Source organism: Streptomyces sp. NPDC001156 (assembly GCF_053598275.1).
In genome coordinates this window covers 1-114355 of the sequence record NZ_JBSFJX010000003.1, presented here as the reverse complement: position 1 = coordinate 114355, position 114355 = coordinate 1, and the positions used below count along the sequence as shown (strand labels likewise).

The window sequence follows — 114355 nt, the reverse complement described above, 5'->3', positions numbered from 1 at the left end:
GCACAGGCTCATACCTCAACCATTCTTGAGGTCAAGCGCACACCTCCGGGTCGCGGCCGGGCCGGCCCGCGCGCAGTCACCGCGCAGCGCGTCTCACTCTCCGTCACCCGTTTCGCAGCCGCGTCTGGGCCCTTCGGGTGTTCTGTCGCGACCCCCTGTCGCACGCCCGCCGACCTGCCCGAATGCCGCCTCCTCCAGCCAGCGGGGCTGTCGACCTGACACTCGTTCATCGTATTTCTGACATATCGTCAGAAGGCGGCTCGGGCCCACAGCCTTTTTCCTCGAGAGTGCAGGGCACGACCTACGCAGCGGCACACTGGGGGTGCCGCGGGCCGTGTCCCCGGAGGAGCACCGCCATGCGACGAACGGCCCGCCTGATCACCGGTCCTGTGCTCGCCGTCGCCGCCGTGGCGCTGGCCGCCGGAACCGCGTACGGCAGTGACGCCCGAAAGCTGGAGGTCTTCCCCACGACCGTGGTCCCCGGAGCCGACGTGACCGTCAACACGGCGGCGTGCGGCCCGGACGGCTCGGCCGCCGGGGACGCCACCGCGGTCGGCGCCGGCGTCTTCACCCTGGTGCCCAGCACGCATAAGCAGGACGCGATCGGACGGTTCCGGGTGCCGCCGAGCGCACAGCCGGGCACGTACGAGATCGTCGCGAAGTGCGCCGGCGCCCGGCACGACACCGTGGCGGGGGACCTGATCGTCTCCATGACCGCGGCCAAGAACCCGGCGCTTCCGAAAGGGAGCGTGCAGACAGGGGTCGGGGGCGCACTCGGCCCCGACCCCGTGCGGTCCGCGGCCGGCGTGGCGGCGCTGGCCCTCGCGGCCGCCGGCGGTACCTGGCTCCTGCATCGACGGGCGAAAGCCGACAGGATGTGACGGACATTCCGCGCTGTCCGTCGGCCGGTACCGCCCCCCGCTCCCCCTCCGGGTCCGATGCCCCTCGCGGCCCGGAGGGGGCTCTTGATCCCGTATCCGATGGGAGTTTCATGTGAACAAGGTCGGCACGTCCGGCACGGTCGGAGACGCCGCCATAGCATCCGTCACGATAGCCGCCCTGTGCTCGGGTGTGTGGCTGCTGCACAGCGCCGAGAGCCAGGCACCGCCGCAGCCGTCGGCCGCGCAGGCGGCCGCGGTGACGGACAGCGTGAAGCCCGGCTCGCCCCCGTTGCCGCCCTCGCCACCGGACCGCATACGCATACCGTCGATCCGCGTCGACGCCCCTCTTACCGGCCTCGGGCTCACCGACACGGGCCGCCTCAAGCCCCCGCCCGCGACGTACAAGAACCTCGCCGGCTGGTATCGGGGCGGTGCCACCCCCGGAGAGTCGGGCACCGCGATCGTCGCCGGTCATGTCGACGACGCGACGGGCCCGGCCGTCTTCTACGCCCTCGGCGCGGTGAAGAAGGGCAGCACGATCGAGGTGCACCGGCGCAACGGCTCGACGGCCGTCTTCTCCGTCTACGGGGTCCAGGTCTTCTCGGACAAGAACTTCCCCGACTACACGGTGTACGGGACGGTGCACCGCCCCGAGCTGCGGGTGATCACCTGCGGTGGCGGCTACTCACGCGGGACGGGCTACCGGGGAAACGTGGTCGTCTTCGCACGCCTCACGGCCGCCCGCTGATCGGCCCTGCCGCCCACGGCCCGCCCGAAGGCGCGGAACCGGCGCCGGGTCCCTGCCCGACGGGACCTCACCACGAGCGGCGGCGGCACCGCACCCTCACAGCCGCGCCCCGCCCACGCTGAGGGCAGCGTTCCTCACGGGAAACGGCCGTGATGCGGCCGGGTAACGTCGGCACCGCACGCTGCGGTGCATGACCTCGGACACGCGTGTGGTGGTGATCGGCACCGGACTCGCGGGCACCCGTCTCGCCCGGCGGCTCGGCGAGCTCGGCATGCCCGCCCTGCTCGTCGGCGAGGAAGAGCACGCCCCCTACAATCGCGTCCTGCTCGCCGACGTCCTGGCCGGCCGTTACGCGCCCGAGGTGATCTCCCTGCCGGCGCCGGAGCGCCTCGTCCGCGCCCGGGTCGTCCGGATCGACCGCGTGCGCCGCGAGCTGCACTGCGCCGACGGCTCGGTGATCGGCTACGGCACGCTCGTCCTCGCCACCGGCTCCAACCCCGTGCTCCCGCCCCTGCGCGGCCTGCTAGACGGCGACAGGCAGGAACTTCCCGCGGGCGTGCACGCGTTCCGCACCCTGGACGACTGCCTGCGGCTCGCCGGGGCGGTGCGCGAAGGGGTGCGCGCCGTCGTCGTCGGCGGCGGACTGCTCGGCGTCTCCGCAGCCCGCGCGCTCGCCGCCCGCGATGCCCATGTCGTCCTCGCCCAGCAGGCAGAACGCCTGATGGAGCGCCAGCTCGACCCCCAGGCCTCCCGGTTGCTGCACCACCACCTGAGCGGCCTCGGCGTGGAGATCCACACCGAGACGCGGGTGCGCGGCGTGCGCACCCTCGGCGGGGCGGTCCGCTCCGTGGAGATGGCCGACGGCTACGCCCTCGGCACCGATCTCGTGGTCCTGGCCTGCGGCGTCCGCCCGCGGGTGGGACTGGCCCAGGAGGTGGGACTGGCCGTCCGCAAGGGCATCCTCGTCGACGACGAACTGCGCACCTCGGACCCGCACATCCGGGCCATCGGCGACTGCGCCGAGCACGCCGGGACGGTGTACGGGCTGGCCGCCCCGGCCCTCGAACAGGCCGACGTCCTCGCCGGACTGATCGCGTCCGGGACCGGCCTGCCGGGCGGCCCGGCCGCCCGCTACACCGGCACCCGTGCCCTGACCCGGCTCACCCTTTCCGGTCCTGCCGTCCTCGACCTCGCCGCCTTCGGCGAGACGGACCCGGGGCCGGGCGACGACACGGTCCAGCTCGCCGACGCCGTCAGCGGCACCTACCGCAAGGTCGTCGTCCGCGACGGCCGCCTCGTCGGCGGGGTGCTCGTCGGCGCACTCGGCACCGTCGGCGCACTCGCCCGCGCCTGGGAGGAGGCCGAGCCGCTCCCGGCCGACGCCCACCTGCTCCACCTGCTCACCAACGACGGAGGCTCCTGATGTCCACGGCCACCCCCACCCTCGTGCTCGTCGGCCACGGCATGGTCGGCCAGCGCTTCCTCGAAGCGCTGGCCGAGCGCGGCCTGACCGCCACGCACCGCGTGGTCGTGCTGTGCGAGGAGCCGCGCCCCGCCTACGACCGGGTCCGGCTCACCTCGTACTTCTCGGGCACCACACCCCAGGAACTGTCCCTGACCGACCGGGAGTTCATCGAGCGGCACGGGATCGAGCTGCACCTCGGCGACCCGGCCCTGACGATCGACCGGGACACGCGGACGGTCACCACCCGCTCCGAGCTCACCGTCGCCTACGACACCCTCGTCCTCGCCACCGGCTCCTACCCCTTCGTCCCACCGGTCCCCGGCAAGGACGCGGAAGGCTGCTTCGTCTACCGCACCATCGAGGATCTGCTGGAGATCGAGGAGTACGCCAGGACAAGGGCGGTCACCGGGGCCGTGGTCGGCGGTGGTCTGCTCGGTCTGGAGGCGGCCGGCGCACTCAAGGGGCTGGGCCTGGCCACCCACATCGTGGAGTTCGCGCCGCGCCTGATGCCGGCGCAAGTCGACGAGGGCGGCGGCGCCGCGCTCCTGCGGACCGTCGGGGGTCTGGGCCTGACCGTGCACACCGGCACAGGCACACAGGAGATCGTCGCCGACGCGGACGGCCGGGTGACGGCCATGAAGCTCTCCGACGGCTCCGTGCTCACCACCGACATGGTCGTGTTCTCGGCCGGGGTCCGCCCCCGCGACCAGCTCGCCCGGGACTGCGGGCTCGTGGTCGGCGAGCGCGGCGGCATCGCCGTGGACGAGCAGTGCCGCACGGTGTCCGACCCGCGGGTGTTCGCGATCGGCGAGTGCGCGCTGGCCGCGGACGGCCGGGTGTACGGGCTGGTCGCGCCGGGGTACGAGATGGCCGGGACGGCCGCCGCGGCGATCGCCGACGACGAGGCGGAGCAGTTGTCGTTCACCGGCGCCGACCTGTCGACCAAGCTCAAGCTGCTGGGCGTCGACGTGGCGTCCTTCGGTGACGCGCACGGCATCACCGCGGACTGCCTCGACGTCGTCTACGCGGACTCACGCTCGGGCACGTACAAGAAGCTGGTCATCGGCCGCGACGGGGAACTGCTCGGCGGCATCCTTGTCGGCGACGCGGAGGCGTACGGCACCCTGCGCGCCCTCACCGGGTCCGTACCGCCCGTCGCCCCCGAGCAGCTGGTGCTGCCCGCGGGGTCCGGCGCCCCGGTCCAGCTCGGCCCGTCCGCGCTGCCCGACGGGGCCGTCGTCTGCTCCTGCCACAACGTCACCAAGGGCACGATCCGCGACGCGGTCACCGAGCACCGCTGCTCGACCGTGCCCGAGGTGAAGAGGTGTACCAAGGCCGGTACGGGCTGCGGCAGTTGCGAGAAGGTGCTCGGCCGGCTCGTCGCGGACGAGCTGGAGGCGAGCGGCGTCGTGGCCGACAAGGGGCTGTGCGGCTGCTTCTCGCAGACCCGCGATGAGCTCTACGAGATCGTCCTCGCCCTGCGCATCTCCTCATATCAGCAGCTCCTCGACCGCTACGGGCGCGAGGGCGCGCGCGGCGGCGACGGCTGCGAGACCTGCAAGCCGGCCATCGCCTCGGTCGTCGCCTCGCTGGCCCCGGCGATCGGCGCCGACGGCCATGTACTGGACGGCGAACAGGCGGCCCTGCAGGACACCAACGACCACTTCCTCGCCAACCTGCAGAGGAACGGCTCGTACTCGGTCGTGCCCCGCATCCCCGGTGGTGAGATCACCCCGGAGAAGCTGATCGTGATCGGTGAGATCGCCCGCGACTTCGGCCTCTACACGAAGATCACCGGGGGCCAGCGGATCGACATGTTCGGCGCGCGGGTGGAGCAACTGCCGCTGATCTGGGCCCGGCTGGTGGACGCGGGCTTCGAGTCGGGGCACGCGTACGGAAAGGCCCTGCGGACGGTGAAGTCGTGCGTGGGCCGGACCTGGTGCCGCTACGGCGTCCAGGACTCCGTGCGCATGGCGATCGACCTGGAGCTGCGCTACCGGGGCCTGAGGTCCCCGCACAAGCTGAAGTCGGCGGTCTCGGGGTGTGCCCGCGAGTGCGCGGAGGCCCGGTCGAAGGACTTCGGCGTGATCGCCACGGCGAAGGGCTGGAACCTCTACGTCGGCGGCAACGGCGGTGCCACCCCGCGTCACGCGGACCTGCTGGCCCAGGACCTGTCCGACGCCGAACTGGTCCGCCTGATCGACCGCTTCCTGATGTTCTACATCCGCACGGCCGACCGCCTGGAGCGCACCTCGGTGTGGCTGGAGCGGATCCCCGGCGGCTTGGACCACGTACGGGACGTGGTGGTCCATGACTCCCTCGGCATCTGCGAGGAACTCGAGTCGCTGATGGCGGCACATGTGGCGAACTACCGCGACGAGTGGGCGCAGACCCTCGACACCCCGGAGAGGCTGGCCCGTTTCGTGTCCTTCGTGAACGCCCCCGGCACCCCCGACCCGATGGTCGGCTTCGTCCCCGAGCGCGACCAGATCAAGCCCGACCTGCCGTTGCTGACGCTCGGCACCCGCCCCCTGGAAGGAAGCGCGCAGCGATGACACCGGCACCCGGCACGCGAGGCCCCGAGGTCCGGATCCGCCTCGACCACGACCGCTGGCTCACCGTCTGCGACCTGGGCCTGCTCGTTGCGGGCCGCGGGGTGGCGGCACTTCTGCCCGACGGCCGCCAGGCGGCGGTCTTCCGCGACCGCGCGGGCCGACTGTACGGCATCGACAACCGTGACCCCTTCAGCGGCGCCGCCGTCCTCTCCCGCGGCCTGACGGGCACTCACGAGGGCCGCCCGTTCGTCGCCTCCCCCTTGCTGAAGCAGCGCTTCGACCTCACGTCGGGCCAGTGCCTGGACGACGAGAAGGTGCGCGTGGCGGTGTACGAGGTACGCACCGCCTGACCGCCGGGCGGCGTCCCCGCACAGGGTGTGCACTCGGCTCTCTGAACTGCGTGTCCGGGGCCACGAAGCCCCGCGCGGAGGAGTGAGAACACATGAGAGCTGAGCGCGTTGCCGACACGGGCGTCAGAAACAGTGCGGAGAGGCCGCCCAGCCAGGACCGAATCGTAATGACAACACTACTGATGGTTCGGATGGCGAATATTGCGAGTAAAAAGTCTGTGAGCGGTTGATTTGAGCCTTTGCCGTAAGAGGTAAACGCTCTACGCTTATTTCTATACGAGGGGGGACGCAGGCCTGTCGCGTCCACGGTGGCCGGCTCGTGCATCCAGAAAGAGGTTCAGCAATGGCGCCATCGTCCACCCGGCCCGAGCTCGACGAGACGTACACCGAGATCACCGACTGGTTCTTCGAGACCTACCTGCCGCGGTGGGTCACGGCCGTGGAGACTTCACACGACGCCTCCTTCATCGGCGACTACTGGGCGGCCCCGCTCTGGGTCGGAGACGACAGCGGGCCCGTCACCCTCGCCCCCACGGCGGAGGACGTCACCGCATGGTTCAAGGTCACCTTCGACCGCCTGAGGACCGCGGGCTACACACACACCGCGGTGCTCGACCGCCGTGTGGTGGTGTTCAACAAGGACGGTGGCGCCATTGACGTCATCTGGTCGCGTCGCCGCGCTGACGATTCGGAGATCGAGCGCCTGGCTGTTCACTTCGTCATCGCCCGCGGCAGCGACGGGCTGCGTATCGTGACGATCGAGGCCACCCTCACCGACTCCGACACGCTGGACGAGGTGTGGCCCATCCACCGGGGCGGGGACCTGTGACCTCCGCCGGCCTCGCGCAGCGGTTCACCCCGTCGGGCCCTCCGCTCATGATCGTCGCCACAGGCGACACGAGGACGCCGACAGACAGCACGCTTGCCGCATATGAGCGCGCCGGCGAGCCCAAGAAGCTCATCGCCTACGAGGGCGGGCACTTCGGCGCGTACGTCGACCACTTCGACGAGACAGGTGGCAGGGCCACGGACTGGTTCATCCAGCATCTCAAGCCCGCCGCGACCAGCTGATGAGCACCAGGCACAAAAGGAAAGTCACGCACCATGGCATCTGACCTTCGTTTTCACGTCCACGTCGCCGACCCGACCCCCGAACACGGCACGCCCCCGGTGCCGCACGGCCACCCGGCGGTCGCATCCCCCATGTCATCGACGCTCATCACCGGTGAACGCGACGCCGTCCTCGTCGACACCCCATGGACACACGAACACATTCGCGTGATCGGCGACTGGATCGCCTCGTTCGGCAGAAACCTGACCGCGATCTACATCACCCACGGCCACGGCGACCACTGGTTCGGCGTGCCCGCACTGCTCGACCGGTTCCCCGGAGCAAGGGTGTACTCAACCGCCGGAACCGCCAGGTCCATCAGGAAGCAGCACGAGACCCGCGGCGAGCAGTGGGACGCCCGGTTCCCGGGGCAGGTCTGCGAAGGAGAGATCCACCCGGAGATCATCCCGGCGGAAGGCATCGAGCTGGAGGGCAACGTTCTGAAGGCGGTCGAACTCGGCCACACCGACACCGACGACACAACCGGTCTGTGGGTACCGTCCGTCCGCCTCTTCGTCGCGGGCGACTCGGTCTACAACCACTGTCACCAATACCTCAACGAATCCGGCGACGGGGGACTTCAGGCGTGGTACCGGGCGCTGGACACGATCGAGGCGCTGGATCCGACGTACGCGGTGGCCGGCCACAAGGACAAGGCACAGCCCGACGACGCGGGCGCCGTCCAGCGCACGCGGACCTACCTCGACACGTTCCAACGACTCGCCGCAGAGGGCACCCGCACACCCGAGGAGTTCTTCGACGAGATGATGCGGCTGTTCCCCGGGTACGCCAACCCGAAGGCCTTGTGGCGCAGCGTCGTCGCGGTCATCGGCCGGCCCACCGCTGGGTGAAGACCTCTCGCGGCGCCGGGCTCGACGATCCGGTGGGCGTCGGCGTGGCTCACGCCGACGCCCACCGGGGCGGCTCGGCCAGGGCTGGACATCAGCTGGGTCAGTTCTCCTGCCACCAGGCGGTGACGGCGTTGGCGTACTCCTCCGCCGCTTCCTCCCAGACGAAGTGTCCCCCCTCGATGATGTCGAGCTTGCTGTGGGGCAGGCGCTCGTGCAGGTACTCGGCGTTGACCACCGGCACCACCGGGTCCTTGCTGCCGTTGATGATCTGGACCGGCGTCTCGACGGTGGCCAGCAGGTCGCCCAGGACCGGCAGTTCGGCGGGATACGCGCGAACGTAGGCCATCTGGTCGACGAAACGCCGTCCCACGTAGGACGCGAGGTAGTCCTCGCGCACCTCCTCCGGAAGCTCGTAGCCCTCGATCTTGTCGACCGCGACCGTCACGATGGTCTTGGGGTTCATGGCCCGGTACGGCGCCAGGTCCTCGGCATGCACCCACTCGCGCAAGGGACTGCCCAGTTGCAGCGGGACTGCCGCCCCACCGGTGCCCACGACCGCGCTGCGGAATCGGTCCGGGTGCCGGGCCACGGCGAACAGCACCGCGCTGGTGCCGATATCAGGGCCCACGACGTGGGGCTTCGCCAGCCCGAAGGTGTCGGCGAGCCGCACGATGAACTCGCTCATCGCCTTGGGCGAGAGCAGGTCCTCCCGCAGCTCGGAGTGCCCGAACCCCGGCAGGTCCACCGCGATCAGGTGAGCGTGCTCGGCCAACCGGGACCAGGTCGCGTCGAAGGCGTACAGGCTCTCCGGCCACGGGCTCAGCAGCAGCGCGTCGCAGTCACGGGGTTCGTCGCTCTCGGCGTACCGGATGGACAACCCGTCGATCGTCCGGAATCGGGGCTTGATCTCACTCATGTTCTTCTCCTCTGACAGACACCGCGAGTCGAGTGACCGACCCTTCGTTCGCGAGGCGGCCACCAGTCGACGAGATCGACAGGGACAACGGCGGAGTGTAATGACCTATCGAATTAGACACTTACTCCCTACCACGGCCCCCTGCCGACATGTAAGCCTCTTTCGCGAAAAGACCCTGTGGTACGGTGCTGGCGTGAGCAGAGAAGGACAGGGCACCGCGCGGTCGATCCCCGCCACTGCCGCGGCCATCGTGGATCTGCTCAACTCGCGTGCCCACGGCATCAACCCGGCCCTTCCGGACACGCTCGAGAGTCCGCAGACGGCGAGCAAGATCCTGCGCCCGTTCGGTCAGCCCGAGGGGCAGCAGCCGACACCGAGCCTCATCGCCGAGGTCCGTGACCTGCGTGCGGCCCTCCTTGACATCGTCACGGCGTCGGAACCCGAGGAAACGGCAGCCGGCTGGGCACAGATCACGCGGTGGTCGTCTTCGATCACACTGAGGCAGGTCTTCGCGGCGCCGGGAGAGGTGGCGCTGCAGCAGATCGGCGGCGATCCCGTGATCGGCGGCATCACCATCGCGGTGGCGGGACTCGTCGCCGACGGCACCTGGGGGCGCATCCGCGCCTGCGCCAACGAGACCTGCGCCCACGCCTTCTACGACACCACTCGCAGCCGCACTCAGCGTTGGCACTCGTACGAGGTCTGCGGCAACAGGAACAACGTGGCCGCGTATCGAGCCAGGCACAAGGCCCGGTCCACGCGCTGACGTGCGCCCCGGCGCGACGAGGCGGGGTGATCGGTACCGGGCTCGCCCGTCCACGATCGCCGCCGCCTTCAAGAGGCGCTGCTCGTTCCCGTGCGCCCGCCCGGGCGGCGGCACGTTCTTCCGCCAGACGCCCTTCCGCCTCGGCAGCCCACCGTGCGCGGCGGCGAGCCCTTCCTGCCACGCGACGTCGAAGTGCGACCAGACCACAGCCATGAAGTAATGGGCTAAACTGGATGTCGATTACATGTAGTGGGTGTGACCTGTGCCCACCTGGTCCCCGATCTCCTCGGCACTGGTCTGGTTCAGGAGGCAATCGACTGATGGGAAGAGCAGGCATGGCCGCGCACACATCGGATCCCACCTTGCATGGCCGAGCACTGGTACCCGTGCTCGTGTACGTGGGCACAGTGGTGGCGGTGATCAGCAGCCTCGGTGCGCCGCTGATTCCCACCATCGCCGGCGCCGACCACGTGCCACTCTCCGAAGCCCAGTGGTCCCTGACCGTCACTCTGCTGGTCGGGGCGGTTGCCACCCCGACGATGGGCCGGCTGGGCGACGGTCCGCTACGGCGCCCGACGATTCTGGGTGCCCTGTCGTTCGTGCTGGTGGGAAGCGCGCTGGCGGCCCTTCCGTTCGGCTTCGTCTGGCTGGTCGTGGGCCGGGCGTTCCAGGGCGTCGGGCTCGGCCTGATCCCGCTGACCATCGCGACGGCCCGGGACAACCTGCCGACGGAGCGTTCCCGCTCGGTCATCGCGCTGCTCTCGATCACCACCGTGTCAGGCGTCGGCCTGGGGTATCCGTTGACCGGTCTGATCACCCAGGTCTTCGGGTTCCATGCCAGTTTCTGGTTCGGTGCGGCGGTCAGCGGCATCGCCCTCATGTCCGCGGTGATCGTCCTGCCGCACACCCGGCACCTGGCGCCGCGCCGTCCCGACGCGGTGGGCGCGATCCTGTTCGGTGCGGTCCTCGGCGGGCTTCTGCTCGCGCTGAGCGAGGGCGAATCCTGGGGTTGGACATCGCCGACGCTGATCAGCGTGTGTGCCGCGTCGCTGGCGTGCCTGGCGGTCTGGATCGTGTACGAGCTGCGCACCGGTCAGCCGCTGGTCGACCTGCGCCAGCTCCGCAACCGTGTCGTACTGACCGCCGACCTGATGGGGCTCGTCGCGGGCATGGGTATGTACCTGCTCTTGTCCCTGGTCACGCGGCTGGCCCAGACGCCCGCCGGCCCGGCTCACGGCTTCGGGGTGTCAGTTGTCGTCGCCGGGCTGATCCTGCTGCCATTCTCGGCCGGCAGCCTGTCGGCGAGCAGGGCCGTCCCGCTGGTGGCACAGCGCTTGTCCTGGCGGTTGACGCTGCCGCTGTCCTGCGGCGTCATCCTCCTGTCCATGCTGTGGTTCGGGCTGAACCGATCCGGCCTCTGGGAACTGTTCGTCGTGATGGGCGTGGCGGGCCTCGGTGTCGGCTGCGTCTTCGCCTTGGTCCCCGGGTTGGTCGTCAACTCGGTGCCGGCCAGGGAGGTCGGGAGCGCCATCGGCTTCAACCAGGTGCTCCGCTACGTCGGGTTCGCCATGGGAAGCGCGTTGAGCGCCGCGGTACTCGAGTCCCACACCAGGGTCGGAGCCATCCTGCCGGACCCCGTCGGCTACAGGTTCGCGGCCGTACTGGGATGCGCGATCTGCGCGGCGGGCGCAGTCACCGCGATCGTGCTACCGGGGCGGCGCCGCTCCCAACCGGACGCCCCCGCGGACGGCGGGGAAGCGCCGACCGTGGGCACGCCGGTGCGGAAAGGGCTGGAGTCCGCCGACCAGGGGGCAGGTGATCACGGCATCCGGATGTAGTCGTCATGCCGCTCGGCCAGGTCCTCCGGCCCGTTGACTGCTCCGATCGATACGAGCACCTATGCGAGGTGATGAGCGGCGGGTAGCGCCTTGGCGAGCGTGGGCGCCTTCCTCCAACGGTTCCTGTGCAAACCCCCGCTTACATCCATGGGAATCCTGTTTCTCCGGAAGGGAATCGATCCTTCGACGGAGGAGCACAGTGGGAAAGGCAACCGGCCCCACCCGTTCCGCTACTCTCCACAGAAGGTGAGGCTGGATCACCGCCCGTCAACGCGAGCTTGCGAAAAACCCCAGGTCAATCCTTCGGGTGCTGCCACGCCTTGTACGTGAACTCGAGGCTGTACCCATCAGGATCGAAGACGTTGGCCGCGTAGTACCCGGGAGCGTAGTACGGGCGGTCCGCGGGTGCGCCATTGTCGGTCGCGCCCGCCGCCATGGCCGCCGTATACGCCGCGTCGACCGCCTCCTTCGATGGCGCGGTGAAGCCGACATGCGCGGCACGTCCCTCACTGACGCCGTCGCGCAACCAGAGCACAAAAGCCGTGTCGGTACCGAACCCCTTGAGGTCGGGGTGCCCCTGCGGACCGGTCGAGCCGTCGAAGTCGATCACGTGGCTCATGCCCAGCGGCTTCAACGTCTGGTTGTAGAACTCGACTGAGCGGTCCATGTCGCTCACCGTCAGGAAAACATGATCGATCACTGTCTCATCCCTCTCTGAAGCACTGAAGACGCCAGAACCGTAGTGCGAGACCAGGACTGTTCCGGTCCTGGTCTCGATTAGCATCGGAAATGTGACCGCCACCTCAGCCCGCCTGCTGCGACTGCTCGCGGTGTTGTCCAGCCGGCCGTCATGGACGAACGGCGAGCTCGCCGAGCGGCTGGGCGTCACCGAACGGACCGTGCGCCGCGACATCGCCCGCCTGCGCGAAGCGGGGTACGGCATCGACTCCGAGGGCGGCCCATACGGCGGCTATCGCCTGGGCCCCGGCAAGCGAATGGCGCCCCTGACACTCGACGACGAGGAAGCCCTCGCGGTGTTCGCCGCGCTCCGCGAGGCCCCTGGCGACGACCCAGCCACGATGTCGGCGTTGCTCAAGCTGAGGCACCTGCTGCCGGCGCGGGTCGTCGAGCGAATCGACGCGGTGGACGGCAGCTCCGTCGACATCATGCAGGCCGAACGCGGCCGAGTCGCCGTCCCGCTGCTGTTTGAAATCGCGACCGCCTGCCACCGCGGGGAACGGCTGTCGCTCACGTACCGCGATGCCCGCAGCACCGAGACCAGACGGCGAGTGGATCCACATCGGCTGGTTCGCAGCCCGAACCGGTGGTACCTGGTCGCGTTCGACGTGGCCAAGCATGAATGGCGGACGTTCCGTGCGGACCGCATCATCGCCGCCCAGACGACAGGGGTCAGCGTTGAACTCGATGACCCGCCGGACGCCGCTGACATGGTGACGAAGATGCTGGTAAGCGACTATCCGTACTACGCGACTACGCGAGTCGCTGTGCCCTTGGCGCGGGCACGCCACATCGTTCCGCCCCACCTGGGCAGCTGCCGGGCCGACGGTCCGGACACCACCTGCATCACGATCGGCGGCGTCACTCCCGACAGCCTCGCTGCCGCGTTGTTCCGTTTGCCGACACCGCTCCGCCTGGTCGCATCCGATGAGGTTTACGAGGCGGTCCACCGTCGGGTGGCGCAGTTCACCGAGGCTGTCCAGTGCGCAGAGAGCGACACCTCTCGCACCCGGCAAGGGGTGCCGTTGACGAGCGAAGAAGCAAGGGACAAGTAGCCCGAGAGTAACTCCGCGGCCGGGCCGGGCACTTCGGCAATGACCGTCGAGTGGCTGGTCAGCCGGGCCTCAAGTCAGTTTCCATCTGGTCTGTCTGACGTGAGATCGTCGCCTTCCTTCGGCGACCGCGCTGAGACTCAACACAGCTCGGCGAACCGTCCCGGGCGCAGCACCAGGGCCCCTCTCACGCCGGCGCGCGGCGCTGTCAACCGGAGGCCGGCGGAGCAGATGCAGGTGCAGACAGACCCCCGGCGGCTCCTGACGGCAACGACAACGGACGCTTGCGCGAGAAAACATGCGTATCAACTACTTGACACAGTTCGGCCGCCGGGCAATTGTGTCAGACAGTTAATAAACTTGCGGGGGGAAGGGGCCGGTATGCCTACTGCAGCAGGAAGGGATCACGCCTGGCGGGAGGGACTTGCGACTCCCGTGCGGTGGGTCGGCGCAGCGATCGGTCTGGCTGTCAATTCGCTTGCCTCCTTCAGCCATGAGTCAGACGTGGATCTGCTGTACGAGTTCTCCGTTTTCGGTCTCTGCGTCATGGCGGGTGCGTTCGCAGCAGACTTGGTCGCACGCCAGAGCCCTGGCAGGCTACGAGTCGCTCACATGACACCACGCCGCATACGGGACTACGTGCCGCGCGCCCTGACCGCCACCGTGGCCGGGCAGGCAGTCGCCTTAGTGACCCTGCTGATCATCGCCGCAGCAACAGCCTCAGCAGACACTGCCGGTCACTCAGGGCGCGCCCTGTCCGTCACGTGCCCAGCGGGGAGGCAACTGCTGTCTCCCTGGCCCGGCCCTTACTACGCGTGGCCGATTCTCGGCGGTCTCACCTTCGGTACCGTTGCCTGCGTACTACTTCTACGCCGTATCACGGCCGGGTCGGGAAGCGATGAGCAACACCGCACCGGAGCGCGGGCGGCGATCAGCGCATGGGGAGTACTCGTGAGCGCTCCTCTTTTCGGCGTCTCCTTGACGATGGGAGTCGTGGTACTGAGCTGGTCCTGTGGAGGAGAAATGAAGGATCTGGCGCTGTGGGGGCTAGCCGTCACTGCCCTCACCTCGGCTATAACTGCAGGTCACTGCCTATGCGTCTCGCTGCTGCCACAGGTCTACCTCAAGGCACAACCGTGACCGCAAACGACGTCAGCATCAGGGTTATGCACCCTTCCCCTGTCCCGCCCTACGAGCAAATCCGCGCGCAGTTGGCCGATCTCATCTCCGTCGGCCGACTACGAAAGGGCGACAGGCTGCCATCCGTGCGCCAACTTGCTTCCGACCTCGGGCTGGCAAACAACACCGTGGTGCGGGCCTACCGCGAACTGGAGGTCGCAGGTCTCGTCAGGAGCCGCAGAGGCTCCGGTACGCAGGTCATCGCCCCAGCGCCCGAGACCGACCTGAAGGCGAAGCTCCAGGAATACGCCAACAGTTTCGCGGCTGCTGCAAAGCAGCTCAATGCCACCGACGAAGAAGCCCTCGCGGCGATCCGTCACGCCTTAGCAAGCATCGACACAGTCTGATCAGGACGGAAGAGGTCGCCAAGTAGCACTCCGCCGCCGGCCTCCGACACACCGGCAGGACACGCCGAGAGGCGAGACCAGCTGAAAAGGACCTCTGCCGCTGACCGCTTCATCCGCGCAGAAGTGCCGACGTGCGGCGCACGTTCGAGCGAGTGCCAGCGCACAGTTGGCGCAGTGGCTTCGACGAACGTGCTCAGACGGCTTGTTCTCCCGTTGGCCCACACACGGCGCGCAGCGCGTTGCCTCTCTACACATCTTTCGCGTCGGGCCGTCATGCGCTCAATGGTCAGGAGGTCATCTCCCCGGTAGTCGCAGTGGTGGGTGTCGCCCAGATAACGACGGACTCAGCACCATGGCCGGCAGCCACCTTCACGATGCCTGGGTCGATCCACATCACGGTTCTCATCGGCAGGTCGAATGAGGTGAGCCTGAAGCCGGCGCGCTCGGCGGCGTCCGTGAGCACGTCGTCCGGCACAGGGTCGACCACGACGGCGCGCATGTAGGAGCCAAAGTCAGGCTCGTCGGGCAGCCAGCAGTACTTCGCGAGGTGCTGTTCGATCCTGTCGGCGAGGGCGGTGCGGAACGCGTCGATCTGTTCGCGGGTGCGCTGCCGCCTGCCGTGGGCCGTTGTGACGTTCGCCAAGGCCGTCCGTAGCGGCGCGCCGACATCATGGTGCGGGAGCGTGGCGAGCTGCTCGGCCCACCAGGCGGCGGCAGCCGCAGCTTCGGGGCGAGGGGGCATTGGCCCCATCCCCTCGTGGCTGCTGCGAGGATGGTAAGGGCGCGCGGGCGGTTCGGTGAGGGTCATAGTGATCCCTAGGTCGAGACCGGCGCGGGGGGCGGGGTGCCAGTGTGCAGGCTCGTGAAGGCCTTGTGAAGTATGTGGCGTTTAGTTACCGCGGGTAGGCCAGGTCGACAAGGCGGGCGGGCGGCCGGACGGCCGCCACTCCCCCATCACTTCCGCTCGAAACGCTCCAGCGGCTCAACGGAAACCAACGCCAACAAACGCCTACGCCTTTTTCCTGGTCAGCGACTTAGCTTGACAGTCTCCGCAGACAATGCAGGGAGGGGCGGTACCCCCGCACAGGGTGTAAGACCAACACCCTGAACTGGGAACTCGGCATCTGCCGCCCCTCGCAGGGCACTCTCTGGGCACATCGCTCAGCGCGGCGTGCCTGACTCCTATACATGAGTCAACCCGTCACGGTGAAGAACTCGCGGCGGGCTGAGGGGAGTTGGGATGAGACCTAGCCGGGAGCGATCGCATCACCAAAACCAACACGCAAGGAACTCGGGCCAGATGTAACCCTGGTATCCCTCAAACGCTGGAGGGTCGCACTCCTTCAGCTCTGCTGCCAGCTCGTCCAGTTCGGCCAGTACGGCGCCCTCGTCATGGTGATCCGCGTTCAGAAGCAAGTCGCAAGTGTCGACGCGCAGCCCGTAGTGATGCAGGCACTCCACCCACAGAGCGACGGAAGAGTTGGCAAACCAGGTCTCGCCGCCAGGCTGCACGTAATACACGGCGCCTGTCTCCGGCTCCACAGCCCAAGAGGCCGTCAGCGCATGCGACGGATGATCCCAAAGCTGGTTCACGGCCACGAGGTAGAGCAGACGTCCGTCTGCGGTGGACAGCGACGGGCCCGTTGCTTCCTGGAAGCACACGCTGGTGAGAGGGGTGTCCTCAGTCCGGGGAACACCAATCCCGACGAGGACCACCTTGTCCGTCTCCGGGATCCGCCAGCTGTCCAGATCGGGCGGGGAGTCACGGGGATTAGGGGTGCGCAAGGGTACGGCCGCCGGACTCCGTCCAAGACAGGGAACGGGCAGGTCAGGCGCGTGACTGCCAACCTCACTCCTAAAGCGGTGGTCGGCGGCAGGCGGTACGCCTACTCGAAAGTCGGAGCGGCTGCCACCAACATGCTGCTGATCGAGCCTGTGTCGACGGCGGCGCTGGTGGGGTCGATGCTGGATTCCTCCGCGACCGTCGTGGCCCAGCACTCTCCCCAAGTTGCTGCCCAGTCGCCGGCCAGATCGCTGTCGGGATCGAGATCCTCGGGCTTGCCCGTGATCCCGTAGGCATCGAGGAGTCGTCGCTCCACACCGAACGGTTCGCCCATGGCGAGCTCCGGGTACTCACTGATCCAACGCCTGAGAATCCGTCCGCGTTCGGCGATCAGCCACGCCTCTCCGTCGTTCTGCTCACTGTGGAAGAAGAGTTGGGCCTTGCCGAAGCGTGCGCTCAAATCTCGGCACAGGTTGGTGACGTGCGCCGTCTGCTGTGCATAGGGCAGGCCGAAGTACGGTCCAACTACCAGGGTCCACCCTTGCATGGGCGGAGTGACGACAACGGTGGAGAATCGCTCCTCCTCGTCATGCGCCACCTCGTCGATGAGTTCCACGCCGTCGGCCCAGCTCGTCTCCCGTACCTCCGTCAAGCCGAGGGCCTTCACCACCTCCGCCTGATCGGCGGTCTGGACCGCGAGCCATGAAAGCCAACAGGCGCATATGAGCGGTGCGGAATCGGATGTCCCCATGGCCTGCATCGTAGAGGCGTAGACGTTCGGCGGCCTGGGGCCGTCTCTGGGCCGTCCGAGGCCGCTCAACAGTGGCCGACGATGACCAACGACGACCATCGGGCGCACGGGTTCATCGCCTCTGAACAGGGAAGATCCAGCTCCCCAAGATCCCTGACAAGACCCAGGGCAAGAAGACATCGAGACCGCTGGTCTGACTGCAGTCTTTGACGGCAACACCAGTGCACCCCGCCGTACCAGGGAAGTCGGTGCCGGACACTGCGCAGGACGCTAGCGAGCTGCATACCCGGCCCTTGGGCAGCAGGAATGAACTCCTAAAGCGGTGCTCACCCGAGTCGTCAGCGTTGCGGAAGCCGTCGAACAGCACGTTGACCACGTAGCCCAGATCCTCGAGTTCCGCCGGCTGAAGCCACAGTCGCGTTGCCATGAGGGACTCGTCAGAGCGAGAACCGCCGGCACAACATGCGGACGAAAAGCGAGGAACTCGATGCCGTGATCAGTGACCCAGCCAGCCTACTGCGCCGGTGAGGGACGTTGGCGTTGTCCGATCACGGGACTGCGGACAGAGACAAAACGGCTCTGATCGGAGTTTTGTGAATGGCCAGGTCAGCAGCACAGGGATACTGGGGATCCAGCCCCCACTGCGGAGGTCGCTACCCAACAGCCACGACGTGGCCGGCCGTGACCTGAGGAGAGTTGGGAAGCAACGACCCGAGGTTGTCCCGTACGAAGTCCGTCGCCCGCTTGACTGACTCGTCGGCCCCGGCTTGGTCTTCATAGACGCTGGTAGAGACCATCACTCCATTCCCGGCGTCGACCCAGTAGTAGGCCACGAAGCCGGGGACTTGACGGAGGAGGGGGACGAATCCCTCGTCCACTCGGCGTCCCGCCTCGGCAGGATCCGTCACCCCTTCGTACCGCCGAACCACTGCGTACATAGCTGATCTCCTCATCGATCCCAGGGCCGCCTTGCTCGAAACGACATACCCCTCAGCGCGCGTCCCCCGCTCGTGGGACGTCCGGAAGGCACTCGGATAGGCGCATGGGCCATCCGAACTGGGCATCTGTTGTGTGCGGGGCGAAAGGGCTTTCACGGAACTCTGGTCACAGCCGTTCTAGAGCCCCATCAGCCCCCGCAGCAACAGACTGGGGCGCCAGACAGACTTGGGCGCCTGTCGAATCCGTGTCGAAATCCGGTTTGCTGGGCGTCCAGTTGAGGGATAGGAACAGGTCAACACGAGGATGAGCCTCAACCCGCCAAGCGCCTTCCAAGCGCTTGGCCGCAGGTTCGAGTCCTGCCGGGGGCGCCATCCCTCGCCCTCCCCCTCGGGAGAGCTTTTTGCTGGTCAGGTCGGGTTTAGCCGCGCGCAGAGAAGCGCCGGACCGCCCCGGTGATCGCGGGGAGAGTCCGGCGTTGTCCGGCTGTCATCGGGTTTCTGCGGGTGGCTGCGGCACATACGCGGCGAAGTTTCTCCGAGGCGCTCAGGCGGTGTCAGGCAGCTCAGGGAGATCTCCTCGCGCCAAGATCCGCTGCTTGAAGCACCACCCGATCGGGCATCGGCTGTCTCGACTGCCTCGCGGACGGCTCCGATGACCGCCTTGTCGCCGGAGTCGACGGCCAGGCGCACCCCGTGCTGGTCGCGCAAGCGCAACTCGTCCGTCGAGCCGCCGAATCGGCCGATCAGCTCGTAGCGGCGGACACTGGCGAGGGCACCGAGATCTATGGTGCGGACACCGGTGATGGTGCGGGCCGACAGCAGTTGCCTCTGCTGCCGCCTGTCGGCGTGCGCTTTGCCGGCCAAGGCCCCATACCAGAGCTGCAGTGCGAGCGGGCCCGTGATGACCCCCGCGCCGGTCGCGATGCCGGTATACGTCTCTTCCAACACATGCGTCCGGATCAGCGCGACATCGGCGATGACGACGGCCGCCCACAAAACAGCCACGATCGCCAGCCCCAGTCGCATGCGCCGACGGGCCACCGCCGGATCCACCGGATCGATCGACGGCGGAGGAGGAGAAGGGGGAATCGGTGGCCGACGCTGACGCCGACGACGCTTCCGCGCACTACGTGATGGCATGGCCAGATCGTTCCTCAACGCTCCGCCCCTCGCCTCGAACCAGTAGGGCGATCATGCCAGGCCGCCCACCAGATTGGGCCAGTCCCCCAGCCGTAGCCCGTCTCAGTTTCCGTCTCATTCAGCACCGTTCACCTCCGTTCAGATGAGACCGGTAGCTTGGCCCCTCCCACGAGCCAGCCGCCCACGGCCCCAGATGCACGGCTGTGTACGAGCCCAACACTCCATCAACACAGTTGGAAAGCGTGTTGGGGGCAACCCTGCACGAGCTCGAATCTCGTATCCCCCGCCGCCGCCTGAACAAGCAAAACGAAGGGCCCGCCCTGGAAGGTGCCGAATCAGGGCGGGGCCTCTGTGGTGACGGCGCGTGACGGGACCCGGCCGCACCCGGAGGGTGCAACGAGGGCACAACAGCTTCGCGCGGGTTCAACGGCAACCAACGCCAACAAGCGCCATTTTTCCTGGTCAGCGACTTAGCTTGACAGTCTCCGCAGACAATGCGGGGAGGGGCGGCACCCCCGCACAGGGTGCCGCCCCTTCCGGTGCGCCGGGATCATCGTCGTATCGGTGAGGGTCAGGGCCCGACGACGATCCCGGGGTCTCTCAGCGGTGGTCGCTGTCCTCCGCCTGCGACGCCGCCCGGCCCGCCTCCAGACGCGCCACCGGGATCCGGAACGGCGAGCAGGAGACGTAGTCGAGTCCGACCTCGTGGAAGAAGTGGACCGACTCGGGGTCGCCGCCGTGCTCGCCGCAGACGCCGAGCTTGAGACCGGGGCGGGTGGCGCGGCCGGCCTCGGCAGCCGCCTTCACCAGGGAGCCGACGCCGTCCCTGTCGATCGTCTCGAAGGGGCTGACGCCGAAGATGCCCTTCTCCAGGTAGGCCGTGAAGAACGACGCCTCCACGTCGTCCCGGCTGAAGCCCCACACGGTCTGGGTCAGGTCGTTCGTGCCGAAGGAGAAGAACTCGGCGGCCTCCGCGATCTGACCGGCGGTCAGCGCGGCGCGCGGCAGCTCGATCATCGTGCCGATCGCCAGCTTCAGCTGCGCCCCCGAGGCCGCCTCGACCTCGGCGATGACCCGGTCGGCCTCATCGCGCACGATCTCCAGCTCCTGGACCGTGCCGACGAGCGGGATCATGACCTCCGCGCGCGGGTCGCCCTTGGCGGCCTTGCGCTCGGCGGCCGCCTCCGCGATGGCCCGCACCTGCATCGTGAACAGGCCCGGGATGACCAGGCCGAGGCGTACGCCCCGCAGGCCCAGCATCGGGTTCTGCTCGTGCAGGCGGTGCACGGCCTGGAGCAGGCGCAGCTCGTTCTCGTGCGGCTCCTGACGGGACTCCGCCAGCGCCACACGCACCGACAGCTCGGTGATGTCGGGCAGGAACTCGTGCAGCGGCGGGTCCAGCAGGCGGATCGTCACCGGGAGGCCGTCCATCGCCTCGAAGAGCTCGACGAAGTCCTGCTTCTGGAGCGGCAGCAGCTCCTTCAGTGACTCCTCGCGCTCGGTCTCCGTGTCCGCCAGGATCAGGCGCTCGACCAGCTCACGCCGGTCGCCGAGGAACATGTGCTCCGTACGGCACAGGCCGATGCCCTGCGCGCCGAAGCGCCGCGCCCGCAGGGCGTCCTCGGCGTTGTCCGCGTTGGCGCGGACGCGCAGGCGGCGCTTGCGGTCGGCGAACGCCATGATCCGGTGCACGGCCTCGACGAGCTCGTCGGCGTCGTCGGCGCCCGCGTGCATCCTGCCCTCGAAGTACTCCACCACCGGGGAGGGGACCACCGGGACCTCGCCGAGGTACACCTTGCCGCTCGACCCGTCGATCGAGATGAGGTCGCCCTCCTCGACCACGTGCCCGCCCGGCACGATCATCCGCCGGCGCTTGGTGTCGACCTCCAGCTCCTCCGCGCCGCACACGCAGGTCTTGCCCATGCCCCGCGCGACGACGGCCGCGTGGGAGGTCTTGCCGCCGCGCGAGGTGAGGATGCCCTCGGCCGCGATCATGCCGTCCAGGTCGTCCGGGTTCGTCTCCCGGCGGACCAGGATGACCTTCTCGCCCGAGCGGGACCACTTCACCGCGGTGTACGAGTCGAAGACCGCCTTGCCGACCGCCGCGCCCGGCGAGGCCGCGATGCCCCGGCCGACCTGCTCGACCTTCGCCTGCTCGTCGAAGCGCGGGAACATGAGCTGCGCGAGCTGCGCGCCCGTCACCCGCTGCAGCGCCTCCGCCTCGTCGATCAGGCCCTGGTCCACCAGCTGCGTCGCGATCCGGAAGGCCGCGCCCGCGGTGCGCTTGCCGACGCGGGTCTGCAGCATCCACAGCTGGCCGCGCTCGATGGTGAACTCGATGTCGCAGAGATCCTTGTAGTGGTTCTCCAGCGTCTCCATGATCTGCATCAGCTGGTCGTACGACTTCTTGTCGATCTGCTCCAGCTCGGCGAGCGGCACCGTGTTGCGGATGCCCGCCACCACGTCCTCGCCCTGCGCGTTCTGCAGGTAGTCGCCGTACACGCCCTGGTGGCCGGAGGCGGGGTCACGGGTGAACGCCACGCCGGTGCCCGAGTCGGGGCCCAGGTTGCCGAAGACCATCGAGCAGACGTTCACGGCCGTGCCGAGGTCGTGCGGGATGCGCTCCTGGCGGCGGTAGAGCTTGGCCCGGTCGCCGTTCCAGGAGTCGAAGACCGCCTTGATGGCGAGGTCCATCTGCTCGCGCGGGTCCTGGGGGAAGTCGCGCCCGGCCTCGGCCTTGACGATCTTCTTGAACTTGGTGACCAGCTTCTTCAGGTCCGCGGCCTCCAGCTCGGTGTCGACCGTGACCTTCTTGGCCGCCTTGGCCGCCTCGAGGGCGTCCTCGAAGAGGTCGCCGTCGACGCCGAGGACGGTCTTGCCGAACATCTGGATGAGGCGGCGGTAGGAGTCCCACGCGAAGCGCTCGTCGCCGGCCTGCTTCGCCAGACCCTGGACCGACTTGTCGGAGAGGCCGATGTTGAGGACGGTGTCCATCATTCCCGGCATCGAGAACTTCGCACCGGAACGGACCGAGACGAGCAGCGGGTTGTCGGCCTGGCCGAGCTTCTTGCCCATCCGCTCCTCGAGCGCGGTGAGGTGTGCACTCACCTCGTCACGCAGTGCCGCGGGCTCCTCGCCGCTGTCGAGGTAGACCTTGCAGGCCTCGGTGGTGATGGTGAAGCCCGGAGGGACGGGAAGGCCCAGGTTGGTCATCTCGGCGAGGTTGGCACCCTTGCCACCAAGGAGGTCCTTGAGGTCCTTGTTGCCTTCGGTGAAGTCGTAAACGAACTTCACGCCCTCGGCGCCGTTCTCGGCTACGTGGTGATCTTTGTTTTCCGACACGGTCTCGACTCCTCGAGGACGCGGTGGCTGCCCTGACGGCGAGGAACATACCCAGATCGAAGGCGTCTGGGTACGTCCACTTGTGCGTCACAAGCCTGTAACCACTCGTCCGCCACCGGATCGAAAGCCAAGGCTTGGCAACTGCCCATCCAGTGCTGTTTTCACTTCTTGAACACATCAACGTCCATAGACACGTCCAAACGCTCGAATGAGCATCTGTCGGCACTTCTGATTTCGATCGATGAACGATCAAGGGGTGGCACTCAGTGCCACCCCTTGGAGAAGTGCAGTCGTCCTGGAATCGCTCATCTGAGCGCAACCCCTATCAGGGGTGGCGAGAATCACGCTATGCGAGACGGCCGGCTTTCACCATGCGGACGGGCATCCGGACAGAAACACGCCCGTCACGGGGCAGGCCGCCACCCCCGTCACACCCCGAGTGCGAGCAGCCGCTCCTCCACCCGTTCCGGGGCGTAGAGATGCTCCACGACCAGCGCACCGGCCCCGATCAGCCCCGCCCGCTCCCCGAGCTGCGAGGTCACCACTTCCAGGTGCGCCGTGGAGCGGGGCAGCGCCCGTTGGTACAGCAGTTCCCGGACACCGGTGAGGAAGGGTGTTCCGGCCAAATCGCCGGCGATCATCAGGACCCCGGGGTTCAGCAGGGTCACCACGGTCGCCAGGACCTCCCCGACCAGCCGCCCCGCCTGCCGTGCCAGCGCGGCGGCCTCCGGGTGCCCGGCGGCCAGCAGATCCCGTACGTCCGAGCCCGAGGCGGCCGGCACTCCCGCCTCCGCGAGCCGGCGGGCGACGGCACCGCCGCTCGCGACGGCCGCCAGACAGCCGTACGAGCCGCACCGGCACAGCGCATCGGCACCGTCGGGAACGCGGATGTGGCCGATGTCCCCGGCGCCGCCGTCGATGCCGCGGTAGATCCGGCCGTCGACGACCACACCCGCGCCGATGCCGGTGGAGACCTTCACCAGCACGAACGCCGAGCAGTCCGGGTGCCCGGTGCACTGCTCGCCGTACGCCATCAGGTTCGCGTCGTTGTCGACCAGCACGGGCAGGTGGGCCGTACCGCCTGTGCGCTCCGCGAAGGCGCGGCCCAGCCTGCCTCTTATGTCGTAGCCGTCCCAGCCCGGCATGATCGGCGGCTGGACGACCTGTCCGGTGTCGCGGTCGACCGGTCCGGGGACGGCCAGCCCGATCCCGCACACCTCGTGCGCCCCGTGGCCGGTCTTCCGCAGCAGTTCGGCGAACCGGCCGCCGAGTTCGCCGAGCACCGCGTCGGGGCCGTCCTCGATGACCAGGGCCCCGGAGTGCTCGGCGAGCACTTCGCCGGCCAGGGAGAGCACGGCGGCGCGGGCGTGCCGGGTGTCGAGGTCGGCGGCGAGCACCACCGCGTGGGCGTCGTCGAACTCCAGGGTGATCGAAGGGCGGCCCCCCAGCGGGGAGTCGACCGGTCCGCCCGCCCCCTCGCGCAGCCAGCCGGCCCGGAAGAGACGGTCCAGGCGCTGCCCGACCGTGGCCCGGGACAGGCCCGTGACCTGCTGCAGGGCACCCCGTGTCGTGGCACGGCCGCTCCGCACCAGCGCGAGCAGATCCCCGGCTCCGGCCTGACCGCCCGGCTTTCCGGCCCTCCCGCTCATGCGAACCCCCTTGCGTTCACTGACTCTGCATTACATGCTGAGTTTTGCGTGTTAAATAGGCGTAACCCTACGGTAGCCACTGCCGAACCCGTCGGCCGGACGTCTTTCGGGGAGACCTGAGTGGACCGAAGTACCCAACTCACCCGCCGTACGGAACCCACGGGTCCTGTGCGCCCCTTGGGGCCGCCGCCGGCGTCCTCTCCGGGTGAGACCGTCCGTTCCGGTCCCCGTGTATACGATCCGGCAGGGCCGGCCGGGTCGCTGCACGTCAGGGCGGCGCAGGTGCTGGAGGACAACTGGACGGGGACCTCCACGGTGCCCTCGCGCCGTCTGTACCCGCACCAGTGGTCCTGGGACTCGGCATTCATCGCGATCGGCCTGCGGCACATCTCGCCGCTGAGGGCACAGACGGAACTCGAGACGCTGCTCGACGCCCAGTGGGCGGACGGGCGCATCCCGCACATCGTCTTCAACCCCTCCGTGCCGCTCGACGCGTACTTCCCGAGCCCCGACTTCTGGCACTCATCGACCGCGGGGCGCGCTGCGGGCGCCCCGCGCACCGTACAGACCTCGGGCATCGTGCAGCCACCGGTGCACGCGCTGGCCGCCTGGCTGGTGCACCGGTCGGACCCGGGGCTGTCCCGGGCGCGCGGCTTCCCGGCCCGGGTCCACCCGCGCCTGGCCGCCTGGCACCGCTATCTACTGCACCGCCGCGACCTGGGCGGCGGCGGGCTCGCCTCGGTGGTCCACCCCTGGGAGCAGGGCATGGACAACAGTCCCGCCTGGGACGTCCCGCTGTCCCGTGTCTCACCGGCCCCGGCCCGCTCCTTCCGCCGCGCCGACCTCGACCACGGGGCGCCCGAGGACCGGCCCACGGACCTGGACTACGGACGGTATGTGCGGCTGGCGGCGGACTACCGGGACGGCGGGTACCAGGACGGAGCGGCCGGGAGGTACCGGGAGGGGCCGGAAGGGACGTCCTCGGCCGGAGGCGGCGCGTTCGCAGTCGAGGACCCCGCGTTCAACGCGCTGCTGATCGCGTCGGAGCACGCCCTCGCCCGTATCGCCCGGGAGCTCGGCGCCACGGGCACGGCGCGGCACGCCCGTGCGGAGCGCCTGACCGCGGCCCTGGTCGACCGCCTGTGGGACCCGGCGGAGGGGCTGTTCCTGTGCCGGGACGTGTGCGACGGCTCGCTCATCGCCGAACGCAGTGTCTCCGGGCTGATACCGCTGCTGGCGCCCACGCTGCCCCGCGACATCGTCGCCGCGCTCGTCCGTACGCTGCGCGGGCCGCACTTCGGGCTCGGCGGCGCGACCCGGCTGGTGCCGAGTTACGACCTGCTCGGCGAGGCCTTCGACCCTCACCGGTACTGGCGTGGGCCCGCCTGGTTCAACACCGGCTGGCTGGTGGAGCGCGGCCTCAGGGCGCACGGGGACGGCGCAAGCGCCGACGGGCTGCGCGAGGCCCTGCTGACCACGGCGGACGCCACGGACTTCGCGGAGTACGTCGACCCGTACACCGGCGAGGCGTGCGGCGCGCTCGGCTTCAGCTGGACCGCCGCGCTCACGCTCGACCTGCTGCACGAACGCCCCGGGCACGGCGTGTCCCCCGCGGGCATCGGCACGTTCGACAGAAGTGAGAAGTGACCAGGGAGGGGACCGGGGATGACGGAGCGGCATCATCTGCTCGTGCACGGCGGGACGTTCGCCGCCGTGGGCGACGGCGGGGACATCAGCGGGGTGCGGGGCGGCGGTTCCCCGGCCGGGTTGTTCGTACGGGACGCACGGCACCTGAGCCGGTGGCAGCTCACCGTCGACGGTGCGGTGCCCGAGACACTCACGCCGGTCGCCGGCGGGGACACCGCCCGCTGTGTCCTCGTGCCGCGCGGTGGCCGCCAGGAGCCGCCCGCGCACACCGTCTTCCGTGAACAGGCCGTCGCGGACGGCGCGTTGGTGGAGTCGCTGCGCGTCACCAGCAACCGCCCGGTGCCGACGACCGTCCGCGTCGCGGTCACCGCGGACGCCGACTTCACCGACCAGTTCGAACTGCGCTCCGACCACCGTACGTACGCCAAGTCCGGTGCCGTCCGCTCCCGTCAGGTCCTCGACGACGGCGTGGAGTTCAGCTACCGGCGCGGCGAGTGGCGGTCCCGTACGACCGTGACGGCCGAGCCCCCGCCGGACGGTGTGGAGGAGACGGGCACGGGCGCCCGCCGTCTGGTGTGGACGCTGGACCTCGAGCCGCATGGCTCGGCGGAGCTGGCGCTGCGGGTCGCCGCCCGGCCGCACGGGGCGGTGCAGGACCCGGTGGTCCCGCCTTCCCCCGCCGCCGTCAACAGACAACTCCTCACACTCGAGGGCGAGTTCATGGAGGGCGTGGTCTTCCCCACCGGCTGGCCCGAGCTGGCCACGGCCTGCGCTCGGGGCCTGTCGGACCTCGCCACGCTCCAGGTCCCGGCGACCGGCCCCGACGGCGAGGAGCTGCGCGTCCCCGCGGCCGGCGCCCCCTGGTTCCTCACCCTGCTGGGCCGCGACGCGCTCCTCACCTCGCTGTTCGCCCTACCCTACCGCCCCGGGCTGGCCGCGGCCACGCTGCCCGCTCTCGCCGCGACACAGGCCACCGAGGTGGGCACGCGTTCGGTGGCCCAGCCGGGGAAGATCGTGCACGAGGTGCGGCACGGGGAGCTGGCGCACTTCGGGCAGGTGCCCTACGGGCGGTACTACGGCTCGGTCGACGCGACGCCGCTCTTCCTGGTCCTGCTCGGGGCCTACGTCGAGCAGACCCAGGACATGGCGCTGGCCCGCCGGCTGGAACCCAACGCCCGCGCGGCGATCGGCTGGATGCTGGACCACGGCGGGCTCACCTCGCGCGGCTATCTCGTCTACCGCGCCGACCAGGGCGGCCTCGCCAACCAGAACTGGAAGGACTCCCCCGGCGCGATCTGCTGGGCCGACGGCAGCCGTCCGGTCGGTCCGGTGATGGCGGCGGGTGCGCAAGGGTACGCCTACGACGCGCTGCGCCGCACCGCGCACCTGGCCCGCACGGTGTGGGACGACGAGGTGTACGCGGCGCTGCTGGAGCAGGCGGCCGGGGATCTGCGCGACCGCTTCCAGCGGGACTTCTGGATGGACGACCGCGCCTTCCCGGCGCTGGCGCTGGACGGCGAGGGGCGCCAGGTGGACGCGCTCGCGTCGGACGCGGGCCATCTGCTGTGGTCCGGCCTGCTCGACAAGGAGTACGGAGAACTGGTCGGCCGACGGCTGCTGGAGCCCGACTTCTTCTCCGGCTGGGGCGTACGCACACTGGCCGCGGACCAGTCGGCGTACCACCCGATGTCGTACCACCGTGGCTCGGTCTGGCCGCACGACAACGCGCTGATCACGCTGGGGCTCGCCCGCTACGGGCTGCACGACGAGGCCCGTACCGTCGCGCACGCGCTGGTCGAGGCGGCGACGGCCACGGGCCACCGGCTGCCGGAGGTGCTCGCCGGGTACGGCCGCGACACGCATCCGGAGCCGGTGCCGTATCCGCACGCCTGCGTCCGTGAATCGCGCTCGGCGGCGGCACCGCTCGCGCTGCTCACCGCGGTCGGCGGCGCCTAGCGCGGCCTCCCGAGCCCGGTTGACCTCGGATTTGCCGGGTGTTTGCCGGGCGCTGGGCGCCGTGGTTGAACGCACGTCCCCGGCCGCCCGTACGGGATGACGGCGGGCTCCAGCCTCCCCAGCGTGGCCCGCCCTCCGCCACGGGCTTCGCACGGAAGGACCCTCGGGTTGCCTCTCAATACACGCTCACCACAGACGACGGACCAGGCTGAGGCGGCCACGGACGGGGTCCTGCCGGCGGAGGAGGAGCGGCCGGCGCCAAATTCGGAGGACGGCACCGCCGAGTCGCACGCATCGGCGCACGGTGACAGCGACTTGGCGACCGAGCACTCCCAGGAGCACCGGCCCAGCGCGGACAGGGCCGACAACCCGGCCGGTGACGCCGCCACCGACGACACCGCGTCGTCCGGCGCCCCGGACGAGGGGACGACCGACGCCGCCCCCGAGGAGACCCCCGGCACACCCGCCACCGACGACGAACCCGACGCGACGTCGACGGAAGCCCAACCCGGCACCGGCCTCTCTGGCGCCGACGGCGAGCCCGATGCGACCTCCGCGGAAGCCCGGAGCGGCACCAACGCCTCCGGCACCGACGACGAACCCGACGCGACGTCGACGGAAGCCCAGTCCGGCGCCGGCACCCCCGCCGCCGAAGGCGAGCCCGATGCGACCGGCTACGCCACCGGGGACGAACCCGGTTCCGCCACCCCCGGCACCGAGGACGAGCCCCGGTCGACCGCCCCCGAAGCCGGTACCGGCACGCCCACGGCCGACACAGGCCGGCGCCTCCGGGGGCTGCGCAAGTGGAGGGCCGGGCACCCCATGGCCGCCCGGGTGCTCGGCGACGCCGTCACCGTTCTCGCCGGTGCCCTGGTCGTCGCCTCGTTCCTCATGCCCAACAAGCCCGACTTCCGGCCCGCGGTGTTCACCCGGATACCGGTGGAGGCCCTGATCGGCGCCGTCGTGCTGACCGCACTGCCACGGCGGCCGCGGCTGATCGTGGCCTGGCTCGGCGGGATCGCGCTCGGCGTGCTGACCGTGCTCGACGTGCTCGACATCGGCTTCTACCAGTACCTCGGCCGAGGCTTCAACGTCATCCTCGACTGGCCCCTGTTCAGCGACGCCTACGCCTACCTCAAGGACACGCTGGGCGGAGCGGGTGCCCTCGCCGCCCTGGTGGTGGCCATCGCGCTCGTCCTCGTCGTCCCCGCCGTCTCCGCGCTCGCCGTCGTCCGGGTCAGCAATGTGATGGCCCGGCACCGCACCACCACCACGCGCACCGTCCTGGTCCTCAGCATGGTGTGGATGACCTGCACGGCCCTCGGCCTCCAGGTCGGCGGGATGCAGCTGGCCTCCGACCACACCATCACGCTGCTCCAGTACCGCGCCGACAACCTTCGCGCGACCGTCCGCGACGAGCGCGAGTTCGCCAAGACCGCCCAGGACGACGCCTTCGGCAACACCCCGGCCGCGCAGCTCGTACCGGATCTGCGCGGCAAGGACATGGTCTTCACGTTCATCGAGAGCTACGGCCGCAGCGCGATCGAGGACCCGGTCATGGCCCCCGGTGTCGACCGGACGCTGGACGCCGGCACCCAGGCCCTGGCCAAGGCGGGATTCCACGCGAAGAGCGGCTGGCTGACCTCGGCGACGTACGGCGGCAGCAGCTGGCTGGGCCACTCCACCTTCATGTCGGGTCTGTGGGTCAACAACCAGAACCGCTACCGGACGGTGACCGCGAGCGACCACCTCACCCTCACCGAGGCGTTCAAGAAGTCCGGCGCCTGGGACACGGTCGGGATCATGCCGGGCGTGCAGAAGGGCTGGCCGGAGGCGAAGTGGTACGGCCTCGACAAGGTCTACAACGCCTTCCAGCTGGGCTACAAGGGACCGAAGTTCAGCTGGTCGACCATGCCGGACCAGTACGCACTGGAGCAGTTCCAGCAGCGGGTGCACGGCAAGAAGCACGACAAGCCGCTGGCGTCGTTCGTCATCCTGACCTCCAGCCACCAGCCGTGGGCGCCGATCCCGAAGATGGTCGGCTGGGACCAGCTGGGCGACGGCTCGGTCTTCGACGCCATCCAGAAGGCGGGCAACAACCCGGCGGACGTCATCGCCGACTCCGCCCGGTCCAAGGAGGAGTACGGCAAGTCCGTCCAGTACTCCGTGACCGCCCTGACCCAGTGGCTGGAGCGCTACGGCAACGAGGACACCGTGCTCGTCTTCCTCGGCGACCACCAGCCGATCTCCCGGGTCAGCGGGAACCACGCCAGCCGTGACGTGCCGTGCACGATCGTCGCCAAGGACCCGAAGGTGCTCGACAAGATCGCCGACTGGGGCTGGACGGACGGACTGCGGCCCGCCCACAACGCGCCGGTGTGGAAGATGAGTTCGTTCCGCGACCGCTTCCTGACGGCGTACGGCTCCACCCCGCACCCGTCGAAGCACTGACCCCCGGGGGCATCAGCCCCCGGACGTGTCCAGCTCCGCGTCCTCGCCGATTCCCGCGCAGTCGTACGGGTCCTTGAGCCAGCCGTCCGGCAGCACCACCCGGTTGTTGCCGGACGTGCGGCCACGGGGCCCGTCGGCGCCCAGCGGCCAGGCCTGGTCGAGGTCGAGCTCGTCCAGGCCGGCCCGCAGCTCCTCGAGGGAGGAGGTGATCGCGAGCCGCTTGCGCATCTCCGAACCGACCGCGAAGCCCTTCAGGTACCAGGCCACGTGCTTGCGGAAGTCGATGACCCCGCGCGGCTCGTCGCCGATCCACTCGCCGAGCAGGGTGGCGTGCCGGACCATGATGTCCGCGACCTGGCGCAGCGTCGGCCGCATGATCGCGTCCGTACGGCCTTCGAAGGCCGCCACCAGGTCCGCGAACAGCCATGGGCGCCCGAGGCAGCCGCGGCCCACCACCACTCCGTCGCAGCCCGTCTCGCGCACCATCCGCAGCGCGTCCTCGGCCGACCAGATGTCGCCGTTGCCCAGCACCGGGATCTCCGGGACGTGCTCCTTCAGCCGCGCGATGGCGTCCCAGTCCGCCGTACCGCCGTAGTGCTGGGCGGCGGTGCGGCCGTGCAGCGCGATGGCCGTCACGCCCTCCTCGACGGCGATCCGCCCGGCGTCCAGGTAGGTCATGTGGTCGTCGTCGATGCCCTTGCGCATCTTCATGGTGACCGGGAGGTCGCCCGCGCCGCTCACGGCCTCGCGCAGGATCGCCCGCAGCAGGTTCCGCTTGTACGGCAGCGCGGAACCGCCGCCCTTGCGGGTCACCTTCGGCACCGGGCAGCCGAAGTTCAGGTCGATGTGGTCGGCGAGGTCCTCCTCCGCGATCATGCGGACGGCCTTGCCGACGGTCGCCGGGTCCACGCCGTACAACTGGATCGAGCGCGGCTTCTCGGTCGCGTCGAACTTGATCAGCTGCATGGTCTTGTCGTTGCGCTCGACCAGCGCCCGGGTCGTGATCATCTCGCTGACGAACAGCCCCTTGCCACCGCTGAACTCCCGGCACAGCGTGCGGAACGGCGCGTTCGTGATCCCGGCCATGGGCGCGAGCACGACGGGCGGCTGGACGGTGTGCGGACCGATCGGCAGCGCCGGGTACGGCGTCACCGGGGTCGCCGTGGTCGGGTTCGTCGTGAGCGTGGGCATTCCCCCATTGTCACGTATGCCGAGGGGTACCGGCACGGATCCGTTCTGTGGGACCATGTAGCGGTCATTAGTTAACCGCACTATCGATATCAGCGTACGATGGATCACATGCCCGAGCTCAGCCACCGACGACGTTTTCTGGTTCTCGCGATCTGCTGCATGAGCCTGCTGATCGTGAGCCTCGACAACACCGTCCTGAACGTCGCACTGCCCTCGATGCAACGCGAGCTCCACGCGACCACGGCGGGTCTGCAGTGGACGATCGACGCGTACACCCTGGTCCTCGCGTCGCTGCTGATGCTCGCCGGGTCCACCGCCGACCGCATCGGCCGCAAGCGCGTCTTCATGGCGGGCCTGATCGTCTTCAGCGTCGGCTCGCTGCTGTGCTCCCTCGCTCCGAACCTGGACCTGCTGATCGTGTTCCGCATGGTGCAGGCGGTGGGCGGTTCGATGCTCAACCCGGTCGCCATGTCGATCATCACCAACACCTTCACGGACGCACGTGAGCGCGCCCGCGCGATCGGGGCCTGGGGTGCCGTGGTCGGCATTTCCATGGCGGCCGGTCCGCTGGTGGGCGGTCTGCTCGTCGAGTCGGTCGGCTGGCGGTCGATCTTCTGGGTCAACCTGCCGGTGGGCCTCGCCGCGCTCCTGCTCACCTTGCGCTACGTCCCCGAGTCCCGGGCCCCCAAGGCCCGCCGCCCCGACCCGGTCGGCCAGTTGCTGGTGATCGCCCTGTTCGGCTCGCTCACCTACGCGATCATCGCGGCCCCCGACTCCGGCCTCGCCTCCGTCCTCCCGTTCGCGGGCATCGCGCTCGTGGCCCTGCTCGGTCTGCTCTGGTTCGAGCCCCGTCGCGCCGAACCCCTCATCGACCTGCGGTTCTTCCGTTCGGCCCCGTTCAGCGGTGCCACCGTGATCGCGATCAGCGCCTTCGCCGCGCTGGGCGGCTTCCTGTTCCTGTCCACGCTCTACCTGCAGAACGTGCGCGGCCTCGACGCCCTGCACGCGGGTCTGTGGATGCTGCCGATGGCGGCCCCGACCTTCCTGTGCGCACCCCTGTCCGGCCGTCTGGTCGGCAGCCTCGGACCGCGCCTGCCGCTCCTGATCGCGGGTACGGCGATGACCGCGAGCGCCGTGCTGTTCGCGGCCTTCGAGGCGGAGACGGCGAACGCCACGCTCTTCGTGGGGTACGTCCTGTTCGGCATCGGCTTCGGCTTCGTCAACGCCCCCATCACCAACACCGCCGTCTCCGGCATGCCCCGCGCACAGGCGGGCGTCGCCGCCGCCGTCGCCTCCACCAGCCGGCAGCTCGGCCAGACCCTGGGCGTCGCCGTGGTCGGCGCCGTGCTGGCCTCGGGCGTGGCCTCCTCCTCGTACAAGGACACCTTCGTCGCCGCCGCCCGTCCCGGCTGGTGGATCCTCACCGCGTGCGGCCTCGCGGTGCTCGCCCTGGGCGCACTCACCTCCGGCCGGTGGGCCAGGGGGACGGCGGAGCGTACGGCCGATCTGCTGGAGTCGGCCGAGGTCCGGGAGGCCGCCGGCGTCTCGGCGTAGGGAGCCCCGTTCGCGCGTCGGCCGCCGCAGAAACGGCGGCCGACGGCTCCGCGTCCCCTACACCGCGCTCCTGGCCAGTGCGATGTCCTGGAGCTTCTCCAGCCGCAGCCCCGACTCCTCGTCCGCCGGCGCGTAGGTGACCATCCGCGCTCCGTCGTGCGGCCCCAGCCACAGGTCCGTGTGGTCCAGGGTCAGCCGACCGACATGGGCGTTGAGGAACTGCTTGCGCTTGCTGCGGGCGCCGACGACCTCGTGCCGCTCCCAGGCCTGCCGGAACTCGGCGGACTCGGTCGTGAGCCGCTTGAGCAGCATCTTCCAGGCGGGTTCGCCGAGATGGCCGGCCATGGCGCCACGGAACTTGGCGGCCATGAGCCGCATGGTCTCCTCCAGCTGCACGATCGACGCCTGCCAGTCCGCGTTGGTGTAGCACAGCACCATGCAGTTGCGGTCCGTCGGCGGAACGCCGTCGAGGTCGCACAGCAGCAGCCCGTAGGTGCGGTTGTAGGCGAGGATGTCGTACCGGCTGTTCTGGATGCACGCCGGGATCGGCTCCAGCTGTTCCAGCAGGGCGCGCTGGGCGTCGGTGACCGGCGAGCAGCTCGAACCGGGGGCCGGGTCGATGGCCCCGGCCAGGTTGAACAGGTGCGACCGCTCGCTGCCGTCGAGCAGGAGGGCGCGGGCCAGGGCGTCGAGGACCTGGACGGAGACCTGGATGTCCCGGGCCTGTTCCAGCCAGGTGTACCAGGTCACTCCGACCGCCGAGAGGTGCGCGACCTCCTCGCGCCGCAGCCCCGGGGTGCGGCGGCGCCGGCCGCGGGGCAGCCCCACTTGCTCCGGGGTGATGTGCTCGCGCCGGTGCCGCAGGAACGCGGCCAGTTCGTGCCGCCGGATGTCCGATGCGGGCGCCTCGCGGTCTCCCCGTGCCCGCGGTTCACGGACAGCCGTCGTCTCCTGCACCATGGTCGTCATTCCCTCAGCCTGCCGAGTACCGGACCCTGTTGCCAGGTAGTGCTTCTACCAGGATAAGGAGACTCTGGTACCACTCTGAGCCTCCCCGCAGGCTCGATGGCGTGACCGAAACTCTGACTTCCCGTACCGTCCGCTCGCCGGTGACCACGCCCCGGCTGAGCGGCCTCGGACTCTTCACGGTGCTGCTGGCCGCGGCACTGCCGCTCATCGACTTCTTCATCGTCAACGTGGCCCTCCCGACGATCGGCAGGGACCTGCACGCGAGCGAGGCCGTGCTCGAACTCGTCGTCGCCGGGTACGGGCTGTCGTACTCCGTCCTGCTCGTCCTCGGCGGGCGGCTCGGCGACCTCTTCGGCCGCCGCGAGTTCTTCTTCGGCGGGATGGCGGCCTTCGGGGTGACCTCGCTGGCGTGTGGGCTCGCCCCGAACGCCTGGACACTGGTCGCCGCGCGGGTCGCGCAGGGCGCGGCGGCCGCCGCGATGCTGCCCCAGGTGCTCGCCACGATCCAGGCGGCGACCAGCGGACAGCGCCGCGCCAAGGCGATGGGTCTGTACGGGGCGACGGCCGGGCTCTCCATGGTGGCCGGGCAGATCCTCGGCGGTGTGCTCGTGGCCGCGGACATCGCGGGCACCGGCTGGCGCTCGGTGTTCCTCGTCAACGTCCCCGTCGTGGTCGTCGGCCTGGTGCTGGCCGCGCGGACCGTCCCCGAGACCCGCTCCCACCACCCCGAGCCGGTGGACGGACCCGGCACCGTGCTGCTCGCCCTCTCGCTGCTGACCCTGCTCGCGCCGCTCACCGAGGGGCGCGCGGCCGGCTGGCCGCTGTGGACCTGGCTGGCCCTCGCCGCCTTCCCGTTCGCGGCCTGGGCGTTCTACGCGGTGGAGCGCCACGCGGACCGGCGGGGCCGTACACCGCTGGTGCCGCCGAGCCTGTTCGCGCTGGTGTCGCTGCGCCGCGGACTGATCATGATCGTGCCGTTCTCCATCGGCTTCAGCGGGTTCATGTTCGTGATCGCGGTGTCCCTGCAGCAGGGCGCCGGACTCGGCCCGGTCGGGGCGGGCCTGGCGCTCGTGCCCATGGCGGTGGCGTTCTTCGTCGTGTCGCTCTGCGGACCGCGGCTCGTCGCCCGGTTCGGCACCCGTGTGGTGAGCGTCGGCGGCCTGGTCCAGGGCGTCGGTGTGGCGCTGATGGCGTTCGCCGCCTGGCGCTCCTGGCCCCATCTGGGCGTGGTGGAGCTGCTGCCGGGCGCGGCGGTGGCCGGCGCGGGCCAGGCGCTCCAGCTCCCGATCGTGCTGCGGATCATCCTGTCCGAGGTCCCGCCGGCCCGGGCGGGCGTCGGCGGCGGCGTGATGATCACGACCCAGCAGTCGGCGCTGGCGCTCGGCGTGGCGACGCTCGGCTCACTCTTCCTCGCCCTGGTGCCTGGTATGGGGATGCGGGACGCGCTGGTGACCACGCTCCTGGTCCAGCTGGCCGGTGTGGCCCTCACGGTCGGCCTGAGCCTGCGCCTGCCGCGCACGATCAGCTGACGCCGGGCACGCCCGGAAGTGCCCCGCGTCCGCACAGGACGCGGGGCAACGGAGCGCTTCGGCGAAGGCTCGGTGACAGGAGTGTCAACTCGCCGTACAAGACGCCCTATCGATCTTGCTGGTGCTGCACACTCCTTGCTGCGCGGGCGGACAGGTTTTCCGTGGAGGCGTCATGCTGCAGATGAACACGAGCAAGGTCAGCCGCTGGGACCAGGACGGGCATGAGCACGTGGTGCGAGTGGAGGGGACGGGGGCGAAGCGCAAGATCCGGTGCGACACATGCGGCTGGCGCAAGAGTGCCCAGTTCCTGCCGTGGCTGAAGGCCGAGGAACACCTCGCCGAGGAGCACCAGGCGACGGAGGACCGGGCGGAGACCCAGCAGTGACCTGCCCCCGGGCGACGGTCGGGCAAGGGCGCTCCTCGGCCCGGCGGGCGGGCGGCGTCGGCCCTTGTGGGGACTGCCGCAGTGCTCCGTCGTGCACCGGCGGTGTCGGCCGGGCCGGGACCGCACGGTCCGGCCGGCCGGACCGGCGGGCTCGTGCGGCATCTCCTGGCGCCGGAAGGCTCCCGGTCCACTCCCGGTGAGCGGTTCCGGGCCCAGGGCTCCCGGATCGAAGAGACAGGCGGCCCCGGTGCGGGACCCGGCACGATTCCGTTCTCCTCGGCCCCACCCATGGACGGCGACCCCATGCGGCCCATACAAGTGGTCACATGGCAGCAATGGACTGGAAATTGGTCGTCGACACGCACAACGCCCCCGCCCTGGCGGACTTCTGGGCGGCGGCTCTGGGCTATGAGGTGGAGGACAACAGCGCGCTGATCGAGCGCCTGCTGGCGGCGGGCCAACTGCCGCAGATGGCGGTCGCCGAGCACAACGGCATCCGTGTCTTCCGGGGCTTCGCGGCGATCCGGCACCCCGAGGACCCGTACGACAAGGAGACGGGCATCGGCCGGGGCCGCCGGGTCCTGTTCCAGGACGTCCCCGAGCCCAAGAGCGCCAAGAACCGGCTGCACATCGACGTCCACGCCGGCCCCGAAGCCCGGGATGCGACGGCCGCCCGGCTGGAGTCCCTGGGCGCGACGCGCGTCGAGGAGGTGGACAGGGGCCCCGCCGGCCACTGGTGGGTCATGCGGGACCCGGAGGACAACGAGTTCTGTGTCGCCTGAGCGCGGCCTGCCTCAGGTACCGGCCCGCAGCCCGCGCAGCAGCAGATCCAGCACGGCCTCGAACTGGTCGTCGATGCCGGGCCGCGACCACTCCCGGTGGTAGGAGGGGTCGTGGAAGCGGCCCGTGGCGTGGAACAGGGCGCGGGCCGTGGTCGCGGGGTCGGCGGCGGTGAAGGCACCGGACGCGGCACCGTCGCGGACGATCTCCGTGAGCTGGCCCGTCAGGTCCTCCAGATGCTGGTCGACCACCTGGCTGTTCTCGTCGGCCAGCACGGTGAAGGTGGCGAACAGCTCGGGGTCGTCCCCCGCCTTGTGCCGCTTCGCCTCGAACAGCCCCCGGAACCAGTCCCGCAGCCGCGTCTCGGGATCCGCCTCCTCGGTGACGAACCCGGCCAGCGCCGCAGCCGTACGGTCCAGCCACCGCTTGGTGACCGCGTCCCGCAGCGCCGCCTTCGTACGGAAGTGGCGGTACACGCTGCCGTGGCTGACGCCGAGCGCGCGGGCCACGTCCACCACGGTGGCCTTGGCGGGGCCGTGGCGGCGCAGCACCTCCTCGGTCGTCTCGAGGATGCGCTCGGCGGTCAGGGTCTCGGTGGTGGGTGCCATGGCAAAGACGCTACCCGCCGGCGGGGTCAGCGCTCGCTGTCGAGGTGCGTCATCTGCATCTCGGGGTAGCGGGCACCGGCCGCCGCGTCCGCCGGTACGGCCGCCTCGATCGCCGCCAGGTCGGCCTCGTCCAGGGTCACGTCCAGTGCGCCGAGCGCCTCGGACAGGCGTTCCCGGGTGCGGGCGCCGACCAGCGGCACGATGTCCCCGCCGCGGGACAGGACCCAGGCGATGGCCAGCTGGGCCACGCTCACTCCCTTCTGTTCGGCGACCTTGCGCAGCGCGTCGACCAGGCCGAGGTTGTGGTCGAGGTTCTCGCCCTGGAAGCGGGGCGAGAAGGAGCGGAAGTCGTTCGCGGCCAGTTTCCGGTCGCGGGTGAAGTGGCCGGAGATCAGACCGCGGGACAGGACGCCGTACGCGGTGATGCCGATCCCCAGCTCCCGGGTGGTGGGCAGGATGCGGTTCTCGATGCCCCGCGAGATGAGCGAGTACTCGATCTGCAGGTCCGTGATCGGGGCGGTGGCGGCGGCCCGGCGGATGGTGTCGGCGCCGACCTCGCTGAGACCGATGTGCCGGACGTGTCCCTTCTCCACCAGCTCGGCGATGGCTCCGACCGTCTCCTCGATCGGGACGTCGGGGTCGAGGCGGGCGATCCGGTAGACGTCGATGTGGTCGACGCCGAGCCGCTGGAGCGAGTACGCGGCGAAGTTCTTGACGGCGGCGGGGCGGCCGTCGTGCCCGGACCAGTTGCCGTCGGGGTCGCGGAGTGCGCCGAACTTGACGCTGACCAGGGCCTGTTCGCGGCGGGCGGCGGGGGCGGAGCGCAGGGCCTCGCCGATCAGCATCTCGTTGTGGCCCATGGCGTAGAAGTCACCGGTGTCGAGCAGGGTCACGCCCGCTTCCAGGGCGGCGTGGATGGTGGCGATGGACTCGGCCCGGTCGGCGTCGCCGTAGAGGGCGGACATGCCCATGCAGCCGAGGCCGAGGGCGGAGACCTGGGGTCCGGTGGTCCCGAGCTGGAGGGTGCGCATGAAATCTCCCTGGTTCTCGTTGAAGCGTGAATCCAGCATGGCATGACAGCTGACAGATTTCAATATCTGTCAGCTGTCACTTGTCACCCTTCCCCGTCATCCACGCCTGCCCCACCCGCACCGTCGCACTCTGGGCGCGGCCGGGCACGCGACCTGGTCCAGACCTATTGACGAGAGGTCTGGACCAGCGCACTGTCATGTCTACGACACCTCACCGCACCCCCACCGGGAGGCCCGTATGCTCCGCCACAGGTTCCGCCTGCTCGCCGCCGCCCTGACGGCGGCGTTCCTCGTCCCCCTGTCGGTCGCGATCGCCCCCACCGCGTCCGCGGCCGACACCTGCGCCGTGAAGTCCCGCCCGGCCGGCAAGGTCCTGCAGGGCTACTGGGAGAACTGGGACGGCTCGTCGAACGGGGTCCACCCGCCCTTCGGCTGGACCCCGATCACCGACTCCCGTATCGCCGCGCACGGCTACAACGTGATCAACGCGGCGTTCCCGGTCATCCGCTCCGACGGCACCGCGCTGTGGGAGGACGGCATGGACACGGGGGTGAAGGTGGCGACCCCGGCGGAGATGTGCGCGGCCAAGGCGGCGGGGCAGACGATCCTGCTGTCCATCGGCGGGGCGACGGCGGGTATCGACCTCAGCTCGACGGCCGTCGCGGACAGGTTCGTCTCGACGATCGTCCCGATCCTGCAGAAGTACAACTTCGACGGCATCGACATCGACATCGAGACGGGCCTGGTCGGCAGCGGGAACATCGGCCAACTGTCCACGTCCCAGGCCAATCTGGTCCGCATCATCGACGGGGTGCTGGCCCGGATGCCCTCGAACTTCGGCCTGACGATGGCCCCGGAGACCGCGTACGTCACCGGCGGCAGCGTCACCTACGGCTCGATCTGGGGCGCGTACCTGCCGGTCATCAAGAAGTACGCGGACAACGGCCGGCTGTGGTGGCTCAACATGCAGTACTACAACGGCAGCATGTACGGCTGCTCCGCCGACTCCTACGCGGCCGGCACGGTGGCGGGCTTCGTGGCGCAGACGGACTGCCTGAACAAGGGCCTGACCGTCCAGGGCACCACGGTCAAGGTGCCGTACGACAAGCAGGTCCCGGGACTGCCCGCCCAGTCCGGAGCGGGCGGCGGCTATATGTCACCGTCCCTGGTCTCCCAGGCGTGGAGGCACTACGGCACGAGCCTGAAGGGCCTGATGACCTGGTCCGTCAACTGGGACGGCTCGAAGAACTGGACGTTCGGCGACAACGTCAGGGCGCTCCAGGGCCGCTGAGGCCGTCGATGAGCCCTGCCCCGCCACCAGCGACCGTACGAGGGTGCTCCGCCCCTGGCGGCGGGGGCGGGGTCGGGGCTCGGCAGGGGACGACGAAGCCCCCGGTTCCCGCGCAGGGAACCGGGGGCTTCCCGGACGGCTTCCGCACCTCGGCGCCGATCCTCGGCCGGCGCGTGTGCGGCGTGCTCAGCAGCCGATCAGACGGCTCGCGAGGTAGCCCTCGATCTGGTCCAGCGACACGCGCTCCTGCTTCATCGAGTCGCGCTCACGCACCGTCACGGCGTTGTCCTCGAGCGTGTCGAAGTCGACCGTCACGCAGTACGGCGTGCCGATCTCGTCCTGGCGGCGGTAGCGGCGGCCGATGGCACCCGCGTCGTCGAACTCGATGTTCCAGTGCGCGCGCAGCGCCTGGGCCAGCCCCTTGGCCTTCGGGGACAGCTCGGGGTTGCGGGACAGCGGCAGGACCGCGACCTTCACCGGCGCCAGCCGCGGGTCCAGGCGCAGCACCGTGCGCTTCTCCATCTTGCCCTTGGCGTTCGGCGCCTCGTCCTCGACGTAGGCGTCCAGCAGGAACGCCAGCATCGCGCGGCCGACACCCGCCGCGGGCTCGATGACGTACGGGGTCCAGCGCTCGCCGGCCTCCTGGTCGAAGTACGACAGGTCCTGGCCCGAGGCCTTGGAGTGGGCGCCGAGGTCGTAGTCCGTGCGGTTGGCCACACCCTCCAGCTCGCCCCACTCGTTGCCGCCGAACTGGAAGCGGTACTCGATGTCGGCGGTGCGCTTGGAGTAGTGGGAGAGCTTCTCCTTCGGGTGCTCGTACCAGCGCATGTTCTCTTCACGCAGACCGAGGCCCGTGTACCAGTTCCAGCGCTCCTGCATCCAGTACTCCTGCCACTTCTCGTCCTCGCCCGGCTTGACGAAGAACTCCATCTCCATCTGCTCGAACTCGCGGGTGCGGAAGATGAAGTTGCCCGGCGTGATCTCGTTGCGGAAGGACTTGCCCATCTGCGCGATGCCGAACGGCGGCTTGCGGCGCGAGGTCTGCTGGACCTGGGCGAAGTTGGTGAAGATGCCCTGTGCGGTCTCGGGGCGCAGGTAGGCGATCGAACCGCTGTCCTGCGTCGGGCCGAGGTGGGTGGAGAGCAGACCCGAGAACTGCTTGGGCTCGGTGAACATGCCCTTGTTGCCGCAGTTCGGGCAGTTGACGTCCGCGAGGCCGTTCTCCGGCATCCGGCCGTGCTTGGCCTCGTATGCCTCTTCCAGGTGGTCGGCGCGGAAACGCTTGTGACAGGAGGTGCACTCGGTGAGCGGGTCGGTGAAGGTGGCGACGTGACCGGAGGCCACCCAGACCTCGGTCGCCAGGATCACCGACGAGTCGATACCGACGACGTCCTCGCGCGACGTCACCATGTAGCGCCACCACTGGCGCTTGATGTTCTCCTTGAGCTCGACACCCAGCGGTCCGTAGTCCCAGGCGGCACGCTGACCGCCGTAGATCTCGCTGCAGGGGAATACGAAGCCACGGCGCTTGCTCAGGCTGACGATGGTGTCGATCTTGTCGGCGGCCACGGTGCTCTCTTCATTACGACGACGGGCGACGAAGCGTCTGCTGCGGAGCATTGCTTCAGAGCGAATGCTTCAGGTTACCGGCGGGGGCTCCCCTCCAATCAAATCGGTAGGGCACCCGGAGCGGGTACCCGGGCGGGCCCCGCTCTCACCGCGATCGTTGTTGACAACGGTTTCCATGTTTGTTGAAAATGACTGTCATGAACGTACGACGACGCCTCATACCCGTGGCCGCCGCCACCGCGGCCACCGCACTCGGGATCGCGGCCCTCTCCGCCTGCTCCACCGACAGCGCAGCCGCAGGCAACACGGACAAGTTCGACGTCGTCGCGTCGTTCTACCCCATGGCCTTCCTCGCTGAGCAGATCGGCGGCGACCACGTCCACGTCACCAGTCTCACCCAGCCCGGCCAGGAACCGCACGACCTGGAGATCAGCGCCCGGCAGACCGCGCAGCTCCAGGAATCCGACGCGGTGCTCTACCTCAAGAACCTCCAGCCCTCCGTCGACGACGCCGTGGCCCAGTCGGAGATCAAGACGAAGATCGACGCCGCCTCCCTGACCACCCTGGAGGAGCACGGCAACGAGGTCGGCGGCCACGCGGCCGAGCACGACACCCACCAGGGCGAGGAGTCCGGCGGCAAGGACCCGCACATCTGGCTCGACCCGGTGCGCTACACCCAGGTCGCCGAGGGCGTCGGCAAGGCCTTCGAGAAGGCGGACCCGGACCACGCGGCCGACTACCGGAAGAACACCGCCGCCTTGGTCAAGAAGCTCGACGGCCTCGACACCGAGTTCAAGGACGGCCTCGCGAACACGAAGACCAAGGTCTTCGTCACCACGCATGCCGCCTTCGGCTACCTCGCCGAGCGCTACGGCCTCACCGAGGAGGCCATCAACGGCCTCGACCCCGAGTCGGAGCCCAGCGCCGCGCGCGTCAAGGACCTCGAGAAGATGGCGAAGGCCGACGGCGTGACGACCGTGTTCTACGAGACGCTCGTCAGCGACAAGACCGCGAGGACCATCGCGCAGGACGCACGTCTGAAGACCGACGTCCTCGACCCGATCGAGGGCATCACGGACAAGTCACGCGGCAAGGACTACTTCGCCGTCCAGGAAGCGAACCTCAAGGCCCTGCAGACGGCCCTGGGCGCCAAGTGATCGTCGGGGAGGCCGACATGAGCGAGACGGACGACAAGAGCGGGCCCGTCATAGCGATGCGCGGGGTACGGGCCGAGCTGGGCGCCCGGCCCGTCCTGCGCGGCATCGACCTCACCCTGCGCCGCGGTGAGGTCGTCGCCCTGCTCGGCGCGAACGGCTCCGGCAAGTCGACCGCGATCCGCAGCGTCATCGGCCAGGTGCCGGCCAGCGGCGGCGAGATCGAGCTGTTCGGCGTCCCGCGCGGCCGCTTCCGCGACTGGGCGCGCGTCGGCTACGTACCGCAGCGCACCACCGCTGCGGGCGGTGTCCCGGCGACGGTCACCGAGATCGTCTCCTCGGGCCGGCTGTCCCGCACCCGCTTCGGCGTCTTCCGCAAGGCCGACCACGCGGCCGTACGCAGAGCGCTGGAGATGGTCGGGATGGCCGACCGCGCCAAGGACTCCGTGAACGCCCTCTCCGGCGGCCAGCACCAGCGGGTGCTGATCGCCCGCGCCCTGGTCGCCGAGCCCGAGTTGCTGATCATGGACGAGCCGATGGCGGGCGTCGACCTGGCCAGCCAGGAGATCCTCGCCCGGACGCTCCGGGAGCAGGTGGCGGCCGGTACGACCGTCCTGCTGGTCCTGCACGAGCTGGGCCCGCTGGAGCCCCTGATCGACAGGGCGGTCGTTCTGCGCGACGGCTGCGTCCTGCACGACGGACCGCCCCCGCACGCGGTCGGCCAGCATGCGCTGCCCGGCCACGACCACGTCCACCCGCACGCACCGGCGGGCACCGAATCGATCCGTACGGGACTGCTGAGCTGATGGAACTCCTCGACTACGAATTCATGCAGCGCGCGTTGCTCGCCGCCGTGCTGGTCGGCATCACCGCCCCCGCCATCGGCATCTACCTGGTGCAGCGCCGCCAGCCCCTCATGGGCGACGGCATCGGCCACGTGGCAATGACGGGCGTCGGTCTCGGCTTCCTGTTGCACAGCTCCCCCGTGTGGATGGCGACGGCCGTCTCCGTGCTCGGCGCGGTCCTCATGGAACTGATCCGCTGGTACGGCAAGACGCGCGGCGACATCGCGCTCGCCATGCTCTTCTACGGCGGCATGGCGGGCGGCGTGATGTTCGTCAACATCGCACCGGGCGGCTCCAACGCCAACCTCAGCTCGTACCTGTTCGGCTCCCTGTCGACGGTGTCGCCGTCGGACGTGACGGCCATCTCGATCCTCGCCGGGTTCGTGATCGTGGTGACCCTGGGGCTGCGCCGTCAGTTGTTCGCGGTCAGCCAGGACGAGGAGTTCGCCCGGGTCACGGGCCTGTCGGTCCGCGCGCTGAACCTGCTCACGGCGGTCACGGCCGCGGTCACCGTGACGGTCGCGATGCGGGTCGTCGGCCTGATCCTGGTGTCCGCGCTCATGGTGGTGCCGGTGGCCGCCGCGCAGCAGCTCACCCGGAGCTTCGCGACGACCTTCGTGATCGCGGTGGTGATCGGGGTCACGGTGACCATCAGCGGCACGGTGACGTCGTACTACCAGGACGTACCGCCCGGTGCCACGATCGTATTGCTGACCATCGGCGTGTTCGTCGTGCTGACCGCCCTGGCCACCCCGCTGGCGCGCCGACGCGCCCGCGCCGTCGCCGCCGCGCAGGCCCCCGGGGACCCGCTCGAGTGCGCGATTCCGGCCACCCGGGGGGCGACCGACGAGGTCGGAGTCTGACCATGCCCCGTCCGGGCTGGCACAATGGCCCGGCAGGGCGCAGACGTGAGCCGGGAGAGAGACGACGAGGCGCGCCGGTGTCGACAGCGCGATCACGCGGCGGCCCGAAGGGCTGAGCACGGTCGCGGTCCCGGCACCGGCTCGAGGCGCCCCGTAGGCGAGCGAGCCATCAAGAAGGAGGCAACGGTGACGACCGCCGGCCAGCCCGTGAAGGGACGATCCACCCGCCAGCGTGCCGCCGTCGCGGCGGCGCTCGACGAGGTCGACGAGTTCCGCAGCGCGCAGGAGCTCCACGACATGCTCAAGCACAAGGGCGACTCGGTGGGCCTGACGACGGTCTACCGCACGCTGCAGTCCCTCGCCGACGCGGGCGAGGTCGACGTCCTGCGCACGTCCGACGGCGAGTCCGTCTACCGCCGTTGCTCGACGGGCGAACACCACCACCACCTAGTCTGCCGCATCTGCGGCAAGGCCGTCGAGGTCGAGGGCCCCGCGGTGGAGAAGTGGGCCGAGGCGATCGCCGCGGAGCACGGCTACGTCAACGTCGCCCACACGGTGGAGATCTTCGGCACGTGCGCGGAGTGCGCGGCGGCCGCCGAGGGCTGAACGGGGCTCAGGCGCGCGGCAGCTTGCCGTCCAGCAGGACGCGCAGCCGCTCCACGTCCTCGGGGGTACGCGCACCTCGCTTGACGAGCACCACCGTAAAGGTTCCGGCACGGTCGGGGCTGCGCAGCAGGAAGCAGCGGTCCGACTCGGCATAGCTGCCGTAGTTGGCCCACGCCATGCGTGAGTCGATGTGGGCGCTGACCAACCGCACGCCCTCCTCGCCGACGGTCACCCGCATCACACCGTGGTGCTGGTTCGCCCGCAGCAGCCGGCGTGCCGTCATACGAGGCACCCGGAACATCAGCACCGGCCACAGGATGAACATCACCCCGAACGCGACACCGGTGCTGTCATCTCCGCGCAGACCGGCCGTCAACGCCACCACTCCCAGCAGCACGATGCAGAGGAGGGAGACGGGGCGGTACAGCAGGCTCAGCCCGCCTCGTTTGCGCATCATCAGCCGGACGGCTTCCGTCATGTCCTCGAGCCGGAGTTCGCACTCCAGCTCGATGTCGGTCCCGCGCTGCCCCACGGTCTGCTCGGTCACGGCCCCTCCCCAGGTCGTACGGTGACGAGCCGTGATCGTAGGGCACGGTCCTGCGGGGGCAACGGGCGGGCTACTCCTGCTCGCCCTGCATGGCCAGCAGTTCCTCGTTCGGGATGGCACCGCCGAAGCGGCGGTCCCGGGAGGCGAACTCCAGGCACGCCCGCCACAGGTCACGGCGGTCGAAGTCCGGCCAGAGCACGTCCTGGAAGACCATCTCGGCGTAGGCGCTCTGCCAGATCAGGTAGTTGGAGGTGCGCTGCTCGCCGCTCGGCCGCAGGAACAGGTCCACGTCCGGCATGTCCGGGTAGTAGAGGTACTTCGCGAGGGTCTTCTCCGTGACCTTCGCGGGGTCGAGCCTGCCCGCCTTCACGTCCTCGGCCAGCGCCTGTGCCGCGTCGGCGATCTCGGCCCGGCCGCCGTAGTTCATGCAGAAGTACAGCGTCAGCCGGTCGTTGCCCTTCGTCTGCTCCTGGGCGATCTGGAGCTCCTTGGCCACCGACTTCCACAGCCTGGGCATACGGCCCACCCAGCGCACCCGGACCCCGAGTTCGTCGAGCTGGTCGCGGGTCTTGCGGATGAAGTCGCGGTTGAAGTTCATCAGGAAGCGCACCTCGTCGGGCGAGCGCTTCCAGTTCTCGGTGGAGAAGGCGTACAGGGAGATGTTCCCCACACCCATCTCGATCGCGCCCTGCAGCACGTCCAGCACGCGCTCGGCGCCGACCTTGTGCCCCTCGGTGCGCGGCAGCCCCCGCTCCTTGGCCCACCGGCCGTTGCCGTCCATCACGATCGCCACGTGCTGCGGCACCAGCTCGCCCGGAATCTTCGGCGGGCGGGCCCCGGACGGGTGCGGCTCCGGGGTCGTGTACTCGCGGCGCTGGCGCCCCAGGAACCCGCGTACGGCCATGTGCTTCTCGTCTCCCTCGATCTCAGGTCGCTCTACTGTTCCACGTACCGGAGCGAGCGCAGCCCGCGCTCCAGGTGCCAGTGCAGATAAGCCGACACCAGCCCGCTGCCCTCCCGGACGTACCGCGGCTCGCACGCGTCCGCGGTCTCCCAGTCTCCCGTCAGCAGCGCGCCGAGCAGTTCGAGGGCCCCTGGCGAGGGTACGACGCTGCCGGGCACCCGGCAGTCACCGCAGACCGATCCACCGGAGGCCAGGGAGAAGAACCGGTTCGGCCCGGGCATGCCGCACTTGGCGCAGTCGCCGAAACTGGGCGCGTAGCCGTTGACGGCGAGGGAGCGCAGCAGGAAGGCGTCGAGGACGAGGTTCGGCGCGTGCTCTCCGCGGGCCAGCGTCCGCAGGCCCCCGACGAGCAGCAGATACTGCTGGACCGCCGGTTCCCCCTCGTGATCGGTGAACCGCTCGGCGGTCTCCAGCATGGCGGTACCGGCGGTGTAGCGGGCGTAGTCCGTCACGATCCCGCCCCCGTACGGGGCGATGGTCTCGCTCTGCGTGCACAGCGGCAGTCCGCGCCCCACCAGCTCGCTCCCGCGCGCGAAGAACTGCACGTCCACATGCGAGAAGGGTTCCAGCCGGGCCCCGAACTTCGACTTGGTCCGGCGCACGCCGCGGGCCACGGCGCGCACGCGTCCGTGACCCCGCGTGAGCAGCGTGATGATCCGGTCCGCCTCACCCAGCTTCTGGGTGCGCAGCACGATGCCGTCGTCGCGGAACAGACTCATGGGAGTCATTCTCGCCTACGACGGGCGCGCCCCGGGCCGTATGGTCCGCTTTCCGGTCGGGGGGCCCGTCCGTCAGGGCACCTCGCCACGACTGCGCGCGTTGGCGTACGCGGTCGCCGCCCTGAGGCGCTCCGCCGGGGTCGCGAGGCGTACGGCCTCCGGCTCCACGTCCCATTCCTTGCCCCCGCCGTAGGGTCTCAGCTGTACATACGGCCCCTCGTGCCCCATGACCACGCCCACCCTCCCGGTACGGATGTCGACGGCGTACGAACCGACGGGTGGCGGTTGCATCACAGCCCCGTGGCACGCTGCGCACGGAGGGCCGCCGCGAGCGGGGCGGCGACGCCGACGGGACAGCCGCCCGATGCCACGGGCGTGCGGTGGGTCTCGCGCGCGAGACCCACCGGATCGAGCCGGAGCGACGGCGACGTGATTCGGGTGTCCGCGAGCACAGCCCGCAATTCCTTCACTGGTTCCTCCGCCTCTTCGACGCATCGCGCCGAGTCTCGTCCCCCGAGTGATACGTGTACTGCAGCCACCGTGCTCCCCTTCCTTGTCGACTTTTACTCTTCGCATCTCCATAGTGACGCTCTGCATCTACACTCGACAGGTGTCTGGGCCCTACAAGTGCGAGGCAGGAGAGGGATGTTGGGCCGGCCGACGGTGCGCACCCGGCGCGCGGGGAGCACTGCGGCGCGGGGCTGAGCCCGGCCACGGGTGCGGTGTCCGCTAGCGGCGGTCCGGGACCGCTTCCTGAAGTTCCGCATCGAGGTCCGGATCGAGGTCCGAGGGGCCCCGACGCGCCGCGTCGCGGCGCAGCAGGGCCAGGTGCGCCCCCGTGAGCGCCATCATGAGGCCGATGTTGACCAGCGCCGCCACATGCATCCCGTCGGTGAACGCCGTCCTGGCGACCGCGAGGAGTTCACCGCCGAGCCGCTCGGGCAGCCGGCCGGCGGCCTCGGTGGCACCGCCCAGGGTCGCCCGGGCGGCCCCGGCCGGATCGAGTTCCGCGCCGTCCGGAAAGGAGCCGAGGTTCAGCTTGGCGCGGTACACGGCGGCGGCGACGGACCCGGCGACGGCCACGCCCAGCGCCTCGCCCAGGTTCGCGCCGGTCTCCCCGATGCCCGAGGCGTTGCCGGCCCGTTCGGGCGGGGCGCTGCTGATGATCACGTCGTTGGTGAGAGCGAGCGCCGCCTGCACCCCGAAGGAGGTCACGGCGAAACCGGCGACGGCGAGGGCCGGCCCGGACGTCGTACCCGCCCGGGTGAGCAGCACCAGCCCTGGCACGGACAGCAGGAAGCCACCCGCCATGACCCATCCGGGTCCGATGCGGGCCGCCACCAGGGGTGCCAGCAGCGCGCTCACCACGCCCGCGAGCACCGCGGGCAGTGTCCACAGCCCGGTCGCCAGCGGAGACAGGCCCAGCACCAGCTGGAAGTACTGCAGAAGCAGGAACTGGATCCCGGTCACCGCGAAGAGTCCGAGGGTCAGCCCGCCCAGCGACACCCCGAACGCCGGGCGGGAGAAGAGCCGGAGGTCGAGCATGGGATCGGCGAGCCGCAACTGCCTGCGCACGAAGACGACACCGAGGCAGAGGCCCACGGCGACGCTGAGCAACGGCAGGGTGCGCAGACCCTGCTGGGCGATCTCCTTGAAGCCGTAGACCACCGGCAGCACCGTCGCGATGGACAGCATGACGCTGACCGGGTCCAGTCGGCCGGCCTGCGGATCGCGGTACTCGGGCAGCAGCAGCGGCCCGGCGATCAGCAGGACGACACCTACCGGCACACCGAGCAGGAAGACCGAGCCGTACCAGAAGTGCTCCAGGAACAGCCCGCCGATCAGCGGGCCGACCATTCCGCCGATGCTGAAGTTCGTCATCCACACCGCGACCGCCACCCGGCGCTGCCCCGGGTCGCGGAACATGTTGCTGATCAGGGAGAGGGTCGACGGCATCAAAGTCGCCCCGGCCACCCCCAGCAGGGCGCGCGAGGCGATGAGCGTCCCCACACTGGGCGCGCAGGCGGCGAGCACCGAGGCCGCGGCGAAGGCGGCGGCACCGATCAGGAGGAGCCTGCGGCGCCCGATCCGGTCACCGAGCGTCCCCATCGTCGCGAGGAAACCGGCGACCATGAAGCCGTAGATGTCGACGACCCACAGCAGTTCCGTACTGCTCGGGTGCAGACGCTCGCTGATGCTCGGCGCGGCCAGGTGCAGCACGGTCATGTCGAGGCCGATGAGCATGGTCGGCAGCGCCAGGACCGCGAGCCCGATCCACTCCCGTCGCCCGGCCCGGGTCGCGGTCACCACGGTCAGCCGGCCGCACCGGAGGGCACCAGGGCGTCCCGGAAGACGTCGAGCAGGCGGCCCACCGCATGCGTGACCGGCCGGGTCAGCGCCTCGTCGGGCGTGAGCCACAGGGCCGAGGTGCCCTCCGGCCCGAGTTCCACCGCGCGGTCCGCGTCCACCGCCCCGGCCGTGCGGTACACATGCCACAGATGGGCGTCGGCACCACGCCGGCAGCCGTCACCGGGCACCGCGATCGTGGCCAGCTGCTCCAGCGGCTCGCCGGCGATGCCGGTCTCCTCGGACAGCTCGCGTGCCGCCGCCTCGTCGGGGTGCTCATGGCACTCGACGTGCCCAGCGGGGATCGTCAGACCGAAGGGGAACGCCGTACGGTCGAACAGCAGGACGCGGCCGTGGACGTCCCGGACGAACACGCCCGCCGTCTCGTGCCAGTACTCGCCCTCGTCGTCCGTCCACCACCGGACTGCCGGGTCCAGCACGAGCGCCCGGTCGGCGACATGCCCGCAGGCGCCGCACACGCAGTGCCGTCGGCCGTCCGCCGTGGTGCGCCACCGCACCGCTTCACGGCGGCACCGCAGACAGTAGTGGTGCACGGCGCCGTCACTCAGCGCGTGCGCTGGAAGGAAGTCCAGTTTCATGCCTCGCTCCCGGAACTCCCGGGGACACTCGCGTTCTTCGACCGCGCGTCACGGATGTCGCGGCCGTGCCGGACGGCACGGCCGCGCGCGGCGGACCACCCCAGGTGCCCGCCACGCGAAGCCGGATGTGCAGGGCCCGGCGGACCGTCAGTCGTCCAGCCCGAACCGGGAGAACAGTTCCTTGTCGCCCGTGACGTACGAGGTGTCGGTGATCGCCGTCTGGTCGGACGGGCCGCGGCTGCACATGCACATGTGCCGGCCGGTGGACACCACACGTGCCGCACGCGCGCCACCCGAGGACATGATCTCCTCGGCGATGTCCTTCACCAGGTGCTCCTGGATCTGGAACCTGCGGCTGAACGCCTGCACCAGCCGGGGGAACTTGCCCAGGCCGAGGATCCGGTCGCCGGGCACGTAGGAAACCGCCACCTTGCCGTAGAAAGGCAGGAAGTGGTGCGCGCAGATCGAGTAGTAGTTGATGTCGTGCACGCGGACCACACCTGCGTGTTCACCCTGGACCTCGACCGTCGTCTTGAGGATCGTCGAGGTGTCGATCTCATAGCCGCTCAGTAGCTGGCGGTAGGCGCGGACGATACGGGGCTCGCATTCGGGTTCCCGGTACCAGTCGAGGGCGCGTTTGTCGGTCGTGACGTTTTCTTCGAGCCACTCGGCGATGCTGCTCACGAACACACCTCCAGATGGACGGATTTGCGCGTTTGCTGCTGTCGTTTCAGCTGTGCCTGTGGCTAGTTCCGCACAAGTGGCCATCCGGGGAACGGCCGTTCCCGTACTGGAGCTCGGTACTCGCGTCGCTCGCCGGGACTCCCCGGGATCCGTCTCACCGGACCGTATACGAGCGCACATGTGCCTTGAACAGCAACTTCGCGCTGACGGTGTCATGCTGCCCGCGGCCAGCATGGTGCGCAACTCATCACAGATGTCCGGGTGACCCCTCACCCTCTCGGTCTTTACCGCTTCCCAAAATGGTTAATTCGCTGTAAAGCTTTGCAAAGAGAGCACGTCGAGAACGGGAGAAGGACGCGGTGTCGGCCGCGGTGTGCGCTCAGCCGGACGCCGCGGTCGGTTCGGGCTCCGGGTCCGGACCGGTCGGCTCCGTGGCCTCCCAGAGCACGTTGAAGCGATTGATCCGCTCGGACACGTGCTCCCGGGTCATCTTCAGCGTCGTCTTGGCGGGCATGACCTCGACGTCCGGCTCGGTCTCGTAGGAGAGTTCGCCGTCGAAAACGATGAAGTCGTTGAGCGGGGTCACCTGCGCGGGCGGTGGCAGCAGGGAACGGACCGCGATACGGGCGTCGATGCCGAACTCCCGGTGCCGCTCGCACAGGCGCTCGAGGCTCGGGGTGCGGTCCTCGGGCTTGCTGACGAGGAACAGCCGCCGCACCACCACGCCGCGCTGGCTGATCGCCCTCTCCTGGGCCTTCAGGTACCGGTTCGCCGGCTCGCTGAACCAGAAGTCGCGGTCCACCGAGGTGCTGGTGGCGTACACCGTCTCCTTGGCGCAGGTGGTGAGGTCGATCAGCCAGTCGTGGTTCTCACCCGGGCAGTCGGCGCTGCCGTTGCTGAGGCTCTCCATGAGTGAGGCGAGCCGGCCGATCTCCTCCTGGGCGAAGGTCTTGACGAGCTCCGATCCGTGCTCGCCGACCTGCGTGTACTTACGGGCCAGCCGGGTCACCCCGTCGGAGCGCAGCACTGAACGGTCCACCTGGCTGAACAGCTCGGTCGCGTCGTTGATCTTGGCGAAGCTCTCGTCGACTGCCCGGCGCATCTGCTCGTGATGGCTGGTCAGGCTGTCCCGCATCTCGCGGATGCGCCGCTTCTGGCTCTCCTCCATCGACTCCAGGCGTTGCTCGAACTCCACGAGGTACTGGATGATCAGTGCCGAGCCGCCGAGGACGACGGACACGGTCAGCTGCCACACCTGGTTCTTGTCCTGATCGAGGACGTTGGTCAGCACATAGGTGGCTGCGGCGACCACGACCGTGAGCAGCGTCTTACGGAGCAGCTTGGGTATGCGCTGCTCCTCCCGCTGCGGCACGGCCCTCACGTCCCCTGTCGATGCTCCGCTCATTTCGGCCTCCCCCGTCGGGTGTCTGATTCGTGCCGCCGCTCAGCGCGTGCTCAGTGCCTCGTGCAGCAGCGGAATGGCCTGGACGGCCAGTTGATCCCGGATGCGCTGGACCAGGGTCTGCCATTGGCGAGTGAACCCCGGCTCCCGTTCCAGCACGTCCCACAGGTGGCCCAGCGCCGGGTCCACGTGTGCGCGCGGCATCCACAGATGCAGCAGGTGATCGACGGCCGGGCGCAGGGCGAGGACGGCCGAGGGGCCGTCCGCGGCGCCGAGCCTGCTGTTGTCGAGCATGTGCACGACGGTGGTCAGCAGCCAGTCGTGCAGCGCGAGGTCCTCGCACAGGCCCGCCGCCGCGGCGGGCGGGGTGCCCTCAGGCAGCCGCAGCTCGACGGTCCGCAGCCCGTCCTCGGCCAGGGTGAAACGCTCCAGCGCCGGCCCCTCACCGGCCGGAGCACGGCGCGCGGCCCACCGCAGATGGGTGCGCCGCGACTTGAAGGGTGCCTTGTGGTCGAGCAGCGGGTGGCGCAGTAACTGGGCGAGCAGGCCCTCGGCGATCATCCCGAGGTCCAGTTCGCCGCGTGCGGCGCCGCCCAGGACGCCTGCCGCGGTGGCCTGCTCGGGAAGCTTCCCGAAGGGCTCGATGATCCCGGGCCGCACCAGGTAGTGGCCCCAGGGGCGGCGCGAGTCGGGGCCGCCGGCCGGGGCGCCGAAGTACGCGGTGGCCTGCAGCACGCGGCCCTCGGTGAGCGCGGCGCGGGCGGCCACCGTGCCGACGGCGCGCACCTTTGCGCCGTTGGAGGTGGGCAGCCGGCAGTCCACACCGGTCAGGACCTGCGGCGAGAGCGCGTAGAGGTTGGGCCGCTCGGAGACGCGGACGTGTTCGTCGGCACGCAGTCTGAGCAGCTGGGCGGCGGCCCGGCCGTCCAGCGCCTGGAAGGACGGCAGCAGACCCGTGCGCGTCTCACCGCAGGCGAGCACCGGACCCACCGAGTGCCCGGGGGCTGCCATCTCAGCTCTCCCCGTAGGAGAGGGTGGAGGCGGGCTCCTCGTAGAAGACGTACGTGGCGCGCTGGGCCACCGCGGCCGGAACCGCGACCCCTTCGCGGGCGGAGCGCTCGGCGACCTGCCGCAGGGCTGCCGAGTCGACGTCGATCTGGTCGAGGACGAGCCGTACGGCGTCCTCCACGGCGAGAAAGCGGTTGGGCATCAGGGTGCAGGTGCGGTACGCGCTGAAGGGCGCCGCCGAGGCGTTGAGCCGGAGCAGCGGCGGCAGCCGGTCCCAGTCGTAGGGGAAGTCGCCGCCGTCCCAGGGGCGCGGGGTCAGCACGGGCTCGCCGAGGTGGCGCAGCAGGCCGAGACGGGCCAGCTGCCAGACGGCGGCGAGGAACGGGCAGGACCACAGGCGCTGTCCGTCCTTCTCCGACCAAAGCTCGACGTCCATGAACACGGAGTGGTTGCGCGCCGCGGTCTCCTGGGGCGGCTGCCAGCCGGTGATCTCGCCCATGGCGCTGCGCGAGGAGGGGGTGCGCTGTCCGTTGGCGAGCCAGCCGGTCTGGCTGACGGACGGGCGGGAGCCGTAGCTGCCGGGCGGCGGCGACTCCACGAGGCGGTGCATCACGGCCTCGGCGAGCTCGATCTTGTCGGCTACGGCGCAGCCCGACTCACGCGCCAGGTAGTCGATGACCAGCCCGGCCCGTTCGGCCTCCGCCAGCACCACGGGGACGAGTTCGGCGGGGGTGGAGAAACGGGTGAAGTAGTCGTCGATGAGGAAGCACGTGCTGATGCGTGGCCGCTTGCCTCCGGCGCGGCGTGCGGCGGAGGCGCGGGCGGCGTCCACCCAGATCCGCACCTCGGCGAAGTGCTCACGCAGCCGCTCGGGGCCGGCCTCGAAGTCCTCCATATAGAGGTGGCCGAGCTCCAGCGAGAGATGGGACAGCGGTAAGGACTGGGTGCGGGGCTGTGCGGTGGTCTCCTGGAACACGGCTTCCGTCACGCCTGCTCCCAGTACTTGTCGTCGGTCAGCCGGCCGGCCAGTTCGCTCAGCGCCTCCCAGGTCTCCCGGTTGGCGATCTGGCTGTCGAGCACGTCCTCGTCGGTGATGAGCTGCTCTCGCCACTGCAGGACGGGCTCCAGGGGCACGGAGCCGAGGACCTGGGTGTATCCGATTCCGAGGGTGGAGGACATCTGTTTGAGGTCGCGGTCACACTCCCGCATCCAGGCCGACTGGGTGGCCGAGACCTGCGACCACAGCGACGACTCGGGGTCGGGTACGGCGGCCCGCACGAAGCGGATGACGCTGCGCAGCGCGTCCTCGTCGTGGCCGCGGGCCACACCTCCGGCGACGATGCCGCGTTTGCCGAAGACCAGGCTCGCCGCGGCCGCCACGTGCTGACGGGTCCAGCGGTGGAAGACCAGCCAGCGGAACTCGACGCCCCGCATCTCCCGCTGCGAGGTGGCCTCCAGGACCATGTCGACGGCGTAGCTGCGGCCGGCGCTGAGGTCGACGACGATCAGGTCGAACTCGCTGTTGAGCCGGAGCATCAGATCGACGCAGCGGCGCAGGTTGTCCTCGCCGGTCGCGAACTCGCCGCCGCTGAGGTCGCCGGGCATCAGTACCAGACGGCCGGAGCCGGGCGGCCGGTTGCGCAGCACCCGGTGCTCGGTGTCCGCCCACACGTCGATACGGAGCGGCTCGCCCACCGCGCCGCTCAGATACGAGTGCAGGCCGCGGTCCTCGGCGGCCTGCCGCGCGTCCGGGACGTCGAAGACGGCCGCCGCCGTGGGCGAGCCGAAGTCGAAGTCGAGGTAGCACACGTCGTCGCCGGCCAGCGCCCGGTGGTAGGCGAGGTTGGCGCTGGTGACGGAGCGGCCCGTGCCTCCCTTGTCGGAGGCCGCGAAGACGAGCACGGCTACACCCCCTGGCCCGCGGCCTCGCGGGCCCGGGCGAGGGCGTCGAGCTGCCCGAGCACGTCGAGCGTCAGCGCGCAGGCGGTTCCGGGCTGTTCGTCCACGAGCGTGCGGGCACGGCGCAACTTGACCTCGATGCTCCTGAGTTCCATGCCGCGGTTGCCCTCGGAGGCGGGCGCGGGCTCCATCTGTTCATTGCCGAGGAGGTGGCTGGACTCGCTGAGCAACGCCCTGGCCAGTTGGGTCAGTTCGGTGCTGCGGATCGGCGGCTGCCGGTACATCTGGTGGACCTGGACCATCACCTCGGTGACGCGCTCGGTGACGTTCCAGGACACCGGTCCTTCCGAGACCGGCGATTCGGGGTAGGCGGCGTGGACGTTGTCCCACAGGCCGACGCCCTCGCCGTCGCGAATGCGGCGCATCCACACATGGCCGAAGATGTCCTCGGCGAGTCTGAGCAGCCGGTCGTGCGAGCTCAGGTTGCGGGAGAGCGTGCACAGCTGGATAGTGCGCTTGAGCAGCTGTGCGGAGAAGTCGGTCATGGTCCACTGCATCTGCGGCCCGATGCGTTCGCTGCCCTGCAACGGCAGGGTGACGCCGGGGTTGTGCAGCTGGACCATGGGGTCGTCGCGCATCATGCGGCTGGTGATGCGGCCCCGCTCGGCGAGGCGTTCCATCACGTTGACGGTGCGGGTCAGGTCGTCGTCGGTGGCCCGGCGCCGCATCAGGTCGTGGACGAGGATGGCGGCGACGGAGAGGGAGAAGTACTCGGACTCCAGCTTCTGGCCGGTGGTGCGCCAGGGGATGTCCTCCAGGGGCCAGCGGTCGGTGTCGAAGCGCGCGATGCCCGACCAGAACTGCTGGGTGATCTCCCAGCGCAGTCGTAACGCCTCGGCGAGCTTCTGCTGCTCGGAGTTGAGCAGGCCGAGGGTGAGGGTGCGGTCGGAGAACAGGTCCTGGATACCGTCGAGTGCGACCACGGTGAAGTACAGGTAGGGCACCGGGTTGGCGACGCCCACGGGCTGGGGCCCGATCTCCTCGTCGGTCTCCACTTCGGGGGCGTCCTTGACGATGCTCCAGCCCCAGCCGCACTCGAAGAGCTGGCTCTCGTCCTTGAGGCCCTCCTCGAGGTCGACACCGAGGACGAAACTCTCGACGATGGCCGCGCGCAGCGGCCGGAAGCGGCGCTGGAACTTCTGCAGGACGTGCCGCTGTGACAGCCGTCCCTGGCCGAGGAGTTCGCAGAGGGTGCGGCCCTGGGAGGAGTCGGTGTCGAAGACGTTGACGGTGAAGGAGCGCAGCAGGCTCACCATGGCGGCGGTGAGCCGGTTACTGGTGGCGGCCCGCAGTTCCTGGATCGTCTCGTGGACGTCGCTGCGGCGGGTCTTGGACTCGTACACCTTGAGGAAGCCGAGCGTGGCCAGGCAGAGGGTGATCGACATCGAGTAGGAGTCGACCACCCCGAGCGCGCGCTGTTCCTCGGTGAGGTCCCGGTCCTCGTCCATGGAGAGGAAGTAGTGGCCACCGGCGAACGTGGGCCTCTTGTCGTCGCCGATGTGCGTGCGCATGAACTGGTTGGCGGCCGTGACGAGGTTGGCCGGGATCTCCAGCCGTCCGCCGGCCTTCCTCAGGACCTTCTGGACGTCGTCCTGCGTGGTGTCCGGGTCGTCCAGCCGGAAGGCCGGGATCTCCGTGGCCGGATACAGGAGGCACAGCAGGTGCTCGGCGTCGGCGACACTGCTCTCCCCACCCCACTTGCCCCAGGTCCACTCGCCCCCGTCGAACGAGTTGCGGGCGACCGCCTGCCAGATGTCCAGCAGATGCTGGCGTGGCTTGATCTGCATCCCATGCCCCTCACACAGGCCGCACTGCCATCAATTGAAGATGAGCCCTCTTCTGTTGTGAAGATTCGGAAGATTCGGTCCTCAACCGGCCGGAATATCGGAGTCCGAATTCCGTCGGCCGTAGGCGACGATCATTCCCGAATAACCTTCGCGTACGGCGGCCGAGGCCTTGAGGCGGGTGGTCTTGAACTCGCCCGCAAAAGGCTCGAGGCTCTCGTACACCTCAGACTCTCCCACGTCGCAGGCGGGGAAGAAATGCTCGCCCGCATGATAACCCTTCGAATGTTCCATGAACGCGGCGGCGAAGGGCGCGCCGGGGGCCAGGGCGCGCAGGAAGCACTCGACGCCCCTGGTGAACTCCTCGTGCGAGGTGGTCATCGACTCCGCGACGAAGAACATGGTCCCCATGGACCAGCGGCCCTGGTGCCGTACGAGGTCGAAGAGGTCGCCCGACTCGACCCGGACGGCCTTGCGGAACTTGGCCCGCGGGTCCATGTCGAGGGCGGCGTAGCCGTCGTTCTTGCACAGGACGCGCCAGAACTGGTCCCAGTTGGCGTCGTAGGACTCGGTCTGGCCGCGCAGGTAGCGGACATTGGCGGAGGAGCGTTCGAGGAGGGTGATCTCGTCACACCAGGGCAGCATGGTCAGTGCGGGGTAGAGGTTCGCGCCGGCCCCCACGTCGATACCGGAAACCGGTCCGCCAGCATGCTCTCTGAAATGATCGCCGAAATGATCGCGTACGATATGAAGGATCTCCGCGTCCTCCGCCTGTAAGTCACGGTAATTGTGATCAACGTAGGCGATCGGATCGAATGCGGCCCAGGACACATCCGCATTCAACTGCGCGTCCCCCGGCGATCTGAAGGTCATCGCCCCACGGTACCAATGTCCAAGGCCCGCTGGATCCCCCTCGCCTCGATGTCGCAGGAACAATTACCTCCGGCGGGGCGCATCGGGGGCGCACCGGGGCGAATGCACTTTTGGACCTGATCCCGCCTTGAACGGCCAGATCGTTGCCGCTCAAGATGGTCGTAACTCTGTCGAACACACCCGAACGGCGGACGGCGCACGTCCCACCCGTACCACCCGTGCGGGTGGCACGGACCCTTGACTCCATCTCGCAGGGGGCGGCATGACCGCGTTTCCAGAGGAACGTTTCCCTTCGCCCGGCGGCCGTATCGGGCCGTCCCTCTTCCGTGAACGGGCGTTCGTGGACCGGCCCCTGACGATGAGGGGGGTGACCGAGGACGACCTGCCCGAACTCATCCGCGTCGACCACGAGGCCTTCCCGGACGACCCCTACCCCCAGTTCGTCCTGCGCCAGTTGTTCGATCTGCACGGCGACTGCCTTCTCGTCCTCGACGACGGACGGAGCCTGCACGGCTACGTCCTGTACGTGACCACGCGGGACGGATACCGGAGCTGGGTCGTCAGCCTCGGCGTCACGCGCGACCAGCGGGGGCGGGGGCTGGGCCGCCGGCTGATGCTGGAGGTGCTGCGCCGGCTGCGCGCCGACGGCGTCCGCGAGGTCCGGCTGACGGTGGAGCCGGCGAACGCCGCCGCCATCATGCTGTACCGGTCACTGGGCTTCTCGTCCGACGAAGGCGTCCGCAAGGACTACTTCGGCGCCGGGGAGGACCGCCTCATCATGACCCTCGGGCTGTGAGGCGCGCGGACCGCACCGGGAAGCCTAGAAGGCGCCCCCCGCGTACGGCCGGCCCCGCGCCGGGGCGCCCGTCATCGCCGCCTCGATCCCGCTGAAGTGGTCCGTCATCGCCCGCTCCGCGCCCTCCGCGTCCCGGGACCGCAGGGCCCTGACGATGTCGCGGTGGCGGCGGGCCGTCAGCTCGGGGGCGGGGCCGCCGGGCCACTCCCGGGCGAGGGCGACCCGCCGGAACACCGTCCAGAACGCGCCCAGTAACTGCGGCACGAACGCGTTGCCCAGCGTGCCGTACAGCAACTCGTGGAATTCCCGGTCGAGTTCGGGAAAGGGGCGGCCCTCGCGGCCGGCCGCCTCCATGCGGTCCACCACCGCCTCCAGCCGGTCCAGCTCCGGCTCGGACACCGTCGTCGCCACCCGGCGGATCAGCCCCCCTTCCAGCACCTCACGGACCTGGAGGATCTCGTTCAGGGCGTCCATCTCATCGTCGGGCCGGGTGAGCGCGCGGAAGGTGAGTCCGTCGACGAACGGAGTGAGCGACGCCTGCCCGACATACGTCCCGTAGCCGTGCCTGATCTCCACGATGTCGAGCGCCTGGAGCGCCTTGAGCGCCTCCCGCACGGAGTTGCGGCTGACCCCGAGATCGTCCATCAGTTCCGACTCGGTGGGCAGCGGATCGCCGGGCCGGAGTTTGCGATCGAGGACGAGTTGCATGACCTCACGCTGGATCCGGCCGCTTATGCGCCGCTCGGCCTCGTGCCTGTTTCCGGGCTCCTGAGCCATGCGCCGAATCGTACGCGCGCGTTCGCCCGGCGTCGTCTCCTCGGTATGGACATATTGCCAACTACCTACATTTCACGACGCCATTGGTCGCACCTTTGGCGGTTACGCCATTCGGGTAACGTCCCTTGACCACCCCGGCGCCCCCTCCTAGGGTCGCGCTGCCGATGGAGACGTAGGACGTCGTATCTCCCCGTCCTCGAGTCCCCTGCCGAAGACTCCACCCAGATCATGTTTGCTGGAGGAACCGTGCGCGACGCCACCCGCGACGTACCGGCGCCGGCCCGCCGGGCGTTCCTGAGGTACTCCGGCGCGCTGGGCGTGGCAGCCCTCTCCTCCTCGCCGGCCGCCTGCTCCTGGGGCCCGGAGTCCACCAACGACATCGGCGGCCACCACACGCTGACGGCGGTCATCGGGTACGGGAACGACGGCAGCTGGGATCCGACACAGACCGCCTCGGCCTTCAGCATGGCCGCCAACAACCACATCTACGAGGGGCTGCTCGACACCGATCCGATCTCCCGCAAGCCCTACGCGGCGCTCGCCACCGAGGTGCCGAAGGACCTGGACGGTACGTCCTGGACGTTCACGCTGCGGTCCGGTGCGACCTTCCACGACGGCCATCCGGTCACGGCCGACGACGTCCTGTTCGTCTTCGACCGGATCCTCGACCCGAGGACACCGACTCTCGTCACGGGCTTCTTCGCGAGCTGGCTGAAGGAAGTGCGCAAGATCGACGCGCGGAACGTCGAGTTGGTGCTCAAATTCCCCTTTCGCGACGGACTTTCCCGGCTGACGCTGGCGAAGATCATGCCGAGGCACGTCTTCTCCCGGCCGGGCGGCTGGGACGACGCCGTCAGAGGCACGGCGATCGGCTCGGGACCGTACCGGCAGAGCGCGCACCACCCCAAGTCGAACACGGTCCTCGAGGCGTACACCCGCTACAACGGGCCGCGCCCGCCCGCCTTCAAGAAGATGAACTGGCTGTCGATCGTCGACGCCGCGCCACGTGTCGCCAGGATCTCCGGTTCCGGCGCGGGGGCGCAGGTCGCGGACAACATCCCGTACGCCGACATCGGGCATCTGAGGCGGGACGGGCTGACGGTCGCAGGCGGCGCCGGGATGAACAACCTGTTCCTGATGTTCAACACCGGGCACCGGCCCTTCGACGACGTCCGGGTCCGGCAGGCGCTGCACTACGCCATCGACAGCGAGAAGATGGTCAAGGTCGCGCTCAGGGGCCACGGCAGGCCGTCGACCTCCTTCCTCGACGAGGCCAACCCTGCTCACCGGCGGGCCCGGACGGTCTACGGCCACGATCCCGGCAAGGCCAGACGGCTCCTGAAGGAGGCCGGAGTCAGGGGGCTGCGGATCGAGCTCCTGGCGGCGAACGTGAGCTGGGTCGTCGACTGTCTGCCAACTATCAAGTCGTCCTGGGACGCGATCGGTGTGCGGACGGCGCTCTCGCCGCAGGAGACGACGGCCGTCTTCACCAAGCTCGACCAGAAGCAGGACTACCAGGTCGTCGCCGCCGCCTCGAACCCCAACCAGTTCGGCGTCGACGCCGATCTGATCATGCGTTACAACTACGCCCCGCAGAACCTGTGGATGCGCTATGCCCGCTGGGCGGACCATCCCGTGGCCGAGAGGCTCTTCGCGGACATGGACCGGGCGACCCGGGAGCCCGACCCGGACAGGAAGCGGACGATGATCCAGGACTGCATCGATGTCGTCGCCGAGCAGGCCGTGCTCTACCCCGTGGTCCACAACGAGCTGATGACGGCGTGGAACCCCGCACGACTCACCGGCGTGAGGGCGCAGCCCTACCCAGGGATCAACCTACTCCAGGCCAAGTGGGCCTAGCGACAGGGGGCACAGTCCGTGGGCGCCATCGCCAGGATTCTGACCCGCCGGGTCCTCCTGCTCGTGCCGCTGATGCTCGGCATCGTGCTGTTCGTGTTCCTGTTGATGCGGTTCTCGGACACCGACCCGGCCTCCGCGTTCTTCCAGGGCACCAATCCGACACCACGGCAACTGCACGACTTCCGGGAGCGCAACGGGCTGCTGGACCCACTGCCGGTGCGCTACGTCCACTTCGTCGGCGCGCTGCTCCACGGCGACATGGGCACCAGCGTGCTGACCCGGGCGCCGGTGGTCGAGCAGGTCACCACCGCGCTGCCGCTCACGCTCCAGCTCACCTTCCTGGGGCTCGGGATCGCCGTGGTGCTGGCGCTGCTCGGCGGGGTGACCGCCGCGATCTACCGGGACCGGCCGCCGGACCAGATCATCCGGGTGGTGTCCCTGATCGGGGTCGCAGCTCCCGGTTTCTGGCTGGCCCTGCTGATGATCCAGTATCTGGCCGTGGACCGGGGCTGGTTCCCGACCGGCGGCTACATCAATCCGGCCGACTCCTTCACCGGCTGGCTGCGGACGATGGCCCTGCCCGCGCTCGCGCTGTCGCTACCGGTGGCGGCGCAGCTGACCCGGATCGTGCGCACGTCCGTGGTGGAGGAGCTGGACAAGGACTACGTGCGCACGGCGATCGGCAGCGGGCTGCCGCCCCGGGTGGTGGTCGGGCGGAACGTGCTGCGGAACGCGCTCGTCAACCCGCTGACCGTGCTGGGCCTGCGGGTCGGCTATCTACTCGGGGGCGCGGTCGTCATCGAGACGATCTACTCCCTGCCCGGGATGGGCAAGTTGATGATCGACGCCGTCAAGAACGGCGACCCGGCGGTCGTCCAGGGCGTCGTGCTGACGACCGCGGCCGGTTTCGTGGTCGTCAATCTAGTCATCGACATCCTGTATCTGCTGGTCAACCCGCGACTGAGGGATACGGCCCGGTGATCGCCACACGCAAGAGCCTCACCGAGGCCCTGTCCCGCCCCGGGCTCCGGCTGCGCGGCCGGCGCCGGCTGCCGGCGCTGCCGAAGGCCGCGCTCTGCTTCCTGGCCCTCGTCGGGCTGGTGGCGCTGCTCGCACCCCTCATCGCCCCGCACGACCCCCTGGACCAGCAGGACCCGGTCGACGGTACCGGGCACCCGTCGGCCGCGCACTGGATGGGCCAGGACAGCCTCGGCCGGGACATCCTCAGTCGGCTGATGTACGGCGCCCGCTGGTCCCTCGCCATCGGACTCGGGGCGACCGCCCTGGCACTGGTCGCCGGGGCCCTGCTCGGGGCGGTCGCGGCGACCTCCCGCAAGGCGGTGGACGAGACGCTGATGCGCGGTCTGGACATCGTCATGGCGTTCCCGGGCATCGCCCTCGCGGCGGTCCTCATCTCCGTGTTCGGCGGCGGGATCACGGTGCTGATGTGCGCGATCGCGTTCCTGTTCACCCCGCCGGTCGCCAGGGTCGTACGGGCGAACGTCCTGGACCAGTACGGCGAGGACTATGTGACGGCGGAACGGGTCATCGGCGCCCGCACCCCTCATGTCGTCGTCCGGCATGTGGCCGTCAACTGTGCCGCGCCGGTCCTCGTGTTCTGTACGGTCCAGGTCGCCGAGGCCATCGTGTTCGAGGCGTCGCTGTCCTTCATCGGCGCGGGTGTGCGGCCCCCGGACCCGTCGTGGGGCGGTGTCATCGCGGACGGCAAGAACATGGTGCTGACCGGCGGCTGGTGGGCCACGGCCTTCCCGGGCCTGCTGATGCTGGTCACGGTCCTCTCGTTGAACGTCCTGGCCGAGGGCGTCCTGGACGCGTGGGCGGCTCCTGCGGCACGGGACGCGGAGGTGCGGGGGGACGGCGACCGGCTGGAGACGCCGGAGCCTGGCAGCGGCGAGGCGGTGCCGTTGCCCGGGCTCGCCGAGGCCGCGCGGCGACTGCGCTCCCGGGCCCGCCCGCTGCCCGGCGGGGAGCCGGTGCTCGCCGTGGAGGACCTCGCCATCAGCTTTCCCGGCCGGCACCACGGCGTTGACGTCGTCGACGGTGTGAGCTTCGAGGTGCGTCCCGGCGAGGTGCTCGGCCTGGTCGGCGAGTCGGGATGCGGCAAGTCCCTGACGGCGCTCGCGGTGATGGGCCTTGCGCCCCGGGGCGCCCGGGTGCGCGGACAGGTGCGTTTCCACGGGCGGCAGTTGGTGGGCACGCCGATGCGCGCCCGCCGCAGGCTGCTGGGCCATGAGATGGCGATGATCTACCAGGACGCCCTGTCGTCGCTGAACCCGGCCATGACGATCCGGGCCCAGCTCGGACAGGTCGTACGGCGCGGCGGACGGCGCAGCCCCGCCGAACTGCTGACGCTGGTCGGTCTCGACCCCGGGCGCACGCTACGCAGCTACCCGCACGAACTCTCCGGCGGGCAGCGCCAGCGCGTCCTGATCGCCATGGCGCTCTCCCGCGACCCGCGGCTGATCGTCGCCGACGAGCCGACCACCGCGCTCGATGTGACGGTGCAGGCCCAGGTCGTCCAGCTGCTGCTGGGGCTGCGGGAGGAACTGGGCTTCGCGCTGGTCCTGGTCTCGCACGACCTGGCGCTGGTCGCGGACGTCACGGATCGGGTGGTGGTGATGTACGGCGGACGGATCGTGGAGACCGGGGTGACCGCGGACCTGGTGGAGGCACCGGCCCACCACTACACGCGCGGACTGCTCGGCAGCGTGCTGTCGCTGGAGTCCGCGGCCGAGCGGATGACGCAGATCAAGGGGGTCGTGCCCGCCCCGGCGGACTTCCCGGCGGGCTGCCGCTTCGCGGACCGCTGCCCGTCCGCCGACGAGGTGTGCCGGGGGACGGCGCCCGCGTTGGCGGGGACATCCGCGCACCGGGCGGCCTGCCACCACCCGGCGGTCCGCCTGGGGACGGCGGAGGAGAGCGAGGCCGTCGGATGAACGCGATCGTGCGGCTCCGCGACGCCCATGTCGTCCACCGGGCGCGCAGCGGCGGGCTGTTCACGCGGGACCGGGTGTACGCGCTGACGGGCGCCGACTTCGCCATCGCGCCCGGCGAGACGGTCGGTGTGGTCGGCGAGTCGGGCTGCGGGAAATCGACGCTGGCCAAGGTGCTGGTCGGGGCCGAACGGCCGACGTCGGGCGCGGTGCTCTTCCACGGCCGCGACCTGTGGTCGATGCCGCCCGCCGAACGCCGGACCGCGGTCGGCGGCAGCACCGGCATGGTCTTCCAGGACCCGTCGACCGCTCTGAACCCCCGGCTGACCGTCCGGCGGATCCTGCGCGACCCGCTGGACGTGCACCACTGGGGAACCAGGGCCCGGCGCGAGGAACGGGTGAGGGAGCTGATGGCCCTCGTCGGTCTGCCCCGCACGCTCGCCGAGGGGCTTCCGGGGCGGCTCTCCGGGGGCCAGCGCCAGCGTGTCGCCATCGCCCGCGCCCTGGCGCTGGAGCCGGACCTGGTGGTCGCGGACGAACCCACGAGCGCACTGGACGTGTCGGTCCGCGCGCAGATCCTGAACCTCCTGCTGGATCTCAAGGAGAGCCTGGGCCTCGCCCTCGTCTTCGTCTCGCACGACATCCAGACGGTACGGCGGATGAGCGACCGGGTGATCACGATGTACCTCGGCCGGATCGTCGAGGAGGCCCCGGCCGACCGGGTGACCGGCCACGCACGGCACCCCTACACCCGCGCCCTGTTCTCCGCGACGCCCGGGCTGCTGGATCCGATCGATCCGATCCCGCTGGCCGGCCCGGTGCCGTCGGCGACCCGGTCGCCGAGCGGGTGCCCGTTCCGCACCCGCTGCTGGAAGGCGGACGAGGTATGTGCCGCGGCGATGCCGGAGTTCTCGGGCGCGTCGGCCGCCGGGCACCGCTTCCGCTGCCACCATCCTGTGGAGGAGGGCGAGCCGACCGGCGACCTCGTGCGCCAGGCGGCGGTGCCCTCCCCGGCCACCGCCGTGGCCGAGGCACTGCCGGACCGGAAACACGCGCGGGAGCCCTGATGTCCTTCCCCACCTCCAGTGAGCCGCACGGACGCGTCGGCGCCCCGAAGCCGCACGGCAGGAAGGCGGTGTCCGGTGTGGTCCCGCCCGTCTGCACCCCCCTGACACCGGAACGTGAGGTGGACGTCGCCTCGCTGACGAGTCTCGTGGACCATCTGCTGAGCGCCGGGGTGGATGCCCTGTTCGTGCTCGGGTCCTCGTCCGAGGCGGCGTACCTGACCGACCGCCAGCGGCGCCTGGTGGTGGAGACCGTGGTGTCCCATGTGGGGGGCCAGGTCCCGGTGCTGGCCGGCGCGATCGACATGACCACGCCCCGGGTGCTGGACCATGTGGCGGCGACGACCGGGGCGGGCGCGGATGCGGTGGTCGTGACCGCGCCCTTCTACACGCGGACGCATCCGGCGGAGATCGCCCGCCACTTCCGCCTGGTCGCCGACCGCTCCCCCGTCCCGGTCCTCGCCTACGACATCCCCGTCGCCGTCCACACCAAGCTGAGCCCGGAGCTGGTGCTGGAGCTGGCCGCCGACCGGGTCCTGGCCGGACTGAAGGACTCCAGCGGTGACCTGGCCGGCTTCCGCGCCGTCGTCAGTGGCGCCCGCACGTGGGCCGGCGGCACGGACTTCAGCGTGCTCACGGGGTCCGAGCTGGTCGTGGACTCGGCGCTGGCGCTGGGCGCGGACGGGGCGGTGCCCGGACTGGCCAACGTGGACCCCGAGGGCTACGTCCGGCTGGACCGGCTGTGCCGTGCGGGCGACTGGGACGCGGCCCGGGCCCAGCAGGACCGGCTGTGCGCGCTGTACGGCATGGTCGGGGTCGGGGACCCGCTTCGGATGGGCAACAGCTCCTCGGGCCTGGGGGCGTTCAAGGCGGCACTGCACCTGCGAGGGGTGATCGCCTGCCCGGCCACGGCGGAGCCCCAGGTGCCGCTGTCCCCGGAGGAGACGGAACGGGTGGGGAAGTTCCTGGCGGCAGCGGGGCTGCTGTAGCCGTCAGTCCAGCCGGGCGACGGGGATCCGGCGGAACTCGATCGAGTTGTACGGACCGGTCGTCCCGGTCTCGTACAGGATGCCGACCCTGGCGCCGCGCAGTTGTACGAGGTCGCTGTAGGCGGCCCAGTGCCGGGACAGCGTCAGCGCCTTGCTGAAGGTCGCCCCGCCGTCGGTGCTGCGCCAGATCGCCATCGCGCGGCGCGCGGTGGGGGTGGAGGGTCCCGAGAACAGCAGGGGCGCACCGCGACCACCGAGTTGCAGCGTGCTGCCCTGCACGGGGGGGACGTCGTCCAGGGTGTGCTGCACGGCGAACGGGCGGTCCAGGCTCTGCCCGCCGTCGCCGGAGTAGCTGTCGAGGCGGTTGCCCGCACTCCTGCCGCCCTGGTCACGTGCGCTGAAGTAGAGTCTGCCGTCGGGGAGTTGGGCGGCGCTGCTCTCGTTGGCGTTGGTCCGCCCGTCGTAGGACTCGTCGGCGAAGCCGATGTGCCAGCTGAGCCCGCCGTTGTCGCTGTAGAGCGCGTGCGCGCCGTAGTATCTGGCCTCCCGCCCGGTGTCCCGGGAGCCTGCGGGCGGCGCGGCGGAGTGGTTGGCGGGCACGACGAGGCGGCCTGCGTACGGACCGCGGGTGAGGGCGACCGCATGGCCGGGACCGGTGGCGTACCACCGCCAGTGCGGCCGTTTCACCTCCGCGGTGATGTCCCGCGGGGGCGTGAAGTGCCGCCCGTCGTCACCGCTCGTCTGTACGAACACCCGGCGGCTCCGCACCGGCGTCGCCTTGCCACGCATGATCTGCGACTCGGTCATCGCACCGCCGTTGTAGGACGTGACCAGGACGATCCGCCCGGTGCGCGGGTCCACCACCGGCCCCGGGTGTCCCCCCTGCCGGCGGCGACCACTTCGAGGGGCCCCCAGGTGCAGCCGCCGTCGGAGGAGCGCTTGAGCACGACATCGATGTCGCCGCTGTCCCCCGCACCGTCGCGCCGCCCCTCGGCGAAGGCGAGCACGGTCCCCTTCCGGGTCGTGACGACCGCCGGGATCCGGTAGGTGTTGTATCCGCCCCGGCCGGCGGTGTACGGCACGGAGGAGGTGCAGCCGGGGGCGGCGGAGGCGGGCGCGGCGGGTGCGGTGGTCATGAGCGGTGTGAGCAGCGCGGCAGCGAGGACGGCGCGGCACAGAGGTGTCATCCCTCTCCCCAGGGGCTGTGGTCCCCGAAGGGACGGTGACCTTGTCGGTCACATGCTCCCCAGCCTCAGCGCGTGTGATCCCCAAACCGTGCGCGGCTCACTGGCGCGAGTGACCTAGGACGGCGTCCGTGCCGCCGCCAGCAGGCGGGTCACGTCGTCCGAATGGATCGTGAGGGCCGCGCCCACGGTGGCGAGGACGTCCCGTTCCGCCGGGGTGTAGGCGCCGTCCGCCAGGGCGATACGGGCGCCCTGGAGAAGGATCGTCTCGCGGCCCGCGGAGGCGAGATGGGGGGCGAGGGGGTCCAGGGCCTCGTGGAGTTCTATGGCCAGGCTGGTACCGCCCGGTTCGCCGCAGACCCGGCCGGTGTCGGCGGCCAGGGCCTCGACCAGGGCGCCGAGCCCGTCCCCCGTGCAGTCGTCGAAGCCGGCGGAGCGGACGGCTGCGGCAGCCGTCTCCAGGGACGTCCGGGAGCAGGCGCCGCCCGCGGCCAGTACGGCGAGGGCCACCGTGTGGACCGCGTCGCGGAGCATGGCCGAGAAGCGGGTCGTGGTGGGGTGGTCGAGGACGTCCATGCCGTAGTGGCGGCCGCAGGCCGCGCACTCGACGACCGGGCCCGTCTCGCCACGTGGCAGGACCGGGAGCCCGACGAGGGTGAAGCGGCGCCGTCCGGCGAGCCGCTGGTAGTTGCGGTCGCCCCCGCAGCCGGGGCAGAAGAACTCACCGTCGCCGAGGGCGATCCACGCGGTGCGAATTCCGAGGACGTGCGCGGCACGGCTCTTACGGACTCCTCGGCCGTTGCGTCCCCGTCCTGGCAGCACGTCGCACCTCCGTAACCCCACGGCAACGTCGCCGCGCTGGCGTGATGTTAGCCACATTGGTGAGGCGAAGTCAGTACCCCGGACGAGACCGTGCCGTGATCTCCGGCCGAAATGGCTGGTCCATGACGCGGCCCCGCCCGCCCTTGAGGGCGGGCGGGGCCGTGAACGGGCCGGTCAGAGGGTCAGCGGTCCGCGCGGTTGACCGCGGAGACCACGGCCTTCAGCGATGCACGTGTCGTGTTCGCGTCGATGCCGATCCCCCAGAGGACCTTCCCGTCGATCGCGCATTCGATGTATGAGGCGGCCTGCGCCGAGGCGCCCTCGCTCATGGTGTGCTCCTGGTAGTCCAGCAGGCGTACGTCGATACCGATGGACTGCAGGGCGTCGAAGAAGGCCGAGATCGGGCCGTTGCCGGAGCCGGTCAGGACCGTGTCCTCGCCGTCGACCGTGGCCTCGACCGTGAGGGTGTCCACGCCGTCCGTGTCCGTCGTCGACTGCCCCGTCCGCACCTGGATGCGGCCCCAGGGGTTGCCCGGGTTCGGCAGGTACTCGTCCTGGAAGACCGACCAGATCTCCGCCGGCGTGACCTCGCCGCCCTCGGCGTCCGTCTTGGCCTGGATGATCTTCGAGAACTCGATCTGCATCCGGCGCGGCAGGTCCAGCTTGTGGTCGTTCTTCAGGACGTAGGCGATACCGCCCTTGCCGGACTGCGAGTTGACGCGGATGACCGCCTCGTAGGAGCGGCCGACGTCCTTGGGGTCGATGGGCAGGTACGGCACGGCCCACTCGATGTCGTCGACGGTCTTGCCCTGGGCGGCCGCGTCGGCCTCCATGGCGTCGAAGCCCTTCTTGATGGCGTCCTGGTGGGAGCCGGAGAAGGAGGTGTAGACAAGGTCCCCGATGTACGGGTGGCGGGGGTGGACCTCCATCTGGTTGCAGTACTCCCACGTGCGGCGGATGTCGTCGATGTGGGAGAAGTCGATCTGCGGGTCGACGCCCTGGGAGAAGAGGTTCATGCCCAGGGTGACCAGGTCGACGTTGCCGGTGCGCTCGCCCTGGCCGAACAGGCAGCCCTCGACGCGGTCGGCGCCGGCCATCACGGCCAGCTCGGCGGCGGCGACGGCGGTGCCGCGGTCGTTGTGCGGGTGGGCCGACAGACAGACGTACGCGCGGCGGGAGAGGTTGCGGTGCATCCACTCGAAGCGGTCCGCGTGCGTCGACGGTGTCGAGCGCTCCACGGTGGCGGGCAGATTGAGGATGATCTCCCGGTCCGGCCCGGGCTGCCAGACGTCCATGACCGCCTCGCAGACCTCCAGGGCGAAGTCCAGCTCGGTGTCGGTGAAGATCTCCGGGCTGTACTGGTAGCCGAACTCCGTACCACCGGCCCCGGTGTCCAGCAGCTTCTCGGCGTACTCCATGACCAGCCGCGTGCCGTCCACGGCGATCTGCTTGATGTCGTCCTTGGAACCGCGGAAGACGACCCGGCGGAAGACGGGGGCGGTCGCGTTGTAGAGGTGGACGTTGGCCCGCTTCGCGCCCCTCAGGGACTCGACGGTCCGCTCGATCAGGTCCTCGCGGGCCTGGGTCAGTACGGAGATCGTCACGTCGTCCGGGATCGCGCCCTCTTCCTCGATGATCGAGCGCACGAAGTCGAAGTCGGTCTGGCCGGACGCCGGGAAGCCGACCTCGATCTCCTTGTAGCCCATCTTCACCAGCAGGTCGAACATCGCGCGCTTGCGCGCCGGCGACATCGGGTCGATCAGGGCCTGGTTGCCGTCGCGCAGGTCCGTGGAGAGCCAGCGCGGGGTCCGGGTGATCCGCTGGTCGGGCCAGGTGCGGTCGGGGATCTCGACCTGGTCGTACGGTCGGTACTTGTGGATCGGCATGCTCGTCGGCTGCTGGCGGTTCGCCATGATGCTCGGGCTCCTCAGAAGGTCCGGGAAGGACGGCCGACTACGCAACGCCAAGCTCCGCGGGGAGGGGGTCGGCCTCGACTACAGGCCCTCGCCGCGGCAGCTAAGGAGGAGCAGCCCGAAACGCATGATGCTCCGCATGCTAGCCGAGCCGTGCCGGATACGAAGGCCCGTATCAGTATGCGGGACCGGGGAGGCAATTCGGACAAAAGGTGCGTCAGCTCACAGCGGCCGGGATCGGGGGTCATAGCACCTCACCCCGGAACCGGCGGCTCGAAGTCGCGGCTTTTCACCAATCATGGTTGCGGATGGTGACAGAGTAGTGACGGAGTGCAATGGTGCCGAACATGACCACCAACGGGGGCTTTGAGCCCGTCTTCTGCACCATCGTGCCGCCGCACGTCCTCGACAAACTCGCGCAGCACGAGGACTCCTCCGTCGCCACTCCCGCGCGCCGCACCCTGGAGCGCGACGCCCTGGAGCGCACCCGCCGCCGGCTGACCACGGTCCTCGGCGCGCCCGCCGCGACCCCGGCCGAGCACCCGGTCGGCCAGCCGTACCGCACCGTCTACGACGCCGGGCACCAGCAGAACCTGCCCGGCAGGAAGGTTCGCGGCGAGGGCGACGAACCCGGCCAGGACGCCTCGGTCAACCGGGCCTACGCGGGCCTCGGCGCCACCTTCGAGCTGTACCGGCAGGCGTACGGCCGCGACTCCATCGACGGCAAGGGGCTGCCGCTGGACGCGACCGTGCACTTCGGCGAGGACTACGACAACGCCTTCTGGAACGGCGAGCAGATGGTCTTCGGCGACGGCGACAACGAGATCTTCCTCGACTTCACCATCCCGGTGGACGTCATCGGCCACGAGCTCACCCACGGCGTCACCCAGTACTCCGCGAACCTGACCTACTTCGGCCAGTCGGGCGCCCTCAACGAGTCGCTCTCGGACGTCTTCGGCTCGCTGATCAAGCAGTACACCCTCGGTCAGACCGCCGCCGACGCCGACTGGCTGATCGGCGCCGGGCTGCTCGCTCCCCGCGTCACCGGCAAGGCGCTGCGCTCGATGAAGGAGCCGGGTACCGCGTACGACGACGACGTCCTCGGCAAGGACCCGCAGCCCGCGACGATGGACGGCTATGTGCGGACCAGCCAGGACAACGGCGGGGTGCACATCAACTCCGGCATCCCCAACCACGCCTTCTACCTGGCGGCCAACGCGCTGGGCGGACACGCCTGGGAAAGGGCCGGGCAGATCTGGTACGACGTGCTGACCGGCGGGGAGTTGCAGCCGGACGCCGACTTCGCGGACTTCGCGAAGCTGACGGCGGCGGCGGCCAAGACCCGCTACAGCGACGGCGGCGAGGAGCAGGAGGCGGTCCTCAAGGCCTGGGAGCAGGTCGGGGTGCCGACCTCGTAGCCCCGGGCGCCCGTCTCGTACTAGACAGGTCCCATGCGTATTCGGGTGAGGCGTACGGGCGGGTTCGCGGGCATCGAGCGCCGGGCCGAGGTGGAGACCTCGGGACGGGCCGACGCCCAGGAGTGGCACGCCCTGGCCGAGCGGGCACTGGCCGCCGGCCGGGGCGTGCCGCCGGCCAGCGTGCCGGACGGCTTCAGCTACGAGATCAGCGTGGACGGCAGGACCGTGTACTGCGCGGACCCCCGGTTGACCGAGGAGCAGCGGACGCTGATCTCCCGGGTGCTCAAAGAAGGCGCCTGATCCGTCCCCGGGAGGCGCCCGATCCGGCCTCCCGGGATACAAGTGGCAGTTCACGCCTGGCCGTTGACTTCCGTTACCAACGGTAAGGATGATCCGGCGCATGGTGACGAACCCGATACCTCAGTTCCCGGCCGGCTTCCTGTGGGGCGTGTCGACCTCGGCCCACCAGATCGAGGGGGCGGCCGGCGAGCGCGAGCCCTCCGTGTGGGACGCGTTCACCGCCGAGCCGGGGCGGGTGAAGGACGGCTCGACCGCGGCGGTGGCCTGCGACTCCTACCACCGCTACCGCGAGGACGTGGCGCTGCTGGCCGGCCTCGGCGTGGACGCCTACCGCTTCTCCATCTCCTGGCCCCGGGTGAACTCACCCGGCGGCCTCGACTACTACGACCGGCTGGTCGACGAGCTGTGCGGAGCCGGAGTGCGCCCGGTGCCGACCCTGTTCCACTGGGACCTGCCGGCCTCACTGGACTGGCTGGAGCGGGACACGGCGTCCCGGTTCGCCGAGTACGCGTCGGTCGTCGCCGAGCGGCTCGGCGACCGCGTCACCAAGTGGATCACCCTCAACGAGCCCGCCGAGCACACCCTGCTGGGCCATGCGCTCGGCGCCCACGCACCGGGCAGGCGGCTGATGTTCGGCGCACTGCCGGTGGCCCACCACCAGCTGCTCGCCCATGGCCTGGCCGTCCGGGCGCTGCGCGCGGCCGGGGCGGCGGACATCGGGATCGCCAACTCGCACGGGCCGACGTGGCCGGCCTCCAAGAGCCAGGAGGACGTGGAGGCGGCGGAGTTCTACGACGTCCTGCTCAACCGGCTCTTCTCCGACCCCCTCCTGCTCGGCCAATACCCCGAGGGCATCGGCGCGTTGCTGCCCGGCGACGTCGAGGCCGATCTGAAGGTGATCGCGGAGCCGGTCGACTGGTACGGGATCAACTACTACGCGCCGGTGAGAGTGGGCGCCCCGCAGGGCGCGGAGATCGAGTTCGGCGGCCTCACGCTCCCCGCCGGGCTGCCCTTCTCGGTGCGGGAGATCGAGGGCCACCCGGTGACGGACTTCGGCTGGCCCGTGGTCCCCGAGGCGCTGACCGAGCTGCTGACCGGCTTCCGGGAGCGCTACGGCGACCGGCTCCCGCCCATCCTCATCACCGAGAACGGCTGCTCGTACGAGGGCGTCGACGACCAGGAGCGCATCGCCTACCTGGACGGCCACATCCGGGCGCTGCACCGTGCGGTGGAGGCGGGGGTCGATGTGCGCGGCTACTTCGTGTGGTCGCTCCTGGACAACTTCGAGTGGGCCGAGGGGTACGCGCAGCGCTTCGGGCTGGTGCACGTGAACTTCGAGGACGGGTCGATCGCGCGGACCCCCAAGGCGTCGTACGCATGGCTGCGCGACGCTCTGCGGGCGCGAAGATGACGACGGACGAGCGGCCTGCCGAGCGGCCCGCGGACGCGCTCGCCGAGCCCGTCGAGCGGGTCGGCCGGAGCTGGACCGCGGCCCTGTCCCTCGCCAACGCGGCCATCTGGGTCGGCTGGTACGGCCCGCTGCAGATTCTGCTCGCCTCCCAGGCGAAGGACTTCGCGCCCGGCTCCGGCATGTCCAAGGAGACGATGCTGGCCTGGGTCACGGGCGCGGGCGCGGTGGTGTCGCTGCTCGCGAACCCGTTCTTCGGGGCGCTCTCGGACCGCACCACGGCCCGCTGGGGCCGGCGTACGCCGTGGATCGTGGCCGGGACGGCGGGCGGGGCGCTGTCGCTGCTCCTGCTCGCCGACGCGGGTGGCCCGTGGACCATGGCGCTGGGCTGGTGCCTGGTCCAGCTGACGCTCAACGCCGCCTTCGCGGCCGTGACGGCGGCGGTTCCCGACCGGGTGCCGCGGTCCCAGCGGGGCTCGGTGGGAGGCTGGCTGGGCGCGGCCCAGATCCTCGGCGTGGTCGGCGGCACGGGCCTGGCGACCGTGGCCGGGGGCGTCGCCGCGGGCTACGCGGCGTGCGCGGTGTTCACGATGGCGGGCGTGCTGCCGTACGTACTGCGCCACAGGGATCTCAGACTGTCCGCGGCGGACCGGCCGCCCTGGTCCCGGCGAGCCTTCCTGACCGGGTTCTGGCTCAGTCCCCGCCGCCATCCCGACCTGGGCTGGGCCTGGCTGACCCGCTTCCTGATCAACCTCAGCAACGCGCTGGTGCTGCTGTACCTGCTCTACTACCTGCGCGACCGCCTCCACTATGCCGATCCCGACCAGGGCGTGCTCGTCCTCACCGCGGTCAACGGTGTGACCCTCCTCGCCACGGTCGTCGTCGGCGGGGTCTGGTCGGACCGGGTGGGCCGCCGCAAGCCGTTCGTGATCTGGTCGGGCGTACTGATGGCCATCGCCACGACCGTCCTGTCCGGCTGGCAGACCTGGCCGGGCACGGTCGTCGCGGCCGCGGTCCTGGGCGTCGGGTTCGGGGTCTTCACCTCGGTCGACTTCGCGCTGATGACCGACGTCCTGCCGAGGGCGCTGGACCGCGGCAAGGACCTCGGGATCATCAACGTCGCCAATGCCCTCCCCCAGGTCGCGGCCCCGGCCCTGGCGGCGCCGATCGTGACCCACCTGGGCGGTTACCGGGTCCTGTACCTGATGGCGGCGGTGATCGGGCTGGCCGGGGCGGTGCTGGTGGGGCGGATCAGAGGGGTGGACTGAAAGCCGGGACAGAAGACGCCATACCGCGGTATGGTCTTCTTGTGGCGACGAAGAAGATCACGATCACCGTTCCGGAAGAGCTCTTGGAGGCGGCGCGAGGGCTTACCGACAACATCTCCGGCTTCGCGGCTGAGGCGTTGGCAGCCAAGATCAGACGCGAACTCCTGGCCGAGGACCTGCGGCGTTACGAGGAGGAGCACGGCGCGTTCACAGAGGAGGAGATGGCCGAGGCCTTCGCCCGCCTCAACGGCACCGCACCCTCGAACCAGGAAGCCGCGTGACACCGATCGCCACCCTCGTCCTCGACTGCGAAGGCCTCTCGGCCTGGATGGCACAGGACCGAAAGACCGTCGCCCTGTTCAAGGCGCTGACCCTCACGGAGGCGAACCTGGTCGTATCGGCCAACACCATCATCGAAGTCACTCACGAGGGCACCAGCATGCCGCGCCTGAACCGGGCGCTGTCCCGCATCAAGGTCGAACCCGTCACCGAGACGGCCGCCAAGGCCGCCGCCGAGCTCCTGAAGGAAGCCGGCCTGCACGGCCACAAGTACGCCATCGACGCCACGGTCGCCGAGGCCGCCCTCCGCCAGCCCGGCCCGGTGGCGGTCCTCACCTCCGACGCCGACGACATGCGGAAGGTGTGCGGCAGCCGCGTCAGGATCGTCGCGCTCTGACCGGCCGGGGCGGCGCCGGCCCGGTGACGCAGGTGCTGTCGTACAAGCACACGGAAAAGTCCTACGGCTCTGTCCATGCCGCGTCGTACTCTTGAAACCGCGAGGCCGCCCGCAGCTGCGCGGCCCTACGGAGGAGGAATCGCAGGCCTACAGAGCCGGCCCATGACTCAGACACCCACAGCTCACACCCCCGCGCAGGGGCAGGCGAGAACGCAGATCACCGTCCCTGCTCAGCACCCCATGGTGATGGTGCTGGGTTCCGGTGACTCCCTGCTGCGCGTGATCGAGACGGCCTTCCCGGGGGTCGACATCCATGTCCGGGGCAATGAGATCAGCGCGGTCGGCGACCCGGCGGATGTCGCCCTGATCCAGCGCCTGTTCGCAGAGATGATGCTGGTGCTCCGCACCGGGCAGCCGATGACGGAGGACGCAGTGGAACGCTCGATCGCCATGCTCAGGGCGAGCGACGACGGTGAGGGCGACGGATCTGAGACCCCGGCGGAGGTGCTGACACAGAACATCCTCTCCTCCCGCGGCCGCACGATCCGTCCCAAGACGCTCAACCAGAAGCGCTACGTGGACGCGATCGACAAGCACACGATCGTCTTCGGCATCGGGCCGGCCGGTACCGGCAAGACCTACCTCGCGATGGCCAAGGCGGTGCAGGCCCTGCAGTCCAAGCAGGTCAACCGCATCATCCTGACCCGCCCGGCGGTCGAGGCGGGCGAGCGCCTCGGCTTCCTGCCCGGCACGCTGTACGAGAAGATCGACCCGTATCTGCGCCCGCTCTACGACGCGCTGCACGACATGCTCGACCCCGACTCGATCCCGCGGCTCATGGCCGCCGGGACGATCGAGGTCGCGCCGCTGGCCTACATGCGTGGCCGGACACTCAACGACGCCTTCATCATCCTGGACGAGGCCCAGAACACGAGCCCCGAACAGATGAAGATGTTCCTCACCCGCCTCGGCTTCGACTCGAAGATCGTGATCACGGGTGACGTGACCCAGGTCGACCTTCCGAACGGGACCAAGAGCGGTCTGCGGCAGGTCCAGGAGATCCTGGAGGGCGTGGAGGACGTCCACTTCTCCCGGCTGTCGTCCCGCGATGTCGTACGGCACAAGCTCGTCGGCCGTATCGTCGACGCCTACGAGAAGTACGACAGCGAGAACGGCACCGAGAACGGCACGCACAAGCCGGCCGGACGCGGCAAAGCCGGACACGCGCACAAGGGGAAGTAGACCAGCAGCACCATGTCGATCGACGTCAACAACGAGTCCGGTACCGAGGTCGACGAGCAGGCGATCCTCGACATCGCCCGCTACGCGCTCGCGAGGATGCGCATCCACCCGCTCTCCGAGCTCTCGGTGATCGTCGTGGACGCCGACGCCATGGAGCAGCTGCACGTCCAGTGGATGGAGCTGCCGGGGCCGACGGACGTCATGTCCTTCCCGATGGACGAGCTGCGGCCGCCGGCCAAGGACGAGGAGGAGCCGCCCCAGGGCCTGCTCGGCGACATCGTGCTGTGCCCCGAGGTCGCCGCCAAGCAGGGCGCCGAGGCGGTGACGCAGCACTCCATGGACGAGGAGCTCCAGCTCCTGACCGTGCACGGCGTGCTGCACCTGCTCGGCTACGACCACGAGGAGCCCGACGAGAAGGCCGAGATGTTCGGCCTCCAGGCCGCCATCGTGGACGGCTGGCGCGCGGAGAAGGGCATGACCGGCCCGTCACCGGCCCCGACCGTCTCATGAATCCCCAATTGGTCCTCGGCGCGATCGCCCTGATCGTCGTCGCCTGGCTCGCCGCCTGCGCGGAGGCGGGCCTGGCGCGCGTCTCCAGCTTCCGCGCCGAGGAGGCTGTACGCAGCGGACGGCGCGGCAGCGCCAAGCTCGCCCAGATCGCCGCGGACCCGACCCGCTACCTCAATGTGGCGCTGCTGGTCCGCGTGGCCTGCGAGATGGCCGCCGCCGCGCTGGTGACGTACGCCTGCCTCCAAGAGTTCTCCGACACCGCCGAGGCGCTCCTGATCGCCATCGCGGTCATGGTCCTCGTGTCGTACGTCGCCGTCGGCGTCTCCCCGCGCACCATCGGCCGCCAGCACCCGCTGAACACGGCGACGGCGGCCGCGTACGTCCTGGTGCCGCTGGCCCGGATCATGGGCCCCATCCCGCCCCTGCTCATCCTCATCGGCAACGCCCTCACCCCCGGCAAGGGCTTCCGGCGCGGCCCCTTCGCCTCCGAGGCGGAGCTGCGCGCACTCGTCGACCTCGCGGAGAAGGAGTCCCTCATCGAAGCCGAGGAGCGCCGCATGGTGCACTCGGTGTTCGAGCTGGGCGACACCCTCGTGCGGGAGCTGATGGTCCCGCGGACGGACCTGGTGGTCATCGAGCGCTACAAGACCATCCGCCAGGCGCTGACCCTGGCCCTGAGGTCCGGCTTCTCGCGCATCCCGGTCACCGGCGAGAGCGAGGACGACATCGTCGGCATCGTCTATCTGAAGGACCTGGCCCGCAAGACGCACATCAGCCGGGACGCCGAGTCCGAGCTCGTGTCCACCGCCATGCGGCCGGCCACATTCGTGCCCGACACCAAGAACGCGGGCGACCTGCTGCGCGAGATGCAGAAGGAACGCAACCACGTCGCCGTCGTCATCGACGAATACGGCGGCACGGCCGGGATCGTCACCATCGAGGACATCCTCGAGGAGATCGTCGGCGAGATCACCGACGAGTACGACCGCGAGCTGCCGCCGGTCGAGGAGCTGGGCGGGGACCGCTACCGGGTCACGGCCCGTCTCGACATCGGGGACCTCGGCGAGCTGTACGGGCTCGAGGCGTTCGACGACGAGGACGTGGAGACGGTCGGCGGACTGCTCGCGAAGGCGCTGGGCCGGGTGCCCATCGCCGGTGCCTCGTCGGTGGTGGAACTGCCCGACGGGCGGGAACTCCGGCTGACCGCGGAGGCCGCGGCCGGCCGCCGGAACAAGATCGTGACCGTGCTGGCGGAGCCGGTGGGCCCGGTCGAGCCCCCGGAGGAGGAGCCGAAACCGGAATGACCCCCCAGGAGTTGCGCGCGTTCTGCCTGTCCTTCAACGCGGTCGTCGAGGACTTCCCGTTCAACCCGGACACCTCGGTCTTCAAGGTCCTCGGCAAGCTCTTCGCCCTGACGCACCTGGACGCGCGGCCCCTGACGGTCAACCTCAAGTGCGACCCGGACGACGCGGTGCGGCTGCGGGCCGAGCACCCCGGTCTGATCATCCCGGGCTACCACATGAACAAGCGCCACTGGAACACCGTCACCGTGGACGGCGAGCTTCCGGACCGCCTGGTCCGGGAGCTCGTCGAGGACTCGTACGACCTGGTGGTCGCCGGACTGCCGAGAGCCGACCGCCTCCGCCTCGACCGGCCCTGACCCGGGCCGCCTCGAGCGACCCGTTCTTCGTATGCTCGGGGCATGACCGACAGCAACGCGCTCGACCCCGAGGACCGCAAGATCGTCACCCTGGCCCGTTCCGCGCGGGCCCGCAACGGAGTGCCCGAGGGTGCCGCCGTGCGGGACGAGACCGGGCGTACGTATGTCGCCGGGACCGTCGCCCTCGATTCCCTGAAGCTGAGCGCGCTGCAGACGGCGGTGGCCATGGCGGTGGCGTCCGGGGCGAAGTCCCTTGAGGCGGCGGCGGTCGTGACCGAGTCGGAGTCCGCGTCCGCGGAGGACCGGGCGGCGGTGCGGGACCTCGGTGGACCGCAGACGCCGGTGCTCGTGGCCGGTCTCGACGGGACGGTCCGGGTGACGGTGACGGCGGGCTGAGGCCCCGTACGGCCGCGGCCGCTGTCCCGGCGGACGGCGGCCGTTGCCTTCCGTCCGGACACGGGGCGGCAACCGCCCTTGCACAGGACGAACTGACGGACCGTCAGTCCACTTGCCGCATCTCCATTGACTTCTCACACGGCCCGCACATCAATGCCCCCTGTCGGTGCGGAAGAGCCGCCGCGCCCGCAATCACACGAGGGGGCCATCATGGCTTTACAAACCCGAAGACGCCGCTGGGCCTCGGTGCTCGCGGTGACCGCTCTGGCCGTCGCCGGCACAGGCGCCCTGACCTGCCCGGCCGGAGCCGCCCCGCAGCAGGTGGACTTCCCCACCCACTGCATCCCGCCCGCGATCGCGGGCATCCCGCCGATCGACGGCACCACCACCGCGAAGATCACGGTGGACAACGCCGCCCCCAAGGTCGGTGACACGGTCGCCGTGACCTACACGGTGGTCACGCCCGCCGCGAGCAACCCCACCGATCTCGCCCTGCCGGCCGACATCATGACGCCCACCGGCAAGGTCACCCTCGGCGGGGCGCAGACGGGCAACGTCACCGTCACCGGACCCAAGAAGAACGATCCGGTGCCGGGCCGGGGCGCCTTCCCGTCGTTCAGCATGACCGGCACCTTCACAGTCACCTCGCCCGGCGCCATCACGCTCTCGCCGGGCGACTACAACATCCACACCAGCTACATCCTCGAGCTGGACACCCCCTGCACGGTCACCCAGCCGCCCGCGCCCGTCTCCGAGACGGTCACCGCGACGGACTCCATCCCCGTCAACAACCGTGCCATCACTCTCGGTTCGGCCTCCGGGAAGCCCGGCGACAGCGTCACCGTCACGGGCGGCAACTTCACCCCGGGCGCGACCGTGACACTGGCGGGTCGGTCCGGTGCCACGCAGACCGCGGACACGGCGGCCGTGACCGCGGACGCGCAGGGCGGCTTCAGCGGCTCGCTCGTCGTGAACGACACGACGACGACCGGTGTCGTGGCCTACGAGGGCGGCGCCTGGAGCCAGGACAAGGGAGCCGGTCCCGCCGCGTACACCGTCGTGGACGACACACCCGTCCCGGCGAACAGCCAGAAGCTCACCGCCGCGGTGAAGGCCGGCACCCTGTCGATGTCGCAGGCCGGGGACAGCGTGCAACTGTCCTCGGTCGACTTCGGCAAGGGCGGGGCCTCGCAGGGCGCCCTGCAGACGGTGACCGTCAAGGACTTCCGCGGCGGACCCGCGGGCTGGTCCCTGACCGGCAAGGTGACCGACTTCACCGGGCCCGGGGCCAGGATCGACGCCGGACGGCTGAGCTGGACCCCCGCCTGCGCCACCAAGGCGGGCAGCCCGAGCACCTGCCGGGCCGGCTCGGCAGGTGCGGTGGGCGCTTCGGGCGCGACCCTGGCGTCCACGCCCGACGGCACGCTCACCGGCGGTGAGTTCACCGTCGACGCCGGGCTCTCGCTGGACGTCCCCGCGTTCACCCCGCCCGGGTCGTACTCCGGCGTACTGACGCTCACCCTCACCTGAGTCCGGTTCATCTCGCCCAGCGGCCGGGCGGCCCTCGCACCGGGGCCCGCACCCGCCCGTCCGCCTCCTTCCCGGGGGTCCGCACCCATGCGCAAGCCGAACGCCCCGCTCCTGACTCTCCTGCTGTCCCTCCTCCTCGCCACCGCGTTGGTGCCCGCCCACGCGGCCGACAACGGCGGCTGGTCGGTCTACCCCGCCTCCTCGCAGCTCGCCGCACGCCCGTACTTCTATCTCTCCGCCGACCCGGGAACGACCCTCGACGACAAGGTGGTCGTCGCCAACAAGACCGGGAAGCCGCTCACCTTCCGGCTGTACGCGGCCGACGCCTACAACACCGTGCGCGACGGCGGGTTCGCCGTGCGGACGCTCACGGAGAGGCAGCGGGGGGTGGGCGCCTGGGCGAAGCCCGCGAAGGACCGGGTGACCGTTCCCGCGCACCGCGCGGTCATCATTCCCTTCACGCTCCGGGTGCCCAAGGACGCCGAACCGGGCGACCACCCGGGCGCCCTGGTGGCGCTGGACGAGCGCGTCGACCGGGGGAACGGCTCCCTCGCACTCGGTGTGCAGCAGGCCGTCGGCGCCCGCGTCTACCTCCGGGTCGGCGGCCCCACCCTCGCCGCCATCGCCGTCGAGGATGTCCGCCTCAGCCACCACCAGCCCCTGGTTCCCGGCCTCGGGGACAGCACGGCCACCGTCACCTACACCCTGCACAACACCGGCAACGTCACCCTCGACCCGGCGGTGGAGCTGCGGGCGACGGGCCTCTTCGGCCGTACGCTCCTTGCCCGTCGCCTTGCCAAGGTTCCCCCGGAGCTGCTGCCCGGCCAGCGCGTGCGGCTCACCGAACCGTGGCGGGGCGCCCCCCAGTTCGACTGGGGCGAGGTCACGGTGACGGCGAGCGCGAAGGACACCCGCGAGTCGGCGGGCACGTCCTTTGTCGCGCTCCCGTGGCTGGTGGTGGCGGTGGCGGCCGCGGCGGGGGCCGTGGCGGGGTGGCTGACGGTCAGAGGGCGTCGGGGCCGCGCTCGCCGGTCCGTACTCGTACGACCGTCTCCACCGGCAGCGCCCACACCTTCCCGTCCCCGATCTTCCCGGTCCGGGCGGCCCGCACGATCGCGTCGATGACGGCGTCGGCCTCCGAGTCCTCCACCACGACCTCGATCCGGACCTTGGGCACGACGTCGACCCGGTACTCGGCCCCCCGGTACACCTCGGTGTGGCCCCGCTGGCGTCCGTAGCCGCTCGCCTCGGTCACGGTCAGTCCGTGCACACCGAGTTCCTGGAGGGCCGCCTTGACCGTGTCGAGGCGGAACGGCTTGACGATCGCGGTGATGAGCTTCATGCCGGGCACGTGACCTTCTGCGCGGGGGCGGGGCGAAGCGGGAGACCCGGGCTCCGTGGCCCTGGACGCCGCGATCGTAGGCGGTCCCGGCGTGCGCCGTAAGGTCCCGGCGGGTGGGCTCCTGCTCCCCGGTCGCGGGAGGACCCGGGGGCATGACCGCGTTTTCCGGTTCCGTACGGGGTTGTCCCGGTGACGTTCCGTGGTACCCGGGGGTTCCCGTACTCTCACCGGGCCTGGGGGCGCTCGGCCGTGCGGCGGGGCTCCGTGGATCAGGGAGAATGGGCGCCATGAGCGTTCGCACCCAGTCCTCCGAGCCGACCGAGGCCGTCCACCGGGCGGGATTCGCCTGTTTCGTGGGCCGTCCCAATGCCGGCAAGTCCACCCTCACGAACGCTCTCGTCGGGCAGAAGGTGGCGATCACCTCGAACCGGCCGCAGACGACGCGGCACACGGTGCGGGGCATCGTGCACCGCCCGGACGCGCAGCTGATCCTGGTCGACACCCCCGGTCTGCACAAACCGCGCACGCTGCTGGGCGAGCGGCTCAACGACGTGGTCCGCACGACCTGGGCCGAGGTCGACGTGATCGGTTTCTGCCTGCCCGCCGACCAGAAGATCGGCCCCGGTGACCGCTTCATCGCCAAGGAACTGGCGGGGATCAAGAAGACCCCCAAGGTCGCGATCGTCACGAAGACCGACCTCGTGGACTCCAAGACCCTGGCCGAGCAGTTGATCGCGATCGACCGGCTGGGCCAGGAGCTCGGCATCGAGTGGGCGGAGATCGTGCCCGTGTCGGCGGTCGGGGCCAAGCAGGTGGACCTGCTGGCGGACCTGCTGATCCCGCTGCTGCCCGAGGGCCCCGCGCTCTACCCCGAGGGCGATCTGACGGACGAGCCGGAGCAGGTCATGGTGGCCGAGCTGATCCGCGAGGCGGCGCTCGAGGGTGTGCGTGACGAACTGCCGCACTCGATCGCCGTGGTGGTGGAGGAGATGCTGCCGCGCGAGGACCGCCCGGCGGACCGGCCGCTCCTCGACATCCACGCGAACCTCTACATCGAGCGGCCCAGCCAGAAGGGGATCATCATCGGGCCGAAGGGCAAGCGCCTGAAGGAAGTCGGCATGAAGTCCCGCAAGCACATCGAGGCACTCCTCGGGACCCCGGTCTTCCTCGACCTCCATGTGAAGGTGGCCAAGGACTGGCAGCGGGACCCCAAGCAGCTGCGGCGGCTGGGCTTCTGACGGGCCTCGCCCCGAACTCCGCGACCACTCACGCCGGGCGGCGGAACCCGATGGTCGGCACGGCCCTGCGGCGCGGCCACGGCTCGACGCTCGCCTCGGGGACGAGCCCTTCCAGGAACGCGTAGCGGCTGAGCGCCGCGGGGTCCTGGTCCTCGTACGACTGCACCCGGCGCCACCACGCCGCGATCTCGGACCAGCCGGGCGCCGAGAGCGAGCCGCCGAACTCCTGCACGGACAGAGCGGCGGTCAGACCCGCGAAGGCGAGGCGGTCGGCCAGCGGCCACTCGGCCAGCGTGCCGGTGACGAACCCGGCCACGAAGACGTCGCCCGCCCCCGTGGGGTCGAGTGCTTCCACGGCGATGGCGGGCACGCCGGCGGACTCCCCGGTGCGCCCGTCCACGGCGTACGCACCCTCGGCGCCGAGGGTGACGACGGCCAGCGGCACATGGTCGGTCAGCGCACGGGCGGCGGCGCGCGGGCAGTCCGTGCCCGTGTACCGCATGGCCTCCTCCGCGTTCGGCAGGAACGCCTCGCAGTGCTCGAGATCGGTGAGTCCGGCCAGGTCCCAGGCGCCGGTGCCGTCCCAGCCGACGTCGGCGAAGACACGGGTGCCCTTCTTGGCGGCCTCGGCGATCCAGGGGGCGGGTCGGCCCGGCGTCAGCGAGGCGACGGCGGCGCGGGCGCGGGGCGGGCAGGCGGGGGCGGGCTCCTCCGGCGGCGGTTCGTGGCCGTGGGAGACCATGGTGCGCTCGCCCTCGTACGCCATGGAGACGGTGACCGGCGAGTGCCAGCCGGAGACCCGGCGCGAGGTGGAGAGATCGATGCCCTCGCCCTGCTCCAGTTCGTCCCAGCAGTACTCGCCGTAGTGGTCGTCGCCGAAGGCGGCCGCCAGGCAGGTCCGCAGGCCGAGGCGGGCCAGCGCGGCGGCCATGTTGGCGACGCCGCCGGGGCTCGAACCCATCCCGCGCGCCCAGGACTCGGTTCCGCGCACCGGAGCGGAGTCGAGCCCGGTGAAGATGATGTCGAGGAAGACCGTTCCCGTGAGATAGACGTCCCAGGGCGGGTCCCCGGGCGCGCGCAGAGCGGTCAGGGGATCGAAGTCGGGATGGTGGTGCGGGTCCTCCCCGATGTGGGGATGGCGGTGCGGTCCCTCTCCGGTGGTCGAGGTCACGGTGGCTCCCTGACATGGTGCGGATCCAGCCAGTGTGCACCAAGAGAGGCGGATGCAGGCCCGTCGACGACTGCCCGGGGGCCGGGTGGCGCCGCCGCCCCGGATTACCATCGGCGCATGTCAGAGACAGGGGGCGTCCGCGAGGTGAAGTCGGCCGCGCGCACGGTGGAGCTGCTCGAGGTGCTCGCCGCACGCGGCGACCGTCCGGCGCGCCTGCAGGAGCTGGCCGACCAGTTGTCGGTGCCGCGCAGTTCGATGTACGCCCTGCTGCAGACCCTCATCGCACGGGGGTGGGTGCGCACGGACGTCACGGGCTCCCTCTACGGCATCGGTATCCACGCCCTGCTGACGGGCACGAGCTATCTGGACTCCGACCCGCGGGTCCGGTCGGTGCGCCCGTATCTCGACGAGGCGTCGGAGGCGCTCGGCGAGACAATCCACATGGGACGGCTCGACGGCACGGACGTGGCCTATCTGGCGACGCGCGAATCGCACGAATACCTTCGGACGATCAGCCGGGTGGGCCGGCGGCTGCCCGCGCACGCGGGCGCGCTCGGCAAGGCGCTGCTGGCGGAACGGCCGGACGAGGCGGTGCCCGCCGGCCCGTACGAGGCGCTCACCCCGCAGACGCACACGACGCACGCGTCGCTACTGGCGGACCTCGCCGCGATCCGCGAGCGCGGCCACTCCGTCGACCGCGAGGAGAGCGTCCTCGGCATCGTCGGCTTCGGCTTCGCGCTCCGCTACGACACCCCGGCCCAGGACGCCATCAGCTGCTCGGTGCCGGTGGCCCGGCTGACGCCGGGTCATGAGGAGCGCATCGTCGCCGTGATGCGCGAGGTGCGGGACCGGATCGAGGGGGTCGCGGCACCCCGCGCCGGGGCTCCGCACTGGCGCTGACACGGGGACATCCGGCGATGATCATTCGAAAAATCGAGTGTCTACCCGCCGCCATCAGCCTCAAACTGAAAAGTGATCCAGATCACACACCCTGAGCTTCTTCTCGAACCGCGTGCTTGATACAAATTTCCCGCACGTTCCTGTCGGTCGACGGACGGCGCCCACCCCCCCTTTTTTCAGCCGCCCATCCCGCACGCCCTGGAACGCCCGTGTCCTCCCGCCCCGCCCCGCCCTGGCCCCTCGTCGCCCTTTTCACGGCCGGGTACCTCGCCGCCTATCTGCTGCCGACCACGGTCGGCAGGCTCGATTCCGGCCTGCCGCTGTCCCCGACCCAGGCCGGTTCCATCGGCAGCGCCCTGCTGTTGAGTTCGGCCTGCGCGGGTTTTCTGCTCGCCGCCCACGTCCACCGCATCGGTACCCGCCGGCTCGCGCGTGCGGGGCTGCTGCTCGCCGCCGCCGGGTACGGCACGGCCGCACTCAGCCACAGCATCCCGGTGGTCGTCGCGGGAGCGGTCGCGGGCGGATTCGGCTCGGGTACGGCCACCACGGTCGCCGCGACCGGAATCGCCGCCCACCGCGACCCGCACCGCGCCTCCACCCTGGGCCTGCTCGGCGTCTCCGCGCTCGCTGGGGTGGTCTATCTGACGGTCCCCCACCTCGGGCCGGGCCACGGTCTCCCGCTGGCCGCGCTCGCGCTCACCGCGCTGCTGGTGTGGCCCGCGACCGGCCGCCTCGCCGGTCCGGCCCGGTCGGCGACGCCTGCCCGCGGGACGGGCGCGACGGGCCGCCTGCCCCGTGCCCGCTCCGGGCTCGTCCTCGCGGCCGGGATCCTGTGCTGGTCCCTCGCCCAGAACTCCCTGTGGGGCGTCAGCGGGCGCATCGGGCTCACCCAGGCGCACCTCTCGGAGGTCACCGTCGGCGCGGTCTTCGCGGTCGCGCTCGGCGCCGGGCTGCTCGGCGTGATCGGTGCGAGCGTGCTCGGCCCGCGCCTCGGCCGCGCGGTGCCCATCGGCGCGGGTACCGCGCTCATCGCCGGCTGCATCGCGCTCAGCGCCTCCGCCAACGGCCTCGGCACCTTCGCGGCCGGCGAGATCGCCTGGAACACGCTCTACCCGATCGTGCTGTCGTATCTGATCGGTCTGGCCGCCTCCCTCGACAGCCGCGGCCGCTGGGCCGTCCTGGTCGGCTCGGCGTCCTCGCTGGGCACCGCGGCGGGCCCCCTGGCCGGCAGCCTGCTGTCCGCGCAGGCGGGCTTCCCGGCGATGGGCACGATCCTCGCCGCCGGCCTGCTGGTCATCACGCTCCCGCTGACCGCGGTCGCCCTGCACACCGGCGGCCGTCCCCTGCTGCCCGGCGCGGCACGCCGGCGCACCTCGGCGGTCGTGGTGGCCGTCACCACGGGCACCCCCTCGGGTGCGGTACCAGCGGCCGGCGCACCGGAGCAGACGGTCGTGGAGTTCCCGCTCGACGCGACGGCGGTGACGGCGCGAGAGGAGTACGACACGGCCGGACCCCGGCAGGCGACCGCCGCACCGGGGCCCGGAACCGTCTAGCGCCCGCCGAACTCGTACGCGTCCACCTCGGCCAGATAGCGCGCCCGCCGCTCCTCGTCGTGCTCCAGGAAGGAGGCGGCGAAGGAGTTGCGGGCCAGCTCGCGCATCCGCTCCTCGGTCAGGCCGAGGGTGTCGCGTACGGCGTGGAAGTTGTCCCCGATGTAGCCGCCGAAGTACGCGGGATCGTCGGAGTTGACGGTGCACAGCAGCCCGGCGTCGAGCATCGCGGGCAGCGGGTGGTCCGCCAGGGTGTCCACGGCCCGCAGCCGGACGTTGGACAGCGGGCACAGCGTCAGCGGCACGCGCTCGCGCACCAGCCGCTCCACGAGCGCGGGGTCCTCCATACAGCGCAGTCCGTGGTCGATGCGCTCCACCCCGAGGACGTCGAGGGCCTCGGTGATGTACTCCGGCGGCCCTTCCTCACCGGCGTGCGCGACCCGGCGCAGCCCGAGGGCGGCTGCGGCCTCGTAGACCTCGCGGAACGTGACCGGCGGGTGGCCGACCTCGGCGGAGTCGAGGCCGACGCCGGCGATCCGGTCGAGGTACGGCTTGGCGGCCTCGAGCGTCTCGAGGGCCGAATCGGCGGACTTGTCCCGCAGGAAGCACATGATCAGCTGAGTGGAGACCCCGTGGTTCTCCTCGCTGCGGCCGAGCGCCCGCCACAGCCCCTCGACGACCGTGCCCATGTCGACGCCCCGGACGATGTGGGCCTGCGGGTCGAAGAAGATCTCGGCATGCCGCACACCCTGCGCGGCGGCCCGCTCCAGATAGGCGTTCGCGAGGTCCTCGAAGTCCTGCTCGGTCCGCAGCACGGCCATGAGCTCGTAGTACAGGTTCAGAAAGGACTGGAGGTCCTCGAAGGCATAGGCCTCGCGCAGCGCGTCCGCGTCGGCGTAGGGCAGTGCGACGCCGTTGCGCGCGGCCAGCGCGAAGGCCAGTCCGGGTTCGAGGGTGCCTTCGATGTGGAGGTGCAGTTCAGCTTTGGGGAGGGGCATCGAAGCATCGTAAGGCCCGGTCAGGTGCGTTTCGGGACAGGCACCCTGAGCAGGTCGTGCGCCACGGTCAGCTCCCCTTCGAAGCCGGCGGCCCGGGCCTGCCGCTCGAACTCCTCGGGCTCCGAGTAGCGCTGGCTGAAGTGGGTGAGGACCAGATGCCGCACGTCGGCCTCTTGGGCCACCTGAGCTGCCTGACTGGCCGTCAGATGGCCGTGCTCGGCCGCGAGTTCCTCGTCCTCGTCGAGGAAGGTGGACTCGATGACGAGCATGTCGCAGCCCTCGGCGAGGGCGTGCACCCCGTCGCACAGCCTGGTGTCCATGACGAACGCGAACCGCTGACCGCGCCGTGGCTCGCTCACGGCTTCCAGCGGGACCCCGTCCAGGGAGCCCTCGCGCTGGATACGGCCCACGTCAGGGCCCTTGATCCCGTACTCGGCGAGCCGCTCGGGCAGTATCCGCCGCCCGTCGGGCTCGACAAGCCGGTACCCGAACGACTCCACGGGGTGGGACAGCCGGCGGGCTTCGAGCGTGTACGCGGGGGTCGTCGCGAGCACACCGTCCTCGGCGACCGGTTCCTCGGCCAGCTGCACGGTCTCCCGGTAGGCCGTCGCGTACCGCAGCCGCTCGAAGAAGAGCTGCCCGGACCGCGGATAGTGCGCGGTGATCCTGTGCGGCACCTTGTCCAGGTTGATGCGCTGGATGACCCCGGCTAGCCCCAGCGAATGGTCTCCGTGGAAGTGGGTGATACAGATCCGGCGCAGGTCGTGGGCGGCGACCCCGGCCCGGAGCATCTGCCGCTGGGTGCCCTCACCGGGATCGAAGAGGATGCCCTCCCCGTCCCACCGCAGCAGGTAGCCGTTGTGGTTGCGCTGCCGGGTCGGGACCTGGCTGGCGGTGCCCAGGACCACCAGTTCACGTGCGGACACGGCGCCTTACCCGGGGGGCCACTGCATGCCGCGACCGCCGAGAACGTGGCCGTGCGCGTGCCAGACGGTCTGTCCTGCGCCGCTGCCGGTGTTGAAGACGACGCGGTAACTCTCGAGCTTCTCCTGCGCGGCGACCTCGCCGGCCTCGTGCAGCAGGTCGGCGGCGACGGCCGGTTCGGCGACGGCGAGGGAGGCGATGTCCGGGTAGTGGACCCGGGGAATGATCAGTATGTGGGTCGGCGCCTGGGGGTTGATGTCCTGGAAGGCGACGGTGGTGTCGGTCTCCCGGACGATCGTCGCTGGGATGTGCCCCGCGACGATCTTGCAGAACAGGCAGTCGTCCTGCGGCTCTCCCGCCATGGGTGCCTCCTCGCACAGACTGATCATGACGACGGCATCGTATCGGCCTTCCGTGCCCGCCCGGAGAGGGGCGGGCACGGAACAACCGCCGTCGTGCGGCGGACCGGGCGCGCCCCTACGCCGGTGCCGCGGCCGGGGGGTACACGGCGCTGCGACGGATCACAGCGGCGACAGCTCCGGCGGGGTCTTCGACGGGTGTTCCTCCAGTGCGGCCAGCGCCCTCCGCACCGCCTCGTCCAGCTGGGCGTCCCGTCCGGCCGCGTAGTCCTGCGGAGCCTGGACCACCTCGACGTCCGGATCGACCCCGTGGTTCTCCACGCCCCACCCGTAACCCTCCAGCCAGAACGCGTACTTCGGCTGGGTCACCAGCGTGCCGTCCACCAGCCGGTACTTGCTGTCGATGCCGATGACGCCGCCCCAGGTGCGGGTCCCGACGACCGTTCCGATACCGAGCGCCTTGATCGCCGCGTTCACGATGTCCCCGTCCGAGCCCGAGAACTCGTTGGCGACGGCGACGACGGGCCCGCGCGGGGCGTCCTCGGGGTAGCTGTACGCTCGCAGCCCGCGCGGTAGGTCCCATCCGACGATCCGCCGCGCGAGCTTCTCCACGACCAGCTGCGAGGTGTGCCCGCCCCGGTTCTCCCGGACGTCCACCACCAGCCCCTCCCGGGCGACCTCGATCCGCAGGTCGCGGTGGATCTGGGCCCAGCCGGGCGCCTGCATGTCCGGCACATGCAGATAGCCGAGCCGCCCACCGGACTTCTCGTGCACGTACGCCCGCCGGTCCGCCACCCACGCGTGGTACCTGAGCGGTTCCTCGTCCGCGATCGGCACGACGACGACGTGCCGCGGATCGCCGCCGCCCGCCGGTGACACCGTCAGCTCCACCGGTGTGCCCGCCGTGCCGACCAGCAGCGGCCCGGGCCCGGTCACCGGGTCCACCGGCTGACCGCCGACCGCGATGATCGCGTCCCCGGCCCGTACGGCGACGCCGGGCGCCGCCAGTGGCGCGTGGGCGGCCGGGTCGGAGGTCTCCGAGGGCAGCACGCGGTCGATCCGCCAGCCGCCGTCCTCGTGGCGGGAGATGTCGGCCCCGAGGAGCCCCTGCCGCCGGTCCGCGCCGGGCCCGTGGCCGTTCGGTGTGACATACGCATGCGAGGTGCCGAGCTCTCCCTGGACCTCCCAGAGGAGGTCCACGAGGTCGTCGTGCGTGGCGACCCGGGCGATCACCGGCCGGTACCGGTCCAGTACGCCCTGCCAGTCGACCCCGTTCAGGTCGGCCCGCCAGAAGTTGTCCCGCATCAGGCGGCCGGTCTCGTCGTACATCTGCCGCCACTCGGCCGCGGGGTCGACTGTCTGCCGTACCCGCGACAGGTCGACGGTGACGTTCGCGTCGCTGTCGTCGTCGTTGGGGGCCCGCCGGTCGCTCGGCACGACCTTGAGCTTGCCGTCGGTCCACAGCAGCACCCGCTTGCCGTCACCGCTGACCGCGAACTGGTCGGCGTCCGCGGCGAGGTGCTCGATGCGCTGCTGGACGAGGTCGTAGCGCTCCAGCTCCGTCTTGGGGTCCGGATCGTCGGGCGTGGCGCGCGAGGCACCGAGCACCCCGCGCACCGGGTGCCGCAGCCACAGCACCCCGTCCTTGGCGGCCCGCAGCCCGGAGTAGCGCGCGGCCTCGACCGGGAAGGGCACGATCCGGTCGGCCAGCCCGTCCAGGTCGATCCGGGTCGTGGGTGCGCCCTCACTGTCGGGCGTCTCGTCCTTCTCGGGCGCCGCGAGGGGACGGCCGTGGCGCTGCGGCCCGAACGGGGACGGGGTGGTCGCGGCGAGGGTGATCAGGTGCGGCCGCGAGCCGCCCACGAACGCCAGGTCGAAGACGTGTTCGTCGTAGACCGGGTCGAAGGAGCGTGCCGAAAGGAACGCCAGGTGCTTGCCGTCCAGGGTGAACGCCGGTGAATAGTCCCGGAAGCGCAGCGGGGTCGCCTCCGTCACCGAGAGGTCGGCCGTGTTGGCGAGCTTGAGGTGGCGCAGCGGGCGCGGACCGGGGTGCGACCAGGCCAGCCATGCCGAGTCCGGCGAGAAGACGAGCCCGGTGACCTCCCCGTCCTCGCTGCGGTCGACCTCGCGCACCTCACCGCTGTCCCGCTCGACGAGCAGCACCCGTCCGTCGTGTGCCGCGACCGCGACCCGGCTGCCGTCGGGCGCCACCGCGAGCCCCAGCACCCGTCCCAGCCGCCCGGCCGCGAGCCGGCGCGGGACGGCACCGGGCAGCAGGCCGGTGGCGGGCGCGAACTCCAACGCGTCCTCGCCTTCCGCGTCCGTCACCCACACCACCCACTCCTCGCCATCGGCGCGGAAGGCGCGCGGCAGCCGGGCCCGTACGCCAGGTTCGGCGGCGAGCGCACGGGCGGGGCCCGCGCGGTGGGTGACCCAGTGGACGGCACCCCGCACGGAGACCGCGCTGCCGCGCCCGGTGTGGTCGGGCGAGGCGGCTCCGAACCAGCGGGCGGCGCTCACGGGGTAGGGCTGGACGTCGATGCGCTGGCCGCCGAGCCGGATGTCCAGCCGCCGGGGCTCAGCCCCCTCCAGGTCGTCGAGGAGCCAGAGTTCGCCGGCGGCGGCGTACACGACGCGGGTGCCGTCGGTGGCGGCGTGCCGGGCGTAGAAACCGTCGAGTGGGGTGTGCCGCCGCAGGTCCGAACCGTCGGCGAGCGACGAGTACACCGCCCCGGTGCCCTCGTGGTCGCAGAGGAAGGCTATGCGCTCGCCCACCCATGCCGGGTACTCGATGTTCCCGTCGAGGTCCTCGTGCAGCCGTACGAACTCGCCCTCGCCCTCCCGGTTGATCCACAGCTTGCCCGCGGTGCCGCCCCGGTACCGCTTCCAGTGGGCGGCCTCACGGCCCATGGGCGCCGACAGCAGCACCGTGGCCGGACCGTGGGCGACCTCGCCGACGGGGCCGTACGGCAGTGTGGTGGCCGGTCCGCCGTCGAGCGGTACGGTGCGCGCCCAGGTGCGGCGCAGCGAGGCCTGGCCGACCGTGCTCAGGGCGAGCACCTCGCCCTCAGGGGTCCAGCCGCGCACCTGGGTCTTCGAACTGCCCCAGTGCGTCAGGCGCTTGGCCGGGCCGCCGTCGATCGGGGCGATATGGACCTCGGGCGCGCCGTCGCGGGTCGAGGTCCAGGCGACGGTCGTACCGTCCGGAGATATGCGGGGATGGTTGACCGGGACGTTGTCGGCGCTGACCCGCCAGGCGCGGCCGCCGTCGAGGGGAGCGACCCAGACGTCGTCCTCGGCGGTGAAGGCGACCAACTCGCCGTGCAGATGCGGGAACCGTAGATACGCGCGCGATGCGGACTGAGTCACCAGGTCACCCTAAGCAGCGATCCCGCTCTCGAACAGGGGTTTACCCCACATGATCCGGTCCCGTGCATCCGTCACTTGCCCCGCACCGGCCAGCAGGTGGGATCGCCCTGGCACCAGATCGTCCTCGTCACGGTGACGGTTGGGCCGGGCTGCCCGGGTGCGGCCGGCTGGAAGGAGACGGGCGGCGCCGGTGTGGCCGCGTGGCAGTCGCCGAGGCCCCGGACGTGGAACACCTGCCTGCCGCCCACCGTGGCCCTCAAGTCCCCGCGCACGCAGGCGCCGTCGACGGCACGGGTGACACGGCCTTTGACGGTGATGTCCCTGTCGTCGTCCGTGCGCCCCTGGCAGTCGACGGTGACGACGGTGGTCTCGGAGGGCGCGGGCGTCCTCGCGGACACGGCGCTCCTGCCGCCGTTGCCGTAGGTGCCCGTACAGCTGAGCCAGCGCACCTTCACGTGCTGCCGCTCCAACTCCTGTGTGGCGGTCCGGTCGGTCGTGTACGCCACCGAGACGGACCCGAGATCGCCGGGTTGGCAGGCCACGACTCCGCCCATGACGGCCGCCACGACGCCGGTGACCACCACGGCCCGCCGCCCCGCCGGCCGCCGCCCAATACGTCTCAATGCCACCATGGACGGCAGATTGCCACCCTCGCGCCGTCGACGGTAGGGCGCATACGGCCACCCGGGAGCCCGTGTTCCCCGGTGCGAGCAGCGGTTCCGATGGGGCGGAATCGCTGCGGGCCCTCTGCCGACGCGCCGTCAGGGGCGGAGCAGCAGCCACTCCTGAAGCTCGATCAGGTTCCCCTCGGGATCCCTGAGATGGGCGACACGCATGCGGTCGGTCATCGGGGCCGGACCGTGCACCACCGTGGCGCCGCGGGACGTCGCCTGCTCGCAGTACGCGTCGAGGTCGTCCACGCGCAGCACCACCAGTGAGCGGTGGCCCACCGGCTCCTCACCCAGTTCGCCGAGGATCCCGGCCATCATCGCCCGGTCCTGCAGCGCGATGCCCGCCGAGCCGGTGGCGGGGCTGAACTTCTCGTAGGGCCCGTTCACCGCTCCCGACTGGGGTTCGAGGCCGAGGACCTCGGCGTAGAACCGGTAGCAGCGGGGGAAGTCGGTGACCAGCAGCCGTACTTGGGCGAGTTCCACGGCGTTCCCCGGATGTCAGGACCAGCGGCCCGTGCGGCCGAGCAGCAGCGCGGCCGCCACGGTCCCCGCGGTCGATGTCCGCAGGACGGTATGCCCCAGCCGGAACGCCCGCGCACCCGACTCCCCGAACTGCGCCAGCTCCTCCGGGGCGACGCCTCCCTCGGGTCCGACGACCAGCACGATCTCACCCCGGGTGGGGAGCTCCACGGTCGCCAGGGGCTCGTCGCCGCTCTCGTGCAGGACCGCGGCGAAATCGGCTTCGGCGAGGAGTGCCGCGACCTGCTTGGTGGTCGCCGCGTCCGCGACCTCGGGGAAGCGCACCCGGCGGGACTGCTTGCCCGCCTCCCGGGCGGTTGCCCGCCATTTGCCGAGCGCCTTGAGCCCGCGGTCGCCCTTCCACTGCGTGATGCACCGGGCCGCCGCCCACGGGACGATCGCGTCCACCCCGACCTCGGTCATGGTCTCCACGGCCAACTCGCCCCGGTCGCCCTTGGGCAGGGCCTGGACGACGGTGATGCGAACGGGCGCCGGGGGCTCCTCATGCAGGGACTCCAGGTCCATGACCACCAGCCGGTCCTTGCCCTCGGCCGCCTTCACCACCCCTTCGGTCCACCGTCCGCGCCCGTCGGTGAGGACCACGTCCTCACCGGGCCGCAGCCGCTTCACCGAGACGGCGTGCCGCCCCTCCGGCCCGTCGAGTACGAACTCCGGTCCGATTCCGTCGAGTTGCTCCACGACGAAGACGGGAGCCGTCATCGCCCGGCACCTCCCCTCGACAACGCTGTCGCCGCCGCGAGTTCCGCCGCGAGCACCTCCACCAGCTGCGCGGCGGGCAGTTCGCGGGCCAGACGGTGCCCCTGCCCGGCCCACAGCCCCATGCCCTGCGCGTCGCCCGCCTTGGCGGCCGCCTTGCGCAGCGTCGAGGTGAGGTGGTTGATCTCGGGGTACGCGGCGGGCGCGTAGGGCCCGTGCTCGCGCATGAACCGGTTGAGCAGACCGCGTGCCGGGCGTCCGGAGAACGCGCGCGTCAGCTCCGTGCGGACGAAGAGCGGGTCGGTCAGCGCCTGCTTGTGCAGGGGGTGCGCGCCGGATTCGGGCGTGGCCAGGAACGCGGTGCCGAGCTGCGCCGCGCTCGCGCCCGCCGCGAGCACCGCGGCGATCTGGCTGCCGCGCATGATGCCGCCGGCCGCCACGATCGGGATCCGTACGACCTCGCGCACCTGCCCGACGAGCGAGAGCAGTCCGATGCCGGACCCGTCGTTCTCCTGGATGTCCCGGTGGGTGCCCTGGTGGCCGCCGGCCTCGACACCCTGCACGATCACCGCGTCGGCGCCCGCCTCCTGCACCGCGAGGGCCTCGTCCGCGGTCGTCGCGGTGACCAGCGTGAAGGTGCCCACACGCCGAAGGGAGTCCAGGGCCCCCGGCTCGGGCACCCCGAAGTGGAAGGAGACCACGGGGACCGGGTTGTCGAGGAGGACGGCCAGCTTGGCGTCGTAGCCGTCGTCGCGTCCGCTGTCGGGATCGCCCAGTTCGGTCTCGTACCAGGCGGCCTCGCCGGCGAGCTGCTCGGCGTAGACCTCGACGGCGGCGCGGTCGGAGTGGTCGGGCTGCGGCATGAACAGGTTCACCCCGAAGGCGCTGCCCGTCAGCCCCCTGAGCTGCTTGATCTCCTGGTACATCCCATCGGCGGTCTTGTAGCCGGCGGCGAGGAACCCCAGGCCGCCGGCGTCGGACACGGCCGCGGCGAGAGCGGGGACGGAGACGCCGCCCGCCATGGGGGCCTGCACGATCGGATGACGGAGAAGATCGGTCAGCGCGGAGGACATGACGGCATGTTGCCACGTCCTTGGAACAAGTCCGAATCCGGCCGTCCCCTGGCATATGCCAGGGGAAGAGGCAGCGGGTCAGAGGTGGTGGCCGGACGTCCGCGATCGGCACGATCCGGTCCACGGGCGGCACGATTCAGCCCAGTCCAGGCGCAACCGGCCCGTCAGGAAGTACCCCTGCTCGAGCGAAGTGGAGAGATCGAGAACGATGCCGTTCAGGCCGAAGCGGGAGCTTCGGCACGGCAGCCTCCAGTACGGCCACCGCGGCGCCGGGTGCGTCACCGACGCCGGGTGGCCACTCCACGGGTCACCGCCCGTTGAACGCGTCCTTCAGCCGCGAGAACAGTCCCTGCTGCCCCGGCTGGAAGTGGCCCTGCGGGCGCTCCTCGCCGCGCAGCTGCGCCAACTCCCTGAGGAGCCGCTCCTGTTCTGGGTCCAGCTTCGACGGGGTCTGTACCTCGACGTGCACGACCAGGTCGCCCCGGCCACCGCCGCGCAGGTGTGTGACACCACGGCTGTGCAGCGGGATCGACTGCCCGGACTGGGTGCCGGGACGGATGTCGACTTCCTCCAGGCCGTCCAGCGTCTCCAGCGGGACCTTGGTGCCGAGGGCGGCCGCCGTCATCGGGATGGTGACCGTGCAGTGCAGGTCGTCACCGCGACGCTGGAAGACCGAATGCGGCAGTTCGTGGATCTCGACGTACAGGTCGCCGGCGGGACCGCCACCGGGGCCGACCTCGCCCTCGCCCGCGAGCTGGATCCGCGTGCCGTTGTCGACACCCGCGGGGATCTTGACCGTGAGTGTCCGGCGCGAGCGCACCCGCCCGTCGCCCGCGCACTCCGGGCACGGGTTCGGAACGATGGTGCCGAAGCCCTGGCACTGGGGACACGGCCGGGAGGTCATGACCTGGCCCAGGAAGGACCGCGTGACCTGGGAGACCTCACCGCGGCCGCGGCACATGTCACAGGTCTGCGCGGATGTGCCGGGCGCCGCGCCCTCACCGTTGCAGGTATTGCAGACGACGGCCGTGTCGACCTGGATGTCCTTCGTCGTGCCGAAGGCAGCCTCGTCGAGCTCGATGTCGAGCCGGATCATGGCGTCCTGCCCCCGGCGGGTACGCGAGCGCGGTCCGCGCTGCGACGCCGTGCCGAAGAACGCGTCCATGATGTCGGAGAAGTTTCCGAAGCCGCCCGCACCGAAGCCGCCCGCACCGGCCGCGCCCGACTGGGACAGGGGGTCGCCGCCGAGGTCGTAGACCTGCTTCTTCTGCGGGTCCGAGAGGACCTCGTAGGCGGCGTTGATCTCCTTGAACCGCTCCTGCGTCTTGGGATCGGGATTGACGTCCGGGTGCAGCTCGCGGGCGAGCCGACGGAACGCCTTCTTGATCTCATCCTGCGACGCGTCGCGGCGCACGCCGAGTACGGCGTAGTAGTCCGTGGCCACTTACGACTCCGCCAGGATCTGTCCGACGTACCGTGCCACCGCTCGTACCGCTCCCATCGTTCCCGGGTAATCCATGCGGGTCGGTCCGACCACGCCGAGTTTCGCTACTGCTTCGCCGCCCGAACCGTAGCCCACCGAGACGATGGACGTGGAGTTGAGTCCCTCGTGGGCGTTCTCGTGCCCGATACGCACGCGCATGGCCGGATCCTTCGCCTCTCCCAGCAACTTGAGCAGCACGACCTGTTCCTCGAGTGCCTCGAGGACGGGACGGATGGTGAGAGGGAAGTCATGCGCGAAGCGGGTGAGATTGGCGGTGCCGCCGATGATCAGCCGCTCCTCGGTCTCCTCCACGAGCGTCTCCAGAAGGGTGGCGAGCACCGTCGAGACCGTGCCGCGGTCCTCCGGTTCGTCGAAGGCCTCCGGCAGGTCCTGGACCAGCTGCGGAACGTCCGCGAAGCGGCGGCCCACGACCCTGCTGTTGAGACGCGCGCGCAGATCGGCGAGAGACGTTTCTCCGAACGGCGCCGGGCAGTCGATCATGCGCTGCTCGACCCGGCCGGTGTCCGTGATCAGCACGAGCATCAGCCGCGCGGGTGCCATCGACAGCAGCTCCACATGGCGCACCGTCGAGCGCGTCAGGGACGGGTACTGCACGACGGCGACCTGCCGGGTGAGCTGTGCGAGCAGCCGCACGGTGCGCGTCACCACGTCGTCGAGGTCGACCGCGCCCTCCAGGAAGTTCTGGATCGCGCGCCGCTCGGGCGGGCTCATCGGCTTGACGGCCGCGAGCTTGTCCACGAAGAGGCGGTAGCCCTTGTCCGTGGGGATGCGTCCGGCGCTGGTGTACGGCTGGGCGATGTACCCCTCCTCCTCCAGCGCGGCCATGTCGTTGCGGACGGTGGCCGGGGAGACACCGAGCTGGTGCCGCTCGGTGAGCGCCTTGGAACCCACCGGCTCCTCGGTACCGACGTAGTCCTGGACGATGGCGCGCAGCACTTCGAGCCTGCGTTCACTGAGCATCGCGCACACCTCCAGTGAGTCGTCTGAGTCGTCCCCTTGACGCTCCCCTGGCACTCTGCGTGTACGAGTGCCAGCATCCCGGAGCAAGTGTACGGCGGTCGGGTACGCACCCGGCAAGGCCGGGCGGCGCCGTCGTACCGACGTGTACCGACCTGTCCTGGGCTGTCCTGCCGGATCGGGCGCCTGCCGATAGCGTCGGCGCATGACGGTGCTGTGGGAAGGGTCCGGGTGGGAGGCGCTCGGTCCGGGAGCGGGGCGCACGCGGCTTCCGGGCTGGGACTGCACGGCGGGACTGGTGGTCGGCGAGCACGGGGCGCTGATGGTCGACGCGGGCTCCAGCCCAGGCGAGGGCGCGCGGTTGCGTACCGAGGCGCTGCGGCTGCTCTCGACCCTCGGCGGGGACCGGCGTGTGACCCATCTCGCGCTCACCCACCCCCACTTCGACCATGTCTTCGGTGCGGCGGCCTTCGCGGACGCCGAGGCGTTCGGCGCGGCGGGCATCGACACGGTGTTCGTCCACGAGCGGAGCGAACTGGTCGCGGACGCGGTGCGCAACGGCCTGGACGCGGAGGTGGCGGCCGAGGCGGCCGACCTCCTGGTGCCTCCGCGCCATCAGGTCTCGGGCGAGTGGACCCTGGACCTGGGCGGGCTGCGGGTGCTGCTGGCGAACGTGGGACCCGCCCACACGGCCCACGACCTCGTGGTCCTCGTCCCCGGGGAGCGGGAGATCGTCTTCTGCGGCGACCTCGTGGAGGAGTCGGGCGACCCCCAGGCGGGCCCGGACGCGGTGCCCTCCCACTGGCCTGCGGCCCTGGACCGGCTGTTGAAGCTGGGCGGGGAGGACGCGGTGTATGTGCCCGGGCACGGCGCGGTGGTGGACGCGGGGTTCGTGCGGGCGCAGCGCGACGAGTTGGCGGCGCGTTTCGGCGTGTCGTAGAACCTGGCCTCCGGCTTCTCCTATCGTCATCCGAATGCGCCAGTACTCGCCGGACCTGACTCCGCCGTGGAAGAAGCCCAAGCCCGTCCCGGAGGTCCCGGCGGATCCCGGTCTGGTGGTCGAGGAGCCGCGCACCGGCTTCTGCGGCGCGGTGATCCGCTGCGAGGCGGGCACGGTGACCCTGGAGGACCGCTTCGGCAAGCACCGGGTGTTCCCGCTCGAACCCGGGGGCTTCCTGCTGGAGGGCCGGGTGGTGACGCTGGTGCGCCCGTCGAAGGTTCCGGCGCGTCCCACGCATACGGCCTCGGGCTCGGTGGCCGTCCCCGGGGCCCGCGCGCGGGTGGCCCGCGCCGGCCGTATCTATGTGGAGGGCCGCCACGACGCGGAACTGGTCGAGAAGGTGTGGGGCGACGACCTGCGCATCGAGGGCGTGGTGGTCGAGTACCTGGAGGGCGTCGACGACTTGCCGTCCATCGTGTCGTCCTTCGCGCCCGGCCCCGACGCCCGCCTCGGCGTGCTGGTGGACCATCTGGTCCCCGGCACCAAGGAGTGGCGCATCGCCGAGTCGGTGACGAGCGAGCACGCACTGGTGGTGGGCCACCCCTACATCGACATCTGGCAGGCGGTGAAGCCCGCGGCCCTGGGCATCCCGGAGTGGCCGCGCATCCCGCACGGGCAGGACTGGAAGAAGGGCGTGTGCCGGGCTCTGGGCTGGCCGGAGAACACGGGCGAGGCGTGGCAGCGGATCCTGTCGCGGGTGCGGTCCTACAAGGACCTGGAGCCGGAGCTGCTGGGCCGCGTGGAGGAGCTGATCGACTTCGCCACGGCGCAACCGTGAGCGGCGGCAGGGTGCCGAACCGGCTGGTGCCGAGGTCGATCCCCACGATCGGCAGCGGCACCGGATCGAACCGCTGCTCCGCAGTGGTTCCCCCGGCTGGGTGATCAGTCCACCAGGTCCCGTACCACCGCGTCCGCCAGCAGCCGTCCGCGCAGTGTCAGCACCGCTCGTCCCTCCCCGTACGGCTTCTCCTCCAGGAGCCCGTCCGCCAGGGCACGGCGCGACGCCGCCAGCCCCTCCTCCCGCAGCAGGGACAGCGGCACTCCCTCCCGCAGCCGCAGCTCCAGCAGGATGCGCTCCACCCGGCGGTCCTCCTCCGACAGGACCTCCCGTCCGGCGCCCGGCGACCGCCCCGCCGCCAGTGCCGCCGCGTACGCCCCCGGATGCTTCACGTTCCACCAGCGCACGCCGCCCACATGGCTGTGCGCGCCGGGGCCCGCGCCCCACCAGTCGGCGCCGCGCCAGTACAGCTCGTTGTGGAGGCAGCGACCCGCCTCGGACGTGGCCCAGTTCGAGACCTCGTACCAGTCGTAGCCCGCGGCCCCCAGCGCCTCGTCCGCGATCAGATAGCGGTCCGCGTGGACGTCGTCGTCCGTCATCGGAATCTCGCCCCGGCGGATGCGGCGCGCGAGCTGGGTGCCCTCCTCGACGATCAGCGCGTACGCCGATATGTGGTCGGGACCCGCGCCCAGCGCCGCGTCCAGCGATGCCCGCCAGTCGTCGTCCGACTCCCCCGGCGTGCCGTAGATCAGGTCCAGGTTCACATGCTCGAAGCCCGCCGCCCGCGCCTCGGCCACGCAGGCCTCGGGCCGGCCCGGGGTGTGCGTGCGGTCCAGGATCTTCAGGATGTGCGGGCGCGCGCTCTGCATGCCGAAGGAGATCCGGTTGAAGCCGCCCTCCCGGAGCGTGGCCAGATAGCGCTCGTCGACCGACTCCGGGTTCGCCTCCGTCGTCACCTCCGCGTCGTCCGCGAGCCCGAACTCGTCGCGGATCGACCCCAGCATCCGTACGAGATCCTCCGCGGCCAGCAGCGTCGGCGTGCCGCCCCCGACGAAGACCGTGCGGACCTCGCGCGGGTCGTCGCCCAGCACCTTGCGGGACAGGCGGATCTCGTCGATCAGCGTCTCGGCGTAGTTGTCGCGGGACGCCAGCACTCCGCCCGTGCCGCGCAGCTCCGTCGCGGTGTAGGTGTTGAAGTCGCAGTAGCCGCAGCGCGTGGCGCAGTACGGCACGTGGAGGTAGAACCCGAGGGGGCGCTCGACGGCTCCGGCCAGGGCGCGCGCGGGCAGCGCCCCGTCGTCGGGGACGGGCTCGCCGTCGGGGAGTGCGGAAGGCATGTCCCCCATTGTCCCGTACCGCCGAGACAACCCGGCTGTGCTGATGAGGCGCTCATTGCGCCTGCAACACCAGCAGCGCCAGGTCGTCCTCCGGCGGCTGCTCGCCGAACTCGTGCACCAGCCTCCTGATCCGCTCCGCGATCAGCTCCGCGCTCAGCCCGGCGCAGCCCGCGAGCGCGGCAGCCAGCCCGTCCTCGTCGTCGAACTGGTGGGGGCCGCTGCGCCGCTCGGTCACCCCGTCCGTGACGCAGAGCAGGCTGTCGCCGGGATGCAGCTCGAAGGTCTCGCAGGTGTACGCCACGTCCTCGACGACCCCGAGCAGCGTCTGCGACCGCGCCATGGCCCGTACGCCGCCGCTCGGGCCCAGCAGCAGCGGCAGCGGGTGCCCGGCGGCGGCCAGCGTGCAGCGCACTCCGCCCTCGAAGGGGACCAGCTCGCCGTACAGGAGCGAGAGGAAGCGGGCGTGCGGGCCGTCGTCGATGACCGGCACCGGCGCGCCCGCGGCCACCAGGGCCCGCGCCGCCGCGTCGGAGGCCTCCGTCGCATCGTCCAGCAGAAGCTGGTTGAGGCGGTCCAGCACGTCGGGGACCGCGTAGCCCTCGCGGGCCAGCAGCCGCAGCCAGGGCCGGGCCAGCCCGATCACGACGGCCGCCTCGGGACCCTTGCCCTGGACGTCGCCGAGGGCGAAGCACCAGCGTCCGGCGCCGGCCGGGAAGATGTCGTAGAAGTCGCCGCTCGGTCCGCCGCCCTTGTCGCAGGGCTCGTACACGAGCGCGCTGCGCACCCGGGGGATCTCGGCGACCGCGCCCGGCAGCAGCCCGCGCTGCAGCACCCGGCTGATGGTGGCCTGGCGTGCGTACTGCCGGGCCGCGCCGATGGCCAGCGCCACCCGGCGGCTCAGGTCCTCCACGAGCCCGGTGATCTCGTCGGGGAAACGCAGCAGCCTGGCCCGCCCGATGACGAGCGTGCCCAGCGGCCGGCCGCCCGCGATCAGCCGGTACGCGAGCGCCGCCCCGGTCGCACCCCGCGGGCCGAGCGCCGCGCCCGGCCAGGGCACGGGCACCGCCCTGGAGCGCACCGCCTCGGGCAGCCGGGGCGGATCCTTCTCCAGGGCGCGGCGCAGTTCCTCGATGCGGTTCTCGCTGCCGTGCCAGACGCGCGCGAGCCGGGGCCCGGCGGCGATCGCTGCCTCGGGCCGGTGCCAGCCGGTCGCCTCGTCCTCCAGCCAGACCGCGCACCAGTCGGCGAGCCGCGGCACCAGGAGCTGTCCGGCGAGCGCGGCGACCAGGTCCTCGTCGAGCTGTCCGGCGAGCAGGTCGGAGGCCTCGGCGAGGAAGGAGAGCGCGCCGCGGCCCCGCCAGTCCCGGTCGTACACGGCGCGGGCCGGCTCGGTGAAGGCGGGGAGCTCGGGTCCGAGTATCTCGGCCGCGTTCAGCCCGCGTTCCAGGGCGCCGTCACCGGCGTAGGCCTCGAGCTCGTCCTCGGCCTCGAGGACGTGGTCGAGGGGCAGCAGTGCCCAGACCGTCTTGCTGCCGGTGCGGTAGGTGATCCCCCAGGCCGTGGAGAGCGTGGACACGAGCCGCAGCCCGCGGCCGTACTCCGGTAGGCCGTAGGGGCGTTCGGCGCCGTCGTCCCGTACCGCGCGGGAGGGGTGGTGGTCGGAGACCTCGACGACGAGGCCGGTCGGCTCGTCGTCCGTGTTCTCGAGACGGCAGGCCACGTCGACGTCCGTGCCCGCGTGTACGACGGCGTTGGTGACGAGCTCGCTGACGACCACCAGCGCGTCGTCGGTCAGCCGTTTCGTGAAGGTGTCGGGCTCGGCGGCCCGTGCCCAGGCGGACAGGGCGGCGTGTACCAGCCGGCGGGCCGAGCCGGCCGCGAGCGGTCCCCCTGGCAGCGTCGCACGCACCACCGTGTGCAGCCCCGCGCCTTCTTGCACAGGCGCATCAGGGGCACGGGAGACGGTCTCCCGTTGCGTGGGAATGCCCCGCATGGACGGCTCCCCGAGCGGTTCGGACGATTACGCGTCTGACAATGCGGACAGAGTGACAGATCGGGCACGCCCATAAGCGTCGAGTTACCGAAGTGGGTCGCTATGAGTGAGAACCGTGCTACAGATGTGTTCGAAGACGGACAGATTCGAGCATCGGAACGGCGCCCTTTGCTCATGACGGGGACAGCCACCCCGGACGGCGGCTCCAGATGCAGCCGAGGAGGGGCCGGGCCGGGTGGCCGCGCCGAGGCGCTGGACCACTGCCGGGGCGGCGGCCCCAGGACCCGGCGGAGTCCCGCAACCACGTCCGAAAGCTGCGGCGGCCGGTGGCCGGGAGCGCGGGGAACGCGAAGCGGTGCCGTCGGCCACGGCCGATGGCACCGCCCGAGGCAGCCCTACGCTTCGCGCGCCCCTGCGTACATCTCGTCGATCAGGTGCTTGTACTCCCGCTCCACGACCGGCCGCTTCAGCTTCAGGCTCGGCGTGATCTCCCCGTGCTCGACGTCGAGGTCCCGCGGCAGCAGCCGGAACTTCTTGACGGTCTGCCAGCGCTGGAGGCCGTCGTTGAGCTGCTTCACATAGCCGTTGACCATCTCGACCGTGGCGGGCGCGGCGACGACCTCGGCGTACGACCTGCCACCCAGGCCGTTCTCCTTCGCCCACTCCAGGAGGGCCACCTCGTCCAGGGCGATCAGCGCGGTGCAGAAGTTCCGGTCGGCGCCGTGCACCAGGATGTTGGAGACGTACGGGCACACCGCCTTGAACTGGCCCTCGACCTCGGCCGGCGCGATGTACTTGCCTCCGGACGTCTTGATGAGGTCCTTCTTGCGGTCCGTGATGCGCAGGTAGCCGTCGGGGGAGAGTTCACCGATGTCGCCGGTGTGGAACCAGCCGTCCGCCTCGAGGACCTCGTCGGTCTTCTCGGGCAGCCCGTGGTAGCCCTCCATGATGCCCGGGCCGCGCAGCAGGATCTCGCCGTCGTCCGCGATGCGCACCTCGGTGCCGGGCAGCGGCTTGCCGACCGTGCCCGTGCGGTACGCCTCGCCCGGGTTCACGAAGGAGGCCGCGGAGGACTCGGTGAGGCCGTAGCCCTCAAGGATGTGGATACCGGCGCCGGCGAAGAAGTACCCGATCTCGGGTGCGAGGGCCGCGGAACCGGAGACGCAGGCGCGCAGCCGGCCGCCGAAGGCCTCTCGGATCTTGGCGTAGACGAGCGCGTCGGCCACCTTGTGCTTGGCGCCCAGGCTGAAGGGCACGGCGTGGGTACCGGTCCGGCGGAAGTTGTCCTGGGAGACCTTGGCGTACTCGCGTGCGACCTCGGCTGCCCACTGGAAGATGCGGTACTTGGCCGCGCCGCCGGCCCGTGCCTTGGCCGCGACCCCGTTGTAGACCTTCTCGAAGATGCGCGGCACGGCCGCCATGTACGTCGGCTGAACGACCGGCAGATTCTCGATGATCTTGTCGACCCGGCCGTCGACGGCGGTGACGTGCCCCACCTCGATCTGACCGGAGGTGAGCACCTTGCCGAAGACGTGCGCGAGCGGCAGCCACAGGTACTGCACGTCGTCGCTGCCGACCAGCCCGGTCGCCGCGATCGCCTTCGCCATGTACGCCCAGTTGTCGTGCGGCAGGCGCACACCCTTGGGGCGGCCGGTGGTACCGGAGGTGTAGATGAGGGTGGCGAGCTGGTCCTTGGTGATCGCGCCGACCCGCTCCTTGATCAGCTCGGGGTGCTTCTCCAGATAGGCGGCGCCCCGGGTCTCCAGCTCGGCGAGGGTGAGCACCCAGTCGCCGGTCTCGACGCCCTTGGGGTCGATCACCACGACATGGGTCAGCTCGGGCAGCTCGGCGCGCCTCTCCCGGGCCTTGGCCAGCTGCTCCGCGTTCTCCGCGATGAGCACCTTGCTCTCGGAGTCGGAGAGGATGAAGGCCGACTCCTCGGCGTTGGTCTGCGGGTAGACGGTCGACGTGGCCGCGCCGGCGCACAGGATGCCCAGGTCGGCGAGGATCCATTCGACCCGCGTCGAGGAGGCGAGCGCCACCCGCTGCTCCGGCTGCACACCCAGCTCGATCAGTCCGGCCGCGATGGAGTAGACCCGCTCCGCGGCCTCGGCCCAGCTCAGCGACTTCCATTCGTCCGGGCCCTCACCTGAGGCCGGGGGTACGGGGTAGCGGTAGGCCTCTGCCTCGGGCGTTGCCGCCACGCGCTCCAGAAAGAGGGCCGCCACGGACGGCGGACGGTTCTCGATCAAAGTCTGTGTGTCGCTCACGACATCCTCCGGGGCCCGCGACGGTGCGGCTGACTCAGTGCAGCTGACTCGATGACTCAATACTGATGGCTCGATGCGACTGGCTCATGGCGACCGGCGTCACTCCGGCGCACTTGTTTAACTCGCGAGTAACTACCGAGCAGAGATCAGGGTAGAGCCCGACCGGCCGGTTCGTAAGGGGCGGTGGCGTGTCACTTCCTACAGAGAGCGACCGGGTACGCGCACAGGGCCCGTCGCACTTTCGTACGACGGGCCCCTGTTCGGCCGGTTTTCCGGGTATCCCTCGGTTACTTCTTGCCCTTGGCCGACCCCGCACTGTCATCGCTGCTCAGGACGGCGATGAAGGCCTCCTGGGGAACCTCCACGGAACCCACCATCTTCATCCGCTTCTTTCCCTCCTTCTGCTTCTCCAGCAGCTTCCGCTTACGGGAGATGTCACCGCCGTAGCACTTGGCGAGGACGTCCTTGCGGATGGCGCGGATGGTCTCGCGGGCGATCACCCGGGAGCCGACGGCGGCCTGGACCGGCACCTCGAAGTTCTGCCGCGGGATCATCTCCTTCAGCTTGGCGACGAGCCGGACACCGTAGGCGTACGCCTGGTCCTTGTGGGTGATCGCCGAGAAGGCGTCCACCTTGTCGCCGTGCAGCAGGATGTCCACCTTGACCAGGGAGCTGTTCTGCTCGCCGGTGGGCTCGTAGTCCAGCGACGCATAACCGCGGGTCTTGGACTTCAGCTGGTCGAAGAAGTCGAAGACGATCTCGGCGAGCGGGAGCGTGTAGCGGATCTCGACTCGGTCCTCGGACAGGTAGTCCATGCCGAGCAGCGTGCCGCGGCGGGTCTGGCACAGCTCCATGATCGCGCCGATGAACTCGGTGGGCGCGAGGATCGTGGCCCGCACGACCGGCTCGTAGACCTCGTCGAGCTTGCCCTCGGGGAACTCGCTCGGATTGGTGACGATGTGTTCGGTGCCGTCCTCCATGATCACGCGGTAGACCACGTTGGGCGCGGTGGCGATCAGGTCGAGCCCGAACTCGCGCTCCAGACGCTCGCGAACCACATCAAGGTGGAGCAGGCCGAGGAAGCCGACACGGAAGCCGAAGCCGAGGGCGGCGGAGGTCTCCGGCTCGTAGACGAGCGCGGCGTCGTTGAGCTGGAGCTTGTCGAGGGCCTCGCGCAGGTTCGGGTAGTCGGAGCCGTCGAGCGGGTACAGACCCGAGAAGACCATCGGCTTCGGGTCCTTGTAACCGCCGAGGGCTTCCTGGGCCCCCTTGGCCTGGCTGGTGATCGTGTCACCGACCTTGGACTGACGGACGTCCTTCACACCGGTGATGAGGTAACCCACCTCGCCGACCCCGAGCCCGTCGGCCGGGAGCATCTCGGGCGAGCTGACACCGATCTCCAGCAGCTCGTGGGTCGCGTTGGTGGACATCATCTTGATGCGCTCGCGCTTGTTGAGCTGTCCGTCGACGACACGGACATAGGTGACGACGCCCCGGTAGGAGTCGTATACCGAGTCGAAGATCATCGCGCGGGCGGGCGCGTCCGCGACGCCGACCGGCGCCGGGATCTGCTCGACGGCCTTGTCCAGCAGGGCCTCGACGCCGAGGCCCGTCTTGGCGGAGACCCTGAGCACGTCGCCGGGCTCGCAGCCGACGAGATTCGCGAGCTCCTCGGCGAACTTCTCGGGCTGCGCGGCCGGCAGGTCGATCTTGTTGAGGACGGGGATGATCGTGAGGTCGTTCTCCATCGCCAGGTAGAGGTTGGCGAGGGTCTGGGCCTCGATGCCCTGGGCGGCGTCAACGAGGAGGATCGTCCCCTCGCACGCGGCGAGCGACCGCGAGACCTCGTAGGTGAAGTCGACGTGCCCAGGGGTGTCGATCATGTTCAGGATGTGCGTGTTGCCCGGATCGTGGGTCGGGGCCCACGGCAGACGCACCGCCTGGGACTTGATCGTGATGCCGCGCTCGCGCTCGATGTCCATGCGGTCGAGGTACTGAGCGCGCATCTGCCGCTGCTCGACGACACCGGTCAGCTGGAGCATCCGGTCGGCGAGCGTGGACTTGCCGTGGTCGATGTGCGCGATGATGCAGAAGTTGCGGATCAGTGCCGGGTCGGTACGGCTCGGCTCGGGCACATGGCTAGGAGTGGCGGGCACGCAGGGTCCTGATTCTTGAGGCGTCCGCAGTGTCTGCGGTCTCGGGTCGGATCGATACGTAGCCTCCATCGTCCCACGCGCGGGAGGCTGCGACCGTTTTGGGCCGTGTCGTGACGGGCCGGACGGCCGGATCGGGCGACGCCCGGGGGCCTCTGCGGCTGGTTTGGGCCGCCCGAAGGCGGCTGGTAGCCTGGGTGGCTGTGCCTCATGCCCTCTCAGCGCGAGGCACGACTTCAAGAAATCATCGGTGCGTGAGGCTCCCAGTCCCGCGTGCCTGAACCTGAAAAGGCTCATTCGTGGCGAACATCAAGTCCCAGATCAAGCGGAACAAGACGAACGAGAAGGCGCGCCTTCGCAACAAGGCCGTCAAGTCCTCGCTCAAGACCGCGATCCGCAAGGCCCGCGAGGCCGCTGCCGCGGGTGACGCCGGGAAGGCCACCGAGCTCCAGCGCGCTGCCGCGCGTCAGCTCGACAAGGCTGTCTCGAAGGGCGTCATCCACAAGAACCAGGCCGCCAACAAGAAGTCGGCGCTGGCCACCAAGGTCGCGTCCCTCAAGGGCTGACACTTGATTTGACGCCGGAAGGAATCGAGCGGGCCCTCTCTCATCCGCTCCCATCCGGCACCCCGGGTTCGTACGCGGCCTGCGTTCGCCACGCGGGTACGAGCCCACGAGCTTGAACCGAAGGCCCCGCCACCGCCCTTCCCCAGGGTGAGCGGTCGGGGCCTTCGGTGTGCCTGCACGATGCCGCCCCGGGCGGAAGCCCGCGACTAGCCCCGGCCTCTGGAGCGCGCCGCCCGCGCGATCGTGACGACCGCCTTCTCCAGGGCGTACTCCGGATCGTCCCCGCCGCCCTTCACGCCCGCGTCGGCCTCCGCGACCGCCCGCAGAGCGACCGCCACCCCTTCCGGTGTCCAGCCCCGCATCTGCTGGCGGACCCGGTCGATCTTCCAGGGCGGCATGCCCAGCTCCCGGGCGAGGTCCGCGGGACGCCCGCCGCGCGCCGACGACAGCTTGCCGATGGCCCGCACGCCCTGCGCGAGCGCACTCGTGATCAGCACCGGCGCCACGCCCGTGGCCAGCGACCATCTGAGCGCCTCCAGCGCCTCCGCGGCCCGGCCCTCGACCGCCCGGTCCGCCACGGTGAAGCTCGACGCCTCGGCCCGCCCGGTGTAATAGCGGCCGACCACTGCCTCGTCGATCGTGCCCTCGACGTCCGCCACCAGCTGGGACACCGCCGACGCCAGCTCCCGCAGATCGCTCCCGATCGCGTCCACGAGCGCCTGGCACGCCTCCGGCGTCGCCGAACGTCCCTGCGCCCGGAACTCCCCGCGCACGAACGCCAGCCGGTCGGCCGGCTTGGTCATCTTCGGGCAGGCGACCTCGCGTGCCCCCGCCTTGCGCGCGGCGTCGAGCAGTCCCTTGCCCTTCGCGCCGCCCGCGTGCAGCAGTACAAGGGTGATCTCCTCCGCGGGCGCGGCGAAGTACCCCTTCAGCTCCTTGATCGTGTCGGCCGACAGATCCTGCGCGTTGCGGACGACCACGACCTTGCGCTCGGCGAACAGCGAAGGACTCGTCAGCTCGGCGAGCGTGCCCGGCTGCAGCTGGTCCGAGGTCAGATCCCGTACGTCCGTGTCGGCGTCGGAGGCCCGGGCGGCGGCCACCACCTCCTGCACGGCACGGTCGAGCAGGAGGTCCTCCTGGCCCACGGCAAGGGTCACGGGGGCGAGGAGGTCATCGGTCGCGGTCTTCTTGGCCATCACGGAAAGCATCCCACGGGCCACTGACAACCCGGCCCGGCCGCCCTCCGTCCGCGGCCGGACCTCGGGTCGCCACCCCGGCGCTACGGCTCCTCCCGCCAGCCGTCCCACTCCCCCACGAACTCGTCCAGCTGCCCGGCATCGAGGACCTCGGCCTCGTCCCGCAGCACCACCAGCCACTGCGCGTCCTCGGCGTCGTCCTCGCCGGCCAGCGCGTCCCGGACGATCCGCGGTTCCTCGTCCAGCCCGAACCGCGCCCCGAGCGCCTCCGCCACCTCTTCCGCGGCATCGCGGTCGGGCAGCACCAGCACATGTCTCACATCGCTCACCACGTCATTTTCCGCTACGGCCGCTCCGCCCGACGCCGGGGCCGCCGTCGAAGACGCAGGTCACCGCCCGTCGTCCGAGGCCGCTCGGACCGTGGGCACCCGGTCCAGCTCGATCCCGAACCGCTTGCGGTACGTCTCCAGCACCTCCTCGTCTCCCGCCAGTTCCGCCACCTCCTTCTTCCCGTCGGGGGCCGTCGTCGTCAGACGGCTGCCGCTGAGCGTGATCCGCCCGCCGTCCTCCGTGACCCGCGAGCACACCAGCGACCGCACGAGGTGCGACGCGGGAGAGGTGGTGTTCCACCAGGCTCCGACGGTGAAGTCCTCAAGCACCCGCGGCCGCATCTCCAGCCGGTACTGGAGCTCGCCGTCCCGCAGCACGTCGAGATCCCCGCACTCCGCGGCATCGCCGCCCCCGCGAACCCCTGCCGCATCCGTCCCGGCCTCGATCACCCGGAACGCACCGCCCGCATCCCGCTGCTCACCCCGCTCCCCGAACGCCAGCGGCCAGTGGCTGTTCGCCCCGAAACCGACGTCCGCGAGCCAGTCGCCCCCGTCCACCGTCCGCACCCGCAACGCCAGATGTGCGTACGGCACCCCCAGCCGCTCCTCCTCCCCGTACACCCGCGCGGCGAGCAGCGTGACATCGAAGCCGAGGGCCGCCAGCAACGCCCCGAACGCCCCGTTGAGCTCGTAGCAGAAACCTCCCCTGCGCCCTCCGACGATCTTGTCCAGCAGCCGGCCCTCCTCGAGCACGATCTCCTCGCCGAGGTGGATCGACAGGTTCTCGAACGGCACGGTCTGCAGATGCCGAAGATGCAGCTCGCGCAGCACGTCGACGGTGGGCCAAGCGGGATACTCCACCCCGATCCGGCGGAGATAGGCGTCAGCCTGTGCGGAATTCATGTGCTCAGTCTCTCGCCACTCTCAGACCGGCGCCCGCACCTACGACGGCAATCGCCCCGTCCTCGTCGGTGCGCAGCACCATCGCGCCCTCCTCCGCAGCGCCGCGACCGTGCCGGGAGCTGAGTGACCGTGGGGATTGCCCCTCCCGCACGAGATCAGCGCAAGCCACGGCGCCGCTTTCCGTATGAGCTCCGGATCCTGGTACGCCGACCCGTGGTTCGGCGTTAGTCCCCAAGGACAGAATCGGGGGTGAAAGAGGGCACACAGGGAGGGACACGGGCAATGACGATCGCAACACAGCGCATCGCCACAGAGGTTGCAGTACGGACCGCGCGCGAGTACCTGCGCGTCTCCAAGGGCAAGGGCAAGACCGCGCGCAGCATCACCGACCAGCACACCGACAACCTGGCCACCGAACAGGAGCACGGCCCCTGGGTATGGGGCGAGGCGTACAAGGACACCGGCTCCGCCTCCAAATACGCCAAGAAGACCCGCGACGACTTCGAGCGGCTGCTGTCCGACCTGCGCACCGGCGCGTTCGGGCAGCCTGGTGACATCCTCGTCCTGTGGGAGATCAGCCGACTCGCCCGCGAGACCGGCCGGGGCGTGTCGCTCATCGAAGCGTGCGAGGCGCGCGGTTACTCGATCCACGTCACCTCCGAGGGAGAGAACGGGCGTACCTACGACCCCCGCAACTACGCCGACCGGCACTCCCTCGTGACCGGCATCGCCGACGCGGAGAAGGAAGCTCGCCGCCTGTCGGCCCGCACGCTGCGCGGGCTCAACTCCGCCGCCCGGGAGGGCCGCCCGCAGGGGCAGGTGCCCTTCGGCTATCGGCGCGAGTACGAGGTGGTGGACGGCCGACCCCGGCCCGTCGCACAGCACCCCGACCCGGTTGAGGGCCCTCTCGTCTGGGAGCTGTTCGAGCGGGTCGCGGGCACTGGGGACAAGCTGCCGGAGCCGATCTACGCCATCTCCAAGGACTGGGGCGAGCGCGGCGTGACCCGCAAGGACGGCCAGCCCTTCACGCCCCAGAACCTCCGCTCGATGCTGCTGCGCCCGGCGTTCGCGGGCCTGCGCAAGCACAACGGCGTGCTGGTGCCCGAGCAGTGGGAGGGCTGGACCCCGATCGTCTCCCGAGAGCTGTTCGAGCGGGTGCAGGAGATCCTGGCCGACCCGTCCCGACGCACGTACACCGGCGCGCACATCCAGCACGTGCTGTCCATGACGCTCCGCTGCGACGTGTGCGGCGGACCGATGGCCGTCATGCACCGCCGGAAGCACGGCGGCAAGGCCGCCCTCGGGTACCAGTGCCATCCCAACGGCCACGTGTGGGTACCCAAGGAGGAGACGGACCGGATCATCATCGGTGACCCGGAGACCGGCGAACTGGGAGTGATCCTCGCGTACCTGTCGGCCCCTCACCGGCTCGCCGCCCTGAGCCGCAGCCCCGAGACCAGCCCGGCCGAAGAGAACGTGCGGGCCGAACTGAGGAGGCTCCGGGGTGAGCTGAAGGAACTGGAGGAGGCGCCCCAGCCCAAGACGGCCCGAGCCCGGCTCCAGCGCATAGCCGACATGGAGGAGCTGGAGACGGACATCGCCGCCCTGGAGGCGAAGCTCAACAAGCTCACCGCACCCAACCCGCTCGCCGACGTCCTCCCGGCCGACCCCGGGGCCGACCTCGTGCAGTGGTGGAAGGCGGCCGACGTGCAGCGCCAGCGCGCCGTGGCCGCTCTCCTGCTGACGCCCGGACTCCTCGGCCAGGTGCGGATCACCAGGGCACCGAACCGCACGGCCGCGCCGGTCACGGAGCGGATCAAGTGGGTGACGGCATGACTCACAGGGTGTGGATCATCCTGTGGATGAGCCGCTGAGCGGCCGTCTCCCGGCCGCTCAGCACCCCACCAGCCCAACGCCATCGGCCCGCCGTTCCCGGTCCCTCACGGCATGACTGAGCCCCCGTCACTGGACGGGGGCTCCGTGCTGCTGTTAGCGCGTGAGCCGGGTCAGGAAGTTGTCCACGAACTTCTCAACCTCAGCACGGCTGCTGACTTCCTCGACGTTCAGGCGGTCGACGTACTTCACCCCTGCGTTCAGGAACAGCCGGTCGCGGCTCCGGTCGGCGGCGGCCCGGCCCTTGTGGTGGGGACCGTCGATCTCGATCACCCCGGCGTACCGGCGATAGGTGATCAGCAGATCGGGCTCGAAGGTCCAGCCGCGTACCCTCATCCCGCCGAGGGGCATGATGCCGATCGTCTCGCTGTCCGGCAGAGACTCCTGGCGCTCCCTGAGCACCCGGTACACGTCCAGCTCCCACTCGTTGGTGAAGTGGAACTGATCCTCGATCGGATGGCGGGGTTCAAGCTGGGGCTTGCGTCCCTGGTTACTGGCCTTGGGGCCGTTGGCCGTCTGGATCTGCTTCCGCCAGTCCACGCCGAGCCGGGGGATCGACGGCCGGGCAACGACCTCTTCAATCTGCTTCTTCGATCCCCACAGCACATCGCGCATGTGCACTGCGATCTTTTCCAGTACCGGCTCGTCGTAGGTCGGGTACAGGTTGGGATCCACGACCAGAACGACCCTGTAGCCCTCCTGGCCCCACTCCGTGTTCCAGAGCCGGATCTCCGCCGTGGTCACGTCGGCGATCAGCCGAGCCGAGTCCGTGTCCCCCAGGTGATGGGCGAGGACGGCAGTGGTCCCCAGAAGCCATTCGGCGACAATGGCGCTGTTCTTCGGGGCGTCGAGGGCGACGGACATGTCGGGCGACGGCAGCTCATCACTCATGAATGGGATTGTCGTACCCACCACCGACAATGGAAGGGCGCTCAACTGCTCCTATGCGTTCCCGAGTTGTCGAGCCGGCAATTGTGCTCCGGAGCCTTTCTCTACGTGACGGAGCCCGGCCGGTAGACATCACCTCCGGCCGGGCTCCGTCGTCTGTGTGGGCTACTCGCCGACCACGCTCAGGTTCACCATGTGATCACAGAGCGCGTTCACCGAGCGAGCTAGCTTGGTGACGACCGACAGGCGCAGACGGTCGTTGTCCCCCTCGCCCATCCTGAGCCGCATGCACGCCTCGCCGACGCACGCCAGCGCGCACGCCCTCGGTACGTCGTCCTTGGGGAACGGCAGGGCCGCCTTCTCCACCTCGGGGACGAGCTGCCGGATGTGATCACGGAGCAGGGTCCCGAGGGTCAACAGCTCCTCGGCTGTGGGCTGTTCGGCATCCGGAGCCAGCAGCCGCCGGGCCGTGGCCCGCATGGTCTCCAGGTCCAGTGGTGGGGTCTCTGCCCCGGCCGCTGGTTCATCCGTACTCTTGCGCACGTCGACTCCTCGCTAGTCGGCCACGCCCCGGGAGGTCTAGCCACCTCGCCGGGGTCTTCCATCGGTCAACGTAGCGCGAACTGCGTCCTACCGCGTCCTCTTGCGTCCCAACGCGTCCGGACGCGTTCCTGTGATGCGGGCCGCTACCGGCTGCGCAAGCCTGTGATCATGACCGAGCTGCCCAGGTACGAGTACGTGAGGATCGCCGACGCCGTCGCCGCCGACATCGCCTCCGGCACGCTGCCCGTCGGCGCCCGGCTGCCGGGCGAGCGGGAAGCCCTCTCGATCTACAGCACGAGCATCGGGACGTGGCGCCGGACGGTCCGGGAACTGCGGGAGCGGGGACTCGTTGCCACCCTGCCCGCGAAGGGCACGTACGTCATCGCCGAGCCGGGGAGCCCGGCCGAGGGCTGACGGCGCGCGTGATCGCCGGGAGAAAATCCCTAGGCCAGAGTGGTCGTCAGGACACTGATCAGACCCCTGACGGCACCTGACCCGCTCCCGCCGGAGGGCGACGCCCGGCGAGGGCTGACACCTGACACGGCTGACACGCCCGAACCACCCCCTACGGGGGTGGGTGTCTGAGCTTGATGTTTAACCTCGCACGTCACCCGACCTGCTGAGATCTCCCATTTCCAGCGGTATGTGAGACGGCCGCCCTCCACGCTTCGAGATGTCGAGTAACGCAGCGTGAAGGAGCGGCCGTTGAGGATGAGTCTTCCTGCCGAAGTCC

General features: G+C 70.4%; 102 protein-coding genes and 3 pseudogenes. 51 read left to right on the top strand and 54 right to left on the bottom strand.

Annotation, left to right across the window (positions count from 1 at the left end):
* Positions 1–356 precede the first annotated feature (356 nt).
* The 8 genes from ACWDA7_RS02790 to ACWDA7_RS02755 all read left to right on the top strand — a co-directional run bounded on the left by ACWDA7_RS02790 (position 357) and on the right by ACWDA7_RS02755 (position 7961).
* Entirely contained in the window at positions 357–881 is a 525-nt protein-coding gene (locus ACWDA7_RS02790) for a hypothetical protein (RefSeq protein WP_450602437.1), read from the top strand.
* Positions 882–993: 112 nt separating this feature from the next.
* A complete protein-coding gene (locus ACWDA7_RS02785) occupies positions 994–1629 on the top strand; it encodes a class F sortase (protein ID WP_450602436.1) in 636 nt (211 codons plus the stop codon).
* Positions 1630–1819: 190 nt separating this feature from the next.
* The gene (locus tag ACWDA7_RS02780; protein WP_450602435.1) at positions 1820–3052 is read left to right on the top strand and encodes an NAD(P)/FAD-dependent oxidoreductase; all 1233 of its coding nucleotides are present in this window, start codon (positions 1820–1822) and stop codon (positions 3050–3052) included.
* Positions 3052–5649, top strand: a complete 2598-nt coding sequence (gene nirB, locus ACWDA7_RS02775) for a nitrite reductase large subunit NirB (protein ID WP_450602434.1) — start codon at positions 3052–3054, stop codon at positions 5647–5649. The genes ACWDA7_RS02780 and nirB overlap by 1 nt, the downstream gene beginning before the upstream one ends.
* A complete protein-coding gene (gene nirD, locus ACWDA7_RS02770; protein ID WP_450602433.1) occupies positions 5646–5999 on the top strand; it encodes a nitrite reductase small subunit NirD in 354 nt (117 codons plus the stop codon). The genes nirB and nirD overlap by 4 nt, the downstream gene beginning before the upstream one ends.
* 343 nt (positions 6000–6342) lie before the next feature.
* The gene (locus ACWDA7_RS02765) at positions 6343–6828 is read left to right on the top strand and encodes a DUF6841 family protein (protein ID WP_450602432.1); all 486 of its coding nucleotides are present in this window, start codon (positions 6343–6345) and stop codon (positions 6826–6828) included.
* 47 nt (positions 6829–6875) lie between these two features.
* Positions 6876–7070 carry a hypothetical protein gene (locus ACWDA7_RS02760; protein WP_450602431.1) on the top strand — a complete coding sequence of 65 codons (195 nt, stop codon included), beginning with the start codon at positions 6876–6878 and terminating at the stop codon, positions 7068–7070.
* A 33-nt stretch (positions 7071–7103) separates the two neighbouring features.
* Positions 7104–7961: an MBL fold metallo-hydrolase gene (locus ACWDA7_RS02755; protein ID WP_450602430.1), complete on the top strand. Its 858-nt coding sequence runs from the start codon at positions 7104–7106 to the stop codon at positions 7959–7961.
* A gap of 100 nt (positions 7962–8061) precedes the next feature.
* Here ACWDA7_RS02755 and ACWDA7_RS02750 read toward each other — a convergent pair whose 3' ends face one another.
* Positions 8062–8877, bottom strand: a complete 816-nt coding sequence (locus ACWDA7_RS02750) for an alpha/beta fold hydrolase (protein ID WP_450602429.1) — start codon at positions 8875–8877, stop codon at positions 8062–8064.
* 193 nt (positions 8878–9070) lie between these two features.
* Here ACWDA7_RS02750 and ACWDA7_RS02745 point away from each other — a divergent pair, with 193 nt between their 5' ends.
* Both ACWDA7_RS02745 and ACWDA7_RS02740 read left to right on the top strand, forming a co-directional pair.
* Positions 9071–9643 (top strand): CGNR zinc finger domain-containing protein, encoded by a 573-nt coding sequence (locus tag ACWDA7_RS02745; protein ID WP_450602428.1) that lies wholly within the window; start codon positions 9071–9073, stop codon positions 9641–9643.
* Between the two features lie 386 nt (positions 9644–10029).
* Positions 10030–11481, top strand: coding sequence for an MFS transporter (locus ACWDA7_RS02740; RefSeq protein WP_450602427.1), 1452 nt, complete (start codon positions 10030–10032; stop codon positions 11479–11481).
* 295 nt (positions 11482–11776) lie between these two features.
* Here the strand turns inward: ACWDA7_RS02740 and ACWDA7_RS02735 are convergent, their stop codons facing one another.
* Positions 11777–12181 (bottom strand): VOC family protein, encoded by a 405-nt coding sequence (locus ACWDA7_RS02735; protein WP_450602426.1) that lies wholly within the window; start codon positions 12179–12181, stop codon positions 11777–11779.
* A gap of 91 nt (positions 12182–12272) precedes the next feature.
* On the opposite strand from ACWDA7_RS02735, the gene ACWDA7_RS02730 reads away from it, so the two are divergent.
* Together ACWDA7_RS02730 and ACWDA7_RS02725 are read left to right on the top strand one after the other, a co-directional pair.
* On the top strand, positions 12273–13274 hold the full coding sequence (locus ACWDA7_RS02730) for a helix-turn-helix transcriptional regulator (RefSeq protein WP_450602425.1): 1002 nt from the start codon (positions 12273–12275) through the stop codon (positions 13272–13274).
* 1133 nt (positions 13275–14407) lie between these two features.
* On the top strand, positions 14408–14797 hold the full coding sequence (locus tag ACWDA7_RS02725) for a GntR family transcriptional regulator (RefSeq protein WP_450602424.1): 390 nt from the start codon (positions 14408–14410) through the stop codon (positions 14795–14797).
* A gap of 286 nt (positions 14798–15083) precedes the next feature.
* On the opposite strand, the gene ACWDA7_RS02720 is transcribed toward ACWDA7_RS02725, so the two are convergent.
* The 7 genes from ACWDA7_RS02720 to ACWDA7_RS02690 all read right to left on the bottom strand — a co-directional run bounded on the left by ACWDA7_RS02720 (position 15084) and on the right by ACWDA7_RS02690 (position 24400).
* Positions 15084–15605, bottom strand: coding sequence for a hypothetical protein (locus tag ACWDA7_RS02720; RefSeq protein WP_450602423.1), 522 nt, complete (start codon positions 15603–15605; stop codon positions 15084–15086).
* A gap of 458 nt (positions 15606–16063) precedes the next feature.
* Positions 16064–16795 carry an SUKH-4 family immunity protein gene (locus ACWDA7_RS02715; RefSeq protein WP_450602422.1) on the bottom strand — a complete coding sequence of 244 codons (732 nt, stop codon included), beginning with the start codon at positions 16793–16795 and terminating at the stop codon, positions 16064–16066.
* The gene (locus tag ACWDA7_RS02710) at positions 16684–17340 is read right to left on the bottom strand and encodes a hypothetical protein (RefSeq protein ID WP_450602421.1); all 657 of its coding nucleotides are present in this window, start codon (positions 17338–17340) and stop codon (positions 16684–16686) included. The genes ACWDA7_RS02715 and ACWDA7_RS02710 overlap by 112 nt, the downstream gene beginning before the upstream one ends.
* Before the next feature lie 644 nt (positions 17341–17984).
* Positions 17985–18269: a hypothetical protein gene (locus ACWDA7_RS02705; protein WP_450602420.1), complete on the bottom strand. Its 285-nt coding sequence runs from the start codon at positions 18267–18269 to the stop codon at positions 17985–17987.
* Positions 18270–18677: 408 nt separating this feature from the next.
* Entirely contained in the window at positions 18678–19295 is a 618-nt protein-coding gene (locus tag ACWDA7_RS02700) for a hypothetical protein (RefSeq protein ID WP_450602419.1), read from the bottom strand.
* Between the two features lie 714 nt (positions 19296–20009).
* Positions 20010–22751, bottom strand: coding sequence for a pyruvate, phosphate dikinase (ppdK, locus tag ACWDA7_RS02695; protein ID WP_450602418.1), 2742 nt, complete (start codon positions 22749–22751; stop codon positions 20010–20012).
* Between the two features lie 428 nt (positions 22752–23179).
* Positions 23180–24400, bottom strand: a complete 1221-nt coding sequence (locus tag ACWDA7_RS02690) for an ROK family protein (protein ID WP_450602417.1) — start codon at positions 24398–24400, stop codon at positions 23180–23182.
* 177 nt (positions 24401–24577) lie between these two features.
* Here ACWDA7_RS02690 and ACWDA7_RS02685 point away from each other — a divergent pair, with 177 nt between their 5' ends.
* The 3 genes from ACWDA7_RS02685 to ACWDA7_RS02675 all read left to right on the top strand — a co-directional run bounded on the left by ACWDA7_RS02685 (position 24578) and on the right by ACWDA7_RS02675 (position 30454).
* Positions 24578–26047 carry an MGH1-like glycoside hydrolase domain-containing protein gene (locus ACWDA7_RS02685; protein WP_450602507.1) on the top strand — a complete coding sequence of 490 codons (1470 nt, stop codon included), beginning with the start codon at positions 24578–24580 and terminating at the stop codon, positions 26045–26047.
* Positions 26048–26065: 18 nt separating this feature from the next.
* Positions 26066–28003 (top strand): amylo-alpha-1,6-glucosidase, encoded by a 1938-nt coding sequence (locus tag ACWDA7_RS02680; RefSeq protein WP_450602416.1) that lies wholly within the window; start codon positions 26066–26068, stop codon positions 28001–28003.
* A gap of 822 nt (positions 28004–28825) precedes the next feature.
* Positions 28826–30454, top strand: coding sequence for a CDP-alcohol phosphatidyltransferase (locus ACWDA7_RS02675; RefSeq protein WP_450602506.1), 1629 nt, complete (start codon positions 28826–28828; stop codon positions 30452–30454).
* Between the two features lie 12 nt (positions 30455–30466).
* On the opposite strand, the gene dusB is transcribed toward ACWDA7_RS02675, so the two are convergent.
* Positions 30467–31645 (bottom strand): tRNA dihydrouridine synthase DusB, encoded by a 1179-nt coding sequence (gene dusB / locus ACWDA7_RS02670; protein ID WP_450602415.1) that lies wholly within the window; start codon positions 31643–31645, stop codon positions 30467–30469.
* A 108-nt stretch (positions 31646–31753) separates the two neighbouring features.
* On the opposite strand from dusB, the gene ACWDA7_RS02665 reads away from it, so the two are divergent.
* A complete protein-coding gene (locus tag ACWDA7_RS02665; RefSeq protein WP_450602414.1) occupies positions 31754–33199 on the top strand; it encodes an MFS transporter in 1446 nt (481 codons plus the stop codon).
* 57 nt (positions 33200–33256) lie between these two features.
* Here ACWDA7_RS02665 and ACWDA7_RS02660 read toward each other — a convergent pair whose 3' ends face one another.
* Complete coding sequence (locus ACWDA7_RS02660; RefSeq protein ID WP_450602413.1) at positions 33257–34168, bottom strand: MmyB family transcriptional regulator; 912 nt, start codon at positions 34166–34168, stop codon at positions 33257–33259.
* A 101-nt stretch (positions 34169–34269) separates the two neighbouring features.
* Here ACWDA7_RS02660 and ACWDA7_RS02655 point away from each other — a divergent pair, with 101 nt between their 5' ends.
* The 3 genes from ACWDA7_RS02655 to ACWDA7_RS02645 all read left to right on the top strand — a co-directional run bounded on the left by ACWDA7_RS02655 (position 34270) and on the right by ACWDA7_RS02645 (position 36864).
* Positions 34270–35697 carry an MFS transporter gene (locus tag ACWDA7_RS02655; RefSeq protein ID WP_450602412.1) on the top strand — a complete coding sequence of 476 codons (1428 nt, stop codon included), beginning with the start codon at positions 34270–34272 and terminating at the stop codon, positions 35695–35697.
* Between the two features lie 172 nt (positions 35698–35869).
* Positions 35870–36082 carry a hypothetical protein gene (locus ACWDA7_RS02650; protein ID WP_450602411.1) on the top strand — a complete coding sequence of 71 codons (213 nt, stop codon included), beginning with the start codon at positions 35870–35872 and terminating at the stop codon, positions 36080–36082.
* A 326-nt stretch (positions 36083–36408) separates the two neighbouring features.
* On the top strand, positions 36409–36864 hold the full coding sequence (locus ACWDA7_RS02645) for a VOC family protein (protein ID WP_450602410.1): 456 nt from the start codon (positions 36409–36411) through the stop codon (positions 36862–36864).
* Between the two features lie 12 nt (positions 36865–36876).
* Here the strand turns inward: ACWDA7_RS02645 and ACWDA7_RS02640 are convergent, their stop codons facing one another.
* Together ACWDA7_RS02640 and ACWDA7_RS02635 are read right to left on the bottom strand one after the other, a co-directional pair.
* Positions 36877–37470 (bottom strand): TetR family transcriptional regulator, encoded by a 594-nt coding sequence (locus ACWDA7_RS02640; protein ID WP_359407281.1) that lies wholly within the window; start codon positions 37468–37470, stop codon positions 36877–36879.
* A gap of 26 nt (positions 37471–37496) precedes the next feature.
* Complete coding sequence (locus tag ACWDA7_RS02635; RefSeq protein WP_450602505.1) at positions 37497–38501, bottom strand: aldo/keto reductase; 1005 nt, start codon at positions 38499–38501, stop codon at positions 37497–37499.
* Positions 38502–38739: 238 nt separating this feature from the next.
* Between ACWDA7_RS02635 and ACWDA7_RS02630 the strand changes: the two genes are divergently transcribed.
* Complete coding sequence (locus tag ACWDA7_RS02630; protein ID WP_450602409.1) at positions 38740–39792, top strand: chitinase; 1053 nt, start codon at positions 38740–38742, stop codon at positions 39790–39792.
* Between the two features lie 186 nt (positions 39793–39978).
* Here the strand turns inward: ACWDA7_RS02630 and ACWDA7_RS02625 are convergent, their stop codons facing one another.
* Positions 39979–41361, bottom strand: coding sequence for a glycine--tRNA ligase (locus ACWDA7_RS02625; RefSeq protein WP_450602408.1), 1383 nt, complete (start codon positions 41359–41361; stop codon positions 39979–39981).
* Positions 41362–41558: 197 nt separating this feature from the next.
* Between ACWDA7_RS02625 and ACWDA7_RS02620 the strand changes: the two genes are divergently transcribed.
* The 4 genes from ACWDA7_RS02620 (at position 41559) to ACWDA7_RS02605 (ending at position 44829) form a co-directional block, all read left to right on the top strand.
* Positions 41559–42518 carry a metal ABC transporter substrate-binding protein gene (locus ACWDA7_RS02620; protein ID WP_450602407.1) on the top strand — a complete coding sequence of 320 codons (960 nt, stop codon included), beginning with the start codon at positions 41559–41561 and terminating at the stop codon, positions 42516–42518.
* Positions 42519–42535: 17 nt separating this feature from the next.
* Positions 42536–43321 carry a metal ABC transporter ATP-binding protein gene (locus ACWDA7_RS02615; RefSeq protein ID WP_450602406.1) on the top strand — a complete coding sequence of 262 codons (786 nt, stop codon included), beginning with the start codon at positions 42536–42538 and terminating at the stop codon, positions 43319–43321.
* Entirely contained in the window at positions 43321–44223 is a 903-nt protein-coding gene (locus tag ACWDA7_RS02610; RefSeq protein ID WP_450602405.1) for a metal ABC transporter permease, read from the top strand. Before ACWDA7_RS02615 ends, ACWDA7_RS02610 begins: the two co-directional genes overlap by 1 nt.
* Before the next feature lie 186 nt (positions 44224–44409).
* Entirely contained in the window at positions 44410–44829 is a 420-nt protein-coding gene (locus ACWDA7_RS02605; protein ID WP_359407264.1) for a Fur family transcriptional regulator, read from the top strand.
* Between the two features lie 7 nt (positions 44830–44836).
* Here the strand turns inward: ACWDA7_RS02605 and ACWDA7_RS02600 are convergent, their stop codons facing one another.
* The 14 genes from ACWDA7_RS02600 to ACWDA7_RS02535 all read right to left on the bottom strand — a co-directional run bounded on the left by ACWDA7_RS02600 (position 44837) and on the right by ACWDA7_RS02535 (position 57714).
* Positions 44837–45376, bottom strand: coding sequence for a YcxB family protein (locus ACWDA7_RS02600; RefSeq protein ID WP_450602404.1), 540 nt, complete (start codon positions 45374–45376; stop codon positions 44837–44839).
* 70 nt (positions 45377–45446) lie between these two features.
* Positions 45447–46280, bottom strand: coding sequence for an isoprenyl transferase (locus ACWDA7_RS02595; RefSeq protein ID WP_450602402.1), 834 nt, complete (start codon positions 46278–46280; stop codon positions 45447–45449).
* A gap of 32 nt (positions 46281–46312) precedes the next feature.
* Positions 46313–47059: a DNA repair protein RecO gene (gene recO, locus ACWDA7_RS02590; protein WP_359407255.1), complete on the bottom strand. Its 747-nt coding sequence runs from the start codon at positions 47057–47059 to the stop codon at positions 46313–46315.
* Positions 47060–47131: 72 nt separating this feature from the next.
* Positions 47132–47350 (bottom strand): hypothetical protein, encoded by a 219-nt coding sequence (locus tag ACWDA7_RS02585; protein ID WP_359407252.1) that lies wholly within the window; start codon positions 47348–47350, stop codon positions 47132–47134.
* Entirely contained in the window at positions 47350–47529 is a 180-nt protein-coding gene (locus ACWDA7_RS02580; RefSeq protein ID WP_450602401.1) for a hypothetical protein, read from the bottom strand. Before ACWDA7_RS02580 ends, ACWDA7_RS02585 begins: the two co-directional genes overlap by 1 nt.
* A gap of 259 nt (positions 47530–47788) precedes the next feature.
* On the bottom strand, positions 47789–49366 hold the full coding sequence (locus ACWDA7_RS02575; RefSeq protein ID WP_450602400.1) for an MFS transporter: 1578 nt from the start codon (positions 49364–49366) through the stop codon (positions 47789–47791).
* Positions 49367–49371: 5 nt separating this feature from the next.
* A complete protein-coding gene (locus tag ACWDA7_RS02570) occupies positions 49372–50004 on the bottom strand; it encodes an NUDIX hydrolase (protein ID WP_450602399.1) in 633 nt (210 codons plus the stop codon).
* A 147-nt stretch (positions 50005–50151) separates the two neighbouring features.
* Positions 50152–50688, bottom strand: coding sequence for a GTP cyclohydrolase I (gene folE, locus ACWDA7_RS02565; RefSeq protein WP_359391148.1), 537 nt, complete (start codon positions 50686–50688; stop codon positions 50152–50154).
* A 379-nt stretch (positions 50689–51067) separates the two neighbouring features.
* The gene (locus tag ACWDA7_RS02560) at positions 51068–52093 is read right to left on the bottom strand and encodes a DUF6879 family protein (protein WP_450602398.1); all 1026 of its coding nucleotides are present in this window, start codon (positions 52091–52093) and stop codon (positions 51068–51070) included.
* A gap of 39 nt (positions 52094–52132) precedes the next feature.
* On the bottom strand, positions 52133–53101 hold the full coding sequence (locus ACWDA7_RS02555) for an SCO2521 family protein (protein ID WP_450602397.1): 969 nt from the start codon (positions 53099–53101) through the stop codon (positions 52133–52135).
* Between the two features lies 1 nt (position 53102).
* Positions 53103–54086: an SCO2522 family protein gene (locus ACWDA7_RS02550; RefSeq protein ID WP_450602396.1), complete on the bottom strand. Its 984-nt coding sequence runs from the start codon at positions 54084–54086 to the stop codon at positions 53103–53105.
* A complete protein-coding gene (locus ACWDA7_RS02545) occupies positions 54083–55000 on the bottom strand; it encodes an SCO2523 family variant P-loop protein (RefSeq protein ID WP_450602394.1) in 918 nt (305 codons plus the stop codon). The genes ACWDA7_RS02550 and ACWDA7_RS02545 overlap by 4 nt, the downstream gene beginning before the upstream one ends.
* Before the next feature lie 2 nt (positions 55001–55002).
* Positions 55003–56844, bottom strand: a complete 1842-nt coding sequence (locus ACWDA7_RS02540; protein ID WP_450602393.1) for an SCO2524 family protein — start codon at positions 56842–56844, stop codon at positions 55003–55005.
* Between the two features lie 81 nt (positions 56845–56925).
* Entirely contained in the window at positions 56926–57714 is a 789-nt protein-coding gene (locus tag ACWDA7_RS02535) for an SCO2525 family SAM-dependent methyltransferase (protein WP_450602392.1), read from the bottom strand.
* Positions 57715–57976: 262 nt separating this feature from the next.
* Here ACWDA7_RS02535 and ACWDA7_RS02530 point away from each other — a divergent pair, with 262 nt between their 5' ends.
* Complete coding sequence (locus ACWDA7_RS02530) at positions 57977–58510, top strand: GNAT family N-acetyltransferase (protein ID WP_450602390.1); 534 nt, start codon at positions 57977–57979, stop codon at positions 58508–58510.
* A gap of 24 nt (positions 58511–58534) precedes the next feature.
* Here the strand turns inward: ACWDA7_RS02530 and ACWDA7_RS02525 are convergent, their stop codons facing one another.
* Positions 58535–59287 carry a FadR/GntR family transcriptional regulator gene (locus tag ACWDA7_RS02525; protein WP_450602389.1) on the bottom strand — a complete coding sequence of 251 codons (753 nt, stop codon included), beginning with the start codon at positions 59285–59287 and terminating at the stop codon, positions 58535–58537.
* A 246-nt stretch (positions 59288–59533) separates the two neighbouring features.
* On the opposite strand from ACWDA7_RS02525, the gene ACWDA7_RS02520 reads away from it, so the two are divergent.
* Genes ACWDA7_RS02520 through ACWDA7_RS02500 form a run of 5 tightly spaced genes read left to right on the top strand, consistent with a single transcriptional unit; the run spans position 59534 to position 66154 of the window.
* Positions 59534–61147 carry an ABC transporter substrate-binding protein gene (locus ACWDA7_RS02520; protein WP_450602388.1) on the top strand — a complete coding sequence of 538 codons (1614 nt, stop codon included), beginning with the start codon at positions 59534–59536 and terminating at the stop codon, positions 61145–61147.
* 18 nt (positions 61148–61165) lie between these two features.
* Entirely contained in the window at positions 61166–62128 is a 963-nt protein-coding gene (locus ACWDA7_RS02515) for an ABC transporter permease (protein WP_450602387.1), read from the top strand.
* Positions 62125–64104, top strand: a complete 1980-nt coding sequence (locus ACWDA7_RS02510) for a dipeptide/oligopeptide/nickel ABC transporter permease/ATP-binding protein (protein WP_450602386.1) — start codon at positions 62125–62127, stop codon at positions 64102–64104. The genes ACWDA7_RS02515 and ACWDA7_RS02510 overlap by 4 nt, the downstream gene beginning before the upstream one ends.
* The gene (locus tag ACWDA7_RS02505) at positions 64101–65168 is read left to right on the top strand and encodes an oligopeptide/dipeptide ABC transporter ATP-binding protein (RefSeq protein WP_450602384.1); all 1068 of its coding nucleotides are present in this window, start codon (positions 64101–64103) and stop codon (positions 65166–65168) included. Before ACWDA7_RS02510 ends, ACWDA7_RS02505 begins: the two co-directional genes overlap by 4 nt.
* Complete coding sequence (locus ACWDA7_RS02500) at positions 65168–66154, top strand: dihydrodipicolinate synthase family protein (RefSeq protein WP_450602383.1); 987 nt, start codon at positions 65168–65170, stop codon at positions 66152–66154. The genes ACWDA7_RS02505 and ACWDA7_RS02500 overlap by 1 nt, the downstream gene beginning before the upstream one ends.
* 3 nt (positions 66155–66157) lie before the next feature.
* On the opposite strand, the pseudogene ACWDA7_RS02495 reads toward ACWDA7_RS02500, so the two are convergent.
* From ACWDA7_RS02495 to leuA, 3 genes and pseudogenes are all read right to left on the bottom strand, one after another.
* A pseudogene (locus ACWDA7_RS02495) lies at positions 66158–67341 on the bottom strand (sialidase family protein).
* Positions 67342–67455: 114 nt separating this feature from the next.
* Positions 67456–68160: a TerB family tellurite resistance protein gene (locus ACWDA7_RS02490; protein WP_450602382.1), complete on the bottom strand. Its 705-nt coding sequence runs from the start codon at positions 68158–68160 to the stop codon at positions 67456–67458.
* Positions 68161–68342: 182 nt separating this feature from the next.
* Complete coding sequence (gene leuA, locus ACWDA7_RS02485; RefSeq protein WP_450602381.1) at positions 68343–70073, bottom strand: 2-isopropylmalate synthase; 1731 nt, start codon at positions 70071–70073, stop codon at positions 68343–68345.
* Between the two features lie 347 nt (positions 70074–70420).
* On the opposite strand from leuA, the gene ACWDA7_RS02480 reads away from it, so the two are divergent.
* The 13 genes and pseudogenes from ACWDA7_RS02480 to ACWDA7_RS02420 form a co-directional block, all read left to right on the top strand.
* The gene (locus ACWDA7_RS02480) at positions 70421–71491 is read left to right on the top strand and encodes a M4 family metallopeptidase (RefSeq protein ID WP_450602380.1); all 1071 of its coding nucleotides are present in this window, start codon (positions 70421–70423) and stop codon (positions 71489–71491) included.
* 33 nt (positions 71492–71524) lie between these two features.
* Positions 71525–71791 (top strand): protealysin inhibitor emfourin, encoded by a 267-nt coding sequence (locus tag ACWDA7_RS02475; protein WP_450602379.1) that lies wholly within the window; start codon positions 71525–71527, stop codon positions 71789–71791.
* A gap of 88 nt (positions 71792–71879) precedes the next feature.
* On the top strand, positions 71880–73202 hold the full coding sequence (locus ACWDA7_RS02470; protein WP_450602378.1) for a GH1 family beta-glucosidase: 1323 nt from the start codon (positions 71880–71882) through the stop codon (positions 73200–73202).
* A complete protein-coding gene (locus ACWDA7_RS02465; protein ID WP_450602504.1) occupies positions 73199–74467 on the top strand; it encodes an MFS transporter in 1269 nt (422 codons plus the stop codon). Before ACWDA7_RS02470 ends, ACWDA7_RS02465 begins: the two co-directional genes overlap by 4 nt.
* 41 nt (positions 74468–74508) lie before the next feature.
* Positions 74509–74748 (top strand): type II toxin-antitoxin system CcdA family antitoxin, encoded by a 240-nt coding sequence (locus tag ACWDA7_RS02460; RefSeq protein ID WP_359391107.1) that lies wholly within the window; start codon positions 74509–74511, stop codon positions 74746–74748.
* Between the two features lie 47 nt (positions 74749–74795).
* Complete coding sequence (locus ACWDA7_RS02455; RefSeq protein WP_450602503.1) at positions 74796–75143, top strand: PIN domain-containing protein; 348 nt, start codon at positions 74796–74798, stop codon at positions 75141–75143.
* A 162-nt stretch (positions 75144–75305) separates the two neighbouring features.
* Entirely contained in the window at positions 75306–76385 is a 1080-nt protein-coding gene (locus ACWDA7_RS02450) for a PhoH family protein (RefSeq protein ID WP_359391105.1), read from the top strand.
* A 12-nt stretch (positions 76386–76397) separates the two neighbouring features.
* Complete coding sequence (gene ybeY, locus ACWDA7_RS02445) at positions 76398–76895, top strand: rRNA maturation RNase YbeY (RefSeq protein ID WP_359391103.1); 498 nt, start codon at positions 76398–76400, stop codon at positions 76893–76895.
* On the top strand, positions 76892–78199 hold the full coding sequence (locus ACWDA7_RS02440; RefSeq protein ID WP_361000189.1) for a hemolysin family protein: 1308 nt from the start codon (positions 76892–76894) through the stop codon (positions 78197–78199). Before ybeY ends, ACWDA7_RS02440 begins: the two co-directional genes overlap by 4 nt.
* Positions 78196–78555, top strand: coding sequence for an MmcQ/YjbR family DNA-binding protein (locus ACWDA7_RS02435; RefSeq protein ID WP_450602376.1), 360 nt, complete (start codon positions 78196–78198; stop codon positions 78553–78555). The genes ACWDA7_RS02440 and ACWDA7_RS02435 overlap by 4 nt, the downstream gene beginning before the upstream one ends.
* Before the next feature lie 42 nt (positions 78556–78597).
* Positions 78598–78951 (top strand): cytidine deaminase, encoded by a 354-nt coding sequence (locus ACWDA7_RS02430; RefSeq protein WP_450602375.1) that lies wholly within the window; start codon positions 78598–78600, stop codon positions 78949–78951.
* Positions 78952–79161: 210 nt separating this feature from the next.
* The gene (locus ACWDA7_RS02425; RefSeq protein ID WP_450602373.1) at positions 79162–80481 is read left to right on the top strand and encodes a beta-xylosidase; all 1320 of its coding nucleotides are present in this window, start codon (positions 79162–79164) and stop codon (positions 80479–80481) included.
* 87 nt (positions 80482–80568) lie between these two features.
* Positions 80569–81588: pseudogene (locus ACWDA7_RS02420) on the top strand (WxL protein peptidoglycan domain-containing protein); the annotation flags it as partial.
* On the opposite strand, the gene ACWDA7_RS02415 reads toward ACWDA7_RS02420, so the two are convergent.
* Entirely contained in the window at positions 81485–81823 is a 339-nt protein-coding gene (locus ACWDA7_RS02415; RefSeq protein WP_450602372.1) for a P-II family nitrogen regulator, read from the bottom strand. The pseudogene ACWDA7_RS02420 and the gene ACWDA7_RS02415 overlap by 104 nt on opposite strands.
* A 278-nt stretch (positions 81824–82101) precedes the next feature.
* Here ACWDA7_RS02415 and era point away from each other — a divergent pair, with 278 nt between their 5' ends.
* Positions 82102–83061, top strand: a complete 960-nt coding sequence (gene era / locus ACWDA7_RS02410) for a GTPase Era (RefSeq protein WP_359391091.1) — start codon at positions 82102–82104, stop codon at positions 83059–83061.
* 28 nt (positions 83062–83089) lie between these two features.
* On the opposite strand, the gene ACWDA7_RS02405 is transcribed toward era, so the two are convergent.
* Positions 83090–84232 carry a carbohydrate kinase family protein gene (locus ACWDA7_RS02405; RefSeq protein ID WP_450602371.1) on the bottom strand — a complete coding sequence of 381 codons (1143 nt, stop codon included), beginning with the start codon at positions 84230–84232 and terminating at the stop codon, positions 83090–83092.
* 117 nt (positions 84233–84349) lie between these two features.
* On the opposite strand from ACWDA7_RS02405, the gene ACWDA7_RS02400 reads away from it, so the two are divergent.
* Both ACWDA7_RS02400 and ACWDA7_RS02395 read left to right on the top strand, forming a co-directional pair.
* Complete coding sequence (locus ACWDA7_RS02400) at positions 84350–85132, top strand: IclR family transcriptional regulator (RefSeq protein ID WP_450602370.1); 783 nt, start codon at positions 84350–84352, stop codon at positions 85130–85132.
* A 209-nt stretch (positions 85133–85341) separates the two neighbouring features.
* On the top strand, positions 85342–86685 hold the full coding sequence (locus tag ACWDA7_RS02395; protein ID WP_450602369.1) for an MFS transporter: 1344 nt from the start codon (positions 85342–85344) through the stop codon (positions 86683–86685).
* Here the strand turns inward: ACWDA7_RS02395 and ACWDA7_RS02390 are convergent.
* The 10 genes from ACWDA7_RS02390 to hrcA all read right to left on the bottom strand — a co-directional run bounded on the left by ACWDA7_RS02390 (position 86682) and on the right by hrcA (position 97776).
* Positions 86682–87680 carry an adenosine deaminase gene (locus ACWDA7_RS02390; RefSeq protein WP_450602368.1) on the bottom strand — a complete coding sequence of 333 codons (999 nt, stop codon included), beginning with the start codon at positions 87678–87680 and terminating at the stop codon, positions 86682–86684. The genes ACWDA7_RS02395 and ACWDA7_RS02390 overlap by 4 nt on opposite strands.
* 20 nt (positions 87681–87700) lie before the next feature.
* Complete coding sequence (locus tag ACWDA7_RS02385) at positions 87701–88606, bottom strand: ribonuclease Z (protein ID WP_450602367.1); 906 nt, start codon at positions 88604–88606, stop codon at positions 87701–87703.
* A 6-nt stretch (positions 88607–88612) separates the two neighbouring features.
* Positions 88613–88966, bottom strand: coding sequence for a histidine triad nucleotide-binding protein (locus ACWDA7_RS02380; protein WP_450602366.1), 354 nt, complete (start codon positions 88964–88966; stop codon positions 88613–88615).
* Positions 88967–89125: 159 nt separating this feature from the next.
* Complete coding sequence (locus tag ACWDA7_RS02375) at positions 89126–92332, bottom strand: S41 family peptidase (RefSeq protein ID WP_450602365.1); 3207 nt, start codon at positions 92330–92332, stop codon at positions 89126–89128.
* A 71-nt stretch (positions 92333–92403) separates the two neighbouring features.
* The gene (locus ACWDA7_RS02370; RefSeq protein WP_450602364.1) at positions 92404–92964 is read right to left on the bottom strand and encodes a hypothetical protein; all 561 of its coding nucleotides are present in this window, start codon (positions 92962–92964) and stop codon (positions 92404–92406) included.
* Positions 92965–93093: 129 nt separating this feature from the next.
* The gene (locus ACWDA7_RS02365; protein WP_450602363.1) at positions 93094–93486 is read right to left on the bottom strand and encodes a VOC family protein; all 393 of its coding nucleotides are present in this window, start codon (positions 93484–93486) and stop codon (positions 93094–93096) included.
* Between the two features lie 15 nt (positions 93487–93501).
* Positions 93502–94242 carry a 16S rRNA (uracil(1498)-N(3))-methyltransferase gene (locus ACWDA7_RS02360; RefSeq protein ID WP_450602362.1) on the bottom strand — a complete coding sequence of 247 codons (741 nt, stop codon included), beginning with the start codon at positions 94240–94242 and terminating at the stop codon, positions 93502–93504.
* Positions 94239–95312, bottom strand: coding sequence for a nitronate monooxygenase (locus ACWDA7_RS02355; RefSeq protein ID WP_450602361.1), 1074 nt, complete (start codon positions 95310–95312; stop codon positions 94239–94241). Before ACWDA7_RS02355 ends, ACWDA7_RS02360 begins: the two co-directional genes overlap by 4 nt.
* A 307-nt stretch (positions 95313–95619) precedes the next feature.
* Entirely contained in the window at positions 95620–96756 is a 1137-nt protein-coding gene (gene dnaJ, locus ACWDA7_RS02350; RefSeq protein WP_360997639.1) for a molecular chaperone DnaJ, read from the bottom strand.
* A complete protein-coding gene (hrcA, locus tag ACWDA7_RS02345; RefSeq protein WP_450602360.1) occupies positions 96757–97776 on the bottom strand; it encodes a heat-inducible transcriptional repressor HrcA in 1020 nt (339 codons plus the stop codon).
* A 202-nt stretch (positions 97777–97978) separates the two neighbouring features.
* Here hrcA and ACWDA7_RS02340 point away from each other — a divergent pair, with 202 nt between their 5' ends.
* Positions 97979–98713, top strand: a complete 735-nt coding sequence (locus ACWDA7_RS02340; RefSeq protein ID WP_450602359.1) for an MBL fold metallo-hydrolase — start codon at positions 97979–97981, stop codon at positions 98711–98713.
* A gap of 34 nt (positions 98714–98747) precedes the next feature.
* The gene (locus tag ACWDA7_RS02335) at positions 98748–99551 is read left to right on the top strand and encodes a DUF3097 domain-containing protein (RefSeq protein WP_450602358.1); all 804 of its coding nucleotides are present in this window, start codon (positions 98748–98750) and stop codon (positions 99549–99551) included.
* Between the two features lie 104 nt (positions 99552–99655).
* On the opposite strand, the gene hemW is transcribed toward ACWDA7_RS02335, so the two are convergent.
* The 4 genes from hemW to lepA all read right to left on the bottom strand — a co-directional run bounded on the left by hemW (position 99656) and on the right by lepA (position 107307).
* Positions 99656–100888 carry a radical SAM family heme chaperone HemW gene (gene hemW, locus ACWDA7_RS02330; RefSeq protein ID WP_450602357.1) on the bottom strand — a complete coding sequence of 411 codons (1233 nt, stop codon included), beginning with the start codon at positions 100886–100888 and terminating at the stop codon, positions 99656–99658.
* Positions 100889–100940: 52 nt separating this feature from the next.
* Positions 100941–102881 (bottom strand): SpoIIE family protein phosphatase, encoded by a 1941-nt coding sequence (locus ACWDA7_RS02325; protein WP_450602356.1) that lies wholly within the window; start codon positions 102879–102881, stop codon positions 100941–100943.
* A 395-nt stretch (positions 102882–103276) separates the two neighbouring features.
* On the bottom strand, positions 103277–105151 hold the full coding sequence (locus ACWDA7_RS02320; protein WP_450602355.1) for an AMP-dependent synthetase/ligase: 1875 nt from the start codon (positions 105149–105151) through the stop codon (positions 103277–103279).
* A 287-nt stretch (positions 105152–105438) separates the two neighbouring features.
* On the bottom strand, positions 105439–107307 hold the full coding sequence (gene lepA, locus ACWDA7_RS02315; protein WP_450602354.1) for a translation elongation factor 4: 1869 nt from the start codon (positions 107305–107307) through the stop codon (positions 105439–105441).
* Between the two features lie 296 nt (positions 107308–107603).
* Between lepA and rpsT the strand changes: the two genes are divergently transcribed.
* Positions 107604–107870 carry a 30S ribosomal protein S20 gene (rpsT, locus tag ACWDA7_RS02310; protein ID WP_432927539.1) on the top strand — a complete coding sequence of 89 codons (267 nt, stop codon included), beginning with the start codon at positions 107604–107606 and terminating at the stop codon, positions 107868–107870.
* A 206-nt stretch (positions 107871–108076) separates the two neighbouring features.
* Here the strand turns inward: rpsT and holA are convergent, their stop codons facing one another.
* The 4 genes and pseudogenes from holA to ACWDA7_RS02290 all read right to left on the bottom strand — a co-directional run.
* A complete protein-coding gene (gene holA, locus ACWDA7_RS02305; RefSeq protein WP_450602353.1) occupies positions 108077–109066 on the bottom strand; it encodes a DNA polymerase III subunit delta in 990 nt (329 codons plus the stop codon).
* An 83-nt stretch (positions 109067–109149) separates the two neighbouring features.
* The gene (locus ACWDA7_RS02300) at positions 109150–109395 is read right to left on the bottom strand and encodes a hypothetical protein (RefSeq protein WP_361824271.1); all 246 of its coding nucleotides are present in this window, start codon (positions 109393–109395) and stop codon (positions 109150–109152) included.
* A 60-nt stretch (positions 109396–109455) separates the two neighbouring features.
* Complete coding sequence (locus tag ACWDA7_RS02295; RefSeq protein WP_450602352.1) at positions 109456–110298, bottom strand: arylamine N-acetyltransferase family protein; 843 nt, start codon at positions 110296–110298, stop codon at positions 109456–109458.
* Between the two features lie 4 nt (positions 110299–110302).
* Positions 110303–110517: pseudogene (locus ACWDA7_RS02290) on the bottom strand (ComEC/Rec2 family competence protein); the annotation flags it as partial.
* A 63-nt stretch (positions 110518–110580) separates the two neighbouring features.
* Between ACWDA7_RS02290 and ACWDA7_RS02285 the strand changes: the two are divergent.
* Positions 110581–112134, top strand: coding sequence for a recombinase family protein (locus ACWDA7_RS02285; protein WP_450602351.1), 1554 nt, complete (start codon positions 110581–110583; stop codon positions 112132–112134).
* A gap of 153 nt (positions 112135–112287) precedes the next feature.
* Here ACWDA7_RS02285 and ACWDA7_RS02280 read toward each other — a convergent pair whose 3' ends face one another.
* Both ACWDA7_RS02280 and ACWDA7_RS02275 read right to left on the bottom strand, forming a co-directional pair.
* Positions 112288–113082, bottom strand: a complete 795-nt coding sequence (locus tag ACWDA7_RS02280) for a hypothetical protein (RefSeq protein ID WP_450602350.1) — start codon at positions 113080–113082, stop codon at positions 112288–112290.
* A 162-nt stretch (positions 113083–113244) separates the two neighbouring features.
* A complete protein-coding gene (locus tag ACWDA7_RS02275; RefSeq protein WP_450602349.1) occupies positions 113245–113622 on the bottom strand; it encodes a DUF6415 family natural product biosynthesis protein in 378 nt (125 codons plus the stop codon).
* A 168-nt stretch (positions 113623–113790) separates the two neighbouring features.
* Here ACWDA7_RS02275 and ACWDA7_RS02270 point away from each other — a divergent pair, with 168 nt between their 5' ends.
* Entirely contained in the window at positions 113791–114036 is a 246-nt protein-coding gene (locus tag ACWDA7_RS02270) for a GntR family transcriptional regulator (RefSeq protein ID WP_450602348.1), read from the top strand.
* Positions 114037–114355: the final 319 nt, after the last annotated feature.

What these genes read in the sequence shown, in the direction of transcription:
- ACWDA7_RS02660 (WP_450602413.1), bottom strand. Translation starts at nt 34,168, where the DNA reads ATGACGACCATGGTGCAGGAGACGACGGCTGTCCGTGAACCGCGGGCA.
- ACWDA7_RS02500 (WP_450602383.1), top strand. Translation starts at nt 65,168, where the DNA reads ATGTCCTTCCCCACCTCCAGTGAGCCGCACGGACGCGTCGGCGCCCCG.
- ACWDA7_RS02680 (WP_450602416.1), top strand. Translation starts at nt 26,066, where the DNA reads ATGACGGAGCGGCATCATCTGCTCGTGCACGGCGGGACGTTCGCCGCC.
- ACWDA7_RS02700 (WP_450602419.1), bottom strand. Translation starts at nt 19,295, where the DNA reads ATGCGACTGGGGCTGGCGATCGTGGCTGTTTTGTGGGCGGCCGTCGTC.
- ACWDA7_RS02690 (WP_450602417.1), bottom strand. Translation starts at nt 24,400, where the DNA reads ATGAGCGGGAGGGCCGGAAAGCCGGGCGGTCAGGCCGGAGCCGGGGAT.
- ACWDA7_RS02465 (WP_450602504.1), top strand. Translation starts at nt 73,199, where the DNA reads ATGACGACGGACGAGCGGCCTGCCGAGCGGCCCGCGGACGCGCTCGCC.
- ACWDA7_RS02780 (WP_450602435.1), top strand. Translation starts at nt 1,820, where the DNA reads ATGACCTCGGACACGCGTGTGGTGGTGATCGGCACCGGACTCGCGGGC.
- ACWDA7_RS02360 (WP_450602362.1), bottom strand. Translation starts at nt 94,242, where the DNA reads ATGACGGCTCCCGTCTTCGTCGTGGAGCAACTCGACGGAATCGGACCG.
- ACWDA7_RS02285 (WP_450602351.1), top strand. Translation starts at nt 110,581, where the DNA reads ATGACGATCGCAACACAGCGCATCGCCACAGAGGTTGCAGTACGGACC.
- ACWDA7_RS02710 (WP_450602421.1), bottom strand. Translation starts at nt 17,340, where the DNA reads ATGCAGGCCATGGGGACATCCGATTCCGCACCGCTCATATGCGCCTGT.
- hrcA (WP_450602360.1), bottom strand. Translation starts at nt 97,776, where the DNA reads ATGCTCAGTGAACGCAGGCTCGAAGTGCTGCGCGCCATCGTCCAGGAC.
- leuA (WP_450602381.1), bottom strand. Translation starts at nt 70,073, where the DNA reads ATGGCGAACCGCCAGCAGCCGACGAGCATGCCGATCCACAAGTACCGA.
- ACWDA7_RS02765 (WP_450602432.1), top strand. Translation starts at nt 6,343, where the DNA reads ATGGCGCCATCGTCCACCCGGCCCGAGCTCGACGAGACGTACACCGAG.
- ACWDA7_RS02615 (WP_450602406.1), top strand. Translation starts at nt 42,536, where the DNA reads ATGAGCGAGACGGACGACAAGAGCGGGCCCGTCATAGCGATGCGCGGG.
- ACWDA7_RS02450 (WP_359391105.1), top strand. Translation starts at nt 75,306, where the DNA reads ATGACTCAGACACCCACAGCTCACACCCCCGCGCAGGGGCAGGCGAGA.
- ACWDA7_RS02610 (WP_450602405.1), top strand. Translation starts at nt 43,321, where the DNA reads ATGGAACTCCTCGACTACGAATTCATGCAGCGCGCGTTGCTCGCCGCC.
- ACWDA7_RS02620 (WP_450602407.1), top strand. Translation starts at nt 41,559, where the DNA reads ATGAACGTACGACGACGCCTCATACCCGTGGCCGCCGCCACCGCGGCC.
- ACWDA7_RS02435 (WP_450602376.1), top strand. Translation starts at nt 78,196, where the DNA reads ATGACCCCCCAGGAGTTGCGCGCGTTCTGCCTGTCCTTCAACGCGGTC.
- ACWDA7_RS02595 (WP_450602402.1), bottom strand. Translation starts at nt 46,280, where the DNA reads ATGGCCGTACGCGGGTTCCTGGGGCGCCAGCGCCGCGAGTACACGACC.
- ACWDA7_RS02555 (WP_450602397.1), bottom strand. Translation starts at nt 53,101, where the DNA reads ATGGCAGCCCCCGGGCACTCGGTGGGTCCGGTGCTCGCCTGCGGTGAG.
- ACWDA7_RS02280 (WP_450602350.1), bottom strand. Translation starts at nt 113,082, where the DNA reads ATGAGTGATGAGCTGCCGTCGCCCGACATGTCCGTCGCCCTCGACGCC.
- ACWDA7_RS02760 (WP_450602431.1), top strand. Translation starts at nt 6,876, where the DNA reads ATGATCGTCGCCACAGGCGACACGAGGACGCCGACAGACAGCACGCTT.
- ACWDA7_RS02380 (WP_450602366.1), bottom strand. Translation starts at nt 88,966, where the DNA reads ATGGCGGGAGAGCCGCAGGACGACTGCCTGTTCTGCAAGATCGTCGCG.
- nirD (WP_450602433.1), top strand. Translation starts at nt 5,646, where the DNA reads ATGACACCGGCACCCGGCACGCGAGGCCCCGAGGTCCGGATCCGCCTC.
- ACWDA7_RS02295 (WP_450602352.1), bottom strand. Translation starts at nt 110,298, where the DNA reads ATGAATTCCGCACAGGCTGACGCCTATCTCCGCCGGATCGGGGTGGAG.
- ACWDA7_RS02675 (WP_450602506.1), top strand. Translation starts at nt 28,826, where the DNA reads ATGGCCGCCCGGGTGCTCGGCGACGCCGTCACCGTTCTCGCCGGTGCC.
- ACWDA7_RS02790 (WP_450602437.1), top strand. Translation starts at nt 357, where the DNA reads ATGCGACGAACGGCCCGCCTGATCACCGGTCCTGTGCTCGCCGTCGCC.
- ACWDA7_RS02570 (WP_450602399.1), bottom strand. Translation starts at nt 50,004, where the DNA reads ATGAAACTGGACTTCCTTCCAGCGCACGCGCTGAGTGACGGCGCCGTG.
- ACWDA7_RS02440 (WP_361000189.1), top strand. Translation starts at nt 76,892, where the DNA reads ATGAATCCCCAATTGGTCCTCGGCGCGATCGCCCTGATCGTCGTCGCC.
- ACWDA7_RS02530 (WP_450602390.1), top strand. Translation starts at nt 57,977, where the DNA reads ATGACCGCGTTTCCAGAGGAACGTTTCCCTTCGCCCGGCGGCCGTATC.
- dusB (WP_450602415.1), bottom strand. Translation starts at nt 31,645, where the DNA reads ATGCCCACGCTCACGACGAACCCGACCACGGCGACCCCGGTGACGCCG.
- ACWDA7_RS02635 (WP_450602505.1), bottom strand. Translation starts at nt 38,501, where the DNA reads ATGCGCACCCTCCAGCTCGGGACCACCGGACCCCAGGTCTCCGCCCTC.
- ACWDA7_RS02355 (WP_450602361.1), bottom strand. Translation starts at nt 95,312, where the DNA reads ATGTCCTCCGCGCTGACCGATCTTCTCCGTCATCCGATCGTGCAGGCC.
- ACWDA7_RS02335 (WP_450602358.1), top strand. Translation starts at nt 98,748, where the DNA reads ATGCGCCAGTACTCGCCGGACCTGACTCCGCCGTGGAAGAAGCCCAAG.
- ACWDA7_RS02540 (WP_450602393.1), bottom strand. Translation starts at nt 56,844, where the DNA reads ATGCAGATCAAGCCACGCCAGCATCTGCTGGACATCTGGCAGGCGGTC.
- ACWDA7_RS02390 (WP_450602368.1), bottom strand. Translation starts at nt 87,680, where the DNA reads ATGCCCCTCCCCAAAGCTGAACTGCACCTCCACATCGAAGGCACCCTC.
- ACWDA7_RS02535 (WP_450602392.1), bottom strand. Translation starts at nt 57,714, where the DNA reads ATGACCTTCAGATCGCCGGGGGACGCGCAGTTGAATGCGGATGTGTCC.
- ACWDA7_RS02325 (WP_450602356.1), bottom strand. Translation starts at nt 102,881, where the DNA reads ATGCGGGGCATTCCCACGCAACGGGAGACCGTCTCCCGTGCCCCTGAT.
- ACWDA7_RS02400 (WP_450602370.1), top strand. Translation starts at nt 84,350, where the DNA reads ATGTCAGAGACAGGGGGCGTCCGCGAGGTGAAGTCGGCCGCGCGCACG.
- ACWDA7_RS02720 (WP_450602423.1), bottom strand. Translation starts at nt 15,605, where the DNA reads ATGACCCTCACCGAACCGCCCGCGCGCCCTTACCATCCTCGCAGCAGC.
- ACWDA7_RS02415 (WP_450602372.1), bottom strand. Translation starts at nt 81,823, where the DNA reads ATGAAGCTCATCACCGCGATCGTCAAGCCGTTCCGCCTCGACACGGTC.
- ACWDA7_RS02755 (WP_450602430.1), top strand. Translation starts at nt 7,104, where the DNA reads ATGGCATCTGACCTTCGTTTTCACGTCCACGTCGCCGACCCGACCCCC.
- ACWDA7_RS02470 (WP_450602378.1), top strand. Translation starts at nt 71,880, where the DNA reads ATGATCCGGCGCATGGTGACGAACCCGATACCTCAGTTCCCGGCCGGC.
- era (WP_359391091.1), top strand. Translation starts at nt 82,102, where the DNA reads ATGGGCGCCATGAGCGTTCGCACCCAGTCCTCCGAGCCGACCGAGGCC.
- ACWDA7_RS02665 (WP_450602414.1), top strand. Translation starts at nt 31,754, where the DNA reads ATGCCCGAGCTCAGCCACCGACGACGTTTTCTGGTTCTCGCGATCTGC.
- ACWDA7_RS02505 (WP_450602384.1), top strand. Translation starts at nt 64,101, where the DNA reads ATGAACGCGATCGTGCGGCTCCGCGACGCCCATGTCGTCCACCGGGCG.
- nirB (WP_450602434.1), top strand. Translation starts at nt 3,052, where the DNA reads ATGTCCACGGCCACCCCCACCCTCGTGCTCGTCGGCCACGGCATGGTC.
- ybeY (WP_359391103.1), top strand. Translation starts at nt 76,398, where the DNA reads ATGTCGATCGACGTCAACAACGAGTCCGGTACCGAGGTCGACGAGCAG.
- ACWDA7_RS02480 (WP_450602380.1), top strand. Translation starts at nt 70,421, where the DNA reads ATGACCACCAACGGGGGCTTTGAGCCCGTCTTCTGCACCATCGTGCCG.
- ACWDA7_RS02650 (WP_450602411.1), top strand. Translation starts at nt 35,870, where the DNA reads ATGCTGCAGATGAACACGAGCAAGGTCAGCCGCTGGGACCAGGACGGG.
- ACWDA7_RS02750 (WP_450602429.1), bottom strand. Translation starts at nt 8,877, where the DNA reads ATGAGTGAGATCAAGCCCCGATTCCGGACGATCGACGGGTTGTCCATC.
- ACWDA7_RS02560 (WP_450602398.1), bottom strand. Translation starts at nt 52,093, where the DNA reads ATGAGCGGAGCATCGACAGGGGACGTGAGGGCCGTGCCGCAGCGGGAG.
- ACWDA7_RS02370 (WP_450602364.1), bottom strand. Translation starts at nt 92,964, where the DNA reads ATGGTGGCATTGAGACGTATTGGGCGGCGGCCGGCGGGGCGGCGGGCC.
- hemW (WP_450602357.1), bottom strand. Translation starts at nt 100,888, where the DNA reads ATGCCTTCCGCACTCCCCGACGGCGAGCCCGTCCCCGACGACGGGGCG.
- ACWDA7_RS02475 (WP_450602379.1), top strand. Translation starts at nt 71,525, where the DNA reads ATGCGTATTCGGGTGAGGCGTACGGGCGGGTTCGCGGGCATCGAGCGC.
- ACWDA7_RS02585 (WP_359407252.1), bottom strand. Translation starts at nt 47,350, where the DNA reads ATGCAACCGCCACCCGTCGGTTCGTACGCCGTCGACATCCGTACCGGG.
- ACWDA7_RS02455 (WP_450602503.1), top strand. Translation starts at nt 74,796, where the DNA reads ATGGCACAGGACCGAAAGACCGTCGCCCTGTTCAAGGCGCTGACCCTC.
- ACWDA7_RS02525 (WP_450602389.1), bottom strand. Translation starts at nt 59,287, where the DNA reads ATGGCTCAGGAGCCCGGAAACAGGCACGAGGCCGAGCGGCGCATAAGC.
- holA (WP_450602353.1), bottom strand. Translation starts at nt 109,066, where the DNA reads ATGGCCAAGAAGACCGCGACCGATGACCTCCTCGCCCCCGTGACCCTT.
- ACWDA7_RS02270 (WP_450602348.1), top strand. Translation starts at nt 113,791, where the DNA reads ATGACCGAGCTGCCCAGGTACGAGTACGTGAGGATCGCCGACGCCGTC.
- ACWDA7_RS02630 (WP_450602409.1), top strand. Translation starts at nt 38,740, where the DNA reads ATGCTCCGCCACAGGTTCCGCCTGCTCGCCGCCGCCCTGACGGCGGCG.
- ACWDA7_RS02430 (WP_450602375.1), top strand. Translation starts at nt 78,598, where the DNA reads ATGACCGACAGCAACGCGCTCGACCCCGAGGACCGCAAGATCGTCACC.
- ACWDA7_RS02640 (WP_359407281.1), bottom strand. Translation starts at nt 37,470, where the DNA reads ATGGCACCCACCACCGAGACCCTGACCGCCGAGCGCATCCTCGAGACG.
- ACWDA7_RS02425 (WP_450602373.1), top strand. Translation starts at nt 79,162, where the DNA reads ATGGCTTTACAAACCCGAAGACGCCGCTGGGCCTCGGTGCTCGCGGTG.
- ACWDA7_RS02340 (WP_450602359.1), top strand. Translation starts at nt 97,979, where the DNA reads ATGACGGTGCTGTGGGAAGGGTCCGGGTGGGAGGCGCTCGGTCCGGGA.
- ACWDA7_RS02645 (WP_450602410.1), top strand. Translation starts at nt 36,409, where the DNA reads ATGGCAGCAATGGACTGGAAATTGGTCGTCGACACGCACAACGCCCCC.
- recO (WP_359407255.1), bottom strand. Translation starts at nt 47,059, where the DNA reads ATGAGTCTGTTCCGCGACGACGGCATCGTGCTGCGCACCCAGAAGCTG.
- ACWDA7_RS02705 (WP_450602420.1), bottom strand. Translation starts at nt 18,269, where the DNA reads ATGTACGCAGTGGTTCGGCGGTACGAAGGGGTGACGGATCCTGCCGAG.